This window comes from Microbacterium sp. AC145 (genome assembly GCF_979258505.1).
The window spans coordinates 960,662-1,074,321 of the sequence record NZ_OZ409859.1; the positions used below are offsets into that span (position 1 = coordinate 960,662).

A 113,660-nucleotide genomic window follows, 5' to 3' on the forward strand; every position below is an offset into this window, starting at 1 on the left:
CGAGACGACCGCGATCACCGGATGCTACGAGGTGCGGGATCCGTTCAGCCTCGCGATCATCGCGGCATCCTTCGGCGCGAGCCTCATCGGATTCCTCTGGTGGAATGCACCGAAGGCCAAGGTCTTCATGGGCGACGTCGGGTCGATGGCCATCGGTGGCGTCATCACCGCGATGGCGATCCTCACCCGCACCGAGCTGCTCCTCTTCGTGATCGCCGGTGTCTTCGTGCTCGCGTCGGGCTCGGTGATCCTGCAGCGCGCGTACTTCAAGATCACGCGCGGCAAGCGCCTCTTCCTCATGAGTCCCTTCCACCACCATCTCGAGATGCGAGGGTGGTCGGAAGTCACCATCGTCGTGCGCATGTGGATCATCGCAGGTCTGCTGGCGGTGTCGGCTGTCGGCCTCTTCTACGTCGAGTGGTTGACCCGTGTCGGTTGATCCCGGGCGGCAGGCGGAGTCGCGCCTCTCGACTCTGACGAGCTGGAACGCCGACTGGGCGGGTCTGCGCGTGGCGGTGCTCGGCCTGTCCATGACAGGTTTCTCCGTGGCCGACACGCTGGCCGAACTCGGTGCCGACGTGCTGGTGCTCAGCGAGTCCGCAGAAGAGGAGTACTCACGGCTCCTGCCGGTCATCGGCGCGCGCCTCGAGCTCGGCTCGCTTCAGGATGTGCCCGCCGCGCTCCGCGACTTCGATGCGGAAGTCGTCATAGCCTCTCCGGGCTTCGCACCGTCGCATCCGGTGATCCGGTGGGCGCAGGGCGAGGGAATCGCGATCTGGGGCGACATCGAGCTCGCCTGGCGCGTGCGCGACAAGGTCTCGAGGCCCGACGGGACTCCCGCGGACTGGGTGCTCATCACCGGGACCAACGGGAAGACCACGACCACTCAGCTGACCGCCTCGATGCTCGTGGCAGGAGGGCTGCGTGCGGCGCCCTGCGGCAACATCGGGGTGCCTGTGCTCGATGCGGTTCGCGATCCGTCCGGATTCGACGTCCTCGTGGTCGAGCTGTCCAGTCATCAGCTGTGGTACCTCGGTCTCTCACATCCCGAGGGGCAGCTCTACCCTCATGCATCCGTCTGCCTCAACCTCGCTGACGACCACCTCGTGTGGCACGGCAGCGCGGCCGCATATCGCGACGCCAAAGCTCTGGTCTATCGCAACACGCGAGTCGCGTGCGTCTACAACAAGGCAGACGAGGCGACCCGGCGAATGGTCGAGGAGGCCGAGGTGGTCGACGGCGCCCGTGCGATCGGGTTCGATCTCGGCACCCCGGGTCCGAGCGATCTCGGCGTCGTCGAAGGTCTGCTCGTCGATCGAGCCTTCCTCGACGATCGCGCCCGCAGCGCGCTCGAGCTCACCACGATCGCGGATCTCCAGGAGAGCGGGCTCGCCGCCCCTCACATCGTGCAGAACATCCTTGCGGCCAGCGCGCTCGCGCGCTCGCTCGGCGTCGAGCCCGGGGCGATCCACTCCGCGCTGAAGGACTTCCGCCTCGACGCGCATCGCATCGAGATCGTCGCCCGCCACCGTGGCATCACCTGGATCGACGACTCCAAGGCCACCAACCCGCACGCAGCGGCCTCATCGCTTCGGGCGTTCCCCGGCTCGGTGTGGATCGTGGGCGGTGATCTCAAAGGTGTGGACATCGCCGACCTCGTCTCCACCGTCGGCACCACCGCGCGCGCCGCTGTGGTCATCGGCGTCGCGCGCGACGCCGTCGTCGCGGCATTCGAGCGACACGCGCCGTCGGTGCCGGTGTTCGAGGTGGATGCTGGCGAGACTGGTCACGTCATGAACCGTGTCGTGGAGATCGCGGCAGGGATCGTCGACGGTGAGGGAACAGTTCTGCTGGCTCCTGCCGCGGCATCCTTCGATCAGTTCTCCAGCTACGCGGATCGCGGACGCCGCTTCGCCGAAGCGGTGCGTGACTGGATAGACCGAGGGAGTGCCGATGACGCAGATCGCACGCCCCCCACGCTCTGAGTCCGAGGGGTCACCGCGCGGGCTCGCCGCCCGCATCTCGCTCGGACGCCGATTCACCCCGGTTTCCACCGAGTTCCTGATGATCGCCTCGGCGGCACTCATGCTGACGATCTTCGGTCTCGTCATGGTGCTCTCCGCGACCAGCGCGACCGCTGTGTCGCGCGGGGAGAATCCGATGGACGGAGCCCTCCGTCAGGGGATCTTCGCTGTGCTCGGGATCCCCCTGATGTTCCTGATCTCGAGGGCGCCGATCGCCTTTCTCAAGAAGATGGCGTGGCCCGCGCTCTTCGGCGCGATCGCACTCCAGCTGCTCGTCTTCACGCCGCTCGGCATCGAGGACGGCGGCAACCGCAACTGGATCAAGATCGCCGGCTTCACCCTGCAGCCCTCGGAGTTCCTGAAGCTAGCGCTCGCGGTGTGGATCGGCTACGTGCTCATGCGCAAGCGCACGATGCTCGGAACCTGGCATCAGGTGTTCATCCCGGTCGTCCCGGTCGGTGCGCTGGCGATCGGCACCGTCCTGGCCGGAAAGGACCTCGGGACGGCGATGGTGCTCGTGCTCGTGCTCCTCGGCTGCCTCTTCTTCTCCGGTGTCAAGCTCCGCCTTTTCATCCTCCCTGTCCTCCTCGGCGTCGTCTCGGTCATCGCACTCGCCATCACGAGCCCGGACCGCATGCGCCGGATCACGGCGACCTGTTCCGACATGTCGGCGTACACGGGGGACTGCTATCAGTCGATCCACGGTGTCTGGGGCATGGCGTCCGGCGGGATCTTCGGAGTCGGCCTCGGCAACTCCCAGGAGAAGTACGGCTGGTTGCCCGCGGCGGGCAACGACTTCATCTTCGCGATCGTGGGGGAGGAGCTCGGCCTGATCGGATGCATCGTCGTGCTCGCCCTGTTCACCCTGTTCACCGTCGGCGCGTTCCACGTCATCCGCAAGACCGCAGACCCGTTCATCCGGGTCGCAGCCGGCGGGATCACCGTCTGGATCACCGGTCAGGCGGTGCTCAACATCGGCGTCGTGATCGGCGTGTTCCCGGTCATGGGCGTGCCGCTGCCGTTCATGTCGCAGGGCGGTACCGCGCTGCTGGCGGTTCTCATCGCGTGCGGTGTGCTGCTGTCGTTCGCGCGCACGCTCCCCGTGCCCGAGACGCGGGCTGCCGCACGGGCGTCCTCGGCGGGCCGGGGTAAGGTCACACGGTGACCACGTACCTTCTCGCCGGCGGGGGAACCGCCGGCCACGTCAATCCGTTGCTCGCCGTCGCAGACGGACTCCGTGCTCGAGATCCTGAGGCCGAGGTGCTGGTCCTCGGTACCGCCGAGGGACTCGAATCCCGGCTGGTCCCCGAGCGCGGATACGAGCTTCTCATCGTAGACAAGGTGCCCTTCCCACGACGCCCGAATGCGCAGGCGGCGGCGTTTCCCGGTCGATTCCGTCGGGCCATCGCGCAGGTTCGTGATCACATCCGCGCTCACGGTGTGGAGGTCGTGGTCGGCTTCGGCGGGTATGCGTCCGCTCCCGCGTACGTCGCCGCACGTCGTGAAGGGGTGCCGTTCGTCGTGCACGAGGCGAACGCCAAGCCCGGACTCGCGAACGTCCTCGGCGCGCGCCGCGCCGCTGCCACAGGCGTCGCGTTCGACGGTACGAGGCTCAGAGGCGGAGAGGTCGTCGGAATGCCGCTGCGGCGCGAGGTCATCGAACTCGATCGCGCCGCCGCCCGCGACGAGGCGGCAGCACTCTTCGGACTGGATCCTGCACGCCCGGTACTCCTGGTGTTCGGGGGATCCCTGGGCGCCCAGCGGCTGAACGAGGCTCTCGCCGGTTCCTGGGGCGATGTCCTCGCCGCGGGGTGGCAGCTGCTGCACGTCACGGGTGAGCGCAGCGAACTCGAGGATCCCGAGGTTCCGGGGTACGCGCTGCGCCGCTACGTCGACCGGATGGACCTCGCCTTCGCGGTCGCCGACCTCATCGTCTCGCGCGCCGGCGCGGCCACCGTCAGCGAGATCAGTGCCCTGGGCCTTCCGGCCCTCTACGTGCCGTACTCGGTGGGGAACGGTGAACAGCGACTCAACGCGGCGTCCGCTGTGGCAGCGGGAGCTGCCAGGCTGCTCGACGACGCGACGTTCGACGCAGACGCGGTGCGTCGTGTGGTCATCCCGCTCCTGAAGGACCCGCAGCGCATCGCGTCGATGGCGGCCGCGGCCGGGCAGGTCGGAACCCGCAACGGCACGGAGAACGTCATCGCGCTCGTCGACCGCGCTCTCGCCTCCTCCTGACACCGTTGACGCCTTCCCCTCCGACGACGAGCGTCCCCAGCGAAAAGTAGACTGAACCAGACATGATCAGACCTGACCTCTCCCTTCCGATTCCCGAGTCGATCACCGCCGCGCACTTCATCGGTATCGGCGGATCCGGCATGAGCGGGCTCGCGAAGATGTTCCTCGACGCCGGCATCCGGGTCTCGGGCAGCGACCGTGCAGACAGCGCCGCCCTCCGCGGCCTTGCCGCGGCAGGAGCCACGGTGCACGTCGGCCACGACGCCGCCCATCTCGGCGATGCCGACACCGTCGTCCACACGGGAGCCATCTGGCCGGAGAATCCGGAATTCCTCCTCGCGAAGGAACGCGGTCTGCACGTCATCCACCGTTCGCAGGCCCTGCACTGGCTGATCGGCTCACGCCGCCTGGTGTCGGTCGCGGGCGCACACGGCAAGACGACATCGACCGGCATGATCGTCACTGCGCTGCAGGCACTGGACGCGGACCCGAACTTCGTGAACGGCGGAGTGATCGAGCAGCTCGGAGTGTCGAGCGCCACCGGTTCCGGCGATCTGTTCGTGATCGAGGCCGACGAGTCGGACGGCACTTTCCTGCTCTACGACACAGCGGTCGCACTGATCACGAACGTGGATCCCGACCATCTCGACCACTACGGGTCCGACGAGGCGTTCCACGATGCTTTCGTGCGTTTCGCGGATGCCGCGACCGAGGCGGTCGTGATCTCGAGCGACGACCCGGGTGCGCTGCGCGTCGGCGCGGGTCTGTCCCACCCCACCGTGATCACCTTCGGACAGGCCGAGGGCGCAGACGTGCGAGTGACCGACGTGGTCACCGCGGGCCCGGTGGCCGCCACGATCACCCGCGGTGCGGAGAGCGTGCGCCTGCAGCTCGCCGTGCCCGGCATGCACAACGCGATCAACGCGGCCGGGGCCATCACGGTTCTGCTCTCGCTCGGTCACGGACTCGAGGAGTCGGCACGCGCGGTCGAGGGATTCGCGGGAACTGTCCGAAGGCTCGAGCAGCACGGGGTGGAACGGGGGGTCACGGTCTACGACGACTACTCCCACCACCCGACCGAGGTGCGCGCGGCGCTCGAAGCCATGCGCTCGATCGCAGGATCCGGACGCATCATCGCCATCCAGCAGCCGCACACCTATTCACGGACGCAGCACATGTTCCGGGAGTTCGCGGACGTGCTCGAGACGTTCGCCGATCACACCGTCATGCTCGACGTCTACGGTGCGCGAGAAGATCCGGTGCCCGGGGTGACCGGAGAGCTCGTGAGCGGGGCGTTCCGCGACCCTGACAACGTGCACTTCGTGGCCGACTGGCAGCAGGCAGCCGACTACACCGCCACTGTCGCTCGCGACGGCGACTTCGTCATCACGCTCGGCTGCGGCAACGTGTGTCAGATCATCCCGCAGGTGCTCGAGTCGCTGCGGGACACAGAGGCGTAGTCGATGCGTCGCCCGCCGCCGCCCGCCGCCCCCGCGAGCGTCACCGGGGGAGAGCCGCGCGAGTCCTCGCGGAAACGAGGGCGCACGCGCGGACAGGGGAGCGATGACCCGCTGTCCGATCGCGTCTCGGAGAGTGGCGATCGTCACGGCATCGACGACTCAGAGCCGGATGCCTCTGCGGAGCCCACGTCGAACATGGATGTGTGGCGTGCTGCGCGCGCCAGACGCAAGGCGCTCCGTGCCGAGATCCGACGGTTCACCCAGCGATCCCGACGGCGCCGCATCACCTGGCTGAGTGCGATCGGCGCGGTCGTGCTGCTGGTCGGCGGAAGCGCGGCCGCCGCATACAGTCCTCTGTTCGCCGTCGATCGTGTGACCGTGGTCGGAGCCACCACGCTCGACGCCGCGGCCGTGGAGAGTGCCCTCGCCGGGCAGATCGGAACCCCGCTCGCTCTGGTCGATGCGAGCGCTGTCAAAGCGGCACTGCTCGCCTTCCCCCTGATCGAGAGCTACGCGTTGGAAGCGAAGCCTCCGCACGACCTGACGGTGCGGATCGTCGAGCGAACCCCTGTGGGGGTGATCCGCTCGGATGCGGGGTACACCCTCGTCGACGCGGCGGGCGTGGCGCTGTCGACGACCTCCGACCAGCCGCCGGGTCAGCCGCTGCTGGAGATCGAGGGCGGTGCCGAATCGGACGCGTTCGAGAGCGCCGGGCTGGTGATCAGGTCCCTTCCGGCCGACGTCCGTGCCGGTCTCACCGGGGTGCGGGCCTCAACCCCCGACGACGTGACGCTCACCGTGAACTCCGGTCTCGTCGTGGTGTGGGGGAGCTCCGAGAACTCGCCGCTCAAGAGCGAGGTGCTCGCCAAAGCCCTGATCGCGAAGCCGGACGCGTCGTCGATCGACGTGACATCGCCGCACGCGGTGGTCATCGGCTGAGCTTTAGACGGCAAACGGGCGACACGCCCGTGTCGTTGCGTGCGCGCGCAGGCGCGGCGCTTACCTTCGAACAAGAGAAACCAATACCGGGAAATACTTTACACCTCTAGTTGAGGTTTAAGGTTTATCCCCCACCGTTTCCCGCACACATACAACAGGCTCGATTATTCGGAGGCCGGCCATGAGCCAGAACCAGAACTACCTCGCCGTGATCAAGGTCGTCGGCGTCGGCGGTGGCGGCGTCAATGCCGTCAATCGCATGATCGAGCTCGGTCTCCGCGGAGTCGAGTTCATCGCTGTCAACACCGACGCCCAGGCGCTCCTCATGAGCGACGCCGACGTCAAGCTCGACGTCGGACGCGAGCTGACGCGCGGCCTCGGTGCCGGCGCCGACCCCGAGGTGGGGCGCCGCGCGGCGGAGGATCACGCCGAGGAGATCGAGCAGGCGCTCACCGGCGCCGACATGGTCTTCGTCACCGCCGGAGAGGGCGGCGGCACGGGAACCGGTGGCGCGCCCGTCGTCGCACGAATCGCGAAGTCGATCGGCGCGCTGACCATCGGTGTCGTCACCAAGCCGTTCTCGTTCGAGGGGCGCCGTCGCCAGAGCCAGGCGGAAGCCGGCGTCTCGAAGCTCAAGGAAGAGGTCGACACCCTCATCGTGGTGCCGAACGATCGCCTGCTCGAGATCAGCGATCGAGGCATCTCGATGATCGAGGCGTTCGCGACCGCCGACCAGGTTCTCCTCGCCGGTGTGCAGGGCATCACCGACCTCATCACCACGCCGGGTCTCATCAACCTCGACTTCGCGGACGTGAAGTCCGTCATGCAGGGCGCGGGCTCCGCGCTCATGGGCATCGGCTCGGCTCGCGGCGCGGATCGGGCGATCAAGGCTGCGGAACTCGCGGTCGAGTCGCCGCTGCTCGAAGCAAGCATCGAAGGTGCGCACGGTGTGCTCCTCTCGATCCAGGGTGGATCGAACCTCGGAATCTTCGAGATCCATGACGCGGCAGACCTCGTCAAGGAGGCGGCGCACCCCGAGGCGAACATCATCTTCGGTACCGTCATCGACGACACTCTCGGCGACGAGGTGCGCGTGACCGTGATCGCTGCCGGCTTCGACAGCGGTGAGCCGACGCTGCGCCTCGACCCGATGGTCGTCAGCCGACCGGCTGCCGCCGCAACGCTGCCCGAGGTCGCTCTGCCCGCACACGAGGAGTCTGCTGCGGCACCGGAGGCCCGCGAGCCTGAGCCCGTGCAGCAGCGCACGACGCAGACGAGCATCGAGCCTGCCTTCGCCGACGACGACATCGACATCCCCGAATTCCTCAAGTGAGCGAACTGGCAGCGCGGCTGTCGGCGATCGATCTGCGCATCGCCGACGCCGCGCGTGCCGCGGGGCGTGATCCCGATGATCTGACCAGGATCGTCGTGACCAAGTTCCACCCCGCCTCGCTCGTGACGGAGCTGAATGCTCTGGGCGTGCACGAGGTGGGGGAGAACCGCCAGCAGGAGCTGTCCGCGAAGCGCGACGAGCTGGCGTCTCTCGACGACGTGCGCTGGCACTTCATCGGGCAGGCGCAGACCAACAAGGCAGCGGCGATCCGCCGCAGCGCCGACGCGGTCCACTCGGTGGATCGCGACCGGCTGGCCGATGCGCTGCACCGCGCGGCCGACAGCGACGATCTCCTAGATGTGCTCATACAGGTGAACCTCACGGATGACGCGGGCCGTGGAGGGGTCGCACCCGGTGATGCGGGTCGACTCGCCGAACACATCCTGGGGCTGTCCTCGCTGCGACTGCGTGGAGTGATGGCCGTCGCGCCACTCGACGAGGAACCCGCATCGGCCTTCACCCGCCTCCGCGCGGTCGCCGACGAGGTCCGACGACTCGCACCCACTGCGGACTGGATATCCGCCGGCATGACCGGCGACTTCACCGAGGCGATCGCCGCCGGTGCGACACACCTGCGGATCGGCTCCGCAATCACAGGCCCTCGCCCCGACCGGGGTTAACCTGTGAACAGACCCGCCCGAACGTTCGAACCGGAGGACACGATGGGTAACCCACTGAAGAAGACCATGGTGTATCTCGGCCTCGCAGACGAGGAAGAGGTCTACGAGGAGGAGACGCAGGCTCCGGCCCGCGCTCAGCAACGAGACCGCGACCGAGACCGAGACCGTGAAGAGCCGGCTCCGGCTCCCGTCACCCCGCTGCGTCGTCCCGTCGCGGTGCGCCAGCCCGCAGGAGGGGCAGTGAACGAGATCCTGACCGTGCACCCGAAGCAGTACCGCGATGCTCAGCTCATCGCCGAGAGCTTCCGCGAAGGCGTGCCCGTCATCATCAACCTGTCGCAGATGTCGGACGCCGACGCGCGACGTCTGATCGACTTCGCGAGCGGTCTTTCGCTCGGTCTGTACGGCCGCATCGAGCGGGTCACCTCGAAGGTCTTCCTGCTGTCGCCGGAGAACATCGCGGTCTCCGGTCACGGGGGCATCGCACACGCAGACGCTGAGTCTGCGGGCTTCGACCACTCGTAACCCGTGGGGGTCGTGGCCGTCATCGCGAGCATCGTCCACCTGATGCTCGTGCTCTATCTTCTTGTGCTCTTCGCGCGCCTGATCCTGGACTACATCCCGATCTTCAATCGGGAGTGGCGCCCCAAGGGGGCGGGGCTCGTCGCGGCCGAGGTCGTCTATACGATCACCGATCCGCCGATCCGGTTCTTCCGGCGGATCATCCCGCCGCTGCGCATCGGATCCATCTCCCTGGATTTCGGATTCTCCATCACGATCCTGATCGTGCTGATCCTCATGAACATCGTGGGTATCTTCTTCTGACATCGCTGCGACTTGGCCGCGCGCGAGTGTCGCGGCGTCGCAACGATCAGACTCGGGGGCTATGCTTGGCTCCCAGGTGCGCGCCCCGGGTTCGCGCCACATCTCGACCACGCCATTCTCGAAACTGGCAACCGAACTCATCGAAGGAGCCACCATGGCACTTACCCCGGATGACGTCGTCACCAAGCAGTTCCAGCACGTCCGCTTCAAGGACGGCTTCGACCCCGACGAGGTCGACGACTTCCTCGACGAGATCGTCATCGAGTGGCGCAAGGCCCTCGAGGAGAACGCCGAGCTGAAGGCCAAGCTGGCCGCATTCGAGTCCGGCGCGACGCCGGTCGCCGCTGCGACCGAGGCTCCGGCTCCTGCTGCCGAAGCTGCTCCGGCTCCCACTCCGGCAGCGCCGGCAGAGCCTGCTCCGTCGGGCTCCGCCACCGCGACCGCGGGGATCATCGAGCTGGCCCAGCGCCTGCACGACGAGCACGTCGCCGAGGGTGAGGCCAAGCGCGCCCAGCTCATCGCCGAGGCGGAGGGCGAGGTCAACCGCATCCGCACCGAGGCCGAGGCCAAGCAGCGCGAAGAGTCGGCACGACTCGAGCGCGAGCGCAACACGCTCGAGGCCCGTATCACCGAGCTCCGCAACTTCGAGCGCGACTACCGCTCGCAGCTGCGCGGATACATCGAGGGTCAGCTCCGCGACCTCGACGAGAAGTCGACGTCGACGGACTCGACCCCGGTCTCCGCGATCGGACTGTAGGTCGTCCCTTTGCCAGGACGATCTCCCATTCGTCGGTCGGCGGCCGGCGCGATCGTTGCGATTCTCGCAGCGCTCGTGCTGGCCGCCGATCAGTTCGTGAAGCATCTGACCGTCGAGAATCTGCCCCTGCAGGAGCCGGTTCCCGTTCTCGGTGAGTTCCTTCAGCTGTACTTCGTGCGCAATCCCGGTGCCGCCTTCTCGCTCGGCTCGGATGTCACGTGGATCTTCACCATCGCGCTCGCTGTGGTCGCCGCAGTGATCGTGTGGAAGGCCTTCGGTCTGCGGTCCCGACTCTGGGCCGTGGTTCTCGGATGCCTGCTGGGCGGGGTGCTCGGCAACCTCACCGACCGGCTCCTGCGTGAGCCGGGCTTTCCGATGGGGCATGTCGTCGACATGATCTCGATGCCGTGGATGATGCCGGCGGTCTTCAACGTGGCCGACATCTTCATCGTCACCGGGATGATCTCCGTGGCGCTCCTGGTCGTGTTGGGACTCCGTTTCGACGGCACGCGCGAACGCGACCACGCGCCCGTCGAGAACGACGAGCAGGCAGAGGCCGCCGCGGTCGCCGACGAGACGCGTCCCGCGATCCGCGAGAGTGGCGAGTCCGACGCGGCCGCGGGAGCAGCCGCATCTGACGGGCGCTGATCGTGGAATCACGGTCGCTTCCCGTACCGGACGGGCTCGATGGCACGCGCGTCGATGCCGCGCTCGCGAAGATGCTCGGCTTCTCCCGAACGTTCGCCGCCGAAGTCGCCGCGTCGGGCGGCGTGCGCCTCGACGGTGCGATCCTCGACAAGTCCGATCGCCTGCGCAGCGGTGGATGGCTCGATGTGGAGTGGCGGCCGAAGGAGGAGCTGAAGGTCGTGCCGATCGCGGTTCCCGACCTCGGGATCGTCTACGACGATGACGACATCGTCGTCATCGACAAGCCCACCGGGGTCGCAGCCCATCCGTCGCCGGGGTGGGAGGGCCCGACCGTCGTCGGTGCCCTCGCCGCAGCGGGTTTCCGGATCTCGACGAGCGGAGCCCCCGAGCGCACGGGCATCGTGCACCGGCTCGATGTCGGCACGAGCGGGCTCATGGTGGTGGCGAAGAGCGAATCCGCGTACACGGCGCTCAAGCACGCCTTCAAGGAGCGCACGGTCGAGAAGATCTACCATGCGGTCGTGCAGGGGCATCCCGACCCTCTCGCGGGGACGATCGACGCTCCGATCGGACGTCACCCCAGCCATTCGTGGAAGTTCGCGGTGACACCGGACGGCAAGCCGTCGGTCACCCATTACGAGACCCTCGAAGCGTTCCCGGGAGCCTCACTTCTCGAGATCCATCTCGAGACAGGACGCACGCATCAGATCCGTGTGCACATGGCAGCGCATCGGCATCCGTGTGTGGGCGACCCGCTGTACGGGGCCGACCCGACGCTTTCCGCGCGCCTCGGCCTCACTCGACAGTGGCTGCACGCTCACAAGCTCGGCTTCGAGCACCCGACGACGGGGGAGTGGGTGCAGTTCGAGTCGGGCTATCCTGCGGATTTCCAGCACGCGTTGAGCGTGCTTCGCGGCGACTGAGGTCGCTGGCGGCCGGCCCGACTCCGCGGCACACTGGTGGCATGAGCACCATCGAGGTGAGACCTGCGACCGATTTCGATGACGTGGCTGCTCTGGTCGGTCCCAAGAAGCCGACGTCGAACGTGTGCTTCTGCCTGAGCTATCGCATCGGCAGCAAAGAGAACCTGGCGCTTCGGGGGCCGGCACGCGCCGATCGCGTGCGTGATCTGTGCCACCAGGATCCTCCGCCCGGTGTGATCGCCTACCTCGACGGTGTTCCGGTGGGGTGGGCGGCGCTGCATCCGCGCCGTGAGACGAGCTTCGCCCGCAACCGGCTCATCCCGCACATCGACGACATCGATGTGTGGTCGCTGTGGTGCATTCGGGTGCGACCGGGGTATCGGAAGCAGGGCATCTCCCATGCGCTGCTCGACGGTGCTGTCGCATATGCGAAGAAGCGCGGCGCTCCCGCGATCGAGGGGTATCCGGTCGACAACGGCACCGAGAGAGTGAACCTGACGATGGCGTACGTCGGCACGCGCACACTCTTCGAGAGCGCGGGGTTCGAGAAGGCCGCCGACACGGAGTCGGTCCTCGACGGGTTTCCCCGCGTGCTGATGCGGCTCGATCTGGGGCGAGCCTGACGATGCGGAAGATTTCGTGAACCGTTCTCGACGGTCGGCCCAATACTCAGTGTGAGCAGCGACAGCGAGATCATCAGGCGGTCACTCGACGAGCCCGGGGCCTTCTCCGACATCTTCGAGCGTCACGTGCGACCCGTCGGCGGCTACCTCAGGCGACGCATCGGCGCGGATGCCGTCGACGATGTCCTGAGCGAGACGTTCCTCGTCGCTTTTCGACGGCGCGCGTCTTTCGACCTGACGGCGGAATCAGCGCGGCCTTGGCTGCTCGGAATCGCGACCACCCTGGTGAAGAGTCATCGCGCGGCAGAGGCGCGGCAGTGGCGGGCATTCGAAGCGTCGTCGTCCGCGGAACGCGTCGGGGTCGAGACGCCGCATAGTCGATCCGACTCGCGGATCGATGCGGATGCCGCCCTGCGTGCGCTCGCTCCGAGAATCGCGGCGCTCGCCCCCAAGGATCGGGACACTCTGCTGCTGCATGCGTGGGCAGACCTCACATACGAGCAGATCGCCGTGGCGCTGGGGGTGCCCACCGGCACCGTCCGCTCCCGATTGAATCGCGTGCGTCGAAAGCTCGCGCCGCCGGGCTCTCACGGTGCGACCCGGCTGGCATGGATGGCGAAGGAGGAGAACGATGCAGCTTTCGGAACGAGCACGTGAGATCGGAGTCCGCGACTCCCGTGTCGATGAGACGTCGGTGGAGTTCGCGCGGCAGGCACTGGCGCGAGAGCTGGCGCGGAGCGGCCGGACGGATCAAGTGAGGCATTCGCGCCGTCGGACGTGGACCGGTCTCGGCGTCGGCGGACTCGTCGCGGGCGCAGCGGTGACCGCGATCGTGGTCGGCTCTGTTCTCGCACCGCCGATCGCGCCGGACGCTGCGGCGGCGGACGTGCTGGAGCGCGCAGCCGCCGTGACGTTCGACGCGAAGGACACCACCCTCATCGCGGGGCAGTACCTGCGGATCGAGACCGTCGGCGAGCACCTGCAGTTCTGGAGCGCAGAGTGGGCCGATGACGACGACGAGGGTACCCTCCCGTTGAACGCCTCTCGAGGCGACAGCGATGCGGCGGTCCTGGTGCGCGACACCCGGGTGCTCTACGTCCCGGCGGACCGAGCCGATGAGTGGTTCTACGACTGGGGGCACGCCGATGTCGTCGAGTCCTTCGGAGTGCGGGGCGAGGAGGCTGCGCGGGACTGGGACACGTGGCCCGGCGCACGCGCGATCGAACACGGGACGATCGAGATTCTCCCTGGCGGAGAGTATCTCGCGCTCGGCGGAGATGAGCCGCCGATGCCATACCTGGCCGACCGCTATCGCCCCTTCTACGCGGAGATGCCGCGGGACCCGCAGGAACTGCTCGAGTGGCTCCGTGGACAATCGGGGATGACGGGGAAAGACGCGGATTCCTGGCTCGTGGCGGGCCTGTCCGACCCGTCGGCGATCAATCTCATGCCCGCCGACCTGCGCTCGGCGTTCTTCCTCGCGATCGCTCTGATCCCGGGATTCGAGGTGCGGGAACATCGAGGTTCGACAGCGACGTTGCAGTACATCGTCTCCGGGCATCGCACCACGACGATCGTGATCGACACCGCCCAGGGTCTCGTCTCCGCGATCTCCGAGAACTACGGAACCGGGGGCGCTGCGGGGGACACACCCGAATCCACCACGACTGTGCACACCACGGTGGTGGACTCCCCGCCGCAGCCGTGATGACCTCGCGAAGGCCCTGACTCCCGGCTCCGGTGTCAGGGCCCCGCCGTAGAATCGAACCATGGCATCTGACTCCTTCGTTCACCTGCATGTCCACAGCGAGTACTCGATGCTGGACGGCGCGGCGAAGATCGGAGCGATGACGCAGGCTGCCGCCGATTACGGCATGCCGGCGATCGCGGTGACCGACCACGGCAACACCTTCGCGGCGTTCGAGTTCTACAAGGCTGCGAATGCTGCCGGCGTGAAGCCGATCGTCGGGCTCGAGGCCTACGTCACCCCCGGCACGCACCGCAGCGACAAATCGCGAGTGCAGTGGGGGTCGCCCGATCAGAAGAGCGACGACGTCTCCGGTTCCGGCGCCTACACCCACATGACGATGTGGAGTCAGAGCACCGAGGGCATGCACAATCTGTTCCGGCTCAGCTCCCTGTCGAGCATGGAGGGGTACTACTTCAAGCCCCGTATGGACCGTGAGCTGCTCCAGACCTACGGCAAGGGGCTCATCGCGACCACCGGGTGTCCGTCGGGCGAGGTGCAGACGCGTCTGCGACTCGGCCAGTACGACGCCGCACGCGCCGCCGCGGCGGAGTTCCAGGACATCTTCGGCAAGGAGAACTACTTCGCCGAGATCATGGACCACGGCCTCTCGATCGAGCGACGGGTCATGACCGATCTGCTGCGGCTCTCGAAGGACCTGGGCATCCCGCTCGTCGCGACGAACGACTCGCACTACACGCATCAGCACGAGGCCGATGCGCATGCCGCACTGCTCTGCGTGCAGTCCGGATCGACGCTCGACGACCCGAACCGCTTCAAGTTCGACGGCGACGGGTACTACATCAAGACGGCCGCCGAGATGCGGCAGATGTTCCGCGATCACCCGGAGGCCTGCGACAACACGCTGCTCATCGCGGAGCGCTGCGAAGTCGAGTTCAACACGGCCGCCAACTTCATGCCTCGATTCCCCGTTCCCGACGGGGAGACGGAAGACAGCTGGCTGATCAAAGAGGTCGAGGCCGGGCTGCACTACCGTTACCCGGCAGGCATCCCCGACAAGGTGCGCAAGCAGGCAGAGTACGAGACCGGCATCATTCTGCAGATGGGCTTCCCCGGTTACTTCCTCGTGGTCGCCGACTTCATCAACTGGGCGAAGGACAACGGAATCCGCGTGGGTCCCGGCCGCGGCTCCGGTGCGGGGTCCATGGTCGCCTACGCGATGAAGATCACCGATCTCGATCCCCTCGAGCACGGCCTGATCTTCGAGCGCTTCCTCAACCCCGATCGTGTGTCGATGCCCGACTTCGACGTCGACTTCGATGACCGGCGCCGCGGCGAGGTCATCGATTACGTCACCGCCAAGTACGGATCCGAGCGCGTCGCTCAGATCGTCACCTACGGCACCATCAAGTCCAAGCAGGCGCTGAAGGATGCCGGTCGCGTGCTCGGTTTCCCGTTCAGCATGGGCGAGCGCCTCACCAAGGCGATGCCGCCGCCCGTGATGGGCAAGGACATGCCGCTCGACGGCATGTTCGACTCGGCTCACCCTCGCTTCAAGGAGGCGAGCGAGTTCCGCGCACTGATCGAGACCGATCCCGAGGCGAAGACCGTCTTCGACCGCGCGCTCGGGCTCGAGGGGCTGAAGCGTCAGTGGGGTGTGCATGCCGCCGGTGTGATCATGTCGTCCGAGCCTCTGCTCGACATCATCCCGATCATGCGACGCGAGCAGGACGGCCAGATCGTCACGCAGTTCGACTACCCGTCGTGCGAGACTCTCGGGCTCATCAAGATGGACTTCCTGGGGTTGCGAAACCTCACGATCATCTCTGACGCCCTCGACAACATCCGGATGAACCGGGGCGAGGAACTCGATCTCGAGCACCTCGAACTCGACGACCGCGGCGCATACGAGCTTCTCGGCAAGGGAGAGTCGCTGGGCGTGTTCCAGCTCGACGGCGGCCCGATGCGATCGTTGATGCGTCTGATGAAGCCGGACAACTTCGGTGACATCTCGGCACTCATCGCGCTGTATCGTCCGGGTCCCATGGGGGCGAACTCGCACACCAACTATGCGTTGCGCAAGAACGGCATGCAGCCGATCACACCGATCCATCCGGAGTTCACGGAGTCCCTGGCCGAGATCCTCGACGAGTCGTACGGACTCATCATCTATCAGGAGCAGGTCATGGCGATCGCCCAGCGCGTCGCCGGCTTCTCGCTCGGCCAGGCCGACATCCTCCGCAGAGCGATGGGCAAGAAGAAGAAGTCCGAGCTCGACAAGCAGTTCGAGGGCTTCCAGGCCGGAATGCACGCGAACGGATACTCAGACGGTGCCGTGAACGCACTCTGGGAGATCCTGCTCCCGTTCTCCGACTACGCCTTCAACAAGGCCCACTCGGCGGCCTACGGCCTCGTCTCGTACTGGACGGCCTACCTCAAGTCGCACTATCCGGCCGAGTACATGGCCGCGCTCCTCACGAGCGTCGGCGACTCCAAAGACAAGATGGCCCTGTATCTCAACGAGTGCCGACGGATGGGCATCAGGGTTCTTCCGCCTGATGTCTCCGAATCGATCAACTACTTCGCGGCCGTGGGCGACGACATCCGATTCGGTCTCGGGGCAGTCCGCAACGTCGGCAGCAACGTGGTCGATGGGATCGTCAAGGCGCGCAAGGACGAGAGGTTCACCTCGTTCCACCACTTCCTCGACAAGGTGCCGTTGCATGTCTCCAACAAGCGCACGGTCGAGTCGCTGATCAAGGCGGGTGCCTTCGACTCGATGGGCGATTCGCGTCGAGCGCTCATCGAAGTGCACGAGGATGCCGTCGAAGCGGCCGTGGATCGCAAGCGGAATGAGGCGCAAGGCGCGATCGGCTTCGATTTCGACAGTCTGTACGACGGAATGGAGGAGGCTGCGCCCGCCAAAGTTCCCGCGCGGCCGGAGTGGATCAAGAAGGACAAGCTGGCGTTCGAACGAGAGATGCTCGGTCTCTACGTCTCGGACCACCCCCTCGCGGGACTCGAGGTGCCCTTGGCGAAGCACGCATCGATCTCGATCCACAACCTGATCAACTCGGAGGAGATGCAGGACGGCGAGCAGGTCACCGTCGCAGGTCTCGTCACGAGCGTCCAGCATCGTGTCGCGAAGGCGAGCGGAAACCCGTACGGCATGATCACGGTCGAGGACTTCAACGGTGAGGTGACGGTCATGTTCATGGGCAAGACCTATACCGAGTTCCAGCACATCCTGCAGCAGGACTCGATCCTCGCGGTGCGTGGACGGGTGTCGAAGCGCGACGACGGACTCAACCTCCACGCGCAGTCGGCCTTCGCGCCGGATGTGGGGTCGTTCGACGCCGCGGGCCCACTGGCGCTCGTGCTGGCCGAGCAACGCGCGACGGAACGTGTGATGACGGAGCTCGCCGATGTGCTCCGCCGCCACGCCGGCGACACCGAGGTGATGTTGCGTGTGCACCGCGGAGGCACCGCGAAGGTCTTCGAAGTGCCGATGCCGGTCAAGGTCTCGGCCGACCTCTTCGGCGATCTGAAGTCGCTGCTCGGACCGACCTGCCTGGGGTGAACACGGTCTCTGCGTGACGCTCCTCAGAGCAGTCGTCCGGACTCCCCGGGTAGTATCAGGACGCGTTGGGTGCAGGCCCGCCAGGCGACGCACCGTGACGAAAGGACCCCCTCATGAGCACGGAATCTCCGCTCCAGAACCCCGAGCCCTCGAGCACGGGTGATGATCTGATCCTCGGCGACGAGGCCTACGTCGACGAGCCCTTCTCCGATGATGACGGCGTGTTGTACGACGAGGAGGTGACTCCGGAGTACGGCATCTTCGGGTTCACGCTCCGCGAGCTCCTGATCGTCGGCGCATGGTTGATCGCGTTCGTCGCCTCGTTCTTCCCTTATTTCGGTGCGGCCTCGATCTGGAGTTCCGGGATCCATTGGATCCTTCCGATCGGTCTTCCCACGGTCGCGGTCTTCCTGGTGGTCCTTCGACGCTTCTCGCCCGATGGCATCCGTCGGGTCGGCTCGCTGGGCATCGATCAGTTCGCCTCTGTCGCCTTCTCGGTGTCGAGCGTGTTCTGGCTCGCGGAGCTCTGGAACTCCGTGGCGGTCAGCATCGATCTCGGAACGGTCGTGCTCAGCTGGAACGGCATCGTGCAGTTGGTCGCGGCGCTCGCGCTCGTCGTCTTCACGGTGTTCGCTCCGCTGGTGCCAGGGCTCAAAGAGGACTTCCAGGGCAGGCTCGTGACGCTCGCGCACCGCAACGCGAATCCGGTGCGCCCGGTCATCGCCCGTCCGCGTCCGGTCGCCGAGCCCGAGGCCGCCACCCCCGAGGCATCCGATGACTCGACGATCGCTCCCGTGCCGGCACCCGCCGAACACGACGGCCCGGTCGCGCCGGTCGTCATCGGCGAAGACACGCGGCCCGGTGCGGGCAGCGGCACCGCCGAGACGATCGCCCAGTCCGAGGCGATCACCCAGTCCGAGGTGCCGACCCAGTCCGAGGCGCCGACCGCCGCATCCGGAGCGCTGCGTTCCGATCGACTCGACCCGGAGCTGTCGGGGGAGCAGGCGACGGATGAGGTCGCCCGCTTCGACCTGGCGGAGCAGGTGCCACTCGTCTCGCACGCCTCCGGCGGTGACACAGGTACCGAGGGGCCGGCATCCGACGACGAGTACGTTCCCACCTACTCGCGGCGCTCGTGGAGTCAGGAGCCCGAGATCGTGTCCGACACGGGGAGCATCGAATCCTTGATGGGGGCGACCGCCCAGGAGGTCGGCACCCACCGGTCGGACGAACGTGGTGGGGAGAGCGCCGTCGATCAGCGCGACGTCGTCGATCAGCGCGACGCTTTCGATCAGAACGACACTCTCGACCATCACGACGACGGCGCCGCGGAGACCACTGTCCTTCCCACGATCGACGATGACGCTGATAGCGGCCGCCAAGGATGGCGAGAGCCCGTGGCGACGCAGCCGTTCTGGATCCTCGCGCAGACCGACCGCGACGTGCACGACGAGCGTGGCGATGCTCTCTTCCGCATCGGACCGAGCGCGTGGGTTCTCGTCATCGAGGATCGTGACGGCGCGTACGTCGTCCGTCATGATGACGGCCGGATCGGCTACCTGCACGACATCTCAGACATCACGAAGGGCTGACTGTGCGAACCATCGATCTGCGAGGGCGCCAGCTCTCGCCGGCTGACATGCTCGCGGCAGTGCCGCGAGCGACGCAGGCGCGCGCCGAGGCTCTCGACACCGCCGCCCGCATCGTCGACGACGTGCAGCAGCGTGGTGCGACGGCGCTGCGCGAGCAGGCAGAGCGGTTCGACCGCGTCACCGGCCATGAGCTGCGAGTGCCCGCCGAGCACATCGCCGACGCGCTCGACGCGCTCGAGCCCGAGATCCGCGCCGCGCTCGAAGAGGCCATCCGCCGCGTGCGGCTCGCCTCCGCCGCGCAGGTGCCGGATCCTCGGGTCACCGAGATCGGTGCAGGAGCGGTCATCACGCAGCGCTGGCAGCCGGTGCACCGGGTGGGCGTCTACATTCCGGGTGGCAAAGCCGTCTATCCGTCCAGCGTCGTCATGAACGTCGTGCCCGCGCAGGTCGCCGGTGTCCAGCAGATCGCGCTCGCATCGCCGCCGCAGGCCGACCAGGGGGGACGAGTCCACCCGACGATCCTGGCCGCCGCGGGGCTGCTCGGAGTCACCGAGGTGTACGCGATGGGGGGTGCCGGTGCGATCGGTGCCTTCGCCCACGGGGTCGCGAGCATCGACCTCGATCCGGTCGATGTCGTCTCCGGGCCGGGGAACAACTACGTCGCCTCCGCGAAGCGCGCCGTCGCGGGTGTCGTCGGCACGGATTCCGAGGCCGGCGCCACCGAGATCCTGGTGGTCGCCGACGCGGCGGCGGACGCGCGGCTGGTCGCAGCCGATCTGGTGAGCCAGGCGGAGCACGACGAGCAGGCGTCGGCTGTGCTCGTCACCGATTCCGAGGACCTCGCAGAGCGCGTCGCACGCGAGGTCGCGATGCAGGCGACAGCGACGAGACACGCCGCACGCGTCGCCGCCGCTCTCGACGGGCCGCAATCGGCGATCGTGCTGGTCGACGATCGGGCAGCAGCCACCGCCTTCAGCAACGCATATGCACCCGAGCACCTCGAACTGCACCTCGCCGATGCGGAAGAGGCTGCTGCCTCGTTCACGAGCGCAGGGGCGATCTTCGTCGGAGAGCACACGCCGGTGAGCCTCGGTGACTACATGGCGGGAAGCAACCATGTGCTGCCGACGGGCGGTCAAGCGCGCTACGCACCGGGCCTCGGGTCCTATACGTTCCTGCGACCGCAGCAGGTGATCTCCTACGACCGTGCTGCCCTCGCCGCCGTGCGTGACGGTGTCGTCGCCCTCGCGAACACCGAGGTGCTTCCCGCGCACGGCGAGGCGATCGAGGCCCGGTTCACCGCGTAGGATCGGTCAGATGCACTGCCCCTTCTGCCGTCACTCGGACTCCCGGGTCATCGATTCCCGCACCAGCGACGACGGGCTGTCGATCCGCAGGCGACGTCAGTGCCCTGAGTGCGGTGGCCGCTTCACGACGACCGAGACCGCCAGCCTGAGCGTGATCAAGCGGTCCGGCGTCATGGAGCCGTTCAGCCGCGAGAAGGTGATCTCCGGAGTTCGCAAGGCCTGCCAGGGGCGCCCCGTCACCGAAGCTGACCTCGCGGTGCTCGCCCAGCGCGTCGAAGAAGCCGTTCGCCAGACCGGCGTCTCCCAGCTCGACACCAACGAGATCGGTCTGGCCATTCTCGGCCCGCTCCGCGATCTCGACGAGGTCGCATTCCTCCGCTTCGCCAGCGTCTATCAGGCGTTCGACTCTCTCGAGGACTTCGAGAGCGCGATCACCGACCTCCGGGCCGATCACGTGAAGCGCGGTTCCGCCGAGCTGTAATCTGGCAGGGATGTATCCGCTGCTCTTCCGCGCTGTCCTCTCGCGCTTCGATCCCGAGTTCGCCCACCACGCCGGCATGGCGGTGATCCGTGTTCTCGGAAGACCGCCGTTCTCCTGGGCGACTCGCGCTCTCACCAAGCCGGACCCGTCATTGCGTGTCGAGGCGCTCGGGCTCACCTTCCCCTCTCCGTTCGGCGTCGCCGCGGGCTTCGACAAGAATGCCGTCGGCGTTCGCGGGCTTGCTGCGCTCGGTTTCGGACACGTCGAAGTGGGAACGCTCACCGCGATCGCTCAGGAGGGCAATCCGCGGCCCCGTCTCTTCCGCCTCGTCGCAGATCGTGCCGTGATCAACCGCATGGGCTTCAACAACCGCGGAGCGCATGCTGCGGCGCGGCGCCTCGCCAGACTCCGCCGTGGTGCTCCTGACACGGTGATCGGCGTGAACATCGGAAAGAGTCGTGTCGTCGACGTCGCGGATGCGACGGCCGACTATGTCGCATCCGCCACCGCTCTGGCCCCGCTCGCCGACTATCTCGCGGTCAACGTCTCGTCGCCGAACACGCCGGGCCTGAGGGGGCTCCAGGCGGTCGAGACCCTGGCGCCGCTGCTGCGGGCCGTGAGGGAGGCGTCGGGTGACACCCCGCTCCTGGTCAAGATCGCGCCCGACCTGCCGGATGACGAGATCACGACCATCGCGAGGCTCGCGGTCGCTGAGGGGCTGGCGGGGATCATCGCGCACAACACCACCGTCAGTCGTGAGGGGCTCATCACCGATGCGTCGGTCGTCGAGGCGGCCGGTGCCGGCGGTCTCTCCGGGGCGCCGTTGAAGAGGCGCTCGCTCGAGGTGCTCCGCGTCGTGCGTGGCGCAGTGCCCGCCGATTTCTGCGTGATCGCCGTCGGCGGAGTCGAGACGTCCTCCGACGTGCAGGAGCGACTCGATGCCGGCGCCACGCTCGTCCAGGGCTACACGGCGTTTCTCTACCGGGGCCCGTTCTGGGGCCGCGAGATCAATCGAGGTCTTGCACGTCGCTGAGCCCGCGACGGAATACGAGAACGGCGTCCGATGCTCTCGCGAGCACTGGACGCCGTTCTGTTCGTGCGGTGATCAGTCCGGGTACTGGCCGCGCTTGACCTGCGGCTTGGGGAGGCGCATGAAGCGCATCTGGAGCGAACGCATCGCCGCGTACCAGCCGAGGCCACGCTCGACGCGCTCCTTGCCGAACTTCGCCGCGATCTTGCGCTTGACGCGCATGCCGAGCAGGATCATGCCGCCGATCGCGAGGATCAGGTACGCCATCATCACGAGGTACGCCCAGCCGGCGACCGCGAATCCGGCGATGGCGAGGCTCGGTGGCAGCAGCGAGACGAGGATCACGAGAACCATGACACCCATCACGAACTCGGCAGGCTGCCACGACGCATCCACGTAGTCGCGCACCCAGCGGCGCTGCAGTCCCTTGTCGCGAGGAGGCAGATACTTCTCCTCGCCCGCTGCGAGTCCTGCCTGAGCGCGATTGCGGCGCTCGTTGAGCTCGGCCCGCGCCGCGGCTTTGGCCTCTTTGGTGTTCGCCACGAGGGGGCGGCGGCGGGCCGCCTCCTGCTCCGCGCGGGTCGGCGTCGCGCGTCCCTTGCCCGCGGTGGGCGTCTCGGGGGCGTCGTCGTTCGTCGAAGGAGTGGAGGGGGAAGTGGCCACGAGGTTCCTCGGTTCGGGTGAAGGCGGATCACCTTAAGATTACTCGCATGACTTCTCCTGCTCAGCCCGGTGCCCAGAATCCCTCCAGCGATCGCGAGACTGCAGTCCTGGAGGCGGCGGCGACGGGCTTCCCTGCAGCCCTGAGCGATCTGGGTCATCTGGTGCGTATCCCCGGCATGGCATGGCCCGCGTTCGATCAGACCCAGCTCGAGCGCAGCTCTGAGGCTGTCGCCGCCCTCGCCGAAGCAACCGGTGTGTTCGACGATGTCCGCGTTCTGCGCGCCGCGATCCCCGGGACCGACGAGGTCGGTCAGCCCGCCGTGCTCGCGACCCGCGCGGCACGCAACGGCAAGCCGACGATCCTCCTCTACGCGCACCACGACGTGCAGCCTCCGGGAGACGACGCCCTCTGGGAGACGCCGCCGTTCGAGCCGACGGTGCGTGATGGACGTCTGTACGGCCGCGGAGCGGCAGACGACAAGGCGGGCATCATGGCGCACATCGCCTCGATCCGCGCCGTGACCGAGGTGCTCGGCGATGACCTCGAGCTCGGCATCGCGATGTTCATCGAGGGGGAGGAGGAGTACGGCTCGCGCTCGTTCGCCCAGTTCCTCGCCGACAACAGGGATGCTCTGCGTGCGGACGCGATCGTCGTCGCCGATTCGGGCAACTGGGACTCCGTGACGCCGGGCCTCACGGTGTCACTGCGCGGCAACGCACGTTTCACCGTGCGCGTCAGGACACTGGACCATGCCTCGCACTCCGGGATGTTCGGTGGTGCTGTGCCCGACGCCATGATGGCCACGGTGCGCATGCTGGCGACGCTCTGGAACGATGACGGTTCGGTGGCGGTCGAGGGGCTGACCGTGCGCGAGGCCGACACTCCGGAGTACACCGAGGACACCCTGCGCGACGAGGCCGGCCTGCTCGCAGGGGTCTCGCCGATCGGGGACGGAACGATCCTGAGCCGCATCTGGAACAAGCCGTCGGTCACGGTGATCGGCATCGACGCCACGAGCGTGGCCGCTGCCTCCAACACGCTTCTCCCGGAGGTCAGCGTGGTCGTCAGCGCGCGCGTCGCCCCCGGGCAGTCCGGTGCCGATGCGTATGCGGCACTCGAGGCGCACCTGCGCGCGAACGCGCCCTTCGGCGCGGAGCTCACGTTCTCCGACGTCGACCTCGGAGACGGCTTCCTCGTCGACACCAGCGGATGGGCCGTCGCCCTCACCCGCGACGCCATGCGCGACGGGTACGGCGTGGCTCCCATCGATCTCGGTGTGGGCGGCTCCATCCCGTTCATCGCCGACCTCGTGCGCGAGTTCCCCGAGGCGCAGATCCTCGTCACGGGGGTCGAGGACCCGCACTCCCGAGCCCACAGCCCCAATGAATCCCTGCACCTCGACACCTTCCGACACGCCGTGTCGACCGAGGCGCTGCTGCTGTCTCGGATGAACGACATGATCAACTGACCCGGTCGGATCGGACTCGACCCGGCTTCACCCGCCCCGCCGCGAACGGCGCGGGGTAAAATCGATCTACCTGCCGTGCGAACGCGGCCCGTCACAAGGAGCGACATGAGCGACACCACACTGACTTCTGCAGAGACCACTCAGGCGCACGGCGTGAAGCTGACCGACGCCGCGGCCGTCAAGGTCAAGAACCTCCTCGAGCAGGAGGGCCGCGACGACCTCCGTCTGCGCGTCGCCGTGCAGCCCGGCGGATGCTCCGGTCTGATCTACCAGCTGTACTTCGACGAGCGTTACCTCGAGGGCGACGAGACCGTCGACTTCGACGGTGTCGAGGTCATCATCGACAACATGAGCGTCCCGTATCTCGACGGCGCATCGATCGACTTCAAGGACACGATCTCGGAGCAGGGCTTCACGATCGACAACCCGAATGCTGCGGGCAGCTGCGCCTGCGGAGACAGCTTCCACTGATCCGTTCGACCCCGCCAACCTGCGTGGTTGGCATGAATCAGGTGTGAGGTTGCCCTAGACTTGGGTGTGCCCTGTCCGCAATCTGAAAGGTGCATCGTGCCCTCGAAACGCCGCCTTCGTTGGGCCGCACTCCCTGTGGGAGTCGCGGCAGCCGTGGCCCTGGCGGGATGTACTCCCACCGAGCTCCATGGCTACCTCCCGGGGTTCGTAGAGGACGGTACCGCCGCCACAAACCAGACCGACCGTGTCGCGTCGCTCTGGGTGAACTCCTGGATCGTCCTCCTCGCGGTGGGCGTCATCACGTGGGGTCTGATGGCCTGGGCCGCGATCGCGTACCGACGTCGCAAGGGCCAGACCGGTCTGCCCGTCCAGATGCGGTACAACATGCCGATCGAGATCTTCTACACGATCGTGCCGCTGATCCTCGTGCTCGGGATGTTCTTCTTCACGGCCCGCGATCAGAGCGAGATCGAGGCGAAGTGGGATGACCCCGACGTCGAGATCACCGCCATCGCGAAGCAGTGGGCCTGGGACTTCCAGTACGACGGCGCCGAAGACGACAACTCCGACGCGGTGTGGACGATGGGCATTCAGGCTCAGCCCGACGCCGACGGCAACATCGACCAGGAGCAGCTGCCCACGCTCGTGCTCCCGGTCGATCAGAAGGTCACGATCGACCTGCAGTCGCGCGATGTGATCCACTCCTTCTGGATCATCGACTTCCTGTACAAGAAGGACATGTACATCGGGAAGGACAACTCCTGGTCCTTCATCCCGACCCGTGTCGGCGAATACGCCGGCAAGTGCGCCGAGCTCTGCGGTGAGTACCACTCGATGATGCTCTTCAACGTGAAGGTCGTCGAGCAGGACGAATACGACGCCTACCTCGAGTCCCTCGAGCAGGCAGGCAACACCGGAGATATCACCGACGCGTACGACCGTCTGGGGAACTATCCCGGCACCACCGCGAAGAACGACTCCGAAGAAGGAGAGGAGTAAGCCATGTCGACGACAGAAGCACCCCGCACCGACGAGGCCCCTCGCTCCCGTCCGTCCGCACTGCCCGCACGTCAGGCGGCTCTGATGAGCTCGTCGCGTGTGGAGCAGAAGGGCAACATCGTCGTCAAGTGGATCACCTCCACCGACCACAAGACGATCGGATACATGTATCTGATCGCCTCGGTGCTGTTCTTCCTCCTCGGTGGCGTGATGGCTCTGGTCATCCGTGCCGAGCTGTTCGCTCCCGGGATGCAGATCATCCCCACGAAGGAGCAGTACAACCAGCTGTTCACGATGCACGGCACGATCATGCTGCTGATGTTCGCGACGCCGCTGTTCGCAGGATTCGCCAACGCCATCCTGCCGCTGCAGATCGGGGCACCTGACGTCGCGTTCCCGCGTCTGAACGCCTTCGCCTTCTGGCTCTTCCTCTTCGGATCGACGATCGCCGTCGCCGGGTTCCTCACCCCGCAGGGCGCAGCGTCGTTCGGCTGGTTCGCCTACCAGCCCCTGGCCAGCGCATCCTTCTCGCCGGGCGCCGGCGGAAACCTCTGGATGCTGGGTCTCGGCATCTCGGGCTTCGGCACGATCCTCGGTGCGGTGAACTTCATCACCACGATCATCACGATGCGCGCTCCCGGCATGACGATGTGGCGCATGCCGATCTTCACCTGGAACACGCTCATCACGAGCCTCCTGATCCTCATGGCGTTCCCGGTCCTCGCCGCTGCGATCTTCGCGGCCGGCGCCGACCGCGTGCTGGGTGCACACATCTACGATCCCGCGAACGGCGGTGTGCTCCTCTGGCAGCACCTGTTCTGGTTCTTCGGGCACCCCGAGGTCTACATCATCGCGCTGCCGTTCTTCGGCATCGTCTCCGAGATCTTCCCGGTCTTCAGCCGCAAGCCGATCTTCGGATACAAGACCCTGGTCTACGCGACGATCGCCATCGCAGCGCTCTCCGTGGCGGTGTGGGCTCACCACATGTACGTGACCGGTTCGGTGCTCCTGCCGTTCTTCGCCCTGATGACCATGCTCATCGCGGTCCCGACAGGTGTGAAGATCTTCAACTGGATCGGAACGCTCTGGCGAGGTTCCGTGACGTTCGAGACTCCGATGGTCTTCGCGCTCGGCTTCCTCGTGTCGTTCGTCTTCGGTGGTCTGACCGGCGTCATCCTCGCGGCCCCGCCGCTCGACTTCGCCCTCTCCGACTCGTACTTCGTGGTGGCTCACTTCCACTACGTGGTCTTCGGAACAGTCGTGTTCGCCATGTTCGCCGGGTTCTACTTCTGGTGGCCCAAGTGGACAGGGCGCATGCTCAACGAGCGTCTCGGATACGTGCACTTCTGGATGCTCTTCATCGGCTTCCACATGACCTTCCTCATCCAGCACTGGCTGGGAGTCGACGGCATGGTCCGTCGCTACGCGGATTACTCCGCGGCAGACGGCTGGACCTGGGGCAACCAGGTGTCGACGATCGGTGCGATCATCCTCGGTGCGTCGATGCTGCCGTTCTTCCTGAACGTGTGGATCACGTCGCGCAAGGCGCCGAAGGTCACGGTCAACGACCCGTGGGGTTACGGTGCATCTCTCGAGTGGGCGACCTCCTGCCCGCCGCCGCGACACAACTTCACGTCGATCCCGCGCATCCGCAGTGAGCGTCCGGCTTTCGACCTGAACCACCCGGAGGCGGCCGAGTTCACGACCACCGTCCCCGGCGAGCGAGAGGGCCACTGAGCCATGCGCGACAACGTCATCCTCTGGTGGGTCCTCACCGCCTTCTTCGCCCTGGTCGGTGTCGTGTACACCGGCTGGCACATCCTCGCCACGCCTGCGGACAACTTCGCAGCACGCATCGAGTGGGTCGGCACAGTGGCGCTGTTCTTCGCGGCGTTCATGGGCGCGATGATCGCGTTCTATCTCGACCGCACGCACAAGGCGCAGAACGGTGAGCTGCCGGAAGACATCCTCACCAGCGACATCGACGACGGAGACCCCGAACTCGGTGAGTTCAGCCCGTGGTCCTGGTGGCCGATGGTTCTCGCAGGCTCCGCTGCCGTGTTCGTCGTGGGGTTGGCCGTCGGCCACTTCCTCCTGCCGATCGGCCTCGCGATCTTCGTCATCGCGATCGTCGGATGGGTGTACGAGTACTACCGCGGCAACTTCGCACGCTGAGTATCACGATGAAGGCCCCTGGGAAGCATCCCAGGGGCCTTCATCGTCCTGTCCCGCATGGGCGTGAACGGCGGGGCGGGCGCTCAGGGCTTCGTGCGCACCCGTGCCACACCGGTGAGCGGGTCGACGGGGCGGTGGTGCACGCCGTCCGCGTCCTCCACCGGATACCCCTCGCGAACCCAGTACTCGAAGCCGCCGATCATCTCCCGCACGTCGTATCCGAGCGCGGCGAACTCACGGGCACCCTTCGCGCCGGCGTTGCACCCGGGACTCCAGCAGTAGACGACGACGGCGGCACCGACGGGAATCTCCACGGGGGCGCGGGTCGCGATCTCGCTGTAGTGCATGTGGACGGCTCCTGAGACGCGTCCCTGGGCCCAGGCCTCATCGGAGCGGACATCGATGACGACGACATCCTCGCCGGCCTTCAGCGCGGCGTGGACATCGCTGGCGTCGGTCTCGTAGGCGAGCTTGGCGGCGTAATACTCAGCGCGGTCGATCATAATCCCAGACTAGGGAGACGGCCGTCGGTGCGCCCTCGTCATCCGGACGAGGGTGCACCGGAATCCGCCAACGTCGGAGCCGCGTGTCAGAGCTCCACCGTCATCTGCAGGCGGCGCCCGTACCGATCCACCCCCAAGTCTGCCTCCGTGTCGACGAGACCCCGCTGGAACGGTGTTTCCGGAATGCTCTCGAGGAACCCGCACGAGGCGTAGAACGGAGCGTTCCAGGGGATCTCGGCATACGTGCGCAGCGACATCCGCGTGTAGCCGCGCTCGCGGGCTTCGTCCAGTGCGGCTTCGACGAGGCGGCGTCCGTACCCCTGTCGACCGGAGGAGGGGAGGACAGAGAGCTGCTCGAGGTGAGCATGGCCGTCGGCATCGAGCACATGGACGAAGCCGATGGGGGAGGAGTCCTCGGGGTCTTCGATCACCAGGACGAAACCGGGCGCTCCCAGCCTCTCGGCACCGTCGCCGGCCGGCGGCCACTCGGGTGCTCCCAGGCTGTCGATCAGAAGCAGATCGGCCCGCGCCTCGATGGCGTGCAGTACCGCCGCGTCATCCGGGACGGCTGGACGGATGGTGGCGCCGTTCATCGTGTCTCCTCCGCGACGGCTGCGATCGCTTCTATCTCGACCAGCTGGTGATCGTATCCGAGCACAGTGACACCCAGGAGAGTGCTCGGCACGTCATGGGCGCCGAAGGCGGCGTGTACGACCTCCCACGCCGCCACCAGATCCTGCTGGGACGACGACGCCACCAGCACGCGCGTGGAGATGACATCGGTGAGCGCCGCATCACTGGCGCGTAGCGCGGCCTGCAGTGTCTCGATGCAGCGTGCGGCTTGTGCGGCGTAGTCGCCCGGTGCTGTCGTGGTGCCATCGTCATTGAGAGGGCATGCGCCGGCGAGGAAGATCAGCCGGGATCCGGATGGTGCTGTCGCCGCGTACGCGTAGGGAGCAGCGGCGAGATCGGTCGAACGGATGAGTTGGACTGCTGAGCTCATGTCATGATCCTTCCACGCTCAGGTGAGAGGCGCCCGGACACGAAGAAGGCCCTGTCCGAAACGGACAGGGCCTTCTTCGTGGGAGAGCAGCGAGCTTACTCGCCGTCTTCCGACTTCTTCTTGCGGGACTTCTTCACGGGTTCGGTCGAGATGACCGAGCTCGGTGTGTTCGCCGTCTCGTCGACGTGGGTCTCACCCGTGGTCAGAGGAGCCTCCGGGAATCCCGCACGCTCGTGGGCGCCCTGGATCTCTGCGGCCTCGGTCTCGTCGTTGCTCGCCGTGACGTGGTGCTGGTGAGCATCCGCAGCTTCGACCTCTGCCTGCGTGAGCGGGGCGAGACGGTCCTCGAAGAACCACCGGGAGATGGAGGATCGCAGGTTCTCGGTCCACGAGATACGGCCCTTGGCATTCGGACGAACGACCAGCGGCTCGTATCCGTCGACATCGATGAGCTTCCAGCGGTCGTACTTGTCGACCGGCTGGTGCACCTCGATGAACTCGCCACCGGGGAGCCGGACGATGCGACCGGACTCGTAGCCGTGCAGAACGATCTCGCGGTCCTTCTTCTGCAGCGCGAGGGCGATCCGCTTCGTGACGAAGTAGCCGAGCACGGGGCCGACGAACAGCAGCGCCTGAAGCGTGTGGATCACACCCTCCATCGTGAGCATGAAGTGCGTCGCGATGAGGTCGGACGAAGCCGCAGCCCACAGCACCGCGTAGAAGATGACTCCGGCGACGCCGATGGCAGTGCGAGTCGCGGCGTTGCGCGGGCGCTGCGCGATGTGGTGCTCCCGCTTGTCGCCGGTGACCCACGCCTCGATGAACGGGTAGATCGCGACGAGCACGATGAACAGTCCGAGGACGACGAGCGGCAGCAGGATTCCGAACGACCAGGTGTGGTTCAGGAAGACGACATCGAGGTTCGAGGGAGCGAGGCGCAGTGCACCGTCCGCGAATCCGATGTACCAGTCAGGCTGAGTACCGGCGGACACGGGGGAGGGGTCGTACGGTCCGTAGTTCCAGATCGGGTTGATCTGGAAGAACGTCGCGATCAGCACGATCGTGCCGAAGACGATGAAGAGGTAGCCACCCATCTTCGACATGTAGACCGGCATCATCGGGTAGCCCACGACGTTGTCGTTCGTGCGACCGGGGCCGGCGAACTGCGTGTGCTTGTTGACGATCATCAGCATCAGGTGAACGACGATGAGCCCGATCACCAGGAGAGGCAGCAGCAGGATGTGCAGCGTGTACAGACGACCGACGATCGCGGTTCCGGGGAACTCACCGCCGAAGAGCAGGAAGGATGTCCAGGTGCCGATCAGCGGGATGCCCTTGATCATGCCGTCGATGATGCGCAGGCCGTTGCCCGACAGCAGGTCGTCCGGCAGGGAGTACCCGGTGAAGCCCTCGGCCATCGCGAGGACGAAGAGCACGAAGCCGATCACCCAGTTGAGCTCGCGAGGCTTGCGGAATGCACCGGTGAAGAAGACGCGCAGCATGTGCACGCCGATGCCGGCGACGAAGACGAGCGCGGCCCAGTGGTGGATCTGGCGCACCAGGAGGCCACCGCGGAGGTCGAACGAGATGTTCAGCGAAGACTCGAGTGCCGCCGACATGGCGATTCCGCGCATCGGGGCGTAAGCACCCGTGTAGTGCGTCTCGACCATGGACGCTTCGAAGAAGAACGTCAGGAAGGTTCCGGACAGGAACACGACCACGAAGCTCCACAGCGCGATCTCGCCCAGCATGAACGACCAGTGGTCAGGGAAGATCTTGCGTCCGAGCTCCTTGACGAAGCCGGAGATGCTGGTGCGCTCATCGATGTAGTTCGACGCGGCGCCGACGAATCGGCCGCCGAGAGGCGCCTTGTTGTCCTTGTCCTCTTTGGACAGCGTTGCGGTGCTCAATGGCGCTCCCAGAAGCTCGGGCCGACGGGCTCGGTGAAGTCACTTCGTGCGACGAGGTAGCCCTCGTCGTCGACGGTGATGGGCAGCTGCGGCAGCGGACGTGCGGCCGGTCCGAAGATGACCTTGGCATGATCCGTGACGTCGAACTGCGACTGGTGGCAGGGGCAGAGGAGGTGGTGGGTCTGCTGCTCGTACAGAGCCACGGGGCATCCGACGTGCGTGCAGACCTTCGAGTACGCGACGATGCCGTCGTACGACCAGTCCTTGCGGTCTTCAGCCTCGGTGAGCTGCTCAGGACGAAGGCGCATCATCAGCACGATCGCCTTCGCCTTCTCCTCGAGGTAGCCATCGTGATGGCTGAGATCGGCGAGTTCCTCGGGGATCACGTGGAAGGCGGAGCCGAGCGTGACGTCTGCGGCGCGGATCGGCGTGCCGTCGGGGTCGCGCACGAGGCGAGCGCCCTTCTCCCACATCGTGTGCTTGAGGAGCGTGACGGGTTCTCCGGCAGTCGGGTCGTCGGGAGTGCTGTGCGGAGCGAGTCCGCGGAACAGCGTGACACCGGGGATGATCGACGCCACGATCGCCGCGAACAGCGAGTTGCGGATCATCGTCCGTCGTCCGAAACCGGACTCTTCGTTCGCCGTGGCGAAAGCCTCGACGACAGCCTCGCGCGTCGAGTCCTTGCCCCGGGTGGGGTGGCGGTGCTCGATGTGCTCCTTGTCGCTCATCAGCGCCTTGGACCAGTGGATCGCGCCGATTCCGATCGCGAGCAGCGCCAAAGAGATGCCGAGACCGATGAAGAGGTTGTTCTGGCGGATGTCGATGAGCGCGCCGCTCTCGATGGGGAAGAGCATGTAGGCGGCGACCGCCCAGATGCTTCCTGCCAGCGAGAGATAGAACAGCGTGTAGACCGTGCGCTCCGCTGCCTTCTCGGCGCGCGGATCCTTGTCGGTCATCCGCTCGCGGTGCGGCGGCAGCCCGGGGTTCTGCACGGGATCGCTGACTGCGACACCCAGCCCCGGAGAGGGCTGGTAGGCCCTGTCAAGAGCCTGCGAGTCGTCGTCGTGTGCCATGGTGCTCCTCGTACGTTCCTCTTCGATGAATAAGCGTCAGTTGGACTTCGCCGTGATCCACACGGTGATGGCGACGAGCGCGCCGATGCCGAAGATCCAGACGAACAGCCCCTCGGACACGGGGCCGAGCGAACCGAGCGAGAATCCGCCGATCTGCACGGACTGCTGCTGGTAGAGCAGCGCCGAGATGATGTCTCGCTTGTCCTCGTCCGACAGGTTCATGTCGCCGAAGACAGGCATGTTCTGGGGACCGGTGACCATGGCCGCGTACATGTGCAGCGCGCTGGTCTCGGTCAGTGCGGGGGCGTACTTGCCCTCGGTGAGTGCACCTCCGGCGGCGGCCACGTTGTGGCACATCGCGCAGTTGACGCGGAACAGCTCGGCGCCGTTCGCGACATCACCGCCACCGTCCAGAAGATGGTCGTCGGGGAAGGTGGGTCCGGGAGCGGACTCCTGCACGAAGGAGGAGATCGCCAGGATCTGGTCTTCCGTGAACTGCGGCTGCTTCTGCGGAGCCTGCGGTCCCTGCATCTGCAGGGGCATGCGGCCGGTCGACAGCTGGAACTCGGTCGCGAGCTCACCCACACCGTAGAGGCTGGGGCCGTTCGCGGTGCCCTGCAGGTCGAGACCGTGACAGGTCGCGCAGTTGGCCTGGAAGAGCTTCTCGCCGTCTTCGACGGTGAGCGTGCTCTCGGCGACTGTCGTGGTGTCGGTCGCGGCGAACGCGGCCGATGCTCCGGCGTACACGGCGCCGGTGATCATGAGTCCTGCTCCGATGAGGGCCACCGCTGCCAGGGGGCTGCGGCGACCGTTCGAACGGCGCTTCTTCTCTCGTGCCATCTCGGGGATCAGCTCCGCTCTTATTTCAGGAAGTAGATAACGACGAACAGCACGATCCAGACGACGTCGACGAAGTGCCAGTAGTAGGACACCACGATCGAGGACGTCGCCTCTTTGTGCCGGAAATTCTTGACGGCGTATGCACGCCCGATGACGAGGAGGAACGCGATCAGGCCGCCGGTGACGTGCAGTGCGTGGAAGCCTGTCGTGATGTAGAACGCCGATGCGTACGAGTCGGCGCTGATCGGCATGCCCTCTGCGACGAGAGTGGCGTACTCCCACACCTGTCCGGCGACGAAGATCGAGCCGAGTGCGAATGTGAGGAAGAACCACTCGACCATTCCCCATCCGAAGAGGCGACGGCGTCCGGCGCCGTTCTTCTGGCCCTTGGAGAGGCGGTACGGCTGGAGGTCTTCGGCCGCGAACACACCCATCTGGCAGGTGAACGAGGAGAGCACCAGAATGGCCGTGTTGACGAACGCGAACGGAACGTTCAGCAGTTCGGTGCGGTCGGCCCAGAGCTCGGGTGAGGTGCTGCGGAGCGTGAAGTAGATCGCGAAGAGTCCCGCGAAGAACATCACCTCGCTGCCGAGCCACACAATGGTGCCGACAGCTACCGGGTTGGGGCGCTTGATCGTTCTTGCCGCCGGGGCATACGTCGCTGAGGTCGTCACCCTTCCATTATGGCCGATCCTCGGGCGTGATTCTCGCATCGCAGCCCCGCGATTGGCCGAGATCTGACTTAGGCGACCCTAAGAAAACACTGCGAATCCTCGGTGAATCCGCGGGAAACGGGGGTTCATGCGCACGTCACCGGTCGTGCGGAAGAGTCTGCACGTTTTCGCGGCGCCGATAGGATCGCACACATGGCTGATTCCCTGACCTGGTCCGACGTGCTCACCACTCTTCTGGAGCGCCGCGACCTGAGCGTCTGGGAGTCCACCTGGGCCATGCGTCAGATCATGCGCGGCGACGTGACGGAGGCCCAGCTCGCCGGCTTCCTCGTCGCATTGCGAGCCAAGGGAGAGACGATCGACGAGATCGTCGGCTTCCGCGACGCGATCCTCGAGGCCGCGGTTCCCCTCCCCGTCTCCCCGAACGTTCTCGACATCGTCGGCACGGGCGGAGACCGTGTGGGCACCGTGAACGTCTCGACGACCGCCGCCGTGATCATCGGCGCGACCGGGGTGCCGGTGGTCAAGCACGGCAATCGGGCGGCCAGCTCGTCGTCGGGTTCCTCCGACGTCCTCAGCGCGCTCGGGCTGGAACTGACGCTCGACCCGGCATCCGTCGCATCGATCCTCGACCGGACGGGAATCACGTTCGCGTGGGCGGGGGCGTTCCATCCCGGCTTCAAGCATGCAGGCGCAGTGCGTGCCGAACTCGGCGTGCCGACCGTCTTCAACATGCTCGGCCCGCTGTGCAATCCGGCGCGCGCGGAGGCCAACGCGGTCGGCGTCGCGCAACTCGAGCGCGTGCCGCTGATCACGGGTGTGTTCCGCACGCGCGGCGCCACTGCCCTCGTCTTCCGCGGGGACGACGGTCTCGACGAACTGACCACGACCGGTCACAGCCGCATCTGGGAGGTCACCCGCGGCGACATCCACGAGCACGACCTCGATCCCCGCGACCTCGGCATCCCGATCGCGGACCTCGCCGATCTGATCGGCGGTACGCCTGATCACAATGCTGCGGTCCTGCGTCGCACCCTCGAAGGGGAGCAGGGCGCCGTGCGCGACATCGTCCTCCTCAACGCCGCGGCCGGGATCGTCGCATTCGAACTGTCTCAGGACGCGACCCAGGTGCAGCGTCCGATCCTCGAACGCCTACGCGAGGGGTACGACCGTGCGGCCGCCGCGGTGGACGACGGGCGGGCGCTCGCGAAGCTCGACGAGTGGATCGGCGTCAGCCGGGAACTCGCCACCGCATAGGCGCCGTCATGGACCCGATCGCCGCCCTGCTCGAGATCGCCTCACTGCTGGAACGCGAGCGCGCATCGCGCTACCGGGCCAAGGCGTTCCGTCAGGCTGCCGCGACTCTACAGCAGCTGCCGGAGGATGTGCGTTCGGATCCGACGAGGCTGCGTGCCGCGAAGGGGATCGGCGAATCGACCTTCGGTGTCATCAGGCAGGCGCAGAGCGGTGAGGTCCCCGACTATCTCGTCGAGCTCCGAGGCGAGGTCGAGCCGGAGCGCGCGTCGGAGTTGAGGGCGAAGCTCCGTGGAGATCTGCATGCGCACACGGACTGGTCGGATGGAACGACCTCGATCCCCGTGATGGCGGCGGCCGCGCGAGCACTCGGTCACGAGTATCAGGCGATCACCGATCATTCCCCGCGTCTTCGGGTCGCCCGCGGACTCTCACCGGAGCGGCTGCGTGAGCAGATGCCGCTCGTGCGGGCTGAATCCGCTGACGGGTTCACTCTTCTGGCCGGCATCGAGGTGGACATCCTCGACGACGGCGGTCTGGACCAGGAGGAACCGCTGCTCGGCGAGCTCGACATCGTCGTGGCATCCGTCCATTCGAAACTCCGCATGGAGGCGAGGCCGATGACGGCACGGATGATCGCTGCCGTGTCGAACCCGCGAGTGAACGTGCTCGGGCACTGCACCGGCCGGCTCGTGCAGGGGGATCGGGGCACGCGGCCGGAGTCGCAGTTCGATGCCCGCGCCGTCTTCTCGGCCTGTGCCGAGAACGGTGTGGCTGTCGAGATCAACTCGCGGCCGGAGCGTCAGGACCCGCCGGACGAGTTGATCGCGATCGCCCTCGACGCGGGATGCCTCTTCTCCATCGACTCGGATGCGCACGCGCCGGGTCAGCTCTCGCTGCTCGACCACGGCGCCGAGCGGGCGGAACGGGCAGGCGTGCCGGCATCCCGCATCATCACGACCTGGGGGCTCGACCGGCTGCTCGCCTGGGCGAACTGACTCAGCCTTCGACGGTCGCCACGGCCGCGACCGCGCGGGCCATGGACGATCCGAGGTTCCACTTCTCCGCGAGCGCCGTCGCGGCATCGGCCTCAGCCGGATCGAGCGGCCGCAGAGCCTCGGTCGGCGCCGCTATGTCGAGATCGGGGGCCACGGCGACCACCGTCGGAGCGACATCGAGGTACGCCGTGGCGGCGAGGATCTTCGCGCGGACCCCCGCGCTCATCCCTTCTCCGGCTTCGGCAGCCGCACGGATGCCGGCCAGATCGCCGTGCGTCTGCAGCAGGGTCGCCGCGGTCTTCTCGCCGACTCCGGCGACCCCGGGGAGGCCGTCGGAGGCATCGCCGCGCATCGTGGCGAAGTCGGCGTACTGACCGGGGAGGACACCGTACTTGGCTACGACGACCGCATCGGTCACGATCTCGAGATTGCTCATGCCTCGTGCCGTATAGATGACGCGGACGGCTCTCGCGTCGTCGACGAGCTGGAAGAGGTCGCGGTCGCCCGTGACGATGTCGACGGGCATCGTGGCGTGGGTGGCGAGGGTGCCGATGACGTCGTCCGCCTCGTGCTCGGCGACACCGATGATCGGGATGCCGAGGAGTCCGAGGGTCTCACGGATCAACGGGATCTGAGCCTCGAGAGGATCCGGCACCTCTTCGACGTCGGGACCCGCAGCCACCACCTCGACCACTCGGTGCGACTTGTAGCTCGGGATCAGATCGACCCTCCACTGCGGACGCCAGTCGTCGTCCCAGCAGGCGACCACGTGGGTGGGCTCGTAGCGGGTGATGAGCTTCGCGATGATGTCGAGCAGGCCGCGAGCCGCGTTGATGGGGGAGCCGTCGGGCGCCGTCACCTTGTCGGGGACGCCGTAGAAGGCGCGGAAATAGAGACTGGCGGTGTCGAGCAGGAGGAGCTTGTCGGCGCGAGGCATGTCGACAGTCTGTCAGCGCGACGGCCGCGCGTGGTATCTCGTCCTTCACGCAGTCCTGAGATCTGATAACCTTGACTGTCACTCGTGGCGTGCCTATGCGTGCCCGCGTGGTAGAAACCAAATCAATCGCTGCAGAGCTCATCATCGGTCGTGCGCGGCCGGAGCCCTCAGCCCGAGTCTCCATTCACAAGGACAACCCACTACATGACTACCGCAACGACCGCCCCGGCCACCAAGCAGGTCGCCATCAACGACATCGGATCTGCTGAGGACTTCCTGGCCGCGGTCGAGAAGACCCTGAAGTTCTTCAACGACGGCGACATCATCGAAGGCACGATCGTCAAGATCGACCGCGATGAGGTCCTCCTCGATGTCGGATACAAGACCGAGGGTGTCATCCCCTCGCGCGAACTCTCGATCAAGCACGACGTCGACCCGAACGAGGTCGTCAAGGTCGGCGACGAGGTCGAGGCCCTGGTTCTCCAGAAGGAGGACAAGGAAGGCCGTCTGATCCTCTCCAAGAAGCGTGCTCAGTACGAGCGTGCCTGGGGAGACGTCGAGAAGATCAAGGAGAACGACGGCGTCGTCACCGGAACGGTCATCGAGGTCGTCAAGGGTGGACTCATCGTCGACATCGGCCTCCGTGGGTTCCTCCCGGCTTCGCTCATCGAGCTGCGCCGCGTCCGCGACCTCACGCCGTACCTCGGCCAGGAGATCGAGGCCAAGATCCTCGAGCTCGACAAGAACCGCAACAACGTCGTGCTCAGCCGCCGCGCGCTGCTCGAGCAGACGCAGTCGGAGTCGCGCACCACGTTCCTGAACAACCTGCACAAGGGTCAGGTCCGCAAGGGTGTCGTGTCGTCGATCGTCAACTTCGGTGCATTCGTCGACCTGGGCGGCGTGGACGGCCTCGTGCACGTCTCCGAGCTGTCCTGGAAGCACATCGAGCACGCCTCCGAGGTCGTCGAGGTGGGCCAGGAGGTCACCGTCGAGATCCTCGAGGTCGACCTCGACCGCGAGCGCGTCTCCCTGTCGCTGAAGGCGACGCAGGAGGACCCGTGGCAGGTCTTCGCCCGCACCCACGCGATCGGTCAGGTCACGCCGGGTAAGGTCACCAAGCTCGTTCCGTTCGGTGCGTTCGTGCGCGTCGCAGACGGCATCGAGGGCCTCGTCCACATCTCCGAGCTCTCCAGCAAGCACGTCGAGCTGGCCGAGCAGGTCGTGTCGGTCGGCGAAGAGGTCTTCGTCAAGGTCATCGACATCGACCTCGAGCGTCGCCGCATCTCGCTCTCGCTGAAGCAGGCGAACGAGGCTGTCGACGTCAACGGCACCGAGTTCGACCCGGCGCTCTACGGCATGCTCGCCGAGTACGACGAGGCCGGCGAGTACAAGTACCCGGAGGGCTTCGACCCCGAGACCGGTGCGTGGAAGGAAGGCTTCGACACCCAGCGCGAGGCATGGGAGCAGGAGTACGCTGCAGCCCAGGCTCGCTGGGAGGCGCACAAGGCTCAGGTTGCCAAGGCAGCCGAGGCCGAGGCGGCCGCTGGCGACGACTTCGGTGGCCAGGTCTTCTCGAGCGAGGCCGCAGGCGCGGGCACGCTCGCTGACGACGAGGCACTCGCGGCTCTTCGCGAGAAGCTCTCGGGCGGCAACGCGTAAGCATCACGCTCTGGAACGGGCCGTCATCCTTCGGGATGGCGGCCCGTTCTGCTTTTCCGTGCGTATCCGCGAGGTGCGGAGAGCTACGTGACCGAACATTACGGCCGCATTCGTAACATTCCCGCGGGTTGGACAGCATGGGGGTATGACCTCTCTGCTCTCAGCGCCCTCCACGGCTCGCGGCCCGGCGGTCGCCGGCACCGCTCAGCCGGTGAGTCTGCGCGGTGTGGAGCGCAGCTTCCCCGTCGCTCGCGATCGGCGTGACGTTCTCCGAGCAGTCGACGTCGAGGTCACAGCGGGCGAGATCGTCGCGATCGTCGGACCGTCGGGATGCGGCAAGTCCACCCTCCTGCGTCTGGTCGGCGGGCTGGATGCGCCGACGAGCGGCAGCATCCTGCTCGATGACACAGGCGTCGCCGACGTCGACGAGCGCACCGCGATCGCCTTCCAGGAGCCCCGGCTCCTGCCCTGGCGGACCATCGCACAGAACGTCGAGCTCGGGCTTCCTCGCGGTACCGCCCGGCGCGAAGGGCGCGAGCGTGTGCGCGAGCTGCTCGAGCTGGTCGGCCTGGAGCAGGCCGCGGACCAGCGTCCACGCGAGGTGTCGGGGGGAATGGCGCAGCGCGCCTCGCTCGCCCGCGCGCTCGCCCGCAACCCCGGCGTCCTGCTCCTGGACGAACCCTTCGGCGCGCTTGACGCGCTCACCCGGCTGAGGATGCACGATCTCCTTCTGAAGATCCACGCCGCGGAGCCCACCACCGTCCTCCTCGTCACCCACGACGTGGAAGAAGCCCTCTATCTGGCCGATCGCGTGCTGCTGCTGCGCACGCTCGTCGGCGACGCCGGGACGGACGCGTCTTCGATCGCGCGCACGATCACCGTTCCCGGCATCCGCCCCCGCGACCGCGCCGATCGCGGCCTCGCGGACCTCCGCGCCGAGCTCCTCGAGGGACTCGGTGTAGACACCCACCACAGCACCGCCACCGAGGAGACCCGATGAGCACCATCACCCGCCGAATCGTCCCTGCGATCGCCATCGCCGGGACGATGATGCTCGTAGCGTCCGGCTGCGTCGCCGGGGAGAACGCCACGGCCTCCGACACGTCGAACGACGATGCGGCCGCGACCGGCGAGTGGTCGTCCGACTCGCTGTCGATCGACTTCGCCACCTACAACCCGCTGAGCCTCGTGATCCGCGACCAGGGAATCCTCGAGGAGATCCTCGGCGACGACGTCGCTGTCGAGTGGGTGCAGTCCGCCGGCTCCAACAAGGCGAACGAGCTGCTGCGCTCCGGGTCGATCGACGTGGGCTCGACCGCCGGCTCCGCCGCGCTCCTCGCCCGTGCGAACGGCTCGCCCATCCAGGTCATCGACATCTTCTCGCAGCCCGAGTGGTCGGCGATCGTCGTCGGTCCCGACAGCGACATCACCTCGGTCGAGGACCTCGCGGGCAAGTCGGTCGCCGCGACGAAGGGCACGGACCCCTACTTCTTCCTGCTGCAGTCCCTCGAGGAAGCCGGCCTCTCGGTCGACGACGTCGAGGTGCAGAACCTGCAGCACGCGGACGGGCGCGCAGCGCTCGACGGCGGATCGGTCGATGCCTGGGCGGGCCTCGACCCGATCATGGCCGCGGCAGAGGTGGAGTCGGGCGACCAGCTCATCTACCGCAACGTCGACTTCAACACCTACGGATTCCTGAACGCGACCGAGGACTTCATCGAGAACCACGCCGACCTCGCGCAGGCGGTCGTCGACGCCTACGAGCAGGCGCGCGAGTGGGCTCTCGAGAACCCCGACGAGACGGCTGCGCTGCTGGCCGAGGTCGCGAGCATCGACATCGAGGTCGCGAAGACCGTCATCACCGAGCGCTCGAACCTCGATGTGAGCGGCATCCCTGGGGACGACCAGGTCGCGGTGCTCGAGAAGATCGCTCCCGTGCTCGTCGATTCCGGTGATGTCCAGGGCGGCCAGGACTCGGTCGACGAGGCGCTCGACTCGATCGTGAACGCCACCTTCGCAGAGAAGGCGGTCGGGGGCGAGTGAGTCTTCCCGACCAGAGGGTGATCGTGCCCGCGGACACACAGGAGGCGCTGGACGCCGCTCGGGGCATCCGTCGGGTTCCTGAGGTGGGCGCGCGGCATCCGTGGGACCGTCCGGTCGTTCGCGTCATCGGCGGGTTCCTGCTGCCAGCCCTCATCATCATCGCCTGGCAGATCGTGACGACCACCGGAATCGTCGCGCCCTACCTCCTCCCATCCCCGGAATCGGTCTTCGCAGCCGGTGTCGAACTGGCCGAGCGCGGGCTGCTCTGGACGCACATCGCGATCTCGGTGCAGCGCGTGCTTCTCGGCTTCGCGATCGGGTCGGTGATCGGACTCGCGATCGCGGGGATCGTCGGCCTCTCGAAGATCGGTGACGTGCTGCTGAGTCCCACGCTCTCGGCCGTCCGTGCGGTCCCGTCTCTGGCGTGGGTGCCGTTGCTGATCCTCTGGATGCAGATCGGGGAGGAGTCCAAGGTGACGCTGATCGCCATCGGTGCGTTCTTCCCGGTCTACACGACCGTCGCATCGGCGCTCCGACACGTCGATCCGCAGCTCGTCGAGGCAGGACGCTCGTTCAGCCTTCGCGGCTGGTCGCTGTTCCGCACCGTGCAGCTGCCCGCCGTCGTGCCGTCGGTGGTCGCGGGCCTCCGACTCGCGCTCGCGCAGGCCTGGCTGTTCCTCGTCGCGGCCGAGCTGATCGCCTCGTCGATGGGACTCGGGTTCCTGCTCACGGATTCGCAGAACAGCGGACGCGTCGACAGGATCATCCTGTCGATCGTCCTGCTGGCGCTTCTCGGCACGATCACCAACGCGCTCCTCGTACTGGTCGAGAAGTATCTGCTCCGACGGTGGGTGTGACCGTGACAGAAGCACGTCTGCACGAGACCCGCACATACCCGGCTCCCGCCGGCTTCGCCGCGACGGCGAATGTGACCGTCGAGGCCTACGCACGGGCGTCGTCGGATCCGACGCTCTTCTGGGAGCAGGCGGCCGAGCGGCTCGATTGGACCGAGCCATGGCACACGGCTCACGAGTGGGATGCACCCGTGGGGGATGCTGTTCCCGCCGCGCGATGGTTCGTCGGTGGCCGGCTCAACGTCGCGTACAACTGCGTCGACCGCCACGTCGCGGCCGGCCGCGGTGACAAGGTCGCGCTGCACTTCGAGGGCGAGCCGGGCGACCGTATCGCCGTGACGTATTCCGACCTCCAGGACAGGGTGTCGCGCGCGGCCAACGCGCTCATCGCACTCGGCATCCGCCCGGGCGATCGCGTCGTCATCTATCTCCCGGTGCTGATCGAGACGGTCGTGATCACCCTCGCCTGCGCACGGATCGGAGCCGTGCACTCGCTCGTGTTCGGCGGGTTCTCCGCCGAAGCGGTGCGGTTCCGGCTCGCCGACACCGGAGCCAAGCTGCTCGTGACGAGCGACGGTCAGTTCCGCCGAGGCACCGCGACCGAGGTCAAGTCGACGGCCGACATCGCAGCCGCAGATCTTCCCGATCTCGAGCACATCCTCGTGCTTCGGCGCACCGGGCAGGATGTTCCCTGGACCGAGGGACGCGACGTCTGGTGGCATGACGTCGTCGACGGCGCTTCGGCGCAGCATGAGCCCCAGGCGTTCGATGCCGAGCATCCGCTCTTCATCATCTACACGTCGGGAACCACCGGGAAGCCGAAGGGGCTCGTCCACACATCCGGCGGGTACCTCACGCATGCGAGCTGGGCGCACTGGGCGCATTTCGACGCGAAACCCGACGACGTGCACTGGTGCACGGCGGATCTCGCCTGGGTGACCGCCCACACGTACGAGATCTACGGTCCGCTCTCGAACGGCCTGACTCAGGTCATCTACGAGGGGACGCCGGACACGCCGAACCGTGAGCGACACCTCGAGATCATCGAGCGTTACGGCGTGACCGTCTATTACACCGCGCCCACGCTCATCCGCACCTTCATGACCTGGTTCGGCGGAGAGCAGCCTTCGGGCCATGATCTCTCCACACTGCGTCTGCTCGGAACTGTCGGGGAGGCGATCAATCCGGAAGCCTGGATCTGGTTCCGTCGCAACTTCGGGCGCGACGAGCTCCCGGTGGTCGACACCTGGTGGCAGTCCGAGACCGGGGCGGCGATGATCGCGCCGCTTCCGGGAGTGACGACGCTCAAGCCCGGCTCGGCATCCGTGCCGCTGCCCGGCATCGACGCGACCGTGGTCGACGCGAACGGCGATGAGGTCGCGCCCGGAAGATCCGGAACGCTCGTGGTGCGGCGTCCGTGGCCGGGGATGGCGCGGACCGTGTGGGGGAACCCGCAGCGATACCGAGATGCATACTGGTCGGCTTATGCCGGACACGGCGAGCACGGCGGATACTACGTCGCCGGTGACGGGGCGACGCGCGATGCCGACGGCTACATCTGGATCCTCGGGCGCCTCGACGACGTCGTGAACGTGTCGGGCCACAGGCTCTCGACCATCGAGATCGAATCGGCGCTCGTGGCCCATGACACGGTCGGGGAGGCAGGCACCGCAGGCGTCGCCGATGCGGTCACCGGGCAAGCCGTGGTCGCGTTCGTCACCGCATCCGGACGTTCGGAGGTCTCGACCTCGCAACTGCGCGGCCAGGTCGCCACCGCCATCGGGCCTGTCGCCAAGCCGAAGCACATCGTCGTCGTCCCCGACCTGCCCAAGACCCGCTCCGGCAAGATCATGCGACGTCTGCTCGCGCAGCTGTGGGAGGCCGAGCAGGACCGGCGCGCAGGGCGCGCACCCGCTCCGCTCGGCGACACGACATCTCTGCAGAACCCATGGGCCGTCGACGACATCGCCGCCGTGCTCGAGACCGCTGAACTGAGGACGCAATGACGGAAGAACACCGCTTCGGGTTTCGCACGAGGGCTCTCCACGCCGGAGGCACACCGGATGCCGCGACAGGTGCCCGCGCCGTGCCGATCTACCAGACGACGTCGTTCGTGTTCGAGGATGCGACGGATGCCGGCAATCTCTTCGCGCTGCAGAAGTACGGAAACATCTACTCGCGCATCGGCAACCCCACCGTCGCCGCGCTCGAGGAACGGCTGGCATCGCTCGAGGGCGGGATCGGCGCCGTCGCGACCGCGTCGGGCATGAGCGCCGAGTTCATCACGTTCGCCGCGCTCGTCGGGTCCGGTGATCACGTGGTCGCGTCGGCGCAGCTGTACGGCGGCACCGTGACCCAACTGGACGTGACATTGCGTCGATTCGGCGTGGAGACCACGTTCGTCGCCTCCACGGACCCTGCCGACTACGCGGCGGCGATCCGTCCCGAGACCAAGGTCGTCTACGTCGAGATGATCGGCAACCCGTCGGGTGAGATCGCCGACATCGAAGGCCTGGCGGAGGTCGCACATGCCGCCGGTGTGCCGCTCGTCGTCGACGCGACCCTTGCCACTCCGTACCTCGCGCGGCCGCTCGAGCACGGCGCCGACATCGTCATCCATTCGGTGACGAAGTTCCTCGGTGGTCACGGGACGACACTCGGAGGCGTCGTGATCGAGAAGGGCACGTTCGACTGGGGCAACGGGCGGTTCCCGCAGATGACGGAGCCCGTCGAGTCGTACGGAGGGATCAAGTGGTGGGACAACTTCGGCGAGTACGGGTTCCTCACCAAGCTCCGCACCGAGCAGCTGCGTGACATCGGGCCGGCGCTGAGTCCGCAGTCCGCCTTCAACCTGCTGCAGGGTGTCGAGACGCTGCCGCAGCGCATCGACGCCCATCTCGCCAACGCGCGCATCGTCGCGGACTGGCTGGCATCCGACCCCCGCGTGGAGTACGTGACGTGGGCGGGGCTCGAGGGGCATCCGCATCATGAGCGCGCCGCGAAGTACCTGCCGCTCGGCCCGGGATCGGTGTTCGCCTTCGGAGTCAGAGCCGAAGACGGTCGCGCGGCGGGGGAGACCCTGATCGAGAATCTCCAGCTGGCATCGCACCTCGCGAACATCGGTGATGCGCGCACGCTCGTCATCCACCCGGCATCCACCACTCACCGTCAGCTCACCGAGTCGCAGCTCGAGGCGGCCGGGGTGCGCCCCGATCTCATCCGGATCTCGGTGGGCCTCGAGGACGCGGACGACATCATCTGGGACCTGGACCAGGCACTCAGCACGGCGACGGGAGCGAACCGATGAGCGACACGAACCTCGCGGGAGCGGACGCCTGCGCTCTGCCCACGCCTCAGGATGCCGCGGCGTGCGCGCTGCCCGGAGCGGCTCCACTGCACCCTGAGCGCACGTGGGAGGGGCCGAGTCAGCAGCAGCGCTTCGGCATCCTCCGGCGAGCGAAGTCCGTCGCGATCGTCGGCGCATCGAACAACCCGGCCCGCGCGTCGTACTTCGTCGCGACTTATCTGCTCTCGAGCACCGCGTACGACGTCTACCTCGTCAATCCGCGTGAGTCGTCCATCCTCGGACAGCCCGTCTATGCGTCGCTGGCCGACCTTCCCGTGGTCCCGGACATCGTCGACGTGTTCCGTCGCCACGAGGATCTTCCCGGCGTCGCGCAGGAGGCGATCGACCTCGGTGCGCAGACGCTGTGGCTGCAGTTGGGGTCATGGAACGAGGATGCGGCCGCCCTCGCCGAGGACGCAGGGCTCGCCGTGGTGATGGATCGCTGCATCAAGATCGAGCACGCTCGGTTCCACGGCGGACTGCACCTCGCCGGGTTCGACACGGGCGTCATCAGCTCCCGGCGTCAGCTTCTCGGACGCTGAGCGCGGCCGCGTCGAAGCCTAGACTGGCCGCATGGCTCTCATCGCGCTCACCGGCGGCATCGCCTCCGGGAAGTCGACCATCGCACGACGACTGGCGGAGAGGGGAGCAGTCGTCGTCGACGCCGATCAGATCGTCCGCGACGTGCAGGCACCCGGGACTCCGGTTCTCGCAGCCATCGCCGAGACGTTCGGGGCAGAGGTCATCGCCGCCGACGGCTCGCTCGATCGTGCCGCCCTCGGTGCGAAGGTCTTCGGGGACGCCGATCAGCTCGCGCAGCTGAACGCGATCGTGCACCCTGCGGTCCGCGCCGAGTCGCAGCGCCGATTCGACGAGGCGATGTCGGCAGATCCCGCGACGGTCGTCGTGTATGACGTGCCCCTGCTCGTGGAAGCACGGGTCGACGATCCGTGGGACCTGATCGTCGTCGCACACGCGCCCGCGGAGGAGCGCAGGCGTCGGCTCGTGGAGATCCGCGGGATGGCGGAGCAGGCCGCGCAGCAGCGCATCGACGCGCAGGTCTCCGATGAGCGCCGCCTGGCCATCGCCGACGTGGTCATCGACACGTCGGGATCGCTCGAGCAGACGCTCGCTCAGACAGACGATCTCTGGGAGCGGATCAGCACGTCGTGACCTTCAGCGGCCACGCGCCAGGAACGTCCGGGTACCGACGCCTGATCATCGGTCTGTTCTTCGCGGGAATCGCGACCTTCGCGCAGCTCTATTCGCCCCAGGCCGTGCTGCCGCAGCTGTCGGCCGATCTCGGGATCTCGCCGGCGAGCGCCGCACTCAGTGTGTCGGCGGCGACGCTCGGACTGGCTGCCGCCGTCATCCCGTGGTCGATGATCGCCGACCGCATCGGCCGGGTGCAGGCGATGGCGATCGGTGTGATCGCGGCGACCGCCCTGGGGCTCCTGGCCCCGCTCAGCGCGGGGATGGAGATGCTCCTGACGCTGCGCCTGCTCGAGGGAGTCGCGCTCGGGGCTGTGCCCGCGGTCGCTCTCGCGTACCTGAGTGAAGAGGTCAGCCCGCGAAACGCGGCCGCAGCAGCAGGGAGTTACATCGCGGGAACGACGGTGGGTGGGCTCGTCGGCCGGATCGTGTCCGGCATCGTCGGCGAGCAGGCGGGATGGCGGGAAGGCATGTGGACGGTCGCGGGGCTGTGCGCGGTGGCGGCCGTGCTGTTCCTGTGGCTGACGCCGAAGGCGCGGGGATTCGTGCCCGGACGATTCCGTGACGACGCCGGACCGGGGATGCTCACCCGCCTGCTGGCGCCGCTGCGCTCGGGGCGTCAGCTCGCACTGTACGCCCAGGGCTTCCTGCTCATGGGGGCGTTCGTCGCCGTCTACAACTACCTCGGATTCCACCTCGCCGAGCCGCCCTTCGCGCTGCCTGCCTGGGTGGTGACGCTGCTCTTCCTCGCCTATCTCGCCGGCACCGTCTCGTCGCCGTGGGCAGGCTCCCTGGCCTCTCGCTTCGGGCGATACCCCGTGCTGCTGGGCGCGATCACCGTGATGGGCGCGGGTGCGGCCGCGATGCTGGCTCACGCCACGCCGATCGTGCTGCTCGGGCTGCTGCTCTTCACCGGCGGCTTCTTCGGGGCGCACGCGGTGGCATCGGGGTGGGCGCCGGTGGCGGCAGGACCCGACAGCAGAGCACAGGCATCCTCGCTGTACTACTTCGGCTACTACGCGGGATCGAGCCTGTTCGGCTGGGCACTCGGCATCGTGTTCGGCCAGGTGGACTGGGTGTGGTTCATCGTCACGATCCTCGCCATGTGCAGCCTCGCGGCGGGCTTGACGGTCGTGAAGCTGCGCGCATCGCCGGGCACCCGGTCGTCGTGACCACCACTTCCTACGTCCGGGCGCTGGAGGCGGACCGAGGAGTCCTCCTCTCGCGACGCCGGCGGGCGCGTCGACGCAGGATCACGATCACCGCGACGACGAGCCCGATGAGCAGGATCGCGGCCAGGATCGGCGCGATGATTGCCGCGGCCGCGAGCGCGAAGGAGGTCCCGTCCTCCGCAGCGCTGAGTGCGGGGGCGGCGAGGCCTCCGGTGGCTGCGTTCGCGGCGACGCGTGTCGTCGCCTTGACGATGTGCACCACCAGCGCGACGGCGATGCCGATGGCCACCGGAATCCACTGGTTCTCGGTGAAGAACGAGGCCGGATCCTCGATCGCGACCGTCTGAGCTCCGGATCCGGCGCCGAACGCGATGCCACCGGCGGCCGGGCGCAGGATGCTCTGCACGACATCGTTGACCGAGTCGAGAGCCGGGATCTTGTCGGCGATGATCTCGAGAACCAGCAATGCGCCCACGATCCACAACGCCAGGTCGCTCGACAGCCAGGCCCACGAGGAGGGGAGCTCGACGGCAGGAATCAGTCTATCTGCGAGCCCGAGCAGGAACAGCGGCATCCAGGCGTTGAGGCCTGCCGATGCTGCGAGGCTGGTGCCGATGATGAACTCGATCACGTGCTCACTCTAGGTGGCGCCACGGACACGGCCCCGATGTCGGTGACCCCGCCTACGCTTGAGGTATGCAACCCACCCGCAGTGTCCGTCCCTTCGAGGTCATCAGCGAGTATGCGCCGGCCGGCGACCAGCCGAAGGCGATCGCCGAGCTCGCATCGCGCATCAATGCAGGCGAGACCGATGTCGTGCTTCTCGGAGCCACGGGTACCGGAAAGTCCGCGACGACCGCCTGGCTGGTCGAGCAGGTGCAGCGTCCGACTCTCGTGCTGGCGCACAACAAGACGCTGGCGGCCCAGCTCGCCAATGAGTTCCGCGAGCTCATGCCCAACAACGCGGTCGAGTACTTCGTGTCGTACTACGACTACTACCAGCCAGAGGCATACGTTCCCCAGACCGATACCTTCATCGAGAAGGACTCGTCGATCAACGCCGAGGTCGAGCGTCTGCGCCACTCGACCACCAACTCCCTGTTGAGTCGCCGCGACGTGATCGTCGTGTCCACGGTCTCGTGCATCTACGGTCTCGGTGCGCCCGAAGAATATCTGCGCGCCATGGTGGCGTTGCAGGTCGGCGAGCGCTACGACCGCGACGCGCTCATCCGGCAGTTCATAGCGATGCAGTACAACCGCAACGACGTCGACTTCTCGCGAGGCAACTTCCGCGTGCGCGGCGACACGATCGAGATCATCCCGGTGTACGAGGAGCACGCGATCCGCATCGAGCTGTTCGGTGACGAGATCGAAGCCCTGTACTCCTTGCATCCGCTCACCGGCGAGGTCATCGAGAAGCTCGATGCCGTTCCGATCTTCCCCGCATCGCACTATGTGGCGGGAACCGACGTGATCCAGCGCTCCATCGGCACCATCGAGCACGAACTGGAAGAGCGGCTGAAAGAATTCGAGCGGCAGGGCAAGCTGCTCGAGGCGCAGCGTCTGAGAATGCGCACCACCTTCGATCTCGAAATGCTGCAGCAGCTGGGCTTCTGCTCGGGGATCGAGAACTACTCCCGGCACATGGATGGCCGTCAGCCCGGCGAGCCGCCGCACACGCTGCTCGACTTCTTCCCCGACGACTTCCTGCTCGTGATCGATGAATCTCACGTCACGGTGCCGCAGATCGGCGCGATGTACGAGGGCGATGCGTCGCGCAAACGCACCCTCGTCGAGCATGGATTCCGTCTTCCGAGCGCGATGGACAACCGACCGCTGCGCTGGGACGAGTTCAAGAACCGGATCGGACAGACCGTTTACCTGTCGGCGACCCCCGGCAAGTACGAGATGGGTATCGCCGACGGCGTCGTGGAGCAGATCATCCGCCCGACGGGTCTCGTCGATCCTCACATCATCGTGAAGCCGTCGAAGGGGCAGATCGACGATCTCCTCGAGGAGATCAGGGTGCGCGTCGAGCGTGACGAGCGTGTGCTCGTGACGACGCTCACCAAGAAGATGTCCGAGGAGCTCACCGACTTCCTCGGCGAGCATGGCGTGAGGGTGCGCTACCTGCACTCCGACGTCGACACCCTTCGTCGTGTCGAATTGCTCAGCGAGCTTCGGGCAGGCGTGTACGACGTGCTCGTCGGCATCAACCTTCTCCGTGAAGGTCTCGACCTTCCCGAGGTGTCGCTCGTCGCTATCCTCGACGCCGACAAAGAGGGCTTCCTGCGCTCCGGCACGTCGCTGATCCAGACCATCGGTCGCGCGGCACGAAACGTGTCCGGTGAGGTGCACATGTACGCCGACAAGATCACCGATTCGATGGCGAAGGCGATCGAGGAGACCGACCGGCGTCGTGAGAAGCAGGTGGCCTACAACCTCGAGAACGGCATCGACCCCCAGCCGCTCCGCAAGCGGATCGCCGACATCACCGAGGTGCTCGCCCGAGAGGGCGCCGACACGGCCGAGATGATGTCCGGGCGCGGGCGAGCGACCGGCAAGGGCAAGTCGCCGACACCGAATCTCCGTCGCACGGGAATCGCTGCCGAGGGTGCTCAGCAGCTCGAGGCCGTCATCCAGGACCTGTCCGACCAGATGCTCGCAGCCGCAGCCGAACTCAAGTTCGAGCTCGCCGGGCGACTGCGCGACGAGGTGCAGGACATGAAGAAGGAGCTGCGTGCCATGGAGAGGGCCGGGCACGCCTGAGTCTCAGGAGGAGACGACGTTGGATGCGTCAGGAGAAGAGCTCGCCGACCGCGTGCGCGCGCTGTTGACCTTCGACGGAGACGTCGAGGAGAAGCGGATGTTCGGAACCCGCGCCTTCCTCCTCGACGGTCACATCCTGGTCGGAGCCCGCAACGGAGGCGTGCTTCTCGTTCGAGTGGACGAAGAGCACGGAGCGGCCCTGATCACCAGGCACGGCGTCGAGACGGCGGTCATGGGGCCCCGGACAATGGGCACCGGATGGCTCGATGTGTCGCCAGAAGCGCTGGTCGGCGAGGACGATCTGGCGTTCTGGCTCGACGTCGCGCGCGAGGGCGCGGCCGGCGACGACTGACCGCTCGATTCTCAGGGGCAGTGGACGAGCGTCTTCGGGCCTGAGCGATCGATCTCGTGCTCACTCATCGGGGCCCCGCAGAGCGGGCAGGCCCGTTCGGCTCTTTCAGCAGGACTCGGGGGAGGCGTCTTCTCGTAGGGCCCGACCGAGGCCGGACCTGCGAACCGAATCAGGTTCGAGTTGATCCAGGAATAGAGGCCACCTGCCTCGCGGATGCGCGAGCGAAGAGGAGGGCGATCACTGGAGCGAGCCATGTTGATTAGTGTACTAACTATTAGTGCCGTTGTATAGTCGAGCCGTGACCGCTACGGATGATCTGCTCAAGCTGGACAATCAGCTCTGCTTCGCCCTGGTGACCGCCGCGCGCAACGTCGTCGCCATCTATCGACCGATCCTGGAGCCGCTGGGACTCACGCATCCGCAGTATCTCGTGATGCTCGCTCTGTGGGAGCGCGCTCCGCGCCCACTCAACGACCTCGCCGCCGATCTCGCTCTCGAGCCGGCCACCGCGTCGCCGCTGGTCAAGCGCCTCGAGGCCGACGGGCTGGTCGCCCGGCAGCGCAGCTCGGAGGACGAGCGCCGCCTCGACATCACCCTCACGGATGCCGGACGTGCGCTCCGCGAGCGGGCGCTCGACGTTCCTCGTCAGGTCATGGCGGCGGTGGGTATGGATCTCGAGCAGATCGCGACCCTGCGTGACGGGTTGTCGGCTTTCGCGGGTCGCCGCCCGATCCAGGACTGACAGCGGGTCGCCGTTCAATCCGGGACTGACAGTGATCCGCTTCCTGGGAGGCCTCACGGAGCCAATGTCCGTGGCCCCTCGTAGACTTGATCAGTGCCTATCGTCCCGGTTGCAACCCCAGGAAAACTCAGTGTTCGCGGTGCCCGCGTGCACAATCTCAAGAACGTCGACATCGACATCCCACGCGACTCGCTCGTCGTGTTCACCGGCCTGTCCGGATCGGGAAAGTCCAGTCTCGCGTTCGACACGATCTTCGCCGAAGGGCAGCGTCGCTACGTCGAATCGCTGAGCGCCTACGCGCGGCAGTTCCTCGGCCAGGTCGACCGACCGGACGTCGACTTCATCGAGGGGCTGAGCCCTGCGGTGTCGATCGACCAGAAGTCGACCAACCGCAACCCGCGGTCGACGGTCGGCACGATCACTGAGATCTACGACTACATGCGCCTGCTCTGGGCCCGCATCGGCATCCCGCACTGCCCGGAGTGTGGTGAGCGCATCCAGCGCCAGACCGTGCAGCAGATCGCCGACCAGCTCATGGAGCTGCCGGAGCGCACCCGCTACCAGATCGTCGCGCCCGTCGTCTCGCAGAAGAAAGGCGAGTTCGTCGATCTCTTCCGCGAGCTCGGAGCCAAGGGATACTCGCGGGCGATCGTCGACGGCGATCTGATCCAGCTCGCCGAGCCGCCCACGCTCAAGAAGAGCTACAAGCACGACATCGCTGTCGTCGTCGACCGTCTCGTGGCGGCTGACGACATCCTCGGTCGCGTCACCGATTCTGTCGAGACCGCACTGGGGCTGGCCGGCGGCGTGGTGCAGGTGAACTTCGTCGACGAAGAGGGCGACGACGCCTGGCAGTCGTTCTCCGAGAAGCTCGCGTGCCCGAACGGGCACGCGCTCTCGCTCACCGAGATCGAGCCGCGCACCTTCTCGTTCAACGCGCCGTTCGGCGCCTGCCCGGCCTGCTCGGGGCTCGGCACGCGCATGTCGGTCGACATCGACCTGATGCTCGGCGACGAAGAGCTCTCCATCCGCGAGGGTGCGATCGTCCCGTGGACCACCCAGGGCAAGGGCCTCTTCCAGTACTACGAGCGACTGCTCGAGGGCCTCGCCGACGACCTCAATTTCTCGCTCGACACTCCGTGGCAGGACCTCAGGGTCGACGTGCAGGACGCGATCCTCCGCGGCGACAACTACAAGGTCACCGTCAAGTTCAAGAACCGGTACGGGCGCGAGATGCGCTATGCCTCCGGCTTCGAGGGTGTCGTCCCCTACATCGAGCGGCAGTACGCGCAGGCCGAGTCCGACACACAGCGTTCGCGCTGGGGCGAGTACCTCCGCGAGGTACCGTGCCCGGTGTGCGACGGCAACAGGCTCAAGCCCGAAGTGCTAGCGGTGCAGGTGCACGGCCACTCGATCGCCGAGGTGTCGCACCTCAGCCTCGCTGACGCCCGTTCCTTCATGGAGACCCTGACGCTCACCGATCGCGAGGCGAAGATCGCGGCGCAGGTGCTGCGCGAGATCCGCCTGCGACTCGACTTCCTGCTGCAGGTCGGCCTGTCCTACCTCAATCTCAGCCGCTCGGCCGGTTCGCTCTCCGGTGGTGAGGCACAGCGCATCCGCTTGGCCACCCAGATCGGATCCGGGCTCACCGGCGTGCTGTACGTCCTCGACGAGCCCTCGATCGGTCTGCATCAGCGCGACAACCGGCGTCTGATCGACACGCTCCTCAAGCTCCGCGACCTCGGGAACACGCTCATCGTCGTCGAGCACGATGAGGAGACCATCGAAGCGGCCGACTGGGTCGTCGACATCGGACCCGGCGCGGGAGTGAACGGTGGCGAAGTCGTGCACTCCGGGCCCTATTCGGCTCTGCTGAGCGAGCCGGGGTCGATGACGGGCGAATACCTCTCGGGCGCCCGCGAGATCCCGACGCCGACGAAGCGCCGCAAGCTCGACAAGAAGCGCAAGATCAGCGTCGTCGGCGCCCGCGAGAACAACCTCAAGAACGTGAGCGTGGACTTCCCGCTCGGTGTGCTCACAGCGGTCACGGGAGTCAGCGGCTCGGGCAAATCGTCGCTGGTCAACGACATCCTCTACCAGGTGCTCGCTTCGCGGCTCAACGGAGCGCGAACGGTGCCCGGCAAGCACACCCGCGTTTCCGGTCTCGACAATCTCGACAAGGTCGTGCACGTCGACCAGGCGCCGATCGGTCGCACTCCGCGCTCGAACCCGGCCACCTACACCGGGGTCTTCGACAGGATCCGATCGCTGTTCAGCGAGACCCCCGAAGCGAAGGTTCGCGGTTACCAGCCGGGCCGCTTCAGCTTCAACGTCAAGGGCGGGCGATGCGACGCCTGTTCGGGTGACGGCACGATCAAGATCGAGATGAACTTCCTTCCCGACGTGTACGTCGACTGCGAGGTGTGTCACGGCAAGCGCTACAACCGCGACACGCTCTCGGTGCACTACAAGGGCAAGAACATCGCCGAGGTGCTCGAGATGCCGATCGCGGAGGCCGCGGAGTTCTTCGAGCCCATCCAGGCCATCCACCGGTACATGAAGACCCTCGTCGACGTGGGCCTGGGGTACGTGCGTCTCGGACAGTCCGCGACGACCCTGTCCGGCGGCGAGGCTCAGCGCGTCAAGCTCGCCACCGAGCTTCAGCGGCGCAGCAACGGGCGCAGCATCTACGTGCTCGACGAGCCGACCACCGGCCTGCACTTCGAAGACGTGCGCAAGCTCCTCGAGGTGCTGGGCGGCCTCGTCGACAAGGGCAACACGGTGATCGTCATCGAGCACAACCTCGATGTGATCAAGTCCGCGGACTGGGTCATCGATCTCGGCCCGGAGGGTGGTTCAGGCGGAGGTGAGATCCTCGCAACCGGCACCCCCGAGCAGATCGCACGCGTCGAGGAGAGCCACACGGGCCAGTTCCTCGCCGAGATCCTGGATGAGGGGCGCTCAGCGCGGAAGGCCAGTTGATGGCCGACGTGCTGCCGTACAAGCCGCGGGCTGGTGAGATCCCGACCAACCCCGGCGTGTACCGGTTCCGCGACGCCGATGGACGCGTCCTGTACGTCGGCAAGGCGAAGAACCTTCGTCAGCGCCTGTCGAACTACTTCGCCCCGCTGCGTACCCTGCACGAGCGCACTCGTCGCATGGTGACGACGGCATCGTCCGTCGAGTGGACGGTCGTGTCGACAGACGTCGACTCGCTCCAGCTGGAGTACATGTGGATCAAGGAGTTCGATCCGCCGTTCAACGTGCGGTACAAGGATGACAAGTCCTACCCGTTCATGGCGGTCACGCTCGGCGATGAGGCACCCCGCGTGATCGTCACCAGGAATCGCAAGATCCCCGGTGCGCGCTACTTCGGCCCGTACCCCAAGGTCTGGGCGGTGCACGAGACGATCGACCTGATGGTGAAGGCCTTCCCCATCCGCACCTGCAGCGACTCGAGCTACAAGCGTGCGATGCAGACGGGGCGACCGTGTTTCCCCGGACAGATCGGCAAGTGCGGCGGCCCGTGCTCGATGACCGTCTCGATCGAAGAGCACCGTGCCATGGCCGACGACTTCGTCGCCTTCATGGCGGGCGGTGACGAGCGGTTCACCCGAGAACTCACCACACGGATGCTCGCAGCCTCCGCCGCGATGGACTACGAGGCCGCGGCCAAGTACCGGGACAAGCTCGGAGCGATCGAGGCGGTGCTCGGTAAGAGCGCGCTGGTGTTGGCGTCCGATGAGGATGCCGATCTCTTCGGCATCGCCGAAGACGAGCTCGCCGCGGCCGTGCAGCACTTCGTGATCCGCGGCGGACGCGTGCGCGGTGTGCGTGCGATGACGATCGAGAAGGAGATCGACATCTCGCCCGCCGATCTTGTGGATCAGGTGCTGCAGCGTGCCTATGGCGACGCGCAGGATGTGCCGCGGCGCATCATCGTGCCCACCATTCCAGACGATGCCGCCGAGCTCGAGGTCTGGCTGCGGGAGCGACGCGGCAAGAAGGTCGAGATCACCGTCGCTCAGCGAGGGCAACGCGCCGACCTCATGCGCACGGCCACCCTCAACGCCCAACAGTCGCTCATCCGCTACAAGACGCGGCGCACCAGCGACTACGTCGCTCGCACCCAGGCCCTGACCGACCTGCAGGAAGCCCTGGGCATGACCGAGGCGCCGCTGCGCATCGAGTGCTTCGACATCTCGCACCTCAGCGGTACCAACGTCGTCGCGTCCATGGTGGTCTTCGAAGACGGGCTCCCGAGGAAAGATCAGTACCGCTCGTTCAACATCCTCGAGACCACTGATGACACCGACTCGATGTATCAGGTGCTGCGTCGACGTCTGGCGTATCTCGATCGACCAGACGAGCCGGCACCCGAGGAGCAGGCCGCCGAAGATGCACTCGCCGACGGGATCGTCGCCGAGGTCAAGCGCAAGCCGCGCTTCGCCTATCCGCCGCAGTTGCTGCTCGTCGATGGTGGGCAGCCGCAGGTCGAGGCCGCTGCCCGGGCACTCCGCGATGCGGGACACACCGAGATCGCCGTGTGCGGTATCGCGAAGCGGCTGGAGGAGATCTGGCTGCCCGGTGAGGACTTCCCGGTGATCCTCCCTCGCACGAGCGAGTCCCTCTATCTGCTGCAGCGTCTGCGCGACGAGGCGCACAGATTCGCGATCACCCACCAGCGCAAGCGGCGCAAGGGCGACATCACCACGGTGCTTGCGGAGGTCCCAGGGCTCGGCGCATCGCGCATCAAGGTGCTGCTCAAGCACTTCGGTTCGGTCACCGCTCTCCGCTCCGCGGAACCCGGGGAGATCGAAGAGGTGCAGGGGATCGGACCCGTGCTCGCTCGGAACATCCACTCGCATCTGTCCACGCGGTAGCGCGCAGTCGCTAGGCTTGAGGTCGGCGGGGGAGAAGGAGCAACGATGGCTGACGGGGACAAAGGCGAGTTCCTCATCGTCACGGGCATGTCGGGCGCGGGTCGCACGACAGTGGCCAACGCACTCGAGGACCTCGGCTGGTATGTCGTCGACAACCTCCCCCCGCAGATTCTCCGCCCGCTTCTCGACCTCACGGACATGGGCGGCACCTCGCTGCCGAAGATCGCCGCTGTGGTGGATGTGCGCGGACGCAACCTCTTCGACGATTTCCCCGGTGTCACCCGTGCCCTGCGGTCACGCGGCTCGATCCGGATCCTCTTCCTCGATGCATCCGACGATGTACTCGTCCGCCGTTTCGAGGCCGTGCGCCGACCACAACCTCTTCAGGGTGACGGAACGCTGCTCGACGGAATCCGTATCGAGCGCTCCAAGCTCGCACCGATCCGCGAGGCCGCGGATCTCGTGATCGACACGTCGTCGCTCAACATCCATCAGCTTGCGACCCAGGTGTCGGAGCTGTTCTCCGAAGAGGGAGCAGCGCGACACCGGGTGACTCTCATGAGCTTCGGTTTCAAATACGGCCTGCCCACCGACGTCGACCTCGTGGCGGACATGCGATTCCTCCCGAATCCGTTCTGGAACGAGGAGCTGCGCGGGCTCACCGGCCAGGACGAGCGGGTGCGCGAGTACGTGCTGTCGCGTGAAGGCGCCGCCGAGTTCCTCGATGCGTACGCGGCCGCACTGACCCCGATTCTCGAGGGATACCAGCGGGAGAACAAGAGCCACTCCACTGTCGCGATCGGCTGCACCGGCGGCAAGCATCGCTCCGTCGCGATGGCCGAAGAGCTGGCCCGCAGGCTCAGCGCCGTGCCCGGAGTGGCGGTCAACCTGCGCCACCGGGACCTCGGCCGGGAGTAGGCACTAGCTCCGGCCGAGTAAGCTGGAGGTTTGCGTCGCGATCCGACGCGTGAGCGTAGAGGAGTGTCGTGGCACTAACCACCGACGTCAAGGCTGAGCTTGTCAGCATCCGCAATGCACCCCCGACGGTGCGTGTCGCGGAGGTCACATCGATCCTCCGATTCGCCGGGGGGCTGCACTCGATCGCCGGACGGGTCGCCGTCGAGGCCGAGGTGGATGCCGAAGTGCTCGCTCAACGCGTCGCCCGTGACCTCGCTGAGATCTACGGCGTCCGCCCGGAGATCGCCCAGGTGCAGTCGAGCACCGCGAACGACGGCGCGCGATGGGCGGTTCGCGTGATCGCCGCGGGTGAGACCCTCGCCCGCCAGACCGGGCTGCTCGATCAGCGCAGGCGGCCGGTGCGCGGTCTGCCCAACCGCCTCACCACGGGCTCGCGCGCGGAGATCGCCGGACTCTGGCGTGGCGCCTTCCTCGCCGCGGGAACCCTCAGCGAGCCCGGTCGATCGGCGATGCTCGAAGTCTCGTGCCCGTCATCGGAAGCGGCGATGGCGCTCGTCGGAGCGGCACATCGTCTGGGCGTCGCCGCGAAGGCACGCGAGGTGCGGGGGATGCCGCGTGTCGTCGTTCGTGAGGGCGAGGCGATCCGCACGGTCCTCAGCGAGATGGGCGCACAGAAGACGGCCGTCGCGTGGGAAGAGATGCGCCAGCGGCGCGAGGTGCGCGCGGGCGTGAACCGCCTCGTCAACTTCGACGACGCCAACCTCCGCCGCTCGGCGCAGGCTGCCGTCGCCGCGTGCGCCCGCGTCGAGCGCGCGCTCGAGATCCTGGCCGACGAAGTGCCGGACCATCTCAAGATCGCGGGAGAACTGCGCCTCGCGCACCGCGACGCGAGCCTCGACGAACTCGGCCATCACGCCGACCCGCCGATGACAAAGGATGCCGTCGCGGGGCGTATCCGCCGCCTGCTGGCGATGGCCGACAAACGCGCTCAGCAGGAGGGCATCCCGGGCACGGAGGCAGCGGTTCCCGCCGGCCTCGACGTCTGAGAGATCCACGGACACCAGCGAGGCGATCCCTGTCAAGGGGTCGCCTCGCTTCGTCATATCGGGGAAGGATCAGGGTCGACGACGCGTTGTCGTCACTAGGATGAGTTACGTCCGCTCTACGTCGCACATCGGCGGCGCAGAGGATCGGCAAGCGCCGCGGCGCGGCGCGGATTGGATGAAAGCGACATGGCGACCTACACGCTCCCCGACCTTCCCTACGACTTCGCAGCCCTCGAGCCGCACATCAGCGGCAAGATCATGGAGCTGCACCATGACAAGCACCACGCGACCTATGTCGCCGGCGCCAACACGGCGCTCGAGCAGCTCGCCGAGGCCCGTGACAGCGGAAACCTCGCCAACGTGAACAAGCTCGAGAAGGACCTCGCGTTCAACCTCGGTGGCCACGTCAACCACTCGATCTTCTGGACCAACCTCTCGCCGACCGGCGGTGGCCAGCCCGAGGGTGAGCTGAAGGCTGCCATCGACGAGTTCTTCGGCTCGTTCGAGAAGTTCCAGGCGCACTTCACGGCCAACGCCCTCGGCATCCAGGGCTCCGGCTGGTCGGTGCTCAGCTGGGACTCGATCGGTCAGCGTCTGATCATCCAGCAGCTGTTCGACCAGCAGTCGAACACGGCGCAGGGCACCGTCCCGCTGTTCCAGCTCGACATGTGGGAGCACGCCTTCTACCTCGACTACCTGAACGTCAAGGCCGACTACGTCAAGGCCGCCTGGAACATCGCGAACTGGGAGAACGTCGCGCAGCGCTTCGAGGTCGCCCGCGAGAAGACGAACGGCCTGCTGGTACTGTCGTAATCGGGTCGCGTCCCGACGGGCCAAGTCTCGTCGGGACGCCATCTCAGCCAAAAACCCCCGCGCACCGCGTACGCACTATTGCGGCGCACAGCGCACGAGAAACAGGGAGACCTGAGTGTCTGTCAAGATCGGTATCAACGGCTTCGGCCGTATCGGACGCAACTACTTCCGCGCGGCTCTCGCGCAGGGAGCTGACATCGAGATCGTCGCTGTCAACGACCTCACCGACAACAAGACCCTTGCCCACCTTCTGAAGTACGACTCCGTGGGCGGCGTCCTCGATGCTGACATCAGCTACGACGATGAGAGCATCACGGTCAACGGCAAGGCGATCAAGGCGTTCGCGGAGCGCGACCCCGCCGGTCTCCCGTGGGGCGAGCTGGGCGTCGACATCGTCATCGAGTCGACCGGCTTCTTCACCAAGGCGGAGCTCGCCAAGAAGCACATCGAGGCCGGCGCCAAGAAGGTCCTCATCTCGGCACCGGGCACCGGCGTCGACGGCACGTTCGTCATGGGCGTGAACGAGGACACGTACAACCCGGAGACGGACCACATCATCTCCAACGCCTCCTGCACGACCAACTGCCTCGCACCGCTGGCACAGGTCTTCAACGACGCGTTCGGCATCGACCGCGGCTTCATGATGACCGCTCACGCCTACACCGCAGACCAGAACCTGCAGGACGGCCCGCACAGTGACCTGCGTCGCGCTCGCGCCGCAGCGATCAACATCACCCCGGCGTCGACCGGCGCTGCCAAGGCGATCGGCGAGGTCCTCCCCGAGCTCCAGGGCAAGCTGAGCGGCTCGTCGTACCGTGTGCCGGTTCCCACCGGTTCCATCGTCGACCTGACGCTGATCACCGACCGCGAGAACCTGACGGTCGACGAGGTCAACGAGGCGTACAAGAAGGCCGCTGCCGACGGACGCCTCGCCGGCTTCCTGCAGTACAACGAAGACCAGATCGTCTCGAGCGACATCGTGCACAACCCTCACTCGTCGATCTTCGACGCCACGCTGACCAACGTCAGCGGCAACCTGGTCAAGGTCTCCAGCTGGTACGACAACGAGTGGGGCTACTCCAACCGTCTCGTCGACCTGACCGAGTACGTGGCAGAGCGTCTCTGAGACACCTCCCATGACTCTGCGCACCCTGGATTCACTGGGTTCGCTCGAGGGCAAGCGCGTCATCGTCCGTTGTGATCTCAACGTCCCCCTGCGGGATGGGATCATCACGGACGATGGCCGTGTCCGCGCCTCGTTGCCTACCCTCAATGCACTGATCAACGCGGGCGCCCGCGTCGTCGTGTGCTCGCACCTCGGCCGCCCCGACGGTGCGCCCGACCCGCAGTACAGCCTCGCGCCGGTCGCTCAGCGACTGTCCGAGCTGCTCGGCAAGCCGGTCGCGTTCGCGCGCGACACCGTCGGCGAGTCGGCTCAGGAGGCCGTGGCCTCGCTCGAGGACGGCGGCATCGTCGTCATCGAGAACCTGAGGTTCAACCCGGGGGAGACCTCGAAGGACGACGCCGAGCGCGGCGCCTTCGCGGCTGAGCTCGCAGAACTGGGCGATGTCCTGGTCTCCGACGGCTTCGGTGTCGTACACCGCAAGCAGGCGAGCGTCTACGATCTCGCCGAGCTGCTGCCTTCCGCGGCCGGTCTGCTGATCGCGGCAGAGCTCGACGTGCTCGACCGTCTCACCGAGAACCCCGAGCGCCCGTACGCGGTCGTGCTCGGCGGGTCGAAGGTCAGCGACAAGCTCGGCGTCATCTCGCACCTGCTTCCGCGCGTGGATCGCATCCTCGTCGGCGGCGGCATGCTGTTCACCTTCCTGAAGGCTCAGGGCCACGCCGTGGCATCCAGCCTCCTCGAAGAGGATCAGCTCGAGACGGTGCGCGGCTACATCGCCGAGGCCGAGAAGCGCGGCGTGGAGCTCGTGCTCCCGACCGACGTGGTGGTCGCCTCGTCGTTCTCTGCCGACGCCGATCACGAGGTCACCGCCGCCGACGCGATCGAGAGCACCGCTTTCGGTTCCGCTGGAATCGGGCTGGACATCGGCCCGGAGACGGCCGCACGCTTCGCCGAGGTCATCCGTGGGTCCAAGACCGTGTTCTGGAACGGCCCGATGGGCGTGTTCGAGTTCCCGGCTTTCGCGAACGGCACCAAGGTCGTCGCGCAGGCGCTCACCGAGGTCGACGGCCTCAGCGTGGTGGGCGGTGGCGACTCCGCCGCTGCCGTGCGTCAGCTCGGATTCGACGATGACCGCTTCGGTCACATCTCGACCGGTGGCGGCGCCAGCCTCGAGTTCCTCGAGGGCAAGAAACTACCCGGCCTGGAGGTGCTCGGATGGGCATGAACACCCGTACCCCGCTGATCGCGGGAAACTGGAAGATGAATCTCGACCACCTGCAGGCGGTCGCGTTCGTGCAGAAGCTGCACTGGACTCTCAAGGACGCCAAGCACGAGGACGGCTCGGTCGAGGTCGCGGTGTTCCCGCCCTTCACCGACATCCGCAGCGTGCAGACGCTGATCGATGCGGACAAGATCCCGTTCGCGCTCGGCGCGCAGGACCTCTCGACTCACGACTCCGGTGCGTACACCGGCGAGGTGTCCGGTGCGTTCCTCGCCAAGCTCGACGCGAAGTACGTCATCATCGGCCACTCCGAGCGGCGTGAGTACCACTCCGAGTCGGACGAGGTCGTGGCGGCCAAGACGAAGGCCGCCCTCAAGCATGGCCTGACTCCGGTCATCTGCGTGGGCGAGACATCGGAAGACCTTGAGAAGTTCGGCGCCAGCGCCGTTCCCACAGGCCAGCTCGAGGTTGCCCTGCAGGGGCTCTCGAAGGATGCCGACATCGTCGTGGCGTACGAGCCGGTCTGGGCGATCGGCTCGGGACAGGCCGCCACGCCTCAGCAGGCGCAGGAGGTCTGCGCCGTGCTGCGCACGGTGGTCGCCAAGGTTCTCGGTGACGATGCTGCGGCGCGCACCCGGATCCTCTACGGCGGATCGGTCAAGGCGGCGAACATCGCCAGCTTCATGCGTGAGCCCGATGTCGATGGCGCACTCGTCGGAGGCGCGAGCCTCGTGGTCGATGAGTTCGCGGCGATCATCCGCTTCGAGAAGCACGTCGGCGTATGAGTGTGCGGCGGGGCTCCGGCCCCGCCGCACCGTATACTTGACCGTTACCGGGGTAATCCTGCCCCAGCGAAAGGCTCTTCCTCGTGGAAATTCTCGAGTTCGTCCTGCAGGTCGTGCTGGGCATCACCAGCGTCCTGCTGACCCTCCTCATCCTGCTCCACAAGGGTCGCGGTGGCGGCCTGTCCGACATGTTCGGTGGAGGCATGACGTCGGCTGTCGGCTCGTCGGGTCTCGCTGAGCGCAATCTCAACCGCTTCACTGTGATCCTCGCTCTCGCGTGGTTCGTGTCGATCGTCGCGCTCGGTCTCATTACGAAGTTCGAGGTGATCTGATGGCTACCGGCGGTAACGCGATCCGAGGGACCCGTGTCGGTTCCGGGCCCATGGGCGAGCAGGACCACGGCTATCACGCCGACCGCATCGCGGTCTCGTACTGGGACGGCCTCGGCAACGAGACGGTCCGCTACTTCGCCGCCGGCCTGCCGGAGGATGAGATCCCCGAGACCATCGATCACCCGCAGTCCGGGCTCCCGGCCGGCCGCGACAAGGAGAACCCTCCCGCGCTGGCGAAGGCTGAGCCTTACAAGACTCACCTCGCCTACGTGAAGGAGCGTCGCACCGACGAAGAAGCGGTCCAGCTTCTCGAAGATGCGCTCACCCAGCTGCGCGAGCGCCGGGGCCAGTGACCTCAATCTGAACTCTCGAAGGGGCCGTCGCGATCTGATCGCGACGGCCCCTTTCGTGTGGGTGGTCTGCGCTCATCGGCATCCGTACGCGGCATCGATATAGGACTGCGGCGGGTACCCGTAGGCCCAGACGCCGTTGGCGTCATTGGTGAACCCCATGCTGATCGCCCACGCGGTCGCCCACTTCTCGATACTGTCCTGGGTCGATGAGTCGTACATGTCCTCGCACTTCACGCTGATCGCGTGGCCGACCTCATGGGCGATCAGCGCCTGACTGCGTTCCGCCGGCCACTGCTCGGCGACGGAGTTCGACAGCTCGATCACCGCACGATCGGGGTCGTCCCACCACCAACGGGTGAGACCGCCCATGCTGCCGTTGTAGCCGGCGTTGTTCACGACCGGGTACCAGTCGAACTCGAGCAGGACGCCGGGGGCCAGCGACCGGGCGAACGCCTCGATCTCGAGACGAGCACCCTGCAGCGGACCGGCCTTCTCGGCGAGTTCGATCTGTTCGGTCGCCACGACCTGACCCGCGGCGTCCTGGAGAGCGGTCAGCGCACTGACGGTCGAGTCGTCGAGCAGAGTGGTGGTCGATGCTGCCGCAGCCGCATCTCGCAGGGCGATCACGGCGTCGTTCTTGGCGGACAGGTGAGCCGCCTCGAAAGCCGGAGCCGCATCCGCGGCGGAGGCGAGGAGTGCGACTCCCGCGTCTGTCACGCTCGCGCCGGCGGCCGTCACCGACGGGATCGCATCACCGAGGGCGGCGGTGAGGTCCTCCAGACCGCGTGTGTGCTCGCTGAGGGAGCCGGATGCGCCGTAGAGCTCCCAGAACATCCCGGGCTTGGTTCCCGCGATGGGCAGGCTCCCCTCGAGAAGGACCACTGCGGGAGCCGCAGCATCATCGGAAGCCGACGCCGCAGCCGACAGTGCCTCCTTGACAGCGGGGGCGGCCAGCACGCCGGTGTCGATCTGCACGAGCAGATCCGCGCTGCTGACCGTGGATTCGAGCGCGTCGAGCTCCTGTCGGACGGCGCCTCCCGCGTTGGAAGTCTCTGCGAGGGCGGCATCGAACGCCGCTCGTGCGTCGTCGTAGCCGAGATTCGCCGTGAGCTGGAGCGTTCCGAGGGTTGCCGCGACGACCAGCACGGCGACGGTTCCCAGAACCAACGGCGCGCGTGGCCTCCTGGTGCTCGTCTCGCCCCTCGGTGCACTCGAGAAGAGCTGGGGGAGACCGTGGCCCCCGACATCGAGGCGGGCCACGTCGACAGGTGCGGTCATGAGATGGGTCCTCCCTGCGGAACCTGCGTACGTGGAATACTGCGCGGCCGTGCACTGGACGTTACGCTGTGACCACCATAATCACCGGTCGACCTGTTCATGCGAGGAGAAGGATCGTTGAGTGCCCCCGCATCGAATCACCCCGGCTGGAGCCTGAGCATCCTGCTGATGCTCGGGCTCGTGGTCACAGGCTGTGCGACGACGCCAGCCGCCCGCGTCCCGGACATCGCACCGGAGGTCGTATCGACGGGCGCCTCTGCCGCAGTCGTCGATGCCGAACCGATCCACACCACCGATGAACTCCTCCCTGTCTCCGAGATCGGCTTCATCGGCGTCGTCGAATCGTTCGCGCAGGGGGTGATGGCTATCGACGGGCAGTCGTTCGACTTCCGGCCCGTCGTCGTGCGAGTGACTTCAGTCGACGTCTTCCATGGCACCGCGCCGTCGGGGGAGGAGCGCACTGTGTACCTCGCGCTTCCGGGCACCGCGACGCCCGACGACTATGCCCGAAGCATCCCGGCAGGAACGCGACTCATCGTCTACGCGAACAGCCTGCCGATCGGTTCCGAGGTCACTGTGAAGAGCGGCGCGCCCGACGGCGCGCCCGTGTTCAACATCGTCCACCCGGCCGGGTTCGCGCTCGAGACCGCGCTGGAGGGCCGTGCAGCCGCTACTTTTCCGCTCGCCGGTGCCACCGTCGCCGAGATGACGCTCGAGCAGCTTCTGCCCGGGAACGAGGCTCCGAAGCTGTAACTGACGTACGAGGCGTTGTACGCCACCCCTGCGCCGTGAGGCGCGGGCCCGGTCCCTGAACACAAAAAGAAAGGCCCCCGCGTCGCGGGGGCCTTTCTCGAGTGGAGGGGCTGACGAGAATCGAACTCGCATCATCTGTTTGGAAGACAGAGGCTTTACCACTAAGCTACAGCCCCGTTGTCGGCGGTGATCCGTGAGGAACTGTGCCGACTCATCGATCATAGCGGACTGTCGGACCTGCTCATGTCCGTTAGACTCGGTGGGGCTGAATCTGCGTGCAGATTCCCCGGGGCGTAGCTCAGTTTGGTAGAGCGCCCGCTTTGGGAGCGGGAGGTCGCAGGTTCAACTCCTGTCGCCCCGACACGGCTCGAACGGCCTGACAGCCGCGATTCAGCGCGGAAACCACAAGGAGAACACACCAGCATGGCGAACAGCACCGTCGAGAAGCTCACCCCGACCCGGGTCAAGCTCAGCATCACGGTCACCCCCGACGACCTCAAGCCCAGCATCTCGCACGCCTATGAGCACATCGCTCAGGACGTCCAGATCCCCGGCTTCCGCAAGGGCAAGGTCCCGGCCCCGATCATCGATCAGCGAATCGGCCGCGGTGCGGTCATCGAGCACGCGGTCAATGAAGGCCTCGACAAGTTCTTCCGCGAGGCGACTGCCGAGCACAAGCTGCGCATCGTCGGCCGTCCGGCCGCGGACATCACCCAGTGGCCGAACGAGAAGGACTTCTCGGGAGATCTGCTCGTCGACATCGAGGTGGACGTCCGCCCCGAGATCGAGATCCCCGCGTACGACGGCATCACCCTGACGGTCGACGCCGTCGAGGCCGACGAGGCTGCTCTCGATGAGGAGATCGAGAAGCTCCGCGCGCGCTTCGGCACGCTCGTCCCCGTCGATCGCCCGGCTGCCAAGGGTGACTTCGTCGAGCTCGACCTCGTCGCCACGATCGACGGCGCCGAGATCGACCGCGCCGAGGGCGTCTCGTATGAGGTCGGCTCGGGCGAGCTGCTCGAGGGCATCGACGATGCGATCGAGTCGCTGACCGCCGGTGAGGACACCACGTTCCGCTCGGCTCTCGTGGGCGGCGACCACGCCGGTTCCGAGGCCGAGGTCTCGGTGAGCGTCAAGGCGGTCAAGGAGCGCGAGCTTCCCGAGGCCGACGACGACTTCGCACAGATCGCCAGCGAGTTCGACACGATCGCAGAGCTCCGCGAGAGCCTCGCCGAGCGCGTCGCACAGCAGGGCGTCTTCACGCAGGGGTCCGCCGCGCGCGACAAGCTCGTCGAGACGCTTCTCGAGCAGATCGAGATCCCGGTCCCGCCGCAGCTCATCGAAGACGAGGTGCACAACCACCTCGAGGGTGAGAACCGCCTCGAGGACGACGTGCACCGCGCCGAGGTCACGGAGGCCAGCGAGAAGCAGTTCCGCACGCAGGTGCTGCTCGACACGATCGCCGAGCAGGCTGACGTGCAGGTCTCGCAGGAGGAGCTCTCTCAGTACCTCATCCAGTCCGCGTCGCAGTACGGCATGGCACCCCAGGAGTTCGTGGAGGCGCTGCAGTCCTCGAACCAGCTTCCCGCGCTCGTCGGTGAGGTCGCCCGTAACAAGGCTCTCGCCATCGCGCTCGGCAAGGTCAAGGTCGTCGACACCAACGGCAAGGCCGTCGATCTGTCGGACTTCGTCGTGACCGATGACGAGACCGAGACAGAGGCTCCCGCTGAGGAGAAGCCCGCCAAGAAGGCTCCCGCCAAGAAGGCCGCTGCGAAGAAGGCCGACGACGCTGAGGCGGCTGAGAAGCCCGCCGCGAAGAAGCCTGCTGCGAAGAAGGCTCCTGCGAAGAAGGCCGACGACGCTGAGGCGGCTGAGAAGCCTGCCGCGAAGAAGCCCGCTGCCAAGAAGGCTCCGGCCAAGAAGGCGGCCGACAAGGCTGAGTGATCGAACACGATCTCGATGAGAGGGGCGGATGCTGCGGCATCCGTCCCTTTCTCGTGAAAGGAGTGAGCAGATGACCGAGGAGACCATGAAGACCTGGGATGAGCGCATCGACGAGGTGTGGGACGACGCGACCGGTGAAGAGGTCGGGGACGACACGATCGCGAGGATCGACGCTCTCGCCGCCGAGCGCGGCACCGACGATGCGCGTGCGGAGTTCGAGCGAGCCGGAGCCCGGGACTCTGCAGGTCGACCGGCGGAGGCGGTGGAGCTGTACAGACGCGCTCTCGCATTGGGCCTCGACGACGAGCATCGTCCCCAGTGCGTCATCCAGTTGGCGAGCTCGCTGCGCAATCTCGAAGAGTACGACGACGCCCTCGCCGTGATCCGCGCGGAGGAGGAGCTGTCGGGCGGCGGTCCCTACCGGGACGCGATAGCGACTGTGCACGCGCTGATCCTGGCGAGCGCGGGGCGTCCGGCGCAGGGCCTCTCGGTCGCGTTGCTCGCGCTCGTTCCGCACCTGCCCAGGTACCACCGCTCGATGACCGCCTACGCCCACGAGATCGCGGAACTCGACGGCTGATATGCCGACGGCGAACACGGCCTGACCGCTGCGTTGTCGCCGGTAGATTCGAATCACTGAAACACGGAATCAGGAGCTGACATGGCTGCAGAACCCCTCCTCGCTACGAGCGTCTTCGACCGACTGTTGAAGGACCGCATCATCTGGCTGGGATCGGAGGTGCGCGACGACAATGCGAACGAGATCTGCGCGAAGATCCTCCTTCTCGCCGCAGAGGACTCCGAGAAGGACATCTACCTCTACATCAACTCGCCCGGTGGATCGATCACCGCGGGCATGGCGATCTACGACACGATGCAGTTCGTCCCGAACGACATCGTCACCGTCGGTATCGGTATGGCCGCGTCGATGGGCCAGCTGCTGCTGACCGCCGGCACCAAGGGCAAGCGCTACATCACCCCCAACGCCCGCGTGCTGCTGCACCAGCCGCACGGTGGCTTCGGCGGCACGTCGAGCGACATCCAGACGCAGGCGCAGCTGATCACTTCGATGAAGAACCGCCTCGCCGAGATCACCGCGGCGCAGACCGGCAAGTCTGTCGAGCAGATCAACGAAGACGGCGACCGCGACCGTTGGTTCACCGCCGACGAGGCGCTCGAGTACGGCTTCGTCGACCACATCCGCGATTCGGCCACCGACGTCATCGGCGGCGGCGGAACCGACCAGGACATCAAGTAACGGAAAGCGAAAGGACTCCCATGTACGCACCCACCTTCCGCTCTGCCGGCGATCTGCCCTCCAGCCGCTACGTGCTTCCTCAGTTCGAGGAGCGCACGGCTTACGGCTTCAAGCGCCAGGACCCCTACAACAAGCTCTTCGAAGACCGCGTGATCTTCCTCGGCGTGCAGGTCGACGACGCGTCGGCCGACGACGTGATGGCGCAGCTGCTCGTTCTCGAGAGCCAGGACTCCGAGCGCGACATCACGATGTACATCAACTCGCCCGGTGGCTCGTTCACCGCGATGACGGCGATCTACGACACGATGCAGTACGTCGCGCCGCAGATCCAGACCGTGGTGCTCGGGCAGGCCGCCTCGGCCGCTTCCGTTCTGCTCGCAGGCGGGCACCCCGGCAAGCGCCTCGCCCTGCCCAACGCCCGCGTGCTCATGCACCAGCCGGCGATGGGGGAGGCCGGACACGGCCAGGCATCCGACATCGAGATCCAGGCGGCGGAGATCCTCCGCATGCGCACCTGGCTCGAGGAGACGATGGCCCGCCACACCGGCAAGCCTGTCGAGCAGGTCAACCGCGACATCGATCGCGACAAGATCCTGTCCGCCGCTGAGGCGCTGGACTACGGCATCGTCGATCAGGTGCTCACCTCACGCAAGCGCATGTGATCAACCGGATCTGAGAGGACGTCGGCCTTCGGGTCGGCGTCCTTTCGTCGTTTCCGGCAGATGTGCGGATCACCTCGTATGCTTGCTCATATGAGCACGTGGATGCGCGAAAGCCGTTGCGAGCGTACTCTGGAAGCGAGGAGGATGCTGTGGATGACGAGCTGACGATGGTCCGCGTCGCCGAGTTGTATTACGACGAGGAGAAGACGCAGGACGAGATCGGAGCACTCCTCGGGCTCTCCCGCTGGAAGGTCGGGCGTCTGCTGATCCAGGCGCGCGAACGCGGCATCGTCCGGATCGAGATCATCCATCCCCGTGCTCGTCGTCTGGGCCTCGAGCGTGAACTCGTCGATCGCCACGGGCTCGCGGCCGCTGTGGTCGTGCCTGCGCCCGAAGGCGACGACGGAACGCTCGAGCGCGTCGCTCAGGCGGCCGCCGACTACCTCACGGCGATGCGGCCCGTCCCGCGCACGCTCGGCGTCAGCTGGGGCCGCACGCTGCGCGCGGTGGCCGAGGCGCTGCCGGACGGGTGGGCGACAGGTGTCACGGTCGTGCAGCTCAACGGGGGTGTGAGCCTCAATCGGCGATCCGGCGGAGCAGCCGGACTAGCCGTCACGATCGCGCAGCGCGCCTCGGGGCAGGTATCGCTGCTCCCGAGCCCCGCGATCCTCGAGCGTGTCGAGACCAAACAGGCCATCGAAGCCGACCGCACCGTCGCGGCCGTGCTCGAAGAGGCCGCTGACGCGCAGGCGTTCCTGTTCACAGCAGGACCGTGCGATGCCAGCTCGGCCCATGTCGAGAACGGCTACCTCTCGGCATCCGATGTGGACGAACTCGCCCGACGCGGCGCTGTGGGCGACGTGCTCGGACGCTACATCGATGCAGACGGGAACATCGTCGATCCGCAGCTCGACGCGCGGACCGTCGGGGTCGACCTCGGACGCCTGCGCGGAGCGAGCCGAGCGGTCTTCGTCACTGCCGGTGACGCCAAGCATGACATCGCGCGTACAGTCGTGATCAACGGCCTGTGCAGCGTTTTGGTGACAGATGAGAACACAGCACGAGCATTGTTGGAGGAACGATGACGACCCAAGAACTCAGCCGCAGATCGGCGGTGGACGTACTCGGCGGTGAGCCGGACGACGCCACGCTCCGCCGGTTCCTGCATGGCCTCCCCGGCGTCGATGCCACAGGTCTGGAGCAGCGCGCTGCCGGCCTCGGCACGCGTTCGATCAAGACCACGTCGAAGGCCTGGGCGCTCGACACGATCATCAAGCTGATCGACCTCACCACCCTCGAGGGTTCGGACACACCGGGCAAGGTGCGCTCGCTCGTCGCGAAGGCCAAGAACCCGGATGCCGCCGACCCGTCGACCCCCAAGGTCGCCGCCGTCTGTGTCTATGGCGACATGGTCGGCGACGCGGTCGCGGCCCTCGGTGACCTTCACGGAGATCCGGACGACGGACTGATCTCGGTCGCCGCCGTCGCGACGGCGTTCCCGAGCGGGCGATCGTCGCTCGCCATCAAGCTGGCCGACACGGCCGAGGCGGTCGCTGCGGGCGCCGACGAGATCGACATGGTCATCGACCGTGGAGCATTCCTCTCCGGCCGCTACGGACTCGTCTACGACCAGATCGCCCAGGTGAAGGAGGCGTGCCGCCGTGCGGACGGCTCCTACGCTTCGCTCAAGGTCATCCTCGAGACCGGTGAGCTCAACACCTACGACAACATCAAGCGGGCGTCATGGCTCGGCATCCTCGCCGGCGGCGACTTCATCAAGACGTCAACCGGCAAGGTGCAGCCTGCGGCCACTCTGCCGACGACGCTGCTGATGCTCGAGACGGTGCGTGACTGGCATCGCGGCACGGGGGAGCGCATCGGCGTGAAGCCCGCGGGTGGCATCCGTGCCTCCAAGGACGCGGTCAAATACCTCGTCACGGTGGCCGAGACGGTGGGCGAGGAATGGCTCCAGCCGCACCTGTTCCGCTTCGGCGCCTCGAGCCTGTTGAACGACGTGCTGCTGCAGCGTCAGAAGCTCACCTCCGGCCACTACTCCGGCCCCGACTACGTCACGATCGACTAGGAACCCCGCACATGTCATTCCTGGAATACGCTCCGGCACCGGAGTCGAAAGCCGTACTGAACCTCAAGGACAGCTACGGCCTGTTCATCGACGGTGAGTTCGTCGACGGATCTGGCTCGAGCTTCACCACCATCTCGCCCGCCGACGAGACCCGCATCGCGGAGATCGCCTCGGCGAACGATCACGACATCGACCGCGCCGTCTCTGCCGCACGACGCGCCTACGACAAGACCTGGTCGAAGATGAGCGGTCGCGATCGGGGCAAGTACCTGTTCCGCATCGCCCGCCTCGTGCAGGAGCGTGCTCGCGAGCTCGCGGTCGCCGAGAGCCTCGACAACGGGAAGCCGATCAAGGAGAGCCGCGACGTCGACGTGCCGCTGGTGGCTTCGTGGTTCTTCTACTACGCGGGGTGGGCCGACAAGCTCGACTACGCAGGACTCGGCGCCAACCCGCGTGCACTCGGTGTCGCCGGGCAGATCATCCCGTGGAACTTCCCGCTGCTGATGCTCGCGTGGAAGCTCGCTCCGGCTCTCGCCGCCGGCAACACCGTCGTACTCAAGCCCGCAGAGACGACTCCGCTCACGGCGTTGATCTTCGCGGAGATCCTGCAGCAGGCCGACCTTCCCGCAGGTGTCGTGAACATCGTGACCGGCGCCGGTGACACCGGTGCCACTCTCGTACGCCACCCGGATGTCGACAAGGTGGCCTTCACCGGCTCGACCGGGGTGGGACGCGACATCGCCCGTGCCGTCGCCGGAACGGACAAGAAGCTCACTCTCGAGCTCGGAGGCAAGGCTGCGAACATCGTCTTCGACGACGCGCCCATCGAACAGGCCATCGAGGGCATCGTGAACGGCATCTTCTTCAACCAGGGCCACGTGTGCTGTGCGGGAAGCCGCCTGCTCGTGCAGGAGTCGATCCATGACGAGGTCATCGACCGTCTGAAGAACCGCCTCTCGACCCTGCGTCTCGGCGACCCGCTCGACAAGAACACCGACATCGGCGCGATCAACTCGGCGGCCCAGCTCGCCCGCATCCGGGAGCTCAGCGACATCGGCGAGGCCGAGGGCGCGGAGCGCTGGACCGCGGACTGCGCGATCCCCGACAAGGGATTCTGGTTCGCTCCGACGATCTTCACCGGAGTCGAAGCATCGCACCGCATCGCCCGCGACGAGGTGTTCGGACCGGTTCTCTCGGTGCTGACCTTCCGCACGCCCGCCGAGGCGATCGCGAAGGCGAACAACACGCCGTACGGTCTGTCCGCAGGCATCTGGTCGGACAAGGGCTCCCGCATCCTGGCAGTCGCCGACCGGCTCCGCGCCGGTGTGATCTGGGCGAACACGTTCAACCGTTTCGACCCGTCGAGCCCGTTCGGCGGTTACAAGGAGTCCGGATACGGCCGTGAGGGTGGCCGACAGGGACTCACCGCATACCTGAAGGGGGCGTCCGCATGAGCAAGCGACCCGGTGCCAATGACCGACTCAGTGTTCCGAAGACATACAAGCTGGCCATCGGCGGTGCCTTCCCGCGCAGCGAGTCGGGTCGTACCTACGAGGTGCTCTCGGCGAAGGGCGCGTTCCTCGCGAACGCCGCGCAGGGATCTCGCAAGGATGCCCGGGATGCCGTCGTCGCCGCGCGTTCTGCCGTGAAGGGGTGGTCGGGCGCGACGGCCTACAACCGCGGACAGGTGCTCTACCGTGTCGCCGAAGTGCTCGAGGGGCGCCGCGCGCAGTTCATCGACGAGATCATCGCCCAGGAGGGAGCCTCGGCATCCGCCGCAGCCGCTCAGGTCGACGAAGCCATCGATCTCTGGGTCTGGTACGCGGGCTGGTGCGACAAGTATGCGCAGATCGCAGGCAACGCCAACCCGGTGTCCGGGCCGTACTTCAACATCTCGGTGCCCGAGCCGACGGGGGTCGTCGCGATCGTCGCGCCGCAGGACTCCGCGCTGCTCGGTCTCGTCTCGGTCGTCGCGCCGGCTCTCGTCGCAGGCAACACGGTCGTGGTGATCGCGAGCGAGCGGCATCCGCTCTCCGCCATCAGCCTCGCCGAGGTGCTCGCGACGAGTGATGTGCCCGGGGGCGTCGTCAACGTGCTCACCGGGTCGCCCGCCGAGATGGCGCCCTGGCTCGCCTCGCACCAGGACGTCAATGCGCTCGACCTCGCCGGTGCCGGTGATCTCGAGTGGATCGACATGCAGATCGCGGCGGCAGAGACGCTCAAGCGTGTGCTGGCTCCCGGCGAGGTGCTCGCATCGCCCGAGCGCATCGGCGCTTTCACCGAGGTCAAGACCGTCTGGCACACCAAGAGCATGGTCTAGCGTCGGCCTTTTTCTGAGAGCCCCGCAGCGTCAGTTGCGGGGCTCTCAGCGTGTCGCGGGCGACTCCCTCGAGCAGCGACGTCATGTCGCGGAAACCTGTGTGGGCTACGTTTCGACCCATGATCCGCCTGCAGAACGTCACATACCTCGTCCGCGAACACGACGAAGCACTGGCCTTCTTCGTCGACGCGCTCGGCTTCGTCGTTCGTCAGGACGAGACCTTCGAGGGCGGCTGGCGTCGGGTGGTCGTGGGTCCGGAGGCAGGGGGGACCGGTTTCGTGCTGGCGCTCTGCGCCGACCACGGGATGCTCGGGCGCCAAGCCGGGGGAGAGGTCGCGTTCTTTCTCGAGACCGATGACTTCGAGCAGCAGTACGCGCGCATGCGCGCCCACGGCATCCGATTCCGGGAGGAGCCACGGCACGAGGCGTACGGCACCGTCGCGATCTTCGAGGATCCCTACGGAGCGCCATGGGATCTCATTCAGCCGCCGCACACGTCGATCGGATAGTTCCACCACGACCCGCGCCAATGCGTCCCGGTGTCGGATGCAGAGGTTAGGCTCAGTAGACGATCTCAGGATCCCCTAGGAGGACGTGCATGGCCCGTATCGGTGAAAGCGCTGACCTGTTCAAGTGCTCGTTCTGTGGAAAGAGCCAGAAGCAGGTGCAGCAGCTCATCGCTGGCCCCGGTGTGTACATCTGCGACGAGTGCGTCGAGCTGTGCAACGAGATCATCGAGGAGCGGATGGCGGAGTCCTCCGCTGAAGGCACGGCAGATTTCGAACTGCCGAAGCCTCGCGAGATCTTCTCCTTCCTCGAGGAGTACGTCGTCGGTCAGGAGCCCGCGAAGAAGGCTCTCTCCGTCGCGGTCTACAACCACTACAAGCGCATCCGTGCGCACGGGACCCTGCAGACGGCCGAGCAGAAGGCCGAGAGCATCGAGATCGCCAAGAGCAACATCCTGTTGATCGGTCCGACCGGGTGCGGCAAGACGTACCTGGCGCAGACTCTCGCGAAGCGCCTGAACGTCCCGTTCGCTGTCGCCGACGCCACCGCGCTCACCGAGGCCGGCTACGTCGGTGAAGACGTCGAGAACATCCTGCTCAAGCTGATCCAGGCGGCCGATTACGACGTCAAGCGTGCTGAGCAGGGCATCATCTACATCGACGAGGTCGACAAGATCGCCCGCAAGGCCGAGAATCCCTCCATCACGCGAGATGTCTCCGGCGAGGGCGTGCAGCAGGCGCTGCTCAAGATCATCGAGGGAACGGTCGCATCGGTGCCGCCGCAGGGCGGACGCAAGCATCCGCACCAGGAATTCCTGCAGATCGACACGTCGAACGTGCTGTTCATCGTCGCCGGTGCGTTCGCCGGCCTCGAGGACATCGTGTCGGCGCGTGTCGGCAAGCACGGCATCGGTTTCGGCGCCCCGCTGCACGACAAGGGCAAGGACCTCGACCTGTTCAGTGAGGTTCTCCCGGAAGACCTGCACAAGTTCGGGTTGATCCCCGAGTTCATCGGCCGCCTTCCGGTGGTCACGAATGTCTCGCCGCTCGACCAGGACGCTCTCATCGACATCCTCACCGGTCCTCGCAACGCGCTCGTCAAGCAGTACCAGCGCATGTTCGAGCTCGACGGTGTGCAGCTCGAGTTCGAGGAAGAGGCACTGCGGTCGATCGCCGACCTCGCGGTCGAGCGCAAGACCGGTGCGCGCGGACTCCGAGCGATCCTCGAAGACGTGCTCGGGCCGATCATGTTCGAGATCCCCTCCGCCGAAGACGTCGCCAAGGTCATCGTGACCCGCGCGGCCGTCGACGAGGGTGCGCCGCCCACGATCGTGATGGAGCGCAAGCGCAAGAGCGCGTGACCACCGAGCTGTCTGCCTCGCCCATAACTGACGGGCGCGCGCGGCTCAGGCGTCGCCGAGGGCGCTGAAGTCAGCGATCAGCACGGAATCAGTGCCGTCAGTCCACTCCGAGTGAGCCTCGAGTTCGAAGCCGAACGGCCGGAACGTCGCGGCGAGCGCCTCGACAGTGGCATAGGGGGCGTGGTCCCGAGGATACGGGTGCGAGGGAGTCTGGCCGGTCGCCGCCGTCAGATGCGCCGATGCGAAGGTGGCTGTGACGAGACGGCCGCCGGTGCGCAGCACGCGCGACCACTCGCTGAGGGCGGCAGGAACATCCGGGATGATGTGCAGTGCTGTGACGCACGTCATCACGTCTGCGGAGGCGTCCGCGAACGGCAGGCGGGATGCGTCGGCCTCGACCCACTCTGCGCTCGGCAACTCTCGTTTCGCCACGCGCAGCATCTGCGGCGAGATGTCAGTCCCTACGAGGTGGATGCCGGATGCACGCCCGGATCGGTGCAGAGCGCGAAGCACGAGACCTGTTCCGGTCGCTATGTCCAGAACGGTTCGGGCGCCGACGAGGGAGAGGCTGTCTGCGACGGCTGTTGCGAGCGACTGATGCATCACACTGTCGTCGTAGCGCTCGGCCCGCTGGTCGAAGGACTGTCTGATCTCATCGAGCCGATCAGGCATCGAGGCCCCGGCGTCTCAGCAGCGGTGCGATCTCCGCGTCGCGCCCGCGGAAGTCGCGGTAGGCGTCGAGCGGGTCCTTCGAACCACCCACGCCGAGGAGGCGTGCTCGGAAGCGATCGCCGTTCTCGCGCGTGAGTCCGCCGTTCTCGCGGAACCAGTCGACAGTGTCGGCGTCGAGGACCTCGCTCCAGATGTACGAGTAGTACCCGGCGCTGTAGCCGCCTGAGAACACGTGCGCGAAGTACGTCGACGAGTACCGCGTCGGCACCAGCGGGTCATCGAGGCCGATGTCGGCGAGTGCCGCAGCCTCGAACGCGGCGACATCACCGACGTCGGCATCACGACCCACTCGGTGCCAGGCCTGATCGAGCCAGGCCGCGGCGAGGTACTCGCTGGTGTCATGGCCCTGATTGAAGGTCTCGGTCGCGCGCAGTCGCTCGACGATCGCCGGGTCGAGGGGCTCGTCGGTCTCGTGGTGACGCGCGTAGTTGTCGAGCACCTCGGGCCAGAGGATCCACATCTCGTTGACCTGGCTCGGGAACTCGACGAAGTCGCGGAAGACGTTGGTGCCGGCGAAGTGCGGATACGTCACGACGGCGAAGAGGCCGTGCAATGCATGCCCGAACTCGTGGAAGAGGGTGGTGACCTCGTCGAGGGCCAGGAGGGTCGGCTCTCCCTCGCCGGGGAGAGCGACGTTGAGGTTGTTGACCACGACAGGCAACGTGCCGCGAAGTCGCGACTGGCTCACGATCGGGTTCATCCAGGCGCCGCCGCGCTTCGAATCGCGCGTGTACAGGTCGAGCACGTACAGCCCGAGTTCGGAGCCGTCGGCATTGCGCACTTCGAACACCCGCGCGCCCGGGTGGTAGGCCACCAGATCGTGCCGCTCGCTGAAGGTGACGCCGTAGAGCCGGGTGGCGGCGAAGAAGACGCCGTCCTGCAGCACCCGCTCGGCCTCGAACCACGGGCGGAGTGCACTCGTGTCGATGTCATAGCGCGCGGTGCGCACCTTCTCGGTGTAGAACGCCCAATCGTGCGCCTCGACGGGGAACGGCGCGCTCTCGGTCTCGTCGATGATGGCCTGCAGAGCTTCCCGCTCCGCACGGGCGTTGCGTGCGGCCGGGGCGGCGAGCTCGCGCAGCATCCGCTCGACCGCCTCGGGAGTCCCCGCCGTCTCATCGGCCGTGACGTAGGCAGCGTGCGATGCGTAGCCGAGCAGCTCCGCGCGCTCAGCCCGGAGACGCACGATCTCTCGCAGCACCGGGCGGTTGTCGTTCGAGTTGTCACGCGTCGAGCGGGCGCGCGACGCGTCCATGATCCTTCGCCGCGCCTCGCGGTCCCGCAACTGCGCGAGATAGGGGTGACCCGTGAACAGGGGCAGCGAGATCAGGAACCCGCCGTCGAGTCCGCGGTCCGCGGCGGAGCGGGAGGCGGCGGAGAGCTCTCCGGTACTGAGCCCCGCGAGCTCCTCCGCGGAGTCGAACACGACTGCGAGGTCGTTGGTGTCATTCAGGAGATTGCGCTCGAACGTGTTGTTGAGTGTCGAGAGCTGCTGATTGAGCAGCGTGAGGCGATCCTTCGCCTGATCGTCGAGGGCGGCACCCGCGTGGGACATCTCTCGGTGGTGCCGCTCGACCAGATATCTCTGCTCGGCATCGAGGTCGAGCCGGACGAGCTGATCATGCACTTGCTGCACACGCCAGAACAGCGCCCCGTCGAGGGTGATGGCGTCGTGGTGAGCGGCCATCAGCGGCGCGAGCTCCTCGTCGATCGCCTGGATCTCCGGTGTGGCATCGGCGGAGCTCACCGTGTAGAACGCGTGGGCGACCCTGTCGAGCCGTTCTCCCGACCGCTCGATCGCCTCGATCGTGTTCTCGAAGGTCGGCATGGAGCGCACCATCGTGATGCTGGCGATCTCGCGGAGATGCTCGTCGAATGCGGCCTGGAACGCGGGCAGATAGTGTTCCGGTCTGATCGCGCTGTAGTCGGGAAGCCCGTAGGGCAGATCTGACGGCAGGAGCAACGGATTCGAGGCGTCGGTCATGGGTCGAGCCTAACCATCCGTCGCGCTCGGAGAACGAGACCCTCCGCTGCCGACGGCAACGGAGGGTCTCGGGCCTCCAGCGACTTGGAGTGCTCAGTCCTGGAACGGGCGGGCGATCACGTCACCCGTCGAGGTCTGCATGACCTCCCAGCCGGCGTCGAGCTCGGCGATCGCGCGACCCTCGAGCCAGGTCAGAGTCCAGTGGCCCTCAAGGCCACGGGATTCCACCTCGGCGATCGATGGTCGCAAAGCGGCGGGTACCGATGCCGGCGGCTCCGAGCCGGTCGCCCACCGCGTGCCCAGCTGCATCAGGCGCCCTCGACCGGGGCGAGTTCGATCGCGGTGACCGCGAACTCCTCTGCCTCGGTGAACTCGAGCTCGGCGATGCGCCCCACTGCTCGGAGGTCGTCGGCGGCGGCGCGCAGTGCCTCGAGCTTGGCGGCAGGAGCTGCGATCGCCGCACGTGACACCGGGGTCTTCTGCGAGGCTTTCGCCTCGGTCTTGGCGCGGCGGATGCCGATCAGCGCCTCGCTCGCGGCAGACAGCACGGCCGTGTCGCCCTCGATGCCGAGCGCTTCCGGCCACGCCGCGGTGTGCACCGATCCCTCTTCGAACCACGACCACACCTCTTCGGTCGCGAAGGAGATGATCGGGGCGAGCAGACGCAGCAGCGTCGAGAGAGCCAGTCGCAGCGCGAGCGCGGCGGATGCCTGACCGGTGTCGTTCTGGTTGTAAGCGCGCTCCTTGACGAGCTCGAGGTAGTCGTCGCAGAAGGTCCAGAAGAAGGCCTCTGTGACCTCGAGCGCCTTCGCCTGGTCGTAGTTCTCGAACGCCTTCGTCGCTTCCCTGATCACGGCATCCAGGCCGGTGAGCATCGACGCGTCAAGTGCGTGGGTGACCTCTGCGCCCTCGGGGACCGGGAACGACAGCACGAACTTCGCGGCGTTGAGCACCTTGATCGCCAGGCGGCGACCGATCTTGACCTGTGTCGGGTTCTGCGGATCGAAGGCGGCATCCATGCCCAGGCGGCTGGAGGCGGCCCAGTAGCGCACCGCATCCGATCCGTGGGTCTCGAGGATGTCCGCCGGGGTCACGACGTTGCCCTTCGACTTCGACATCTTCTTGCGGTCGGGGTCGACGATGAAGCCCGAGATCGCGGCGTTGCGCCACGGTGAACGACCGTCTTCGAGAGTGGAGCGCAGCATGGTCGAGAAGAGCCAGGTGCGGATGATGTCCTGGCCCTGGGGGCGCAGGTCGAAGGGCGCGGTGAGCTGCCACAGCTCCTCATCGCGCTGCCACCCGCCGGCGAGCTGCGGCGTCAGCGACGAGGTCGCCCACGTGTCGAGAATGTCGGCCTCGGCCTCGAATCCACCGGCGACGCCCCGCTGATCCTCGGTGTAGCCCGCCGGCACATCGGTCGTCGGATCGATGGGCAGGGTCGAGTGGTCAGGAGCGATCACGCGGTCGTAGTCGCGATCGCCGTTCTCGTCGAGTCCGTACCAGAGCGGGATCGGCACGCCGAAGAAGCGCTGACGCGACACGAGCCAGTCGCCGGTCAGACCGCCGACCCAGTTCTCGTAGCGCACGCGCATGAACTCCGGATGCCAGGCCAGCTCGGTGCCGTGCGCGAGCAGCTCATCGCGCAGCTTGGCGTCGCGGGCGCCGTTGCGGATGTACCACTGCCGCGTCGACACGATCTCGAGCGGGCGGTCGCCCTTCTCGAAGAACTTCACCGCGTGGTTGAAGGGCTTGCCGACCGCGGTCATGTCGCCGGTCTCCTGCAGCTTCTCGACGATCGCCTTGCGGGCCGAGAACACGGTCTTGCCGGCGAGCTCGGCGGTGTACCAGTCGATGGCCTCGGGGCTTGCCACGATCGACGGCGCGGTGGGCAGGAAGCGCCCGTCCAGACCGATGGTCGTCATGTTCGGCAGGTCGCCGCCGCTGGTGGTGCGCAGCTCGCGCCACCAGATGATGTCGGTCACGTCGCCGAAGGTGCAGACCATGGCCGCGCCTGTTCCCTTGTCGGGCTGCGCGAGGTGGTGACCGTGGATCTCGATCTCGGCACCGAAGAAGGGCGTGCGCACCTTCGTGCCAATCAGGTGCTTGTGCGGCCCCTCGGGGTGAGTCACGATCGCGACGCAGGCGGGGAGCAGCTCCGGACGGGTGGTCTCGATCGTGATCGAGCCCGAGCCGTCGGCGAACGGGAAATCGATCGTGTGGTACGCGGCCTGCTGGTCGCGGTCCTCGAGCTCCGCCTGTGCGATGGCCGAGCGGAAATCGATGTCCCACAGGGTCGGCGCGAGAGACTGGTAGGCCTCGCCGCGCTCGAGGTTGCGCAGGAACGCGAGCTGGCTCTGACGGATCGTGTCGTCGGAGATCGTGCGGTACGTCTGGGTCCAGTCGACCGAGAGGCCGAGCTGGCGGAAGAGAGCCTCGAACTGCTTCTCATCCTCGATGGTCAGGCGCTCGCACAGCTCGATGAAGTTGCGGCGGCTGATCGGTACCTGGTCGGCAGCGCGGCTCGACTTGTTGTCTCCACCCTCGAAAGGCGGGGTGAAGTCGGTCTGGTAAGGGAGCGTCGGGTCGCACCGCACGCCGTAGTAGTTCTGCACCCGGCGCTCGGTGGGCAGGCCGTTGTCGTCCCACCCCATCGGATAGAACACGTTCTTGCCGCGCATGCGCTCGAACCGTGCCTTGACGTCGGTGTGCGTGTACGAGAACACGTGGCCGATGTGCAGGCTGCCGGATGCCGTGGGCGGGGGAGTGTCGATCGAGTACACGCCCTCGCGCCCGGACTGCGCGGCACGGAGTCGGTCGAACAGGTAGGTTCCCTGCTCCGACCACGACTCACCCCACTTCGCTTCGAGGCCTTCGAGTACGGGCTTGTCGGGAATCACAGACATGGAGGTCTCCTCGAGCGATGTATGCGGCACTGTGTGAGCGTGCCTGAGTGTGGGTTGTGCCCCACAGTCTAATCGCCCCAGACCGCCTTGACGATCGCGATGGCCTGCTCGTTCGTGACCGAGAGGCTCCCGTAGAGCGAGGCCCTCGTCGCGAGGTCGGGGCTGATCTGTGTGACGACCTCAGGGACATCGATGGACTCTCCGTCGGATCCTGTGACGGAAAGCTGGATCTGGTCGCTCGGGACGTCGTTGTTCTCGAGGACGATCCGAAGTATTCCGGCGAGGTCATCCGGCGACAGTTCCTGGTCGTCGAGATCGACTCCGACGACCAGATTGAAGGTGAAGCCGTCCAGGCCTTTCGACGCGAACGAGTCGGTGATGCCTACGTCCGACGCGGCCAGCGCGGCTGGGATCGTCTCGTCGAAATCTCCGTCGGACAACTCCTTCGCCAGCACGCCGCACCCTGCCAGCGCAAGCGTGATGACGATCGCCAGCGCACTGACCGCACCGCGCATGATCATCCGCGTGTCGCGTGATCGCCCCATGTCAGCGCTCCACGCCTTGATACACCTGGTGGTCGATGACTGTTCCGCCGAGCTCGGCCAGATCCCACGGGTCTGCGCCATCGTTTGCTGCTCGGTAGGCGGCTTCCCACTCGGCGACCGAGATGGCGTACTCGTCGTTGTCATGTGCGCCGAACCCGTGAGCCCCGTCAGGGTCGGGGAGCGGTATCTGGCGCATGTTCGGCGGGAGCACCGTGATCGGTGTGTTCAGGATGTCGCTCGGCGACTGGCCGGGCAGCCCGGGGATTCCCGCGATGCTTCCGTCGAGCATCGGCACCGGATCGGTGGCGTGCTGGAACGCGTAAACGGGGACGTTCGGCGGTACGCGGAAGTTGTCGATGGGCGAGCCGTTCGTCACGACCGCGACCGGGTTGTACGGGAACGACGAATCGGCCGCAAGATTAGCGGCCATGATGCCGCCCTGGCTGAATCCGGTGAGCACCACGTCGGCGCCGGCTGGAATTCCTGCCTGCTCCATCGCGTCGAGGACAGCGCGCTCGTACTGCGTGCGAAAGAGTGGGTTGTCGAGCATCAGTGCGATGTTGTTGTCGCGGTCGTTCATCGCGCCGATGTCACCCCCTACCTCCCATGCCTGCGTCGAGGGGAGCGACACCACCCAGTGCGTGGAGCCGTCGGGACCCATGACCTCTTTGATGTCGATCGCGGTCGAGGTCTCGCCGCCCATCGCGTCGGTGGTGCTGTTGACGGAGACGAGGTCAGACAGCGAGTCGAGCGAGGTGACCTTGTGAGCATTGTTCCACGCGGTCAGCTGATCTTCGTTCAGGTTCGCCGGGTCGATCTCCTTCACGTCGGCATCGCCGCTGAGGAGGTCGTGCATGACGTTGCCGAAGATGAGTCCGAGCGGGCCGCCCGTGAGCGCGCCGACGTACGGCTGCATGTCGATCATGACCTCGTGCAGCTTCTTCAGAGCATCCACGATGAGGGGAACCAGCTTGTAGAGCAACTCGGCCAGCGAGACCACGGCGCTGGTGAGGCTCTTGACCAACGAGCCGGCCGAGGTGACGAACTCGGCAGCGGAGTCCGCGAAGCGCTCGATGTCCTGCAGCTTCTGCAGCGGGTTCAGACCGAAATGGAAGAGGTCATCGGCGAACCGGCTGAGGCGGCCGAGGAAGTCGCAGATCAGCACCCGGGTCGACTCGATGATCTGGCTCACGAGCCGAACGGCGCTCGCGGTGGCTCCCGTCCAGTGAGCGGCATCCTCCGCGACGATCAGCAGATCGTCGTGGCGCGCCCGAAGAGCGCGGACGGTCCGTCCGTCGAGATCGACGAGGGGACGGTCGGCGTCTCGCAGCATCTCGACGACCTGGGTCAGCGCGCGCTCGGCATCCTGCCACCGCGAGGCGAAGCCGCCGACGGTCCCCGGGTCGCCCAGAAGGTCGTCGAACCACTCGCGCAAAGGGGCGACGTACTGGATCACCAGCCCCACGAAGCCGGGAATCGTCGCGCAATCGGCCTGCGCGGCCGTCGGTCCCGGCGCACCCGCGGCCCATGATCCCGAGCGCACCTGACTGCTGATGCCCGCGATCGCGCTCACAGGGCGGATCCCTCGATCGCACGGAACGTGGTCGTGGCTCTCTCCTCGATGGCACTGAATGCATCGACAGTCGCCTTGACACCCGCGCTCGTCGCCTTCGAGAGTGCTGTCGCCGTCGTGAGTGTCGATTCCGAAGCATCGGCGAGCGCCTCGATGGCCGGGCCGAGCAGCGGGCCGCACATCGCGCCGAAGGCACTGCTGCCGACACCTCCACCGGCTGTGCCCGCGGCCTTTCCGAGAAGTTCGGCCGCAGATGTCAGTGCCTGTACCTGTGCGCGGAGCACTTCCTCATCGATCGTGATCTGCTGGTTCGCTGCTGTCGTCATGGTCGGTTCCCCCCGAGTGTGTCTGTCGTCGTGTCGTCAGCTGCCGCCGAGCAGGCGCTGTCCCGCGAGATCGGCGTCGGAATACTGGGTCGCGAGATCGCCGAGCACCTCGGAGATAGCCATCACCAGCTCCGTGCGCTCGCGCATGTTCCCATCGAACCTGCCCTGCGCCGAGTCGAAGGCAGACTGCGCCTCTCCCGACCACGAACGACGGAGGATCTCGGCGTGTGCCGTGAGTTCCTCGAGCGCCGCGTCGATGTTGAGTGAGGCGACGCTGATCGCCGTCGCCGCTTTGGCCACCTGTGCCGGATTGACCTCGATGACGCCCATCAGCGGTACTCGATCGTGTCGGCGGTTACCGGCGGGAATGCAGAGTCGACGTCGTGGCGCACAGCCGCGACGAGCGGTGAATCCGCGCCGAGGGTGGAGCCCATCGAGTCGAGTACCTTCTCGGCTGCCGCTCGCTGGGCTCGCGCGATCGTCGCAGTGATGAGTGCGCCGAGTGCACCGGCGTCGGTCGCGGTGCTGATCGACGCCAGCTGCACGGACTCGATGCCGCCGGTGGGCTTTGCGGTGATCGTGACGCGACCGTCGGCCGACGAGATGGTCGCTGTGGTGCGCGACGCCTCCTCCGTGAGCTTCGCGGACTCCGCCGCGAGATGCTTCGAGTGCGCGATCTGCCCGTCGATCTTCGAGTGCAGCGCGGCGATCTGCTCGGCAAGTTCCTCTGATGACACTGTTCCCCCTCCACCGGTGTCTTCGCAGTATAGGAGAGCCCTGCGATATGCCGTATCGCGCCTGTGCACGCGACCAGGACGTAGAATTGGATCGAGTCCAAGAAACCGACGCGCTTCTGCGTCGTCCCCCTCCTTCCCTCCCGAGGATCACCATGCCTGCCTCCCTCCTGCGCCGCGCTCTGCCGATCAGCGCCGCCGTCGCCGCGTCCGCGCTGCTGCTCAGCTCCTGCGCCGCCCCCGCATCCGATTCCGACGGCGGCGAGCTCGTCTGGTCGATCGAGGGTGCGAACCTGTCGGCGGGTCACATGGATCCGCAGGTGAGCCAGCTCGACGTCTCGGGCATGGTGCAGCGCGCCGTGCTCGACTCCCTGGTGTTCCAGGAGGACGACGGGACCTTCACCCCGTGGCTGGCGGAGGAGTGGACCGTCTCGGACGACAGCACCGAGTACACCTTCGTGCTCCGCGACGATGTCACCTTCACCGACGGTGAGCCCTTCGACGCCGAGGCGGTCAAAGCCAACTTCGATCGCATCGTCGATCCGGAGACGGAGTCCGCCCAGGCGGCGTCGATGCTCGGCGCAGACTTCTACGAGGGCACGGAGGTCGTCGACGACCACACCGTGAAGGTGAGCTTCACTCAGCCCTACGCGCCGTTCCTGCAGGCGGCGAGCACGCCCCAGCTCGGCTTCTACTCGCCGGCGGTGCTCGCAGAGTCGGCGGATCAGCTGAAGGCGGGCGGCCCCGATGTCACGGTCGGCACCGGTCCGTTCGTGCTCACCGAGTACACGCCGGATCAGGAACTCGTCTACACCCGCAACGATGACTACGCGTGGGGTCCGCACGACGAGACGGCACCGAAGGTCGAGACGCTGCGTGTCGAGATCCAGCCGGAGGCGTCCGTGCGCACCGGCGTGGTGCAGAGTGGCGAGGCCGATCTCGCGAGCAACATCCCGCCGAACCTCGCGGGAGACCTCGGCGACGACATCACGGTCGACTCGATCGAGTACCCGGGGCTGCCATACTCGCTGTACCTGAACGAGAAGTACGGTGTCTTCGCCGACGAGAAGGTGCGGCAGGCTTTCGCGCGCGGCATCGACATCGACGCGGCCGTCGAGGAGATCTTCTTCGACCAGTTCCCCCGCGCGTGGAGCGTGCTCGGGTCCACCACGCCCGGCTATGACGCATCCCTCGAGGGCACGTGGGCTTTCGATCAGGACGCGGCGAACGCGCTTCTCGACGAAGCGGGCTGGACCGAGCGCGACACCGACGGCATCCGCATGAAGGACGGACAGCGCCTGTCCGCGCGGTGGATCGCCTGGACGCCGGTTCCCGATGACAGAGCAGCTCTCGCCAATGCCATCCAGTCCGACCTCAAGGGGATCGGCTTCGAGGTCGTGCGCGAGGTGCTGGAGCCCGGTGCCTACAACGAGCAGTACGGTCCGAAGACCTTCGACCTGACCGACTGGGGCTTCTCGGGCGTCGACCCGGACTTCCTCCGTGCTCACCTTCACACCGACGGATTCCAGAACGCCTCCCAGGTCACGGATCCCGCTGTCGACGCGCAGCTCGACCAAGCTGTCGCCTCGAGCGATCAGGATCAGCGCAACGCGATCTACACGCAGCTGCAGGAATGGAACGCCGACTACACGGCGATCGTGCCGCTGTACAGCCCGTCTGCCATCACCGCCGTCGGCGAGCGAGTGAGCGGCCTGGACTACGACCTGTATGGACGACCGCTGTTCTTCGACGTGAGCGTCGGCTGACGTCTGGATCGTCGAGCGCCCTCCGGAATATCACTGCGGTATCGTTCGTGAGCGAGCGTCGCGGGCCGGAGGGCGCTCAGGAACTGTCGAGAGGGCGCGAACGGTGAAGGCAGCGCTCGTCCGCATCGCCGGTCTCGCGGCCTCCGTCCTCATCGTGCTGTGGGGTGCGGCGACGCTCGTCTTCCTGGCGTTCCGCATCATCCCTGGCGATCCTGTGTCGGTGATGCTCGGACCGCAGGCCCAGGTCAGCGAGGCGGTCAAAGACGGCATCCGTGCGGAGCTCGGCCTCGATCGGCCTCCGTTCGAGCAGTATCTGACGTTCATCGGTCAGCTCGCGCGAGGAGACCTGGGGAGTCGTACCAGCTGCGGATGCCGGTGGCCGAGGTCATCGGCCGTCAGCTCGGGTCGACGCTGCAACTCTCGGCACTGGCTCTCGTCATCGCGCTGATCCTGGCGCTGGCCGTCGCTCTTCTGGTCCGCGGCCAGGCCGGGAGAACCGTCGCCGCGGGCATCGAACTCATCATCCTGTCGTCGCCGGTGTTCTGGATCGGTCTGATCCTGCTCAGCGTCTTCGCGTTCGGACTCGGCTGGTTCCCCGTCTCGGGTGCCCGCAACCCGGCGACGATCGTTCTTCCGGCCATCACCCTCGCGCTACCCGTTGCGGCGCTGCTCAGTCAGGTCCTGCGCGACGGACTGGTGCAGGCCGAGCGGATGCCGTTCGCCGAGACCGTCCGAGCCCGAGGAGCGGGCCCGTCATGGTTCACGCTGCGTCACGGGCTGAGGCACGGCGCCGCGAACGCGGTGACCCTGGCGGCCTACCTGACCGGATCGGTGCTCGGTGGAGCCGTGCTCGTCGAGACCGTGTTCGCCCGCGCCGGCCTCGGGCGGGTCACGCTCGCGGCCATCACCAACCGCGATCTTCCCGTGATCACGGGGATCATCCTGCTCAGCGCGATCGTCTTCGTGATCGTGAACCTCGTGATCGAGCTCCTGCATCCGCTCATCGATCCGCGTCTTCGCTCGGAGCGCGGGGGTGCGCGATGAAGCGCGCGCAGGTCGTGCTGCTGTGGTGCGCGGTGGCCGTGCTGCTGGTGCTCGCGTTCGCTGCCGCGTTCCCCGGAGTGCTCGCCACGCACGACCCGTTGCAGACCGATGTGCGCGCATCTCTGCTTCCGCCCAGTGCCGAGCATCTGTTCGGCACCGATCAGAGCGGCCGCGACGTGTACTCGCGGGTGGTCCACGGGGCCGGGCGCTCGATCGGCATCGGCCTGCTCGCGACGAGCATCGCGCTCGCCACCGGGCTCCTCGTGGGCGCACTCGCGGGTCTCGCTCCGCGGGGAGTCGATGCCGCGATGATGCGCGTCAACGACGTGCTCATGGCCTTCCCCGAGTTCCTGGTCGCACTGGTCGTCGTGGCGGTGCTCGGACCAGGGCCGGTGAACATCGCGATCGCCGTGACCCTCGCGGCCGTCCCCGTCTACATCCGTCTCGCCCGCGTGCAGACCCGCACGCTCCGCAGCGCCGAGCACGTCGAGGCCGCACGCATCCTCGGGGTGCCAGCCGTGCCCGCCTTCGTTCGGCACGTGGTGCCGGGGGTGCTCGGCTCGCTGAGCGTGCTCGCGACGATCGGCATCGGATCGAGCATCCTCGCCGCGGCCGGACTCAGTTTCCTCGGTCTCGGTCCGTCTGAGCCGACGCCGGAATGGGGACTCATGCTCGCGGGAGGACGCAATGTGCTGGGCCAAGCCTGGTGGATCGCGGTCTTCCCCGGGATCGCGATCACCGTGACCGTGATCGCCGCGACGGTCGTCGGTCGCACTCTGCGAGCCAGGACAGAGGGGCGGACCTCATGACCGCGGCGCTTCAGCTGACGGCGCTGCACATCGATTTCGGTGGGGCGCCCGTGGTCGACGGGGTGTCGCTCACCGTGTCGCGAGGTGAGTGCGTCGCGATCGTGGGCGAGTCGGGGGCGGGCAAGTCGCTCACCGCCCGCGCACTGCTCGGGCTGACGCCCGCAGACGCCCGCGTGCGCTTCGAGCGGCTCGTGGTCGACGGAACGGATGTCGCACGATTCGGCGAGCGGCGCTGGCGGTCCCTGCGCGGCGCCGGCATCGCGCTCGTCTCGCAGGATGCTCTCGTCTCGCTCGACCCGCTGCAGCGAGTGGGGGCGGAGATCGCCGAACCTCTGCGCCTCCACGGTCTCGTCTCCGGGCGCGCGGCGCTGAGAGACAGGGTCCAGGAGCTGCTGCACCGGGTGTGGATGCCGGATGCCGCCCGCAGAGCGCGGCAGTACCCTCACGAGCTCTCCGGAGGTCTCAGGCAGCGAGCGCTGATCGCCTCGGCCATCGCCGCCGAGCCTGCGATCCTCGTGGCGGACGAGCCGACCACGGCCCTCGATGCGACCGTGCAGGCGCGCATCCTCGGGCTGCTCCGCGACATCGCGGACGCGGGCACCGCGGTCGTGTTCATCAGCCACGACTTCGCCGCGGTCCGTCGGATTGCCGATCGGGTGCTGGTCATGCGCGACGGCGCGGTGGTCGAGTCAGGGACGGTGGCGGAGGTGCTCGAGGCGCCGCAGCACGAGTACACCCGGCAGTTGATCGCCGCGACGATCCACGAGCCGAGGGCGACCTCGGCCGATGAGGTCTCGCCCGTGCTCGTCGCGACAGGCGCGACCAGGACGTTCGGCGAGATCGCGGCCGTGAAAGATGCGTCTTTCGCCGTGCACGAGGGACGCACGCTCGGGATCGTCGGCGAGTCCGGCTCCGGCAAGACGACGCTCGCTCGCATGATCGTGGGCGTCGAGCACCCGGACGACGGAGGGCTGCGCTGGATCGGAGAGCGCCGCGTGCAGCTCGTGCACCAGAATCCTCTCGGCGCGTTCGACCCCCGATGGACGATCGGTCGGTCGCTGCGGGAGGCGCTCGCCGCAGGCGGGGTGCCCCGCGCGATGCGAGCCGCGCGCGTGTCCGAGCTTCTCGCCGAGGTCGACCTCGACCCCGTGCTGGCCGACCGTCGGCCCGCCGCGCTGTCAGGTGGGCAGCGTCAGCGCGCGGCCATCGCACGGGCGCTCGCGGCCGAGCCCGAGGTGCTGGTGCTGGACGAGCCGGTGTCGGCTCTGGACCCGTCCGTGCGTGAACGCGTGCTCCAGCTGCTGCTCCGACTGCAGCGCGAGCGTCGGCTGACCATAATCTTCGTGTCCCACGATCTCGACGTCGTCGGAGCGGTCGCCGATGACGTGCTCGTGATGCAGGACGGCGTGATCGTCGAGCAGGGTGCGGTCGCCGACGTGTTCGCATCGCCGCAGCATCCGTTCACGCAGGAGCTGCTGGCGGCGAGCGGCCCCGTCAGTCCTTGACCTGGATGCCGAGCCCTGCGGCGAAGAGCGGCGCGAGCTGCTGCACCTGGAGCCCGCTGAGCGTCGTACCCCGCAGGCTGTTGGCGTCGAGGAAGGCGAGGGCGTCGAGCCCGCGCAGATCGACGTCCTTGGCGCGGAGGCCGCGGGGATCGACCTCGTCCGACCTGCTGTCGGAGAAGCGCACTCGAGTGAGGTCGGCCTGAGGCATGTCGAGGGTGCGGATGCCGCAGTTCGAGATCTCGAGGTCCACAGCGCGGGCGCCACCCAGGTTCAGGTAGTCGATCCGCACATCGTCGATCGCGAGCTCGTCGATGCGAGCACCGCTCAGATCGAGTGTTCCGATGCGGCCCCCGACGATCCGGAGGCGGCGGATGCTCGCGTCGCGCAGGCGCAGCGACGCGATGCGAGCGCCGGAGATCTCGACATCGATCACGGTGGCGCCCTGGAGATCGACGGAATCGGCATCCGCAGAGACCGTGCACTGCTCGAGTGAGGCGTAGGCGAGGTCGACGGTGCCTTCGAGTTCCAGTCGCGCGGCGAGCAGATCGGCGCTTCGAGAGGGTGCTGCCTCGTCGAGATGTGCGGGCAGATCGGGCGGGGACACTCGGGGCGCGGACGGGGATTCGGGCGTGCGGGACATGCTCGGAGGCTACCGTTCGCGGCGTGGGAAGCAGAATCCCGGAATGCACGGTTCGGATTCGGCGGTTTCGCTGAATCGAGCCCGCGTCGTGCCGGTAATGTTGCTGACCAATCTGGGGATTTGAGGGAGTGGCCGCTGGGGCATGTCACTCCGACGTCGTTCGCGTGCATCGTCTGCTGGCCGGAGGATCACACGACGCGTCAGCGGGACGGGCACGACGATCGTGTCCGGTGATGAACGGCTCATCTCCTCGACCATCTGAGGGGGACATGATGAGGCGCGAGACCTGGGTGCGGATACTCCCGCACGAGATGCGCATCGCCGCCAAGCAGTCGTTCTCGACCAGGCGAGTCCCGCTCGAATCGATGCGGACACTCGTCGGCGGTGCGATCCGGCCCCGATCCGGTGACGTGGTCGTCGCTCGGGTCGAGAGACTCGGACATCACCGCCACATCGAGCAACCGCATGGTCGGCGCAGCCTGCTGCACGTCGGCGATCTGATCATCGTCGCGTACGCCGACCGCTACGCGACCGACCAGTTCGAGTCGTATGTTCCGAGGCATCTCGGCCCCGTCAACCTCGTGGCGAGCGGCGGGATCGCGTCCGCCGCGATCTCACGCAGCAGAGCGGTGCGAGCGGCGACCGACATCGTGCCGATCGGGCTCGTCGGCGATGAGGCCGGGCGCCCGCTCAACGTGGCTGACTTCAGGCTGCCGACGCTGACCCCGCCGGCCGAACGTCCACGCACGATCGGCGTGCTGGGCACATCGATGAATGCGGGCAAGACGACGACGATCCACCACATGGCCCACGGATTGTCGAAGGTCGGGATGCGGCCCGGCGTCACGAAGGTGACGGGCACGGGATCGGGCAACGACTACTGGGTCATGCTCGATGCGGGTGCTCACATGATGCTCGACTTCACGGACGCGGGCCTCGCGTCGTCATTCCGGCAGCCGACCTCCGTGCTCGAGGAGGTGATGACGCAGTTGGTCGCGAACCTGTCACTCGGCGGAAGCCGCGTGAACTTCGTGGAGATCGCCGACGGCGTGTTCCAACGCGACAACAGGAGCCTGCTGGAGTCGGCGGTCGTGCACGACCTCATCGACTGCGTCGTACTGGCGGCATCCGATGCGATGGGCGCGGCGCAGGGGCTGCGGTCGCTGACCGATCACGGGTTCGAGGTGGTCGCGCTGTCCGGAACCCTGACCAAGTCCCCGCTCGCGATGCACGAGGCCGAAGAGGAACTGGGGTTGCCGATCTGGGGGCTTCCGGAGCTTTCGACCCCCGAACTCATCGCGCCGGTGCTGGGCATCGACCCGGCACAGCTGGGCGTCCCGCTCCCGCACCCCCAACCCGCGTGGCCCATCGATGTGGAGGGTCTGGTGGCCGTGCCGGATCCTGAGCGGGACAGACCGACCCTCGACCCCGCCGGTCGTCGAGGCGGATTCGTCGACTCGCGCGAGCTGATCGAACATGTTCGTGCGTCATCGGTGGTGCTGTCATGACGACCGATATCGACGACCTCGGTGACTCTCGGAGTGAACCGATCGGACGCGACGTCGGACGACTCTTCCGTCTGCGTCGGCGAGACTTCCTTGTGGTCGCTCTGCTCGGACTCCTGCAGGCGGCGCTGCTCGTCGACTTCATGTTGCTGGCGCGTCTGGTGATCGACCAGCTCGTTCCCGCGGGCGTCGGCGACGCCGCGGAGGCGGCATATCAGCAGGCGCTCTGGTTCTGCGTCGTGCTCGCAGTATCGGCCGTGCTGATGGGCGCCGCACGCTCGTGGGAATTCGCCTGGGCCGAGCGGGCCGGGTACGACGTCGTCCGAAGGCTGCGGATGGAGATGTACGCGCATCTGCAGCGGATGCGACCGGAGCACCTGCGGCATCGAGCCCGAGGAGGACTCCTGCTCCGCCTCACGGGAGATCTGTCGATGCTGCGCATGTGGTTGAGCCGCGGGCTCCTCGAGGGACTGTCGGCGACGATCGTCCTCGTCGTGGCACTCGGAGTGCTCTTCGCGCTCGACGTGTGGCTGGCCCTCGCAGTCGTCAGCGTGCTGGCGTCGGGGGCAGCTCTGTCGTTGAGCCTCGGACGATCGATGCGTGACGCCACGCGATCGATGCGTCGACGCAGGTCGTCGCTGATGAGCAATGTCGACGAGCAGATCAATGCGATCAGGGTCAGCCAGGTGTCAGGGCGGGTCGCGGGCGAGTTCCGGCGTCTGTCACGCCAGAACGACGCACTCAACGTCTCACTGTTCCGAGTCGCCGGCCTGAGGGGGGCGCTGCGAGGGATCTCCGCGGTGACGTCGCTGGTGAGTGTCGTCGCCGTGCTCGCCATCGGCCTCGTGCAGGTGCACCGCGGCGCGACGAGCGTGGGTGTCGTCGTCGTCGCGGCACTGCTGACCCACTACCTCGCACGCCCGGTGCGTACCCTCGGTCTCGCGCATGACTACTGGCATCGTGGACTGGTCTCGCGTCAGAAGGTCGTGGATTTCCTCATGAGTTCCAGCCGCGCGGTCGAAGATGAGGCGCTGGCTCGTCTGGTGGTCCGGGGCGGACGCATCGAATTCCACGACGTGACTGTTCCCGGAGCCCTGAACGGATTCGCCGCGGTCGCCGATCGCGGCGAACTCGTCGCGATCACCGGCCCGTCCGGAAGCGGGAAGACGGCGCTGCTCGACGTGCTGACCAGGATGACCGAGCCGACGTCGGGCAGCGTCGTGATCGACGGTCAGGTCTTGTCGCAGACGTCGCCGTCGTCCATCGGAGCGATGATGGGCGTCGCCGGTCCAGATCTACCGCTGCTGCGAGGGACCGTGCTGCGCAACCTCACGTACGCCGACCGCGAGGTCGGACCCGGCGAGGTGCAACGGATCGTGAGATCCCTGGGGGTGGACGACGCCCTGAGGCGCCACGATGATCGTGGAGTCATGGGCTGGGTCATGGAGGGCGGCGCGAATCTGACCGCCGGCGATCGCCAACTCGTCGCGCTCGCCAGGGCGATGGTGGGCACGCCGAGGATCCTGCTTCTGGATGAGCCGTTCGTCGGAATGGATGCCGATGCTCGCTCTCGCGCGAGAGAGGCGATCCTCCGTCACCGCGGGACCGTCCTGATGGTCACGCAGGATTCCGATGCGCTCTCGCTCGCCGACAGGGTCTGGGTGATGTCGGAAGACAGCACGGTGCAGACGCTCACCGGCGAGGAGTATCGCGACAGCCTGTGGCGGAACCGGAATGCGAGGACCAGACGATGGACGGGGATCGGACGATGACTCGTGCAGACGTGAGCCGCAGGCGAGGTGCGGGGCGCAACCTGCGGCGAGACCGTCGGCTGATCGGAGCGAGTCTCGTTCTCGCGCTCGGATCGGCGGGGCTGCTCGGAAGTCAACTGGCGTTCGCCAGGCCGACACCGGCACCCGTGGTCTCGGCCTCAGCGCCCACGCTGTCGGACGGTGTGCTCGATCTGGGTTTCGCGGGGGACACGATGTTCGGGGACGGCTCGGAGGAGAAGCTCGCGGTCGCAGGCGCCCTGCCGTTGATGGCGGGGGTGGCCCCGCTGCTCCAGGACTTCGACTACACGATCGTCAACGCGGAGGTTCCCTTCACGACCATCCTGACCCCGGCGAATCCGGGCGCGAAGTACACGTATGCCAGTGATCCCGCTCATCTGACGGCGCTCCGCGAGATCGGAGTGGACGCGCTGAACCTCGGGAACAACCACGCGATGGATCGAGGCGGCGAGGGACTCGACGACACGATCCGCCACGCCGAGCACGGCGGGCTCGCCGCATTCGGAGCGGGTGCGAACCGCGCCGCGGCATCGATGCCGTTGATGGTGCGATCCGAGCAGTTGGACGTCGCGGTCGTGTCATTCGGCGAGGACTTCGGAGCGCTCCATCGCAGCACCGAGACCTCGCCGGGAATGCTGCCGCTGCGCGTGGATCGCGTCGAGCAGGCGATGCGCACTGCGCGCGACAACGGTGCTGACAAGGTGGTCGCCTTCGTGCACTGGGGGAACAACTACGAAGACGTCAACGCGCAACAGCGCTACTGGGCAGGGGTGTTCTCCGACGCGGGATACGACGCCGTGATCGGCACCGGATCGCACACCCTGCAGAGCGTCGAGGTACTCGGCGGCATGCCCGTCGTCTACGGAATCGGGAACTTCGTGTTCGGTGCCCCCGGCCGGTTCGAGAACTACGGAAAGCCCGGACTCGGAGCAGTGGTCGGTCTGCGCTGGAATCAGAGCGGTGTGGGCACGGTCGCCCTCCGCGTCATAGAGACCGACAACAAGATCGTCGACTACGTCGCGCGCCCTCTGCCCGAAGCCGAGCTTTCGACGGCGAAGAGCATCATCGGGAACTCCGTCACGTGGCACGCCGATGTGGCGACGCTTCGCTTCTGATGCGTCGCAGATGGGGGATCCTGATCGTCATGGCACTCGTGCTCTCCGGTGCGCTCGCCGCCTGTTCACCGACGCCGCAGGGCTCCGGACTGCTGGGCAGCGGCACGTACGAACTCCACATCGACGGGCGTGAATCGATTCCGGTCTACTACGTGACGGGCGCTCGTGCCACCGAGCAGGCGACGATCATCGTCGTCATGCACGGGGTCGGACGCAATGCGGGCGAGTACCGGGACACCTGGACGGACCTCGTGCGCGACCGTGACGCGGTGGTGGTGGCCCCGCAGTTCGGTGACGACGAGTTCCCCGATGCGGAGAACTACAACCTCGGTGGTCTGGCCGATCCTGACGGCGACAGCGATGGCGACTCGGATGTCCTCGACGGTGCGTACGGGTACATCGAGCCGCTGTTCGAAGATGCGCGGGCCCGGATCGGGGGCGAGCAGAGCGGGTTCTCGATGTTCGGACACTCCGCCGGGGCGCAGTTCGTGCATCGCTACGTGGAGTTCGTTCCGCATGCTCCCATCGATGTCGCGGTGGCGGCCAATGCCGGGTGGTACACGATGCCGGATGACTCGGCGCGTTTCCCTTTCGGTCTCGACGGTGACGATGCCCCCGCTTTCGACGTGGAGGCAGCCTTCGGGCGCACATTGATCGTGCTGCTCGGCACGGACGACGTCGGGACCAAGAACCTGCGACGGGATGACGAGGCCGAGGCGCAGGGAGACACGAGGCTCGAACGCGGGCGGGAGTTCTTCGACCGTGCACAACAGGAAGCCGCTCGCGAAGCCGTGCCGTTGCGGTGGGAGCTGCACGAGGTGCCGGGCGTCGACCACGATCAGGCGGCCATGGCCGCCGCCGCGGTGCAGTACCTCCTGAGGGACGCGGGGTCCGGCTGAATCCGGTCTGACCGCGTCGCTCCGGTCGGCGCGTACAATGGAATCCACGAGCTGTGATCCGGACATCACCGGGGAGCTCTCGGAAGAACGGTCGGCCTCGCAAGGGCGGACTCAGTAGAACCGAGCGGGGCAGGCCCGTCACAGCCGCAGTGAGAGTGGCTCCGCCGAGAGGCGCGGCACGCGAGGTGGTACCGCGGTCCCCGGAACGAGAAGCCGGACGGATCGTCCTCGCAGCAGCATCCGCCACGACTCCTGCGAGACGACATGACCTACCCGCGTTCCTCCTTCGGCCCCGCCGCCGACGCTTCGACGAGCTCAGCATCCCAGAGCGTCGCCCCGAGCCCCCGGTTCCCCGAGATCGAGCGCGAGGTGCTCGACTTCTGGGAGACCGACCAGACCTTCCGCGCGTCCATCGAGCAGCGCGACGGCAACGACGAGTGGGTCTTCTACGACGGCCCGCCGTTCGCCAACGGTCTGCCCCACTACGGCCACCTGCTCACCGGTTATGCGAAGGACGTGTTCCCGCGCTTCCAGACCATGATCGGCAAGAAGGTCGACCGCGTCTTCGGCTGGGACACCCATGGTCTGCCGGCCGAGCTCGAGGCCATGAAGCAGCTCGGCATCACCGAGAAGGTCCAGATCGAGGAGATGGGCATCGACGTCTTCAATGCGAAGGCGAAGGACTCGGTGCTCAAGTACACGCACGAGTGGCAGGACTACGTCACCCGTCAGGCGCGCTGGGTCGACTTCGAGCGCGGGTACAAGACCCTCGACCTCGGCTACATGGAGAGCGTGCTGTGGGCGTTCAAGACCCTGTTCGACAAGGGCCTCGCCTATGAGGGGTACCGTGTCCTGCCGTACTGCTGGCGAGACGAGACCCCGCTGTCGGCGCACGAGTTGCGCATGGATGACGACGTGTACCAGAACCGACAGGATCCGTCGGTCACCGTGACATTCCCGCTCACCGGCGCCAAGGCCGAAGCCCTCGGGCTGACGGCTGTCCGAGCCCTCGCCTGGACCACCACGCCCTGGACCCTCCCCACCAACCTCGCGCTCGCCGTCGGGCCCGACATCGACTACGTCGTGCTCCCGGCGGGTCCAGGGGGCGCTGCCGACGTGCACGCCGCCGCGGGATCGACGGATGCGGTCATCGAGGCCTCGGCGCATCGCTACCTGCTCGCCCGCGAACTCCTCGGCGGATACGTCAAGGACCTCGGTTACGAGAGCCTCGACGACGCGCTCGCCGCGGTCGATGCGACCGTGCGCGGCGCCGAGCTCGAAGACGTCACCTACGACCGACTCTTCGACTACTACGCCGACACCGAGACGTACGGCACCGAGAACGCGTGGCGCATCCTCGTCGACGACTACGTCACGGTCAGCGACGGCACCGGCATCGTCCACCAGGCTCCTGCCTACGGTGAAGACGACCAGCGCGTGGCGGGTGCGGCCGGCATCCCGACGATCCTGTCGCTCGATGACGGCGGAAAGTTCCTTCCCAACGTGACCGATGTCGCCGGTCAGCTCTGGATGGACGCGAACACTCCGCTCATCCGCCTGCTGCGCGGTGAGGGGCGTCTGCTGCGCGAGCAGAGCTACGTGCACTCGTACCCGCACTGCTGGCGGTGCCGTAACCCTCTGATCTACAAGGCGGTGTCGAGCTGGTTCATCCGCGTCACCGACATCAAGGATGACCTGCTCGCGAACAACGAGCAGATCACGTGGGTGCCGGAGAACGTCAAGCACGGCCAGTTCGGCAAGTGGCTCGAGGGTGCGCGTGACTGGTCGATCAGCCGCAACCGCTACTGGGGCTCGCCGATCCCGATCTGGAAGAGCGACGACCCCGAGTACCCGCGTGTCGACGCATACGGTTCGCTCGAGGAGATGGAGCGCGACTTCGGCACGCTGCCCCGCAACCCCGAGGGCGAGATCGATCTGCACCGTCCGTACATCGACGAACTCACGCGTCCGAATCCCGATGACCCGACCGGCACGAGCACGATGCGCCGCATCGAAGACGTCTTCGACGTGTGGTTCGACTCCGGCTCGATGCCTTACGCGCAGGTGCACTACCCGTTCGAGAACCAGGAGTGGTTCGACACCCATGCACCCGCCGACTTCATCGTCGAGTACATCGGACAGACACGTGGCTGGTTCTACGTCATGCACGTGCTGTCGACGGCGCTGTTCGACCGTCCGGCATTCACCGGTGTCAGCTGCCACGGCATCGTCCTGGGCAACGACGGCTACAAGATGTCGAAGTCGCTGCGCAACTACCCCGACGTGTCCGAGGTGCTCGACCGCGACGGTTCCGACGCGATGCGCTGGTTCCTCATGTCGAGCTCGGTCCTGCGCGGCGGCAACCTCGCGGTGACCGAAGAGGGCATCCGGGCCGGTGTGCGTGAGTTCCTGCTTCCGCTGTGGAGCTCGTGGTACTTCTTCGCCACATACGCGAACGCCGCGAAGCCCGGCGGATACGAGGCGAAGTGGAGCACGGATTCCACCGACGTGCTCGATCGCTACATCCTCGCCCGCCTCGGCGACCTCGTCCGCGAGGTGCGCGCCGACCTCGAGGGGCTCGACTCCACGACGGCGTCGGCTCGCCTGCGCGACTTCGCCGAGGTGCTCACCAACTGGTACATCCGTCGCTCGCGCGACCGATTCTGGGAGGGGTCGAACACCGATGCGTTCGACACGCTCTACACCGTGCTCGAGACGTTGACCCGGGTCGCCGCTCCGCTGGTACCGCTCATCAGCGAGCGCGTGTGGCAGGGACTCACCGGCGGGCGCAGCGTGCACCTGCAGGACTGGCCGGACGCGGATGCGTTCCCGGCTGCCGATGACATCCGCGATGCGATGGATGCCGTGCGAGAGCTGTCGAGCGTAGGCAATGCGCTGCGCAAGAAGGAGAAGCTGCGCGTGCGCCTGCCGCTGGCCCGCCTGACTGTCGTCTCGCCCCTCTCCTCGACGCTCAGCCAGTTCGAGGACATCCTTCGCGACGAGCTCAACGTCAAGTCTGTCGAGCTCGTGCAGCAGTCGCCGGAGACGGCGGGGGAGTACGGCATCAGCAATCGCCTGAGCGTCAACGCCCGGGCCGCGGGTCCGCGCCTCGGCAAGAACGTGCAGACCGTGATCAAGGCGGCGAAGGCGGGCGACTGGTCGGAGACCGACGGCGTCGTCACGGCCGGGGGCATCGCGCTCGAACCCGCCGAATACGAGCTCGTGCTCGAGACGACCGGGCGCCCCGACGGCGAGGCTCTCGCCATCGTCCCGTCGGGCGGGTTCGTGCTGCTCGACACGCAGACCACGCCTGAACTCGAGGCCGAGGGGCTCGCCCGTGACGCGATCCGCGTCGTGCAGGAGGCGCGCAAGAACGCCGGCCTCGACGTCAGCGACCGTATCGTGCTGGCGCTCAACGCGACCCCCGAGGACGCCGCGGCTCTCACGGCGCACGCCGACCTCATCGCGCGCGAGACCCTGGCGATCGCCTTCGCCGCGCAGCCGACTGAGGGACTGGACGCCGTGGTCGACGACATCGCGAGCCCCGGCGACGGCGTCTTCCGCTCCGGTGCCCGCGCCCTCGGCTCCTCGAAGGGGCCGATCATCGTGACGATCGATGCGACCGCCGTGGTGCGGGAAGCAACGAAGGACGGAGCAGCCTCATGAGTTCTCGCGACAGAGCGGATGCGGTGTACTCGACGCTGCTGAGCCGTGCAGGCGAGCGCTGGGTGCAGCCCCGCAAGGAGCGGACCGCCCGGATACTCGCCTTCCTCGACGACCCGCAGCGCACGTACCGGGTCGTGCACATCACGGGAACCAACGGCAAGACGTCGACGGCACGCATGATCGAGAGCCTGCTCCGCGCGCATGGGCTGCGCACGGGGCTGTTCACGAGTCCGCATCTCGAGCGGTTCACCGAGCGGATCATGATCGACGGCGAGCCGATCGACGACGCCGCAGTCGCGGACGCGTGGGAAGAGATCGAGCCGTTCGTCGAGATCGTCGACGCCGAGCTCACGGCTGCGGGGGAGGAACCGCTCACGTTCTTCGAGCTGCTCACCGTGCTGGCCTTCGTGGCGGTGGCGGATGCTCCGGTCGACGTCCTCGTGCTCGAGGTCGGCATGGGCGGCGAGTGGGACTCGACGAACACGGCCGACGGTGACGTCGCCGTGTTCGCGCCGATCGACATCGACCACGCCGATCGCCTCGGGAACACGATCGCCGAGATCGCGAAGGTCAAGGCCGGGATCATCAAGGAGGGCGCTGCCGTCGTCTCCGCTCAGCAGCCCGACGAGGCTGCAGAGGTGCTCCGCAGAGTCGCCGCGGAGAAGCACGCGACCATCGTCTTCGAGGGTGATGAGTTCGGTCTCACGGACCAGAAGCTCGCCGTAGGCGGCCAGCTCCTCTCGATCCGCGGTCTCGCGGGGGAGTACCTCGAGGAGTATCTGCCGCAGTACGGCGCTCACCAGGGACACAATGCCGCGCTCGCGGTCGCGGCCGTGGAATCCCTCATCGGAGGCGGCCAGCAGCAGATCGCCGCCGACATCGTCTCCGAGGGTCTGCAGGGCGCCACCTCACCGGGCAGGCTTCAGCTGCTCGGCATCTCGCCCACGGTGATCGTCGACGCCGCCCACAACCCGCACGGGGCTGCTGCCTTGGCGCAAGCGATGGATGACAGCTTCGACTTCGACGAGTGGGGAGTCGTGCTCGGAGTCCTCGCCGACAAGGACGCCGCAGGCATCGTGGCGAAGCTCGCCCCGGCGGCCGCGCACATCTTCGCGACGGCGCCGGAATCGGACCGCGCGAGCGATGCCGATGTCATCGCCGATCTCGCCGAGGCAGCAGGTCACCGCGCCACCGTCCATCCGAGCCTCGCGGATGCGGCCGATGCCGCTCGTGAGTGGGCGGCGTCGACAGATCGTCGCGCTGTGGTCATCGCAGGTTCGGTCGTTCTCGCAGGAGAGGCGATCGCTCTCGCTGAGGAAGAGGACTGGAAGTCGGGGTGGCGCGCGTGAGCGCCGCATCCGCCGCCCGCGTGCCGCGTCCGCCGCGGACTCTCGTGCAGAAGCTGGCACCGATCGTGCTCGGGTTCGAATCGATCGTGGTGTTCCTCGCCGGCCTCACGGTGTTCGGTCTGAAGGCTCTGCCCCCGGGCATTCCGCAGTGGTGGGGGATCGTCGGAGGCGGCGTCGTCGGGCTCGCATGCATCGCCGTGGCGGGCATGATCACGAAGCCCTGGGCGATCCCCGCCGGCTGGGTGATCCAGGCGATCGTCGCGGTCTCCGCCGTCCTCGTGCCCGCGATCCTCCTCGTCGTCGTGATTTTCGGCGGCATGTGGGGGTATGCGACGATCATGGGGGCTCGATTGGACGCACGACGTCCCGTCGATCCCGCGACCGAGACTCAGACAGAGAGTGAATGACATGGCCACCGAAGAAACCCTCGTCCTCGTCAAGCCCGATGGTGTCGCCCGCGGCCTCACCGGAGCGATCCTGGCGCGTATCGAATCGAAGGGCTACGCGCTCGTCGACATCCGACTGGTCGAGCCCGACCGCGACCTCCTCGCCTCGCACTACGCCGAGCACGAGGGCAAGCCCTTCTACGAACCGCTCCTCGAGTTCATGCTCTCCGGGCCCTCGGTCGCCATCCGTCTCGCGGGCAACCGCGTGATCGAAGGCTTCCGCTCGCTCGCCGGCACGACAGACCCGACGACCGCGGCCCCCGGCACCATCCGTGGCGACTTCGGTCGCGACTGGGGCCTCAAGGTGCAGCAGAACCTCGTGCACGGCTCGGACAGTGTCGAATCGGCCGAGCGCGAGCTCGCGATCTGGTTCGACTGACCAGCAGCACACCGCGGCACCCCGACGTAGACGAAGCCCGCCCCACGAGACCGTGGGGCGGGCTTCGTCGTCGATCGGCGACGAGATCAGAAGATCATTCGCACGACCTCACCGAGAAGGTCGAGACCCCGCAGCTGCGCGAGGAGGATGACGAGCGCGTAGGCGAGGATCGTGGCGAGCGGCACCCAGGCCATCAGCTTCGCCCCCGCGTCCATCGCCTTCGGGCTGCGTGAGAACGTGCCGTTGCGCAGGAGATGCACCATCGTGGCGAAGAAGGTCGGGATCGTGACCGCCCAGGTGAGCATGCACCACGGGCACAGGACTCCGAGATTGGGTGCGTACAGGCTCTGCCAGATGAGCCAGCACACGAGTCCGAAGGCGAAGGCGACTCCGGCGCCGAAGACACCCCAGAACCAGCGGGGGAAGCGCGCCCCGGCGAGTATCGCGACACCCACCACGAGCGGAGCCGTCCAGAGGGTGAGCCCGATCAGCGGGTTGGGGAAACCGAAGATCTCTCCCTGCCACGACCCGAGGTTCTTGCCGCACTGGATCATCACGCTCACGTTGCAGCTCAGATCGGCGTCGGGATTCTCGAGCTGGATGAACTTGTCGATGGTCAGCTGGAAGGCGGCGAACCAGCCGATCACACTGGCGATGATCAGCCAGACGGCATAGAAGACGGGGCGGGTGCGCTGCTCGCTCATATGTGGATTATCCCAGCGATCACTATGGATCGGGCGAGAGCGCACCGGAGAAAACGATGCGCAGGAGCGCAGGATGCCGCGAACGGGGCCAGTTGGTGCGATAATGGCCTGTGATGCACCGCCCGACACCGTCGGGGCCGGCATCGACGCAGACTTCGGGGCCGTATGCCCCTCGTGACCAGAGCCATGAGCCGGTCACACACCGAGTGAGTTCGCAGCATCCGCGGATGCCGCATGAGAATTCGCGGGGCACCTGGTGCACCGCGCGAGGAGTAAGCCAGAGATGGCCGATGAGAACAATGACTACGACGCCCCTACCCTCGAGTTCCCTGCGGATGCTGACGCGCCCGCAGAGGTGAAGGCCGAGGCTCCTCCGGAGCCCGAAGCCGTCGAGGAAGCCCCCGCAACGGAGGCTCCCGCCGAGGAGGCGCCTGCTGAGGACGCTCCCGCTGCGGATGCTCCAGCTGAGGAGGCTCCCGCAACGGATGCTCCCGCAGCGGATGCTCCTGCAGCGGATGCTCCTGCAGCGGATGCTCCTGCAGCGGATGCTCCTGCAGCGGATGCTCCTGCAGCGGATGCTCCTGCTGAGGACGCGCCTGCTGAGGACGCGCTTGCTGAGGAGGCTCCCGCTGAGGAGGCTTCCGCTGAGGACGCGAAGCCCGAGGACGCGAAGCCCGAAACGGCGTCCGTCCCCGAGCCGCTGACCGCGGTGTCGCTCGGTCTGCTGCCGGAGGTCTTCGTCTCGCAGGTCTCGACGCAGCTGCACTTCTACGCGCCCGAGATCGTTCCGCTTCCGGCTCGCCCCGGGCGCGAACGCGTGTTCGACCGCATCGCCGAGCGTGAGCAGGACGAGCCGGCATCCGGCCGTCGCGGCCGTCGTCGTCGCGGTGGCTCCGATGAGGGAGATCAGCGCGATCAGCGGGATGAGCCTCGTCAGCCGCGCCAGCGCGTCGTCGAGTACATCACCGAGCCCAAGGCCATCAAGGGTTCCACTCGCCTCGAGGCCAAGAAGCAGCGCCGCCGTGACGGACGTGACGCCGGTCGTCGTCGTCCGGTCGTGACCGAAGCCGAGTTCCTGGCTCGCCGCGAGTCGGTCGACCGCAAGATGGTCGTCCGGTCGAAGAACGGTCGCACGCAGATCGGTGTGCTCGAAGACGGTGTGCTCGTCGAGCACTACGTCGCCCGCAACCAGGACGCGTCGCTGATCGGCAACGTCTACCTCGGCCGCGTCCAGAACGTGCTCCCGAGCATGGAGGCCGCGTTCGTCGACATCGGTCGCGGTCGCAACGCCGTGCTGTACTCGGGCGAGGTCGACTGGGACGGCGTCGAGACCGGCAACCAGCCTCGCCGCATCGAGCTGGCGCTCAAGGCGGGCGACCGTGTGCTCGTGCAGGTCACCAAGGATCCGGTGGGTCACAAGGGTGCGCGTCTGACCAGTCAGATCTCTCTTCCGGGTCGGTACCTCGTGTACGTCCCGGGCGGATCGATGAACGGCATCAGCCGCAAGCTGCCCGACAACGAGCGCACGCGGCTGAAGCGCATCCTCAAGGAGGTGCTTCCCGAGTCGTCCGGCGTGATCGTCCGCACGGCCGCCGAGGGCGCCACCGAAGATCAGCTCACACGTGACGTGCAGCGTCTGACGACCCAGTGGGAGCACATTCGCACGCAGGTCGAGAGCCAGCAGGCTCCTGCGCTCCTTCACGCCGAGCCTGATCTCCTCGTCAAGATCGTCCGTGACGTCTTCAACGAGGACTTCACGAAGATGCTCATCCAGGGCGAGGAATCGCAGCGCACCATCCGCGCGTACCTCGAGAGCGTCGCCCCCGACCTCCTCGAGCGCGTGGAGTCGTACGAGGACGAGGCCGACCCCTTCGACGCGTTCCGCATCACCGAGCAGATCGAGAAGGCGCTCGACCGCAAGGTCTGGCTGCCGTCGGGTGGATCCTTGGTCATCGATCGCACCGAGGCCATGACGGTCGTCGACGTCAACACGGGCAAGTTCGTCGGCTCAGGCGGAAATCTCGAGGAGACGGTCACCAAGAACAACCTCGAGGCGGCGGAGGAGATCGTCCGCCAGCTGCGTCTGCGTGACATCGGCGGCATCATCGTCGTCGACTTCATCGACATGGTGCTCGAGTCCAACCGCGACCTCGTGCTGCGCCGCCTGATCGAGTGCCTGAGCCGGGACCGGACGAAGCACCAGGTCGCCGAGGTCACCTCTCTCGGCCTCGTGCAGATGACTCGCAAGAAGCTGGGCCTCGGCCTGCTCGAGACCTTCAGCGAGGCCTGCGACGTGTGCGCCGGCCGCGGTGTCATCGTTCATCACGACCCGGTCGTCAAGCACCGTTCCAGCAGCAACGGCAATGGCAACGGCAACGGCGGCGGCAACTCGTCGTCCAATCGTCGCCAGCGCGGCGGCAACAACCAGACCCAGAATCAGGCGCCCGCTTCGGTGACGACTCACAGCATCCCCGAGGGAGCGAAATCCGCCCTCGCGCAGATCGCTGCGTCCACCCGTGCTCCGAGCGCGGAGGATGCGGCTGCAGAGGCGGTCATCGCGCCCGAGCAGCTCGCCGATGCGCCGGCCACTCAGGAGCGCGCGAAGAAGCCTCGCAAGAAGCGCGGATCCGACCGCAAGTCTCCGAAGTCGCCCGCCGAGGCGCTTCTCGACTCGGTGCTCGACGCGCTCCCGGAGCCCAAGGCCCCTGGGCAGGGGCGCGGTCGCCGTCGCGTCTCCACCGCTGCTCTCACGGGAACCCCGGTCTCCGTGAACTCGGAGCCGTCAGCGCCGATCGCGGGCGGGGATCCGGAGTCCTGACGCGATCAGCCTCCGGACCAGCTCCTTGCCGTCGACGTGTTGCGCGCCGGCGGCGATGAGCCGGGGGACGAGGTCCTCCGGGACGTCGTAATGGTCGAGGTCGAACGCGCGCTCAGGCACACCGTGAGACCTCGCGAAGGCGTGCAGCTCATCGAGATTGTCGTCGCTCACGAGGTGAGCCCAGAGTCGCCCGTGCGCGGGCCAGCGGGGATCATCGACGAGAACGGTCATCACGTCAGCCTATGGCCGGACACACCAGGCGGTACGTTTTGCCACAGTGTCCCGCATCGGGTAAAGTAGTCCCTTGGTGCGCATGCCGCGTCGTCCTGGACGGTCGGAGCGGAGAGTCTTGCAGCCGCACCCGTCGCCCGCGACGCATGCAAGCAACAGTCTTCCCGTGAGATTCTCGGAGCCGCGAGCTCCCCAACGAAACAGGTATGAAGTGGTTTACGCAGTAGTGCGCGCCGGTGGGCGGCAGGAGAAGGTCGAGGTCGGCACGATCGTTCAGCTCGACCGTGTCAAGGCTGCCCAGGGCGAGAAGATCGAGCTGGCCGCTGTGCTGCTCGTCGACGGCGCCACGGTGACCACCGACGCTGACTCGCTGGCCAAGGTCAAGGTCACGGCAGAGGTCATCGGCAACCTCCGCGGCCCGAAGATCATCATCCAGAAGTACAAGAACAAGACCGGCTACAAGAAGCGTCAGGGCCACCGCCAGGAGCTCACGCGCGTCAAGATCACCGGCATCAAGTAAGACCGAGGAGACCAGGACATGGCACATAAAAAGGGCGCAAGCTCCACCCGTAACGGTCGTGACTCCAACGCTCAGCGACTTGGCGTCAAGCGCTTCGGTGGACAGCAGGTTCTCGCCGGCGAGATCATCGTCCGCCAGCGCGGCACGCACTTCCACCCCGGTGTGAACGTCGGCCGTGGTGGCGACGACACGCTGTTCGCTCTGGCCGCCGGTGCGGTCCAGTTCGGCGCGAAGGGCGGCCGCAAGGTCGTCAACATCGTCGCCGCTGCTGAGTGATCACAGCGCGACAGTAGACATCCGATTCGGGGCGGGCTTCGGCCCGTCCCGAATTGCTGTTTCAGGACGAATTCTGGCCGCGGCCGGAATTCCCGTATGAGGAGAGAGACATGGTCAGCTTCGTCGACACCGTGACGCTGCACTTGCGCGCGGGTAAGGGCGGCAACGGCTGTGTCTCGGTGCACCGCGAGAAGTTCAAGCCGCTCGGCGGCCCCGACGGCGGGAACGGCGGAGACGGCGGAGACGTGGTCCTCGTCGCCGACACGCAGACGGGGACGCTTCTCTCGTATCACCACTCTCCGCACCGCAGCTCCGGCAACGGCGGCCCCGGAATGGGTGACCACCGGGCCGGCTTCATGGGCGAGGACCTCGAGCTTCCTGTGCCCGTCGGCACCGTCGTGAAGAACCCCGCTGGCGAGGTGCTGATCGACATGATCGAGCCCGGCCAGCGCTTCGTCGTCGCGAAGGGCGGTCACGGAGGTCTCGGCAACGCCGCTCTCGCCTCCCCGAAACGCAAGGCGCCCGGCTTCGCTCTGCTCGGCACCCCCGGTCACGAGGGCGACGTCGTACTCGAGCTCAAGACCGTCGCCGATGTGGCGCTCGTCGGCTACCCGTCTGCCGGAAAGTCGAGCCTGATCGGCGCGATCTCGGCGGCTCGCCCCAAGATCGCCGACTACCCGTTCACCACGCTGCACCCCAATCTGGGTGTCGTGCAGCAGGGCGACTTCCGCTACACCGTCGCGGACGTGCCCGGGCTGATCGAGGGTGCGAGCGAGGGGCGTGGACTCGGACTCGAGTTCCTGCGTCACGTCGAACGCTGCACCGCCCTCCTGCACGTGCTCGACTGCGCGACCCTCGAGCCCGGTCGCGACCCGATCTCCGACCTCGATGTGATCCTGGGCGAGCTCGCTGCGTACGAGGTGCCTGAAGGACAGACCCCGTTGCTCGAACGCCCGCAGTTGGTGGCGCTGAACAAGATCGACGTGCCCGAGGCCCGCGATCTCGCCGACCTCGTGCGTCCCGACCTCGAGGCGCGTGGATTCCGCGTCTTCGACATCTCCACGATCTCGCATGAGGGTCTGCGTCCGCTGACGTTCGCGCTCGGCGAGCTCGTCGATGCCCACCGTGCCGAGCAGGCGGCGGCGGAACCCGTGCGGGAGCGCGTCGTCATCCGCCCCCGCGGATCGAAGAAGGAATTCACGATCCGGGTCGAAGGCGGCACGTACGGCAACCTCTACCGCATCCTCGGCGAGAAGCCGGTGCGCTGGGTGCAGCAGACCGACTTCCAGAACGAAGAGGCCGTCGGCTATCTCGCCGACAGGCTCGAGAAGCTGGGAGTCGAGGATCAGCTGTTCCGCCTCGGCGCAGTGCAGGGCTCGACGGTCATCATCGGCGAAGGCGAGAGCATCGTGTTCGACTGGGAGCCGACCATGACATCTGCCGCCGAGTTGATGACCGCACCGCGAGGGACGGACCCGCGTCTCGCGCCGAACTCACGTCGCACGACGTCGGAGCGTCGCGAGCAGTACTACGAGCGGATGGATGCCAAGGCTGAGGCCCGTGCCGAGGCGGAGACCCGTCGTCTCGCCACCTCCGACGAGGGTGAGGGGTGACCGCCCGCACGCGCGCGGAACTCGCGACCGCGTCGCGCATCGTCGTGAAGGTCGGATCGTCGTCGATCAGCGGCGAGGCGTCCTGGCGCATCCCCGTTCTCGTCGAGGCTCTTGCAGCCGCGCACGCGCGCGGCGCAGAGGTCATCCTCGTGTCGTCGGGGGCGATCGCCAGCGGCATTCCTTTTCTGCAGCTCGATGCTCGCCCGACCGATCTCGCGACGCAGCAGGCCGCTGCGGCAGTCGGGCAGAACATCCTGGTCTACCGATATCAGGAGGCGCTGCGCCCGTTCGACATCGTCGCGGGCCAGGTACTGCTGACGACGGGCGATCTCGAGAACCCCACCTCGCGCAGCAATGCGCGTCGTGCGATGGAGCGTCTTCTCGGACTCCGCGTCCTGCCGATCGTGAATGAGAACGACACGGTCGCGACCCAGGAGATCCGCTTCGGCGACAACGATCGACTCGGCGCACTGGTCGCTCAGTTGACTCAGGCCGACGCGCTCGTGCTGCTGAGCGACATCGAGTCCCTGTACACCAGGCCGCCGTCTGACCCGACGGCTGAGCCGATCGATGTGGTGACTCCGGACGCAGATCTCTCGGGCCTCGAGTTCGGATCGACGGTCGTGAACAGTGTGGGCACCGGGGGAGCGGCCACGAAGGTCTCCGCTGCGCGCCTCGCGGCGGCATCCGGCATCGGCGTGCTCGTGACGAGCGCCGATCTGGTCGGCAAGGCCCTCACCGGCGCTGAAATAGGAACCTGGTTCGAACCGGCCCTCTCCTAGACTGAACGGATGACCGATCAGACTCCCCAGGTGCTTCTGGAGCGCGCGAAACAGGCGTCCCGGGCCACAGCCGCGCTGACCAGCGACGACAAGGGGCACGCACTCGAGGCGATCGCCGTTGCCCTGGAGGCGAGCGTCGAGGCCATCATCGCGGCCAACGGCCTGGACATCGAGCGCGGCCGCGCCGAGGGCATCGGCGAGTCACTCATCGATCGGCTGCGACTCGATCAGAAGCGTGTCGCCGCCTTGGCCGCTGCCGTTCGTCAGGTCGCGGCGCTGCCGGATCCTGTCGGCAGGGTCGTCGGCGGACATCGCATGCCGAACGGCGTGGCACTCGAACAGGTTCGAGTGCCCTTCGGTGTGGTCGGCGCCATCTACGAGGCGCGGCCCAATGTGACGGTCGACATCGCCGCTCTCGCGCTGCGATCCGGCAACGCCGTCGTTCTCCGAGGTGGCAGTGCGGCAAAGGAGTCGAACGCCGTTCTGGTCTCGGTCATGCGTGACGCGCTCGATGGCGTCGGGATCACGCCGGAGGCGATCCAGACCGTCGATGACTTCGGGCGCGAGGGCGCGAAGGCGATGATGCATGGACGGGGCTTCATCGATGTGCTCGTCCCGCGCGGCAGCGCCGGGCTCATCGAGACGGTGGTGACCGAATCGACCGTGCCGGTCATCGAGACCGGCGCCGGCAACGTCCACATCGTCCTCGATGAGAGCGCACCGGATGACTGGGCCCGTGACATCGTGGTGAACGCCAAGGTGCAGAGGCCCAGCGTCTGCAATGCCGTGGAGACCGTGCTCGTGCTGCGCCAGGCCGCTCCGCGGCTCGTCCCGCTCGTCGCGAGCGCCCTGCAGAGCGAGGGCGTCGCGATCCACGGTGACGACATGGTCGCCGGTCTCGTCTCGAACGTCATTCCCGCTACCGAGGAGGATTGGGCGACCGAGTATCTCAGCCTCGACATCGCGATGAGAGTGGTCGACTCGCTCGACGAAGCCCTCGACCACATCCGCCGGTACAGCACGGGTCACACCGAGTCGATCATCACCACGGACTCCCGCAATGCGGAGCGCTTCCTCGCCGAGGTCGATTCGGCGGTCGTGATGGCCAACGCCTCCACTCGATTCACCGACGGCGGTGAGTTCGGTTTCGGTGCAGAGGTCGGGATCTCCACGCAGAAGCTCCACACCCGCGGCCCGATGGGGCTTTCCGAGCTGACCAGCACGAAGTGGCTGGCGCGTGGGGCAGGGCAGACACGCAGCTGAGGGCTAGACTAGGTGGCGCTGCGGCGTCACGCGCGCCCCGCCCGCCAGCCACGAAACGGAGTCAGGATGAACCTCGTCGCACAGATCGCGATGGTCGCTGCCGAGACCGAGCACCACGGCAACGTCCAGGCCGAGACGCTGATCTTCGGGGTGATCGCGATCATCCTGTTCGCGTTCCTCGGGCTGGTCACGCTGTCGTACAAGAACGTCGCCAACCGTCACTCGGCGAAGGCCGAGGCATGGGCTGCGCAGCACGGCAAAGATGGCCACGAGGCAGGACACGGCCACTAGGCCCTTATGAATGACACGACCTCGCGTCCGGCGCGCATCGGTGTGATGGGTGGCACGTTCGACCCCATCCACCACGGGCACCTGGTCGCCGCGAGCGAGGTCGCGCACTCCTTCGACCTCGACGAGGTCGTGTTCGTGCCCACCGGCCGACCGTGGCAGAAGGCCGAGGTCACGCCGAGCGAACATCGCTACCTGATGACCGTCATCGCCACCGCATCCAACCCGCAGTTCACCGTCAGCCGGGTCGACGTCGACCGTGAAGGGCCGACCTACACGATCGACACGCTGCGCGACCTCAAGAAGTCACGACCCGATGCCGAGCTGTTCTTCATCACGGGAGCGGATGCCGTAGCGCAAATTCTCAGTTGGAGGGACCATGATGAATTGTGGGAATTGGCTCACTTCGTCGCGGTCTCACGTCCAGGGCATGTCCTGAGCACTGACGGCCTCCCGAGCGACAACGTCAGCCAATTGGAGGTGCCGGCACTGTCCATCTCGTCGACGGCCTGCCGAGCGCGGGTCCGTGAGGATGAGCCGGTCTGGTATCTCGTTCCCGACGGAGTCGTTCAATACATCGCGAAGCATCATCTGTATCGGAGCAAGGCATGAGTACATCGGATCGGCATGAGCAGGGTCCGCTGACGAGAAAGCAGCTGCGTGAGATCCGGCTGACGGGTTCCACGCCGGTCATCACTCCCGAGGAGGCGGCCGCTGCGGCGTCCGCGCCGCCCGAGCCCGAAGCCGTCGAACCGACTCCGACCACGGAGCCCACCGAGGTCGCGCCTGCCCCTGCTCCTGTCTCCGTCGGACGCGGTGAAGCCGCAGGGTCGGCGCGATTGACCCGTCGTCAGGTGCGCGAGCTCGAGCGATCCCGCTCGGGTGGCGATGCAGAGGCCCCGGCCGATGCCGACGCCCAGACCGACGGCGACGACCAGACCGACGGCGACGACGACGCTCCGGTCGTCCAGGACGACGCGACCGGCGATGAGCCCGTGGTCGCGCAGCCCGAGCATCCGGTGCATGACGCCGCCGACGACGATGACATCGACGACGATGGCCTCGATCACGAGGTAGCCGCCATTCCGGTGAGTGCCTCCACCTCTGCGGAGCAGTCGGCGGAGGTGCCGCCGGACTCCGAGGACGACGCAGACGAGCCGTCGACAGCCGACGACTCGGACGACGAGGGCGAGCGGCCCACGGTCAGTCCGGGATTCGGGCAGGGCGTGCTGAGTGACCAGGCTGAGCCTGCGAAGCCTTTCACTCCCTCATTCGACGAGCTGCTCACCGTGGGCGATTCCACCGGTTCGCAGCACCGCGCAGGCAACACCCTGATCTTCAACCCGGCTCCCGGCGACGGTTCGCTGTCGGGTCCGGTCGCCTCGACGGGGGAGATCCTCGTCACGGGCTCGTACGAGCTGCCCAAGGGCCTCGGCTCGCAGGGACACGCTCACGGCACCACCGACGGCAAGGAGGTGGATGCCGTACTCATCGACGGCGAGCTCCCGCCTGCATCCTCGCCGACGCCGATCGCGGCGAGTGCCGCAGTCAGCACCATCAAGCCCGCCGGTGAGGTAATCCGCCCGCCGGCCCCCGAAAAGGGCAACAAACTCATGCTCATCCTCGCGATCGTGGCGGGTGGTCTTGCGCTCGCGCTGGGCGTCGCCCTGATCGTGGCCTTCACCACGAATGTGTTCTGAATCTGATGCAGTCACCTGAAAACGCCGTAGAGATGCTGCAGCTCGCAGCAGACGCCGCCATCTCGAAGGGCGGTGAAGATCTCGTCGCGCTCAACGTGTCGGAGCCGCTTCCGCTCGTCGACATCTTCCTTCTCGTCACCGGTAACAGCGAGCGCAACGTCGCCGCCATCGCCGATGAGATCGAGGACCAGCTGATCGAAGCGGGTCACAAGCGCGTCCGTCGCGAGGGGCGCGCCGAGGCCCGATGGGTGCTCCTCGACTTCGGCGATCTGATCGTCCACGTCTTCCACCAGGAGGAGCGGGTCTACTACGGACTCGAGCGTCTGTGGAAGGACTGCCCGGTCGTTCCGTTCGAGATCGCCGATCCGGCCGCAGATCGCGCCTGACGTGCCCGTTCATCTGATCACCGGCGGCGGTTCCGGCATCGGCGAGGTCATCGCTCGACGACTGCTCGGACGCGGGGATCAGATCGTGCTCCTCGCGCGCGACGCGGGTCGAGCGCGGGAGATCGCCGAGTCGATGCCCGGTGCCTCGACGATCGTCGGCGATCTGGCGCAGCCGGGACGGCTCTCGTGGGCCTTGTCGAAGCAGGCTCTTCCCGCCCGCATCGATTCCGTGATCCACGCTGCAGGCGTGGTCGACCTCGGCCCGGTGGCAGACCTTCCGGCGACGCTCTGGGAGCGGCAGCTCGCCGTCAACCTCGTCGGCCCTGCAGAGCTCACGAGACTTCTCCTGCCTCTTCTGCGGATGTCGCGCGGGCGGGTCGTGTTCGTCAATTCCGGTGCCGGGCTGCACGCGCACGCCGGGTGGTCCGCGTATGCCGCGTCGAAGCACGGGCTCAAGGCCCTCGCTGATTCACTGCGCGCCGAAGAGTCGGAGAACGGCGTGCGAGTCACATCGATCTATCCGGGACGCACAGCGACTCCGATGCAGGAACGAGTGCATCAGCAGGAGGGCCGACCATATGACCCGTCACGTTTCATCACGGCGGATTCGGTCGCGACGACGGTTCTCACGGCGCTCGATCTCCCCGATGACGCGGCACTGACAGATCTCACCATTCGTCCGACCGGCTGACACCTCCGCATCGGCGGGCCGTCGGGCCCTGCCGGAGTGCGTCAGCCTGTCAAGGCCCTATCCGCTCGTGCTGCCGTCACGCATGATCACTGTGGGGGAGAGAGTCTTGGAGGCCAAAGAATGTCCGGAGATCCAGAGTCCAGATACGTTCTGAACCGCGTCACGCCATCGGAGTGGGTGATCAACGACCTGCGCTATTCGGCGGACGATCCCCGTCACGTCGTCGCCTGCGTCTACGAGTACGCGGACACAGAGGTCGAGGTCGTCTGGTTGCGCGATCTGCCACTCGCGGCGCGCTATGCGAACGCCTACGAGGTGCTCGCCGAAGTCGCTCGTGTGCAGGATCCCAGCAGGGCGACGAGACCGATCGTCATCCCGCATCTGCCACCTTTGATGGCGACGTGACAACAACGCGGCAGGCTCCACCGGAGCCTGCCGCGTCGTCGTTCAGGCGTCGTCGTTCAGGCGTCGTCCTGATCCGTGTCGCCGTGTTCAGCGGCGATCCGGTCGGCCTCGGCGCTGTCGATCTCGTCCGGGTTCGCGTCCTGGTCGAGCGCCGGCTCGCCGTCGACCTCTTGACGGGGAACCCGCTCGTGCGGATCGCCGTCTTCGGGCAAGGGCACCAGGGGTGGAATGGGTGTGGACATCGTCGTCTCCTCTCATATCGATGACGCCCACGATAGGCAGCACCGATTCTCCGTGGCAGATCCTTGACCGCGGAGCGCGGGAGGGGTATCGCGCGGGCGGCGATGGAGGCTTCCGTGCGCGGATCAGACCGTTTCGGAACGCTTCTTGCGGAACGGACGTGCCGCGAGGCTCGGCCCGTCCCAGACGGTGATGATGCCCCAGGCGACCGCGGCGATCGGCACCGACAGCACGGCCCCGACGATTCCGCCGAGGATGGTGCCTGTCGTCAGCGCGAGCAGGATGACGAGGGCGTGCAGCTTGAGCGACCGTGCCATGACCACCGGCTGCAGGAAGTTACCTTCGAGCTGATTGACCAGCACGACGATTCCCACCACGATGAGCGCGGCGAGCGGATCGTGGGTCACCAGTGCGACGAGGGCAGCGAGGATTCCGGCTGCTGTCGCGCCGACGAGGGGGATGAACGCGGTCAGGAAGACGATCACGGCGAGGGGAAGCGCCAGCGGGATCTGGAGGATGGCGAGGCCGACGCCGATGCCCAACGCATCCGCCGCGGCGACGATCGAGGTACCGCGGATGTATCCGCCGAACACGTCGACGGTCTTGTCGCCGATGCGACGAGCACGTTCGTAGCTCGCGCCGGTGAAGGGGCGCAGCAGGAACTCCCAGATGCGGGGTCCGTCTTTGAGGAAGAAGAAGAGCACGACGATCATGAGGGCGAGGCCGGTGAAGAAGCTCGCCGTCGCCGACACGCCGGCGAGAGCGCCACGGCCGAATGAGGCGCTGGTGAGGAACTCTCCGGCGCTGGCCCACAGGTCATCGAGATCGATCGCCGCGATGTCGAAGGGGAGGGTGTCGAGCCACGCCGTCACCTGCGCGATGCCGTCTGTCGCGGACTCGACGAGGTCGTCCCACTGCGAGCGCACCGTCAGGACGATCACCCACACCACCCCACCCAGGATGGCGAGGATGCCGATCAGGGCGATCCAGGTCGCGAGTATCGACGGCACCCCGCGCCGACGCATCAGAGCGACGAGCGGGTGGATCGCACAGGCCAGGATCAGCGCGATCGTCACCGGGATGAACACGAGCGACAGCTGCGTGATGACGAGCACGCCGACGGC

The 113,660-nt window shown here is 66.9% G+C and carries 112 protein-coding genes and 2 tRNA genes (2 of these 114 running past the window's edge); 87 read left to right on the plus strand and 27 right to left on the minus strand.

Features of this window, described 5'->3' with window-relative positions; genetic code table 11:
* The 21 genes from mraY to ACZZZN_RS04765 all read left to right on the plus strand — a co-directional run.
* Nucleotides 1–439 carry the final stretch of a phospho-N-acetylmuramoyl-pentapeptide-transferase gene (mraY, locus tag ACZZZN_RS04665; RefSeq protein WP_463504039.1) on the plus strand. 674 nt of this gene lie to the left of the window's left edge, so only the last 439 of its 1,113 coding nucleotides appear in the window; its start codon lies beyond the left edge, outside the window; its stop codon occupies nt 437–439.
* The gene (murD, locus tag ACZZZN_RS04670) at nt 429–1,985 is read left to right on the plus strand and encodes a UDP-N-acetylmuramoyl-L-alanine--D-glutamate ligase (RefSeq protein WP_463504040.1); all 1,557 of its coding nucleotides are present in this window, start codon (nt 429–431) and stop codon (nt 1,983–1,985) included. Before mraY ends, murD begins: the two co-directional genes overlap by 11 nt.
* Complete coding sequence (ftsW, locus tag ACZZZN_RS04675; RefSeq protein ID WP_463504041.1) at nt 1,954–3,189, plus strand: putative lipid II flippase FtsW; 1,236 nt, start codon at nt 1,954–1,956, stop codon at nt 3,187–3,189. Before murD ends, ftsW begins: the two co-directional genes overlap by 32 nt.
* Complete coding sequence (locus tag ACZZZN_RS04680) at nt 3,186–4,262, plus strand: UDP-N-acetylglucosamine--N-acetylmuramyl-(pentapeptide) pyrophosphoryl-undecaprenol N-acetylglucosamine transferase (RefSeq protein WP_463504042.1); 1,077 nt, start codon at nt 3,186–3,188, stop codon at nt 4,260–4,262. The genes ftsW and ACZZZN_RS04680 overlap by 4 nt, the downstream gene beginning before the upstream one ends.
* A gap of 62 nt (nt 4,263–4,324) precedes the next feature.
* Nucleotides 4,325–5,722, plus strand: a complete 1,398-nt coding sequence (murC, locus tag ACZZZN_RS04685) for a UDP-N-acetylmuramate--L-alanine ligase (RefSeq protein ID WP_463504043.1) — start codon at nt 4,325–4,327, stop codon at nt 5,720–5,722.
* Between the two features lie 3 nt (nt 5,723–5,725).
* The gene (locus ACZZZN_RS04690) at nt 5,726–6,661 is read left to right on the plus strand and encodes a cell division protein FtsQ/DivIB (protein ID WP_463504044.1); all 936 of its coding nucleotides are present in this window, start codon (nt 5,726–5,728) and stop codon (nt 6,659–6,661) included.
* 181 nt (nt 6,662–6,842) lie between these two features.
* Nucleotides 6,843–7,994, plus strand: coding sequence for a cell division protein FtsZ (ftsZ, locus tag ACZZZN_RS04695; protein ID WP_463504045.1), 1,152 nt, complete (start codon nt 6,843–6,845; stop codon nt 7,992–7,994).
* The gene (locus ACZZZN_RS04700) at nt 7,991–8,674 is read left to right on the plus strand and encodes a YggS family pyridoxal phosphate-dependent enzyme (RefSeq protein ID WP_463504046.1); all 684 of its coding nucleotides are present in this window, start codon (nt 7,991–7,993) and stop codon (nt 8,672–8,674) included. Before ftsZ ends, ACZZZN_RS04700 begins: the two co-directional genes overlap by 4 nt.
* Before the next feature lie 42 nt (nt 8,675–8,716).
* The gene (locus ACZZZN_RS04705) at nt 8,717–9,199 is read left to right on the plus strand and encodes a cell division protein SepF (protein ID WP_314422476.1); all 483 of its coding nucleotides are present in this window, start codon (nt 8,717–8,719) and stop codon (nt 9,197–9,199) included.
* A 3-nt stretch (nt 9,200–9,202) separates the two neighbouring features.
* Complete coding sequence (locus ACZZZN_RS04710; protein WP_463504047.1) at nt 9,203–9,499, plus strand: YggT family protein; 297 nt, start codon at nt 9,203–9,205, stop codon at nt 9,497–9,499.
* A 154-nt stretch (nt 9,500–9,653) separates the two neighbouring features.
* The gene (locus tag ACZZZN_RS04715; RefSeq protein WP_463504048.1) at nt 9,654–10,256 is read left to right on the plus strand and encodes a DivIVA domain-containing protein; all 603 of its coding nucleotides are present in this window, start codon (nt 9,654–9,656) and stop codon (nt 10,254–10,256) included.
* Nucleotides 10,257–10,265: 9 nt separating this feature from the next.
* Complete coding sequence (lspA, locus tag ACZZZN_RS04720; protein WP_463504049.1) at nt 10,266–10,904, plus strand: signal peptidase II; 639 nt, start codon at nt 10,266–10,268, stop codon at nt 10,902–10,904.
* 2 nt (nt 10,905–10,906) lie between these two features.
* The gene (locus ACZZZN_RS04725; protein ID WP_463504050.1) at nt 10,907–11,827 is read left to right on the plus strand and encodes an RluA family pseudouridine synthase; all 921 of its coding nucleotides are present in this window, start codon (nt 10,907–10,909) and stop codon (nt 11,825–11,827) included.
* Nucleotides 11,828–11,868: 41 nt separating this feature from the next.
* Complete coding sequence (locus tag ACZZZN_RS04730; protein ID WP_463504051.1) at nt 11,869–12,450, plus strand: N-acetyltransferase family protein; 582 nt, start codon at nt 11,869–11,871, stop codon at nt 12,448–12,450.
* 51 nt (nt 12,451–12,501) lie between these two features.
* On the plus strand, nt 12,502–13,107 hold the full coding sequence (locus ACZZZN_RS04735; RefSeq protein ID WP_463504052.1) for an RNA polymerase sigma factor: 606 nt from the start codon (nt 12,502–12,504) through the stop codon (nt 13,105–13,107).
* A complete protein-coding gene (locus ACZZZN_RS04740; RefSeq protein ID WP_463504053.1) occupies nt 13,082–14,158 on the plus strand; it encodes a hypothetical protein in 1,077 nt (358 codons plus the stop codon). The genes ACZZZN_RS04735 and ACZZZN_RS04740 overlap by 26 nt, the downstream gene beginning before the upstream one ends.
* A gap of 61 nt (nt 14,159–14,219) precedes the next feature.
* Nucleotides 14,220–17,738, plus strand: coding sequence for a DNA polymerase III subunit alpha (gene dnaE / locus ACZZZN_RS04745; RefSeq protein ID WP_463504054.1), 3,519 nt, complete (start codon nt 14,220–14,222; stop codon nt 17,736–17,738).
* Nucleotides 17,739–17,851: 113 nt separating this feature from the next.
* Nucleotides 17,852–19,330: a hypothetical protein gene (locus ACZZZN_RS04750; RefSeq protein WP_463504055.1), complete on the plus strand. Its 1,479-nt coding sequence runs from the start codon at nt 17,852–17,854 to the stop codon at nt 19,328–19,330.
* A gap of 2 nt (nt 19,331–19,332) precedes the next feature.
* Complete coding sequence (gene hisD / locus ACZZZN_RS04755) at nt 19,333–20,637, plus strand: histidinol dehydrogenase (protein WP_463504056.1); 1,305 nt, start codon at nt 19,333–19,335, stop codon at nt 20,635–20,637.
* A 10-nt stretch (nt 20,638–20,647) separates the two neighbouring features.
* Nucleotides 20,648–21,118 (plus strand): transcriptional regulator NrdR, encoded by a 471-nt coding sequence (gene nrdR, locus ACZZZN_RS04760; protein WP_463504057.1) that lies wholly within the window; start codon nt 20,648–20,650, stop codon nt 21,116–21,118.
* A 10-nt stretch (nt 21,119–21,128) separates the two neighbouring features.
* Nucleotides 21,129–22,151, plus strand: a complete 1,023-nt coding sequence (locus tag ACZZZN_RS04765) for a quinone-dependent dihydroorotate dehydrogenase (protein ID WP_463504058.1) — start codon at nt 21,129–21,131, stop codon at nt 22,149–22,151.
* 72 nt (nt 22,152–22,223) lie between these two features.
* On the opposite strand, the gene ACZZZN_RS04770 is transcribed toward ACZZZN_RS04765, so the two are convergent.
* A complete protein-coding gene (locus ACZZZN_RS04770) occupies nt 22,224–22,811 on the minus strand; it encodes a DUF3043 domain-containing protein (protein ID WP_463504059.1) in 588 nt (195 codons plus the stop codon).
* Between the two features lie 47 nt (nt 22,812–22,858).
* On the opposite strand from ACZZZN_RS04770, the gene ACZZZN_RS04775 reads away from it, so the two are divergent.
* The 5 genes from ACZZZN_RS04775 to ACZZZN_RS04795 all read left to right on the plus strand — a co-directional run bounded on the left by ACZZZN_RS04775 (nt 22,859) and on the right by ACZZZN_RS04795 (nt 27,925).
* Nucleotides 22,859–24,280: a M20/M25/M40 family metallo-hydrolase gene (locus ACZZZN_RS04775; RefSeq protein ID WP_463504060.1), complete on the plus strand. Its 1,422-nt coding sequence runs from the start codon at nt 22,859–22,861 to the stop codon at nt 24,278–24,280.
* A gap of 105 nt (nt 24,281–24,385) precedes the next feature.
* Nucleotides 24,386–24,751, plus strand: coding sequence for an iron-sulfur cluster insertion protein ErpA (erpA, locus tag ACZZZN_RS04780; protein WP_463504061.1), 366 nt, complete (start codon nt 24,386–24,388; stop codon nt 24,749–24,751).
* A gap of 96 nt (nt 24,752–24,847) precedes the next feature.
* Nucleotides 24,848–25,750: an aa3-type cytochrome oxidase subunit II gene (gene ctaC, locus ACZZZN_RS04785; protein ID WP_463504062.1), complete on the plus strand. Its 903-nt coding sequence runs from the start codon at nt 24,848–24,850 to the stop codon at nt 25,748–25,750.
* A gap of 3 nt (nt 25,751–25,753) precedes the next feature.
* Entirely contained in the window at nt 25,754–27,487 is a 1,734-nt protein-coding gene (ctaD, locus tag ACZZZN_RS04790; RefSeq protein WP_194763423.1) for an aa3-type cytochrome oxidase subunit I, read from the plus strand.
* 3 nt (nt 27,488–27,490) lie between these two features.
* Nucleotides 27,491–27,925 carry a cytochrome c oxidase subunit 4 gene (locus tag ACZZZN_RS04795; protein WP_463504063.1) on the plus strand — a complete coding sequence of 145 codons (435 nt, stop codon included), beginning with the start codon at nt 27,491–27,493 and terminating at the stop codon, nt 27,923–27,925.
* 83 nt (nt 27,926–28,008) lie between these two features.
* Here the strand turns inward: ACZZZN_RS04795 and ACZZZN_RS04800 are convergent, their stop codons facing one another.
* From ACZZZN_RS04800 to ctaE, 7 genes are all read right to left on the minus strand, one after another.
* Entirely contained in the window at nt 28,009–28,428 is a 420-nt protein-coding gene (locus tag ACZZZN_RS04800; protein WP_463504064.1) for a rhodanese-like domain-containing protein, read from the minus strand.
* Between the two features lie 86 nt (nt 28,429–28,514).
* Nucleotides 28,515–29,021 (minus strand): GNAT family N-acetyltransferase, encoded by a 507-nt coding sequence (locus ACZZZN_RS04805; protein WP_463504065.1) that lies wholly within the window; start codon nt 29,019–29,021, stop codon nt 28,515–28,517.
* Nucleotides 29,018–29,431, minus strand: a complete 414-nt coding sequence (locus ACZZZN_RS04810; RefSeq protein WP_463504066.1) for a RidA family protein — start codon at nt 29,429–29,431, stop codon at nt 29,018–29,020. Before ACZZZN_RS04810 ends, ACZZZN_RS04805 begins: the two co-directional genes overlap by 4 nt.
* 95 nt (nt 29,432–29,526) lie before the next feature.
* Nucleotides 29,527–31,341, minus strand: coding sequence for a cytochrome bc1 complex cytochrome b subunit (qcrB, locus tag ACZZZN_RS04815; protein ID WP_463504067.1), 1,815 nt, complete (start codon nt 31,339–31,341; stop codon nt 29,527–29,529).
* Entirely contained in the window at nt 31,338–32,414 is a 1,077-nt protein-coding gene (gene qcrA, locus ACZZZN_RS04820) for a cytochrome bc1 complex Rieske iron-sulfur subunit (protein ID WP_463504068.1), read from the minus strand. Before qcrA ends, qcrB begins: the two co-directional genes overlap by 4 nt.
* A gap of 36 nt (nt 32,415–32,450) precedes the next feature.
* Nucleotides 32,451–33,254, minus strand: coding sequence for a cytochrome bc1 complex diheme cytochrome c subunit (gene qcrC / locus ACZZZN_RS04825; RefSeq protein WP_463504069.1), 804 nt, complete (start codon nt 33,252–33,254; stop codon nt 32,451–32,453).
* 20 nt (nt 33,255–33,274) lie between these two features.
* Nucleotides 33,275–33,967 carry an aa3-type cytochrome oxidase subunit III gene (ctaE, locus tag ACZZZN_RS04830; RefSeq protein WP_463504070.1) on the minus strand — a complete coding sequence of 231 codons (693 nt, stop codon included), beginning with the start codon at nt 33,965–33,967 and terminating at the stop codon, nt 33,275–33,277.
* A gap of 153 nt (nt 33,968–34,120) precedes the next feature.
* Here ctaE and trpD point away from each other — a divergent pair, with 153 nt between their 5' ends.
* Together trpD and ACZZZN_RS04840 are read left to right on the plus strand one after the other, a co-directional pair.
* The gene (gene trpD / locus ACZZZN_RS04835; protein ID WP_463504071.1) at nt 34,121–35,185 is read left to right on the plus strand and encodes an anthranilate phosphoribosyltransferase; all 1,065 of its coding nucleotides are present in this window, start codon (nt 34,121–34,123) and stop codon (nt 35,183–35,185) included.
* Between the two features lie 8 nt (nt 35,186–35,193).
* Nucleotides 35,194–36,180 (plus strand): PHP domain-containing protein, encoded by a 987-nt coding sequence (locus ACZZZN_RS04840; RefSeq protein ID WP_463504072.1) that lies wholly within the window; start codon nt 35,194–35,196, stop codon nt 36,178–36,180.
* Nucleotide 36,181: 1 nt separating this feature from the next.
* Here the strand turns inward: ACZZZN_RS04840 and ACZZZN_RS04845 are convergent, their stop codons facing one another.
* A complete protein-coding gene (locus ACZZZN_RS04845; protein WP_463504073.1) occupies nt 36,182–37,117 on the minus strand; it encodes a 5'-3' exonuclease in 936 nt (311 codons plus the stop codon).
* Between the two features lie 204 nt (nt 37,118–37,321).
* Here ACZZZN_RS04845 and rpsA point away from each other — a divergent pair, with 204 nt between their 5' ends.
* From rpsA to ACZZZN_RS04890, 9 genes are all read left to right on the plus strand, one after another.
* On the plus strand, nt 37,322–38,776 hold the full coding sequence (gene rpsA, locus ACZZZN_RS04850; RefSeq protein WP_053096692.1) for a 30S ribosomal protein S1: 1,455 nt from the start codon (nt 37,322–37,324) through the stop codon (nt 38,774–38,776).
* A gap of 145 nt (nt 38,777–38,921) precedes the next feature.
* A complete protein-coding gene (locus tag ACZZZN_RS04855; RefSeq protein ID WP_463504074.1) occupies nt 38,922–39,776 on the plus strand; it encodes an ABC transporter ATP-binding protein in 855 nt (284 codons plus the stop codon).
* Complete coding sequence (locus tag ACZZZN_RS04860; protein ID WP_463504075.1) at nt 39,773–40,819, plus strand: aliphatic sulfonate ABC transporter substrate-binding protein; 1,047 nt, start codon at nt 39,773–39,775, stop codon at nt 40,817–40,819. The genes ACZZZN_RS04855 and ACZZZN_RS04860 overlap by 4 nt, the downstream gene beginning before the upstream one ends.
* 23 nt (nt 40,820–40,842) lie before the next feature.
* Nucleotides 40,843–41,676 (plus strand): ABC transporter permease, encoded by an 834-nt coding sequence (locus ACZZZN_RS04865; RefSeq protein ID WP_463504076.1) that lies wholly within the window; start codon nt 40,843–40,845, stop codon nt 41,674–41,676.
* 2 nt (nt 41,677–41,678) lie between these two features.
* Nucleotides 41,679–43,679, plus strand: a complete 2,001-nt coding sequence (gene acs, locus ACZZZN_RS04870; protein ID WP_463504077.1) for an acetate--CoA ligase — start codon at nt 41,679–41,681, stop codon at nt 43,677–43,679.
* Nucleotides 43,676–44,980 carry an O-acetylhomoserine aminocarboxypropyltransferase/cysteine synthase family protein gene (locus ACZZZN_RS04875; protein ID WP_463504078.1) on the plus strand — a complete coding sequence of 435 codons (1,305 nt, stop codon included), beginning with the start codon at nt 43,676–43,678 and terminating at the stop codon, nt 44,978–44,980. Before acs ends, ACZZZN_RS04875 begins: the two co-directional genes overlap by 4 nt.
* A complete protein-coding gene (locus ACZZZN_RS04880) occupies nt 44,977–45,561 on the plus strand; it encodes a CoA-binding protein (RefSeq protein ID WP_463504079.1) in 585 nt (194 codons plus the stop codon). The genes ACZZZN_RS04875 and ACZZZN_RS04880 overlap by 4 nt, the downstream gene beginning before the upstream one ends.
* Before the next feature lie 31 nt (nt 45,562–45,592).
* The gene (gene coaE, locus ACZZZN_RS04885) at nt 45,593–46,192 is read left to right on the plus strand and encodes a dephospho-CoA kinase (RefSeq protein WP_463504080.1); all 600 of its coding nucleotides are present in this window, start codon (nt 45,593–45,595) and stop codon (nt 46,190–46,192) included.
* Nucleotides 46,189–47,403 carry an MFS transporter gene (locus ACZZZN_RS04890; protein WP_463504081.1) on the plus strand — a complete coding sequence of 405 codons (1,215 nt, stop codon included), beginning with the start codon at nt 46,189–46,191 and terminating at the stop codon, nt 47,401–47,403. Before coaE ends, ACZZZN_RS04890 begins: the two co-directional genes overlap by 4 nt.
* A 10-nt stretch (nt 47,404–47,413) precedes the next feature.
* Here the strand turns inward: ACZZZN_RS04890 and ACZZZN_RS04895 are convergent, their stop codons facing one another.
* Complete coding sequence (locus ACZZZN_RS04895) at nt 47,414–48,034, minus strand: DUF4126 domain-containing protein (protein ID WP_463504082.1); 621 nt, start codon at nt 48,032–48,034, stop codon at nt 47,414–47,416.
* 65 nt (nt 48,035–48,099) lie between these two features.
* On the opposite strand from ACZZZN_RS04895, the gene uvrB reads away from it, so the two are divergent.
* The gene (gene uvrB / locus ACZZZN_RS04900; RefSeq protein WP_463504083.1) at nt 48,100–50,172 is read left to right on the plus strand and encodes an excinuclease ABC subunit UvrB; all 2,073 of its coding nucleotides are present in this window, start codon (nt 48,100–48,102) and stop codon (nt 50,170–50,172) included.
* A gap of 19 nt (nt 50,173–50,191) precedes the next feature.
* Nucleotides 50,192–50,524 (plus strand): TfoX/Sxy family protein, encoded by a 333-nt coding sequence (locus tag ACZZZN_RS04905; RefSeq protein WP_463504084.1) that lies wholly within the window; start codon nt 50,192–50,194, stop codon nt 50,522–50,524.
* An 11-nt stretch (nt 50,525–50,535) separates the two neighbouring features.
* Here ACZZZN_RS04905 and ACZZZN_RS04910 read toward each other — a convergent pair whose 3' ends face one another.
* A complete protein-coding gene (locus ACZZZN_RS04910; RefSeq protein ID WP_463504085.1) occupies nt 50,536–50,778 on the minus strand; it encodes a hypothetical protein in 243 nt (80 codons plus the stop codon).
* A gap of 44 nt (nt 50,779–50,822) precedes the next feature.
* On the opposite strand from ACZZZN_RS04910, the gene ACZZZN_RS04915 reads away from it, so the two are divergent.
* The 11 genes from ACZZZN_RS04915 to ACZZZN_RS04965 all read left to right on the plus strand — a co-directional run bounded on the left by ACZZZN_RS04915 (nt 50,823) and on the right by ACZZZN_RS04965 (nt 62,744).
* Complete coding sequence (locus ACZZZN_RS04915) at nt 50,823–51,266, plus strand: MarR family winged helix-turn-helix transcriptional regulator (RefSeq protein ID WP_463504086.1); 444 nt, start codon at nt 50,823–50,825, stop codon at nt 51,264–51,266.
* Nucleotides 51,267–51,359: 93 nt separating this feature from the next.
* On the plus strand, nt 51,360–54,248 hold the full coding sequence (uvrA, locus tag ACZZZN_RS04920) for an excinuclease ABC subunit UvrA (RefSeq protein ID WP_463504087.1): 2,889 nt from the start codon (nt 51,360–51,362) through the stop codon (nt 54,246–54,248).
* Nucleotides 54,248–56,149 (plus strand): excinuclease ABC subunit UvrC, encoded by a 1,902-nt coding sequence (uvrC, locus tag ACZZZN_RS04925; protein ID WP_463504088.1) that lies wholly within the window; start codon nt 54,248–54,250, stop codon nt 56,147–56,149. The genes uvrA and uvrC overlap by 1 nt, the downstream gene beginning before the upstream one ends.
* Nucleotides 56,150–56,194: 45 nt before the next feature.
* Nucleotides 56,195–57,067 (plus strand): RNase adapter RapZ, encoded by an 873-nt coding sequence (rapZ, locus tag ACZZZN_RS04930; protein WP_463504089.1) that lies wholly within the window; start codon nt 56,195–56,197, stop codon nt 57,065–57,067.
* A 68-nt stretch (nt 57,068–57,135) separates the two neighbouring features.
* Nucleotides 57,136–58,113 (plus strand): DNA-binding protein WhiA, encoded by a 978-nt coding sequence (gene whiA, locus ACZZZN_RS04935; protein WP_463504090.1) that lies wholly within the window; start codon nt 57,136–57,138, stop codon nt 58,111–58,113.
* 186 nt (nt 58,114–58,299) lie between these two features.
* Nucleotides 58,300–58,926: a superoxide dismutase gene (locus ACZZZN_RS04940; RefSeq protein WP_042540783.1), complete on the plus strand. Its 627-nt coding sequence runs from the start codon at nt 58,300–58,302 to the stop codon at nt 58,924–58,926.
* 115 nt (nt 58,927–59,041) lie between these two features.
* Nucleotides 59,042–60,052 (plus strand): type I glyceraldehyde-3-phosphate dehydrogenase, encoded by a 1,011-nt coding sequence (gap, locus tag ACZZZN_RS04945; RefSeq protein WP_201470075.1) that lies wholly within the window; start codon nt 59,042–59,044, stop codon nt 60,050–60,052.
* Between the two features lie 10 nt (nt 60,053–60,062).
* Nucleotides 60,063–61,277: a phosphoglycerate kinase gene (locus tag ACZZZN_RS04950; protein ID WP_463504091.1), complete on the plus strand. Its 1,215-nt coding sequence runs from the start codon at nt 60,063–60,065 to the stop codon at nt 61,275–61,277.
* Complete coding sequence (gene tpiA, locus ACZZZN_RS04955; protein WP_463504092.1) at nt 61,268–62,059, plus strand: triose-phosphate isomerase; 792 nt, start codon at nt 61,268–61,270, stop codon at nt 62,057–62,059. The genes ACZZZN_RS04950 and tpiA overlap by 10 nt, the downstream gene beginning before the upstream one ends.
* 83 nt (nt 62,060–62,142) lie before the next feature.
* On the plus strand, nt 62,143–62,391 hold the full coding sequence (gene secG, locus ACZZZN_RS04960; protein WP_053096652.1) for a preprotein translocase subunit SecG: 249 nt from the start codon (nt 62,143–62,145) through the stop codon (nt 62,389–62,391).
* On the plus strand, nt 62,391–62,744 hold the full coding sequence (locus tag ACZZZN_RS04965; protein ID WP_046012631.1) for an RNA polymerase-binding protein RbpA: 354 nt from the start codon (nt 62,391–62,393) through the stop codon (nt 62,742–62,744). Before secG ends, ACZZZN_RS04965 begins: the two co-directional genes overlap by 1 nt.
* A gap of 72 nt (nt 62,745–62,816) precedes the next feature.
* On the opposite strand, the gene ACZZZN_RS04970 is transcribed toward ACZZZN_RS04965, so the two are convergent.
* Entirely contained in the window at nt 62,817–64,022 is a 1,206-nt protein-coding gene (locus ACZZZN_RS04970) for a hypothetical protein (protein WP_463504093.1), read from the minus strand.
* A 117-nt stretch (nt 64,023–64,139) separates the two neighbouring features.
* Here ACZZZN_RS04970 and ACZZZN_RS04975 point away from each other — a divergent pair, with 117 nt between their 5' ends.
* Nucleotides 64,140–64,775, plus strand: coding sequence for a hypothetical protein (locus tag ACZZZN_RS04975; protein ID WP_463504094.1), 636 nt, complete (start codon nt 64,140–64,142; stop codon nt 64,773–64,775).
* Nucleotides 64,776–64,877: 102 nt separating this feature from the next.
* On the opposite strand, the gene ACZZZN_RS04980 is transcribed toward ACZZZN_RS04975, so the two are convergent.
* Nucleotides 64,878–64,951: transfer RNA gene (locus ACZZZN_RS04980), tRNA-Gly, on the minus strand.
* A gap of 111 nt (nt 64,952–65,062) precedes the next feature.
* Here ACZZZN_RS04980 and ACZZZN_RS04985 point away from each other — a divergent pair.
* From ACZZZN_RS04985 to clpX, 11 genes are all read left to right on the plus strand, one after another.
* Nucleotides 65,063–65,136, plus strand: a tRNA-Pro gene (locus tag ACZZZN_RS04985).
* A gap of 62 nt (nt 65,137–65,198) precedes the next feature.
* Nucleotides 65,199–66,719 carry a trigger factor gene (gene tig, locus ACZZZN_RS04990; RefSeq protein WP_463504095.1) on the plus strand — a complete coding sequence of 507 codons (1,521 nt, stop codon included), beginning with the start codon at nt 65,199–65,201 and terminating at the stop codon, nt 66,717–66,719.
* Nucleotides 66,720–66,789: 70 nt separating this feature from the next.
* Nucleotides 66,790–67,299, plus strand: a complete 510-nt coding sequence (locus tag ACZZZN_RS04995; protein WP_463504096.1) for a tetratricopeptide repeat protein — start codon at nt 66,790–66,792, stop codon at nt 67,297–67,299.
* 81 nt (nt 67,300–67,380) lie between these two features.
* Nucleotides 67,381–67,977, plus strand: a complete 597-nt coding sequence (locus tag ACZZZN_RS05000) for an ATP-dependent Clp protease proteolytic subunit (protein WP_053096644.1) — start codon at nt 67,381–67,383, stop codon at nt 67,975–67,977.
* Between the two features lie 20 nt (nt 67,978–67,997).
* Nucleotides 67,998–68,639 carry an ATP-dependent Clp protease proteolytic subunit gene (locus ACZZZN_RS05005; protein ID WP_215172909.1) on the plus strand — a complete coding sequence of 214 codons (642 nt, stop codon included), beginning with the start codon at nt 67,998–68,000 and terminating at the stop codon, nt 68,637–68,639.
* A gap of 149 nt (nt 68,640–68,788) precedes the next feature.
* Nucleotides 68,789–69,724, plus strand: a complete 936-nt coding sequence (locus tag ACZZZN_RS05010) for a sugar-binding transcriptional regulator (RefSeq protein WP_463504097.1) — start codon at nt 68,789–68,791, stop codon at nt 69,722–69,724.
* Nucleotides 69,721–70,722: a deoxyribose-phosphate aldolase gene (gene deoC, locus ACZZZN_RS05015; protein ID WP_463504098.1), complete on the plus strand. Its 1,002-nt coding sequence runs from the start codon at nt 69,721–69,723 to the stop codon at nt 70,720–70,722. Before ACZZZN_RS05010 ends, deoC begins: the two co-directional genes overlap by 4 nt.
* An 11-nt stretch (nt 70,723–70,733) precedes the next feature.
* Nucleotides 70,734–72,176: an aldehyde dehydrogenase family protein gene (locus ACZZZN_RS05020; protein WP_463504099.1), complete on the plus strand. Its 1,443-nt coding sequence runs from the start codon at nt 70,734–70,736 to the stop codon at nt 72,174–72,176.
* On the plus strand, nt 72,173–73,042 hold the full coding sequence (locus ACZZZN_RS05025) for an aldehyde dehydrogenase family protein (protein ID WP_463504100.1): 870 nt from the start codon (nt 72,173–72,175) through the stop codon (nt 73,040–73,042). Before ACZZZN_RS05020 ends, ACZZZN_RS05025 begins: the two co-directional genes overlap by 4 nt.
* A 119-nt stretch (nt 73,043–73,161) precedes the next feature.
* On the plus strand, nt 73,162–73,551 hold the full coding sequence (locus ACZZZN_RS05030; RefSeq protein WP_463504101.1) for a VOC family protein: 390 nt from the start codon (nt 73,162–73,164) through the stop codon (nt 73,549–73,551).
* 89 nt (nt 73,552–73,640) lie between these two features.
* Nucleotides 73,641–74,909 carry an ATP-dependent Clp protease ATP-binding subunit ClpX gene (clpX, locus tag ACZZZN_RS05035; protein WP_434330666.1) on the plus strand — a complete coding sequence of 423 codons (1,269 nt, stop codon included), beginning with the start codon at nt 73,641–73,643 and terminating at the stop codon, nt 74,907–74,909.
* Between the two features lie 45 nt (nt 74,910–74,954).
* On the opposite strand, the gene ACZZZN_RS05040 is transcribed toward clpX, so the two are convergent.
* The 9 genes from ACZZZN_RS05040 to ACZZZN_RS05080 form a co-directional block, all read right to left on the minus strand.
* Nucleotides 74,955–75,581 (minus strand): class I SAM-dependent methyltransferase, encoded by a 627-nt coding sequence (locus ACZZZN_RS05040; protein WP_463504102.1) that lies wholly within the window; start codon nt 75,579–75,581, stop codon nt 74,955–74,957.
* A complete protein-coding gene (locus ACZZZN_RS05045; RefSeq protein WP_463504103.1) occupies nt 75,574–77,625 on the minus strand; it encodes a M3 family metallopeptidase in 2,052 nt (683 codons plus the stop codon). Before ACZZZN_RS05045 ends, ACZZZN_RS05040 begins: the two co-directional genes overlap by 8 nt.
* Nucleotides 77,626–77,718: 93 nt before the next feature.
* The gene (locus ACZZZN_RS05050) at nt 77,719–77,934 is read right to left on the minus strand and encodes a hypothetical protein (protein WP_463504104.1); all 216 of its coding nucleotides are present in this window, start codon (nt 77,932–77,934) and stop codon (nt 77,719–77,721) included.
* The gene (gene valS, locus ACZZZN_RS05055) at nt 77,934–80,528 is read right to left on the minus strand and encodes a valine--tRNA ligase (protein ID WP_463504105.1); all 2,595 of its coding nucleotides are present in this window, start codon (nt 80,526–80,528) and stop codon (nt 77,934–77,936) included. The genes ACZZZN_RS05050 and valS overlap by 1 nt, the downstream gene beginning before the upstream one ends.
* A gap of 68 nt (nt 80,529–80,596) precedes the next feature.
* A complete protein-coding gene (locus tag ACZZZN_RS05060) occupies nt 80,597–81,073 on the minus strand; it encodes a hypothetical protein (protein ID WP_463504106.1) in 477 nt (158 codons plus the stop codon).
* 1 nt (nt 81,074) lies between these two features.
* The gene (locus tag ACZZZN_RS05065; protein WP_463504107.1) at nt 81,075–82,646 is read right to left on the minus strand and encodes a hypothetical protein; all 1,572 of its coding nucleotides are present in this window, start codon (nt 82,644–82,646) and stop codon (nt 81,075–81,077) included.
* Nucleotides 82,643–82,972, minus strand: a complete 330-nt coding sequence (locus tag ACZZZN_RS05070; protein WP_463504108.1) for a hypothetical protein — start codon at nt 82,970–82,972, stop codon at nt 82,643–82,645. The genes ACZZZN_RS05065 and ACZZZN_RS05070 overlap by 4 nt, the downstream gene beginning before the upstream one ends.
* A 36-nt stretch (nt 82,973–83,008) precedes the next feature.
* Nucleotides 83,009–83,302: a WXG100 family type VII secretion target gene (locus ACZZZN_RS05075; protein ID WP_463504109.1), complete on the minus strand. Its 294-nt coding sequence runs from the start codon at nt 83,300–83,302 to the stop codon at nt 83,009–83,011.
* Entirely contained in the window at nt 83,302–83,709 is a 408-nt protein-coding gene (locus ACZZZN_RS05080; RefSeq protein ID WP_463504110.1) for a YbaB/EbfC family nucleoid-associated protein, read from the minus strand. Before ACZZZN_RS05080 ends, ACZZZN_RS05075 begins: the two co-directional genes overlap by 1 nt.
* Before the next feature lie 152 nt (nt 83,710–83,861).
* Between ACZZZN_RS05080 and ACZZZN_RS05085 the strand changes: the two genes are divergently transcribed.
* The 5 genes from ACZZZN_RS05085 to ACZZZN_RS05105 all read left to right on the plus strand — a co-directional run bounded on the left by ACZZZN_RS05085 (nt 83,862) and on the right by ACZZZN_RS05105 (nt 88,830).
* Nucleotides 83,862–85,472, plus strand: coding sequence for an ABC transporter substrate-binding protein (locus tag ACZZZN_RS05085; RefSeq protein ID WP_463504111.1), 1,611 nt, complete (start codon nt 83,862–83,864; stop codon nt 85,470–85,472).
* Between the two features lie 103 nt (nt 85,473–85,575).
* Complete coding sequence (locus ACZZZN_RS05090) at nt 85,576–85,920, plus strand: hypothetical protein (protein WP_463504112.1); 345 nt, start codon at nt 85,576–85,578, stop codon at nt 85,918–85,920.
* On the plus strand, nt 85,848–86,516 hold the full coding sequence (locus tag ACZZZN_RS05095; RefSeq protein ID WP_463504113.1) for an ABC transporter permease: 669 nt from the start codon (nt 85,848–85,850) through the stop codon (nt 86,514–86,516). Before ACZZZN_RS05090 ends, ACZZZN_RS05095 begins: the two co-directional genes overlap by 73 nt.
* Nucleotides 86,513–87,325, plus strand: a complete 813-nt coding sequence (locus tag ACZZZN_RS05100) for an ABC transporter permease (protein WP_463504114.1) — start codon at nt 86,513–86,515, stop codon at nt 87,323–87,325. The genes ACZZZN_RS05095 and ACZZZN_RS05100 overlap by 4 nt, the downstream gene beginning before the upstream one ends.
* Nucleotides 87,322–88,830 carry an ATP-binding cassette domain-containing protein gene (locus ACZZZN_RS05105; RefSeq protein ID WP_463504115.1) on the plus strand — a complete coding sequence of 503 codons (1,509 nt, stop codon included), beginning with the start codon at nt 87,322–87,324 and terminating at the stop codon, nt 88,828–88,830. Before ACZZZN_RS05100 ends, ACZZZN_RS05105 begins: the two co-directional genes overlap by 4 nt.
* Here the strand turns inward: ACZZZN_RS05105 and ACZZZN_RS05110 are convergent.
* On the minus strand, nt 88,820–89,470 hold the full coding sequence (locus tag ACZZZN_RS05110; RefSeq protein ID WP_463504116.1) for a pentapeptide repeat-containing protein: 651 nt from the start codon (nt 89,468–89,470) through the stop codon (nt 88,820–88,822). The two genes, ACZZZN_RS05105 and ACZZZN_RS05110, sit on opposite strands and share 11 nt — an antisense overlap.
* Nucleotides 89,471–89,742: 272 nt before the next feature.
* Between ACZZZN_RS05110 and ACZZZN_RS05115 the strand changes: the two genes are divergently transcribed.
* The 8 genes from ACZZZN_RS05115 to ndk all read left to right on the plus strand — a co-directional run bounded on the left by ACZZZN_RS05115 (nt 89,743) and on the right by ndk (nt 100,619).
* Nucleotides 89,743–90,978 carry a nitroreductase family protein gene (locus ACZZZN_RS05115; RefSeq protein WP_463504117.1) on the plus strand — a complete coding sequence of 412 codons (1,236 nt, stop codon included), beginning with the start codon at nt 89,743–89,745 and terminating at the stop codon, nt 90,976–90,978.
* A complete protein-coding gene (locus ACZZZN_RS05120; protein WP_463504118.1) occupies nt 90,975–92,747 on the plus strand; it encodes an ABC transporter transmembrane domain-containing protein in 1,773 nt (590 codons plus the stop codon). The genes ACZZZN_RS05115 and ACZZZN_RS05120 overlap by 4 nt, the downstream gene beginning before the upstream one ends.
* Entirely contained in the window at nt 92,744–93,880 is a 1,137-nt protein-coding gene (locus tag ACZZZN_RS05125; protein ID WP_463504119.1) for a CapA family protein, read from the plus strand. The genes ACZZZN_RS05120 and ACZZZN_RS05125 overlap by 4 nt, the downstream gene beginning before the upstream one ends.
* Before the next feature lie 29 nt (nt 93,881–93,909).
* The gene (locus tag ACZZZN_RS05130) at nt 93,910–94,779 is read left to right on the plus strand and encodes a hypothetical protein (protein ID WP_463504120.1); all 870 of its coding nucleotides are present in this window, start codon (nt 93,910–93,912) and stop codon (nt 94,777–94,779) included.
* 264 nt (nt 94,780–95,043) lie between these two features.
* Nucleotides 95,044–98,445 carry an isoleucine--tRNA ligase gene (ileS, locus tag ACZZZN_RS05135; protein WP_463504121.1) on the plus strand — a complete coding sequence of 1,134 codons (3,402 nt, stop codon included), beginning with the start codon at nt 95,044–95,046 and terminating at the stop codon, nt 98,443–98,445.
* Complete coding sequence (locus tag ACZZZN_RS05140) at nt 98,442–99,794, plus strand: bifunctional folylpolyglutamate synthase/dihydrofolate synthase (RefSeq protein WP_463504122.1); 1,353 nt, start codon at nt 98,442–98,444, stop codon at nt 99,792–99,794. The genes ileS and ACZZZN_RS05140 overlap by 4 nt, the downstream gene beginning before the upstream one ends.
* Entirely contained in the window at nt 99,791–100,201 is a 411-nt protein-coding gene (locus ACZZZN_RS05145; protein WP_463504123.1) for a DUF4233 domain-containing protein, read from the plus strand. The genes ACZZZN_RS05140 and ACZZZN_RS05145 overlap by 4 nt, the downstream gene beginning before the upstream one ends.
* Before the next feature lies 1 nt (nt 100,202).
* Nucleotides 100,203–100,619: a nucleoside-diphosphate kinase gene (ndk, locus tag ACZZZN_RS05150; protein ID WP_463504124.1), complete on the plus strand. Its 417-nt coding sequence runs from the start codon at nt 100,203–100,205 to the stop codon at nt 100,617–100,619.
* A gap of 86 nt (nt 100,620–100,705) precedes the next feature.
* Here the strand turns inward: ndk and ACZZZN_RS05155 are convergent, their stop codons facing one another.
* The gene (locus tag ACZZZN_RS05155) at nt 100,706–101,323 is read right to left on the minus strand and encodes a vitamin K epoxide reductase family protein (RefSeq protein WP_463504125.1); all 618 of its coding nucleotides are present in this window, start codon (nt 101,321–101,323) and stop codon (nt 100,706–100,708) included.
* A 283-nt stretch (nt 101,324–101,606) separates the two neighbouring features.
* Here ACZZZN_RS05155 and ACZZZN_RS05160 point away from each other — a divergent pair, with 283 nt between their 5' ends.
* Nucleotides 101,607–104,141: an Rne/Rng family ribonuclease gene (locus tag ACZZZN_RS05160; RefSeq protein WP_463504126.1), complete on the plus strand. Its 2,535-nt coding sequence runs from the start codon at nt 101,607–101,609 to the stop codon at nt 104,139–104,141.
* On the opposite strand, the gene ACZZZN_RS05165 is transcribed toward ACZZZN_RS05160, so the two are convergent.
* Entirely contained in the window at nt 104,106–104,372 is a 267-nt protein-coding gene (locus tag ACZZZN_RS05165) for a DUF4031 domain-containing protein (protein WP_463504127.1), read from the minus strand. The genes ACZZZN_RS05160 and ACZZZN_RS05165 overlap by 36 nt on opposite strands.
* 211 nt (nt 104,373–104,583) lie before the next feature.
* Between ACZZZN_RS05165 and rplU the strand changes: the two genes are divergently transcribed.
* The 11 genes from rplU (at nt 104,584) to ACZZZN_RS05220 (ending at nt 112,296) form a co-directional block, all read left to right on the plus strand.
* On the plus strand, nt 104,584–104,892 hold the full coding sequence (gene rplU, locus ACZZZN_RS05170; protein WP_028501602.1) for a 50S ribosomal protein L21: 309 nt from the start codon (nt 104,584–104,586) through the stop codon (nt 104,890–104,892).
* An 18-nt stretch (nt 104,893–104,910) separates the two neighbouring features.
* The gene (rpmA, locus tag ACZZZN_RS05175; protein ID WP_028501603.1) at nt 104,911–105,168 is read left to right on the plus strand and encodes a 50S ribosomal protein L27; all 258 of its coding nucleotides are present in this window, start codon (nt 104,911–104,913) and stop codon (nt 105,166–105,168) included.
* 110 nt (nt 105,169–105,278) lie between these two features.
* Nucleotides 105,279–106,781: a GTPase ObgE gene (obgE, locus tag ACZZZN_RS05180; protein WP_463504128.1), complete on the plus strand. Its 1,503-nt coding sequence runs from the start codon at nt 105,279–105,281 to the stop codon at nt 106,779–106,781.
* Nucleotides 106,778–107,563, plus strand: a complete 786-nt coding sequence (proB, locus tag ACZZZN_RS05185; RefSeq protein WP_463504129.1) for a glutamate 5-kinase — start codon at nt 106,778–106,780, stop codon at nt 107,561–107,563. Before obgE ends, proB begins: the two co-directional genes overlap by 4 nt.
* Before the next feature lie 9 nt (nt 107,564–107,572).
* Complete coding sequence (locus ACZZZN_RS05190) at nt 107,573–108,826, plus strand: glutamate-5-semialdehyde dehydrogenase (RefSeq protein WP_463504130.1); 1,254 nt, start codon at nt 107,573–107,575, stop codon at nt 108,824–108,826.
* 66 nt (nt 108,827–108,892) lie between these two features.
* Complete coding sequence (locus ACZZZN_RS05195; RefSeq protein ID WP_201470046.1) at nt 108,893–109,117, plus strand: hypothetical protein; 225 nt, start codon at nt 108,893–108,895, stop codon at nt 109,115–109,117.
* 6 nt (nt 109,118–109,123) lie between these two features.
* Nucleotides 109,124–109,726, plus strand: coding sequence for a nicotinate-nucleotide adenylyltransferase (gene nadD / locus ACZZZN_RS05200; protein ID WP_463504131.1), 603 nt, complete (start codon nt 109,124–109,126; stop codon nt 109,724–109,726).
* The gene (locus ACZZZN_RS05205) at nt 109,723–110,814 is read left to right on the plus strand and encodes a hypothetical protein (RefSeq protein WP_463504132.1); all 1,092 of its coding nucleotides are present in this window, start codon (nt 109,723–109,725) and stop codon (nt 110,812–110,814) included. The genes nadD and ACZZZN_RS05205 overlap by 4 nt, the downstream gene beginning before the upstream one ends.
* A gap of 5 nt (nt 110,815–110,819) precedes the next feature.
* The gene (rsfS, locus tag ACZZZN_RS05210; protein ID WP_463504133.1) at nt 110,820–111,200 is read left to right on the plus strand and encodes a ribosome silencing factor; all 381 of its coding nucleotides are present in this window, start codon (nt 110,820–110,822) and stop codon (nt 111,198–111,200) included.
* Between the two features lies 1 nt (nt 111,201).
* Complete coding sequence (locus ACZZZN_RS05215; protein WP_463504134.1) at nt 111,202–111,891, plus strand: SDR family oxidoreductase; 690 nt, start codon at nt 111,202–111,204, stop codon at nt 111,889–111,891.
* Nucleotides 111,892–112,011: 120 nt separating this feature from the next.
* Complete coding sequence (locus ACZZZN_RS05220; RefSeq protein ID WP_463504135.1) at nt 112,012–112,296, plus strand: hypothetical protein; 285 nt, start codon at nt 112,012–112,014, stop codon at nt 112,294–112,296.
* Between the two features lie 56 nt (nt 112,297–112,352).
* On the opposite strand, the gene ACZZZN_RS05225 is transcribed toward ACZZZN_RS05220, so the two are convergent.
* Together ACZZZN_RS05225 and ACZZZN_RS05230 are read right to left on the minus strand one after the other, a co-directional pair.
* A complete protein-coding gene (locus ACZZZN_RS05225; protein ID WP_463504136.1) occupies nt 112,353–112,538 on the minus strand; it encodes a hypothetical protein in 186 nt (61 codons plus the stop codon).
* A 123-nt stretch (nt 112,539–112,661) separates the two neighbouring features.
* Nucleotides 112,662–113,660: the 3' portion of an AI-2E family transporter gene (locus ACZZZN_RS05230; RefSeq protein ID WP_463506550.1), read on the minus strand. The gene runs 132 nt beyond the window's last position; 999 of the gene's 1,131 nt are visible here — the last part of the coding sequence; the start codon falls outside the window, past its right edge; the stop codon is at nt 112,662–112,664.

Coding starts and splice junctions, on each gene's coding strand:
- ACZZZN_RS04910 (WP_463504085.1), bottom strand. CDS start 50,778: ATGGCTCGCTCCAGTGATCGCCCTCCTCTTCGCTCGCGCATCCGCGAG.
- uvrB (WP_463504083.1), top strand. CDS start 48,100: ATGCAACCCACCCGCAGTGTCCGTCCCTTCGAGGTCATCAGCGAGTAT.
- rpsA (WP_053096692.1), top strand. CDS start 37,322: ATGACTACCGCAACGACCGCCCCGGCCACCAAGCAGGTCGCCATCAAC.
- ACZZZN_RS05045 (WP_463504103.1), bottom strand. CDS start 77,625: ATGACCGACGCCTCGAATCCGTTGCTCCTGCCGTCAGATCTGCCCTAC.
- ACZZZN_RS04775 (WP_463504060.1), top strand. CDS start 22,859: ATGACTTCTCCTGCTCAGCCCGGTGCCCAGAATCCCTCCAGCGATCGC.
- ACZZZN_RS04855 (WP_463504074.1), top strand. CDS start 38,922: ATGACCTCTCTGCTCTCAGCGCCCTCCACGGCTCGCGGCCCGGCGGTC.
- murC (WP_463504043.1), top strand. CDS start 4,325: ATGATCAGACCTGACCTCTCCCTTCCGATTCCCGAGTCGATCACCGCC.
- ACZZZN_RS04730 (WP_463504051.1), top strand. CDS start 11,869: ATGAGCACCATCGAGGTGAGACCTGCGACCGATTTCGATGACGTGGCT.
- ACZZZN_RS05225 (WP_463504136.1), bottom strand. CDS start 112,538: ATGTCCACACCCATTCCACCCCTGGTGCCCTTGCCCGAAGACGGCGAT.
- ACZZZN_RS04940 (WP_042540783.1), top strand. CDS start 58,300: ATGGCGACCTACACGCTCCCCGACCTTCCCTACGACTTCGCAGCCCTC.
- ACZZZN_RS04805 (WP_463504065.1), bottom strand. CDS start 29,021: ATGAACGGCGCCACCATCCGTCCAGCCGTCCCGGATGACGCGGCGGTA.
- nadD (WP_463504131.1), top strand. CDS start 109,124: ATGAATGACACGACCTCGCGTCCGGCGCGCATCGGTGTGATGGGTGGC.
- ACZZZN_RS05005 (WP_215172909.1), top strand. CDS start 67,998: ATGTACGCACCCACCTTCCGCTCTGCCGGCGATCTGCCCTCCAGCCGC.
- ACZZZN_RS05020 (WP_463504099.1), top strand. CDS start 70,734: ATGTCATTCCTGGAATACGCTCCGGCACCGGAGTCGAAAGCCGTACTG.
- ACZZZN_RS05110 (WP_463504116.1), bottom strand. CDS start 89,470: ATGTCCCGCACGCCCGAATCCCCGTCCGCGCCCCGAGTGTCCCCGCCC.
- ACZZZN_RS04845 (WP_463504073.1), bottom strand. CDS start 37,117: ATGCCTCGCGCCGACAAGCTCCTCCTGCTCGACACCGCCAGTCTCTAT.
- ftsZ (WP_463504045.1), top strand. CDS start 6,843: ATGAGCCAGAACCAGAACTACCTCGCCGTGATCAAGGTCGTCGGCGTC.
- ACZZZN_RS04840 (WP_463504072.1), top strand. CDS start 35,194: ATGGACCCGATCGCCGCCCTGCTCGAGATCGCCTCACTGCTGGAACGC.
- qcrC (WP_463504069.1), bottom strand. CDS start 33,254: ATGGCACGAGAGAAGAAGCGCCGTTCGAACGGTCGCCGCAGCCCCCTG.
- ACZZZN_RS04860 (WP_463504075.1), top strand. CDS start 39,773: ATGAGCACCATCACCCGCCGAATCGTCCCTGCGATCGCCATCGCCGGG.
- erpA (WP_463504061.1), top strand. CDS start 24,386: ATGAGCGACACCACACTGACTTCTGCAGAGACCACTCAGGCGCACGGC.
- ACZZZN_RS05085 (WP_463504111.1), top strand. CDS start 83,862: ATGCCTGCCTCCCTCCTGCGCCGCGCTCTGCCGATCAGCGCCGCCGTC.
- ACZZZN_RS05050 (WP_463504104.1), bottom strand. CDS start 77,934: ATGCAGCTGGGCACGCGGTGGGCGACCGGCTCGGAGCCGCCGGCATCG.
- ACZZZN_RS04800 (WP_463504064.1), bottom strand. CDS start 28,428: ATGATCGACCGCGCTGAGTATTACGCCGCCAAGCTCGCCTACGAGACC.
- ACZZZN_RS05140 (WP_463504122.1), top strand. CDS start 98,442: ATGAGTTCTCGCGACAGAGCGGATGCGGTGTACTCGACGCTGCTGAGC.
- ACZZZN_RS04740 (WP_463504053.1), top strand. CDS start 13,082: ATGCAGCTTTCGGAACGAGCACGTGAGATCGGAGTCCGCGACTCCCGT.
- uvrC (WP_463504088.1), top strand. CDS start 54,248: ATGGCCGACGTGCTGCCGTACAAGCCGCGGGCTGGTGAGATCCCGACC.
- ACZZZN_RS04795 (WP_463504063.1), top strand. CDS start 27,491: ATGCGCGACAACGTCATCCTCTGGTGGGTCCTCACCGCCTTCTTCGCC.
- ctaE (WP_463504070.1), bottom strand. CDS start 33,967: ATGCGAGAATCACGCCCGAGGATCGGCCATAATGGAAGGGTGACGACC.
- obgE (WP_463504128.1), top strand. CDS start 105,279: ATGGTCAGCTTCGTCGACACCGTGACGCTGCACTTGCGCGCGGGTAAG.
- ACZZZN_RS05030 (WP_463504101.1), top strand. CDS start 73,162: ATGATCCGCCTGCAGAACGTCACATACCTCGTCCGCGAACACGACGAA.
- ACZZZN_RS04715 (WP_463504048.1), top strand. CDS start 9,654: ATGGCACTTACCCCGGATGACGTCGTCACCAAGCAGTTCCAGCACGTC.
- ACZZZN_RS05155 (WP_463504125.1), bottom strand. CDS start 101,323: ATGAGCGAGCAGCGCACCCGCCCCGTCTTCTATGCCGTCTGGCTGATC.
- ACZZZN_RS04965 (WP_046012631.1), top strand. CDS start 62,391: ATGGCTACCGGCGGTAACGCGATCCGAGGGACCCGTGTCGGTTCCGGG.
- ACZZZN_RS05120 (WP_463504118.1), top strand. CDS start 90,975: ATGACGACCGATATCGACGACCTCGGTGACTCTCGGAGTGAACCGATC.
- ACZZZN_RS04750 (WP_463504055.1), top strand. CDS start 17,852: ATGAGCACGGAATCTCCGCTCCAGAACCCCGAGCCCTCGAGCACGGGT.
- ctaD (WP_194763423.1), top strand. CDS start 25,754: ATGTCGACGACAGAAGCACCCCGCACCGACGAGGCCCCTCGCTCCCGT.
- ACZZZN_RS05070 (WP_463504108.1), bottom strand. CDS start 82,972: ATGACGACAGCAGCGAACCAGCAGATCACGATCGATGAGGAAGTGCTC.
- tig (WP_463504095.1), top strand. CDS start 65,199: ATGGCGAACAGCACCGTCGAGAAGCTCACCCCGACCCGGGTCAAGCTC.
- ftsW (WP_463504041.1), top strand. CDS start 1,954: ATGACGCAGATCGCACGCCCCCCACGCTCTGAGTCCGAGGGGTCACCG.
- ACZZZN_RS05040 (WP_463504102.1), bottom strand. CDS start 75,581: ATGCCTGATCGGCTCGATGAGATCAGACAGTCCTTCGACCAGCGGGCC.
- ACZZZN_RS05060 (WP_463504106.1), bottom strand. CDS start 81,073: ATGGGGCGATCACGCGACACGCGGATGATCATGCGCGGTGCGGTCAGT.
- ACZZZN_RS05160 (WP_463504126.1), top strand. CDS start 101,607: ATGGCCGATGAGAACAATGACTACGACGCCCCTACCCTCGAGTTCCCT.
- ACZZZN_RS04810 (WP_463504066.1), bottom strand. CDS start 29,431: ATGAGCTCAGCAGTCCAACTCATCCGTTCGACCGATCTCGCCGCTGCT.
- rpmA (WP_028501603.1), top strand. CDS start 104,911: ATGGCACATAAAAAGGGCGCAAGCTCCACCCGTAACGGTCGTGACTCC.
- deoC (WP_463504098.1), top strand. CDS start 69,721: ATGACGACCCAAGAACTCAGCCGCAGATCGGCGGTGGACGTACTCGGC.
- ACZZZN_RS05195 (WP_201470046.1), top strand. CDS start 108,893: ATGAACCTCGTCGCACAGATCGCGATGGTCGCTGCCGAGACCGAGCAC.
- clpX (WP_434330666.1), top strand. CDS start 73,641: ATGGCCCGTATCGGTGAAAGCGCTGACCTGTTCAAGTGCTCGTTCTGT.
- coaE (WP_463504080.1), top strand. CDS start 45,593: ATGGCTCTCATCGCGCTCACCGGCGGCATCGCCTCCGGGAAGTCGACC.
- ACZZZN_RS04765 (WP_463504058.1), top strand. CDS start 21,129: ATGTATCCGCTGCTCTTCCGCGCTGTCCTCTCGCGCTTCGATCCCGAG.
- ACZZZN_RS05190 (WP_463504130.1), top strand. CDS start 107,573: ATGACCGATCAGACTCCCCAGGTGCTTCTGGAGCGCGCGAAACAGGCG.
- trpD (WP_463504071.1), top strand. CDS start 34,121: ATGGCTGATTCCCTGACCTGGTCCGACGTGCTCACCACTCTTCTGGAG.
- ACZZZN_RS04690 (WP_463504044.1), top strand. CDS start 5,726: ATGCGTCGCCCGCCGCCGCCCGCCGCCCCCGCGAGCGTCACCGGGGGA.
- ACZZZN_RS05165 (WP_463504127.1), bottom strand. CDS start 104,372: ATGACCGTTCTCGTCGATGATCCCCGCTGGCCCGCGCACGGGCGACTC.
- tpiA (WP_463504092.1), top strand. CDS start 61,268: ATGGGCATGAACACCCGTACCCCGCTGATCGCGGGAAACTGGAAGATG.
- ACZZZN_RS04705 (WP_314422476.1), top strand. CDS start 8,717: ATGGGTAACCCACTGAAGAAGACCATGGTGTATCTCGGCCTCGCAGAC.
- rapZ (WP_463504089.1), top strand. CDS start 56,195: ATGGCTGACGGGGACAAAGGCGAGTTCCTCATCGTCACGGGCATGTCG.
- ndk (WP_463504124.1), top strand. CDS start 100,203: ATGGCCACCGAAGAAACCCTCGTCCTCGTCAAGCCCGATGGTGTCGCC.
- ACZZZN_RS05075 (WP_463504109.1), bottom strand. CDS start 83,302: ATGGGCGTCATCGAGGTCAATCCGGCACAGGTGGCCAAAGCGGCGACG.
- ACZZZN_RS05115 (WP_463504117.1), top strand. CDS start 89,743: ATGAGGCGCGAGACCTGGGTGCGGATACTCCCGCACGAGATGCGCATC.
- dnaE (WP_463504054.1), top strand. CDS start 14,220: ATGGCATCTGACTCCTTCGTTCACCTGCATGTCCACAGCGAGTACTCG.
- ACZZZN_RS04875 (WP_463504078.1), top strand. CDS start 43,676: ATGACGGAAGAACACCGCTTCGGGTTTCGCACGAGGGCTCTCCACGCC.
- ileS (WP_463504121.1), top strand. CDS start 95,044: ATGACCTACCCGCGTTCCTCCTTCGGCCCCGCCGCCGACGCTTCGACG.
- ACZZZN_RS04970 (WP_463504093.1), bottom strand. CDS start 64,022: ATGACCGCACCTGTCGACGTGGCCCGCCTCGATGTCGGGGGCCACGGT.
- rsfS (WP_463504133.1), top strand. CDS start 110,820: ATGCAGTCACCTGAAAACGCCGTAGAGATGCTGCAGCTCGCAGCAGAC.
- nrdR (WP_463504057.1), top strand. CDS start 20,648: ATGCACTGCCCCTTCTGCCGTCACTCGGACTCCCGGGTCATCGATTCC.
- ACZZZN_RS05000 (WP_053096644.1), top strand. CDS start 67,381: ATGGCTGCAGAACCCCTCCTCGCTACGAGCGTCTTCGACCGACTGTTG.
- valS (WP_463504105.1), bottom strand. CDS start 80,528: ATGTCTGTGATTCCCGACAAGCCCGTACTCGAAGGCCTCGAAGCGAAG.
- ACZZZN_RS05220 (WP_463504135.1), top strand. CDS start 112,012: ATGTCCGGAGATCCAGAGTCCAGATACGTTCTGAACCGCGTCACGCCA.
- ACZZZN_RS05105 (WP_463504115.1), top strand. CDS start 87,322: ATGACCGCGGCGCTTCAGCTGACGGCGCTGCACATCGATTTCGGTGGG.
- ACZZZN_RS05125 (WP_463504119.1), top strand. CDS start 92,744: ATGACTCGTGCAGACGTGAGCCGCAGGCGAGGTGCGGGGCGCAACCTG.
- ACZZZN_RS05130 (WP_463504120.1), top strand. CDS start 93,910: ATGGCACTCGTGCTCTCCGGTGCGCTCGCCGCCTGTTCACCGACGCCG.
- ACZZZN_RS04880 (WP_463504079.1), top strand. CDS start 44,977: ATGAGCGACACGAACCTCGCGGGAGCGGACGCCTGCGCTCTGCCCACG.
- ACZZZN_RS05100 (WP_463504114.1), top strand. CDS start 86,513: ATGAAGCGCGCGCAGGTCGTGCTGCTGTGGTGCGCGGTGGCCGTGCTG.
- ACZZZN_RS04950 (WP_463504091.1), top strand. CDS start 60,063: ATGACTCTGCGCACCCTGGATTCACTGGGTTCGCTCGAGGGCAAGCGC.
- ACZZZN_RS05025 (WP_463504100.1), top strand. CDS start 72,173: ATGAGCAAGCGACCCGGTGCCAATGACCGACTCAGTGTTCCGAAGACA.
- ACZZZN_RS04995 (WP_463504096.1), top strand. CDS start 66,790: ATGACCGAGGAGACCATGAAGACCTGGGATGAGCGCATCGACGAGGTG.
- ACZZZN_RS05205 (WP_463504132.1), top strand. CDS start 109,723: ATGAGTACATCGGATCGGCATGAGCAGGGTCCGCTGACGAGAAAGCAG.
- qcrA (WP_463504068.1), bottom strand. CDS start 32,414: ATGGCACACGACGACGACTCGCAGGCTCTTGACAGGGCCTACCAGCCC.